We start from the raw sequence: 113,967 nt of genomic DNA, 5'->3' as shown, positions 1-113,967 counted from the left end.
GGGTCTGGTGCGCGAAGCCGCCGATGCACAACAACGCGATGGCTGTGTACGGGCTGGCCACCAGGCCAATGCACGCAGGGCCGATCATGCACGAGGCGCCGAACAGCAGGACCATTTTGCGCGAGGTGAACAACGACACGTTGCAGTACTTGTGGAAGAACGGGCTCAGGTAACCGCCGAGCACGCAGCCGAGGTCGGCGGCGAGGAACGGCAGCCAGGCGAACATCGCGATCTCTTTGATGTTCATGTGCCGTTCGGTCATCAGGTACAGCGGAATCCATGCGTTGAAGGTCTGCCAGGCTGGCTCGGAGAGCATGCGCGCGCTGGCGATGGCGTAGAAGTTGCGGTTGCCGATGATCTTTTTCCAGCTGCCTTTTTTCGTCGCCGGGTCTTTGAAGTGTGCTTCCTGACCGCTGAGGATGTAGTCGCGCTCTTCGTCGCTCAGGCGCTTCTGGTCCCGTGGGTGCTTGTAGAGAACCATCCACAGGAAGGTCCAGGCCACGCCCAGGCCGCCCACGATCAGGAACGCCAGTTCCCAGCCGCTGTGCAGGATCGCCCAGACCACCAGCGGCGGCGCCAGCACGGCACCAATCGACGAGCCAATGTTGAACCAGCCAATGGCCACCGAGCGTTCTTTGGCCGGGAACCATTCAGTGGAAGTCTTGACCGCCGCCGGCAACCCCGCCGCTTCGGTCAGGCCAAGCAGGCCGCGGACAAAGGCCAGGCCCTGCCAGCCGGTCGCCAGGGCCGCCAGTGCGCAGGCAATCGACCAGGCGAAGGCGAAAATCGCGAAGCCCATTTTGGTGCCGATGGCATCGATGATGTAGCCCGCCACCGGTTGCATCAGCGCATAGCACACCTGCCATGCGACGACGATGTGCGAGTACTGCTCGGTGGAGATGTTCATTTCGCTCATCAGGGTCGGAGCGGCCACTGACAGGGTATTGCGAGCCAGGTAGTTGACCATCAGGCCGGCCGTCACCAGACCGACCATCCACCAGCGGATGCCTTTGACTTTCATCACTTCACCATCATTTTTTTGGATTTATTTTTGGTGCTGCATCTGTTGTAGGTTGTCGTACAACGTGCGTCTTTATAGGAGTGCAAGGGTAAAACTGTCAACAGATATGTCAGAGGATTTGCAGGGGGAGGCGACGGATGGACGAGGGGTGTCGTCGTATGACTGGGCAGGATTTCCCCTGTGGGAGCGGGCTTGCTCGCGAAAGCGGTGGGTCAGCAATATAGAGGCTGGCTGACACTCCGCCTTCGCGAGCAAGCCCGCTCCCACAAAAGGGGATCAGCGGCGTTGCAGGAGGCCGCGCAGGGCAAGAGCGGCGGGGACACCTAGCCCCACCCAACTCAACGAATCCCAAACACCATCCCCGAGCAACGCGGCAAACAACCCCGCCGCGCTGAGCACCGCGATGACGGTCGGAATGGCAAACACTTTCCAGAAGTTCGACTGCCGGGGTTTCATGCCACGCTCTCCGCTTTTTCCAGCACCGGCCTGGCGACCTTGCGCCGAACCACCCACAGGTAGACCCCGCTGCCGAGCACGATGATGGTCAGCACATCGAGGGTCGCCCAGAGTATCTGCATCGGCATGCCGCCGTAGTCACCGAAGTGCAGCGGTTGTGACATGCCCATGACGTCCATGTACCACGGGCGTTCGACCACCGCGGTGACTTGCAGGGTGCTGGCATCGATCAGTACCGGCGTCAGCAGGTGCGAGGTCAGGTGCGTGCTGCCCTTCATGAACACTGCGTAATGATGCTCACTGGAAAAGCGCGTGCCGGGGAAGGCGATGAAGTCCGGTTGCATGCCCGGTGCGGCTTCCCTGGCGATATCGAGCAATCGGTTGGCGGGCGCCAGTTGTGTCAGCGGTGGTGCATCCCGATAGGGCGCGATCATCGCGGTCAGCGTGTCGTTGCGCCATGCGGCAATCAGCAGGTCCGCGCAGGCACTGACGACGCCCGTCACGCCGACCACCAGCGCCCAGGTCAGGGTCACGACGCCGATCAGGTTATGCAGGTCAAGCCAGCGCAGGCGGGTGGATTTGTCCTGGCGCACGGTGGCGAATTTCAAGCGGCGCATGAACGGCAGGTACAGCACCGTACCGGAGACAATCGCTATCACGAACAGAATCCCCATGAACGCCAGCAACAACTTGCCAGGCAGCCCGGCGAACATGTCCACGTGCAGGCGCAGCATGACCATCATGAAACCGCCGTTGGCCGATGGCGTCTCCAGCGCTTCGCCGGTACGGGCGTCGAGCATGAAGGTGTGGGACGAGTTCGGCTCGGTGCCCGCCGTCGCGGCCATGATGGTCAGCACCGCGTTGGGCTCATCGTCCTCGAAGCCGAAATACTGCATGACTTCACCGGGGCGATGCTTCTCGGCGGCCTCCACCAGCTGCTGCAAATTCAGGTGCGGGGTGTCCGCCGGCATTTCCTTCACTTCAGGCGCATCGCCCAGCAAGTGGTCGATCTCGTGGTGAAAGATCAACGGCAGGCCGGTCAGTGCCAGCAGTAACAGGAACACCGTACAAATCAGGCTGGTCCAGGTATGAACAGCGGACCAGCGGCGAATCGTTTTACTTTTCATTTCAAAGCCTTCAGAAAAACCAAAGCCGCCCACGAAGGACGGCCTGGTCATTGGGCGTGTCAGCTCAAAGCGTTACCACTTGTAGGTTGCACTTGCGACGACACTGCGCTGGTCGCCGTAGTAGCAGTAGTAGCTGTCGCAAGTCGAGATGTAGTCCTTGTCGAACAGGTTGGTCGCGTTAACGGCCAGCGAAGCGCCTTTGAGGCTGTTGTCCAGGCGACCGAGGTCGTAGTGAACCACTGCGTCGAACACCGTGTAGGCGTCGGCCTTGCCCAGCCAGGTGTTGGCCTGGTCTCCATAGGTATTGCCGGTATAGCGCGCACCGGCACCGATGCCGAAGCCGTCCAGCACGCCGTTGTGCCAGGTGTAGTCGCCCCACACCGACGCTTGCTGGTTAGGCATCAGTTGCAGGCGATTGCCCTTGTAGATGCCCTCTTGCACTTCGGATTTGGCCAGGGTGTAGGCAGCGGTGACCTTGAGGTTTTCGGTCACGTCGGAAACGGCTTCCAGCTCCAGGCCTTTGACTTTCACTTCGCCGGTCTGGCTGGTGACTGTCACGTTGCCCACGTTGTTGGTGACGGAAACGTTTTTCTGGGTCAGGTCATACACAGCCGCCGTCAGCAGGGTGTTGCTGCCCGGTGGCTGGTACTTGATCCCCAGTTCCCATTGCTTGCCCTCGGTCGGCTTGAACGACTCGGTCGGCGAGGCGACGGCATTGCTGGTCGGCTGGAACGATTCGGCGTAGGACAGGTAGGGTACGAAGCCCGAGTCGAACACGTAGCTGATCGCCGCGTTGCCGCTGAAGTTCTTGTCGCGCTCGGTGTTGGTGGCATCGCCCTTGTTGAAGAACGTGGTTCCGGTGTGGACCCAGTCTTCACGACCGCCGAGGGTCAGGCGCCATTGGCCGAGGGCCATCTGGTCCTGGATGTACAGGCCGGTCTGCTGGGTCTTTTGTTCGTAGTCGTAGAACGCCGTGGAGCGTGGCGGACGGGTTATCGGCAAACCATAGATCGGGTCGTTGACGTTGATGCCCGGCGCGGTGCCGAAGATCGAGAGGTAGTTGGTGGTGTTGCGCTGGTGATCCAGGCCGATCAGCAAGGTGTGACTGACGTCGCCGGTGACGAAGTCGCCCTGGAGGTTGTTGTCCACGGCGAACTGTGCGATGTCTTCGTCGACATTGGTGGTGCCGCGGCCGGTGTTGCCTTGATCGTCAACGACAAACCCGAGATCGGCAAAGTCGGGGTTGTAGCTATTGACGGTCACGGCCTGGAACGACAGCTCCGACTTGGTGTAGCGCAGGTTCTGCCGGAACTGCCAGACATCGTTCAGGCGGTGTTCGAAGGCATAACCCAGCGCGTAGTAGGTGCGGTCGTAGTAGTCGTAGTCCGGGTCACCCAGGTTCTTGTGGTGGGAGATATCGCCGAACGGCATGTCGATCTTGGTGCCCTGGATCGGATAGAACTGACTGGTGATACCGGTATCGTCACGGGTGAACTGCGTGAGCAGGGTGAACCTGGTGTCTTCGTCGATGTTCCAGGTCAGGCTGGGCGCGATGTTGTAGCGCTTGTCATCGATGTGGTCGATGGGCGTGCCGCCGTCGCGCAGCACGCCGCTGAGGCTGTACAGGAACTGGCCTTCTTCATCGATTTTGCCAGTGCTGGCGAAGTTGATCTGGCGATGATTGTCGCTGCCGTATTGCAGCTGGATCTCGCTGCTGGCTTCAGCGCTTGGGCGACGGCTGACCATGTCCAGCAGGCCGCCCGGCGGGGTCTGTCCGTACACCGAGGAAGCCGGACCGCGCAGCAGCGCCAGTCGGTCGAGGTTCCAGGTTTCCTGTTTCGGGTTGGAGTACACACCTTTTGGCAGTGGCAGGCCGTCGAGGAATTGAGTCGGCTCGAACCCCCGCACGCGCAACCAGTCGGCGCGGGTGTCGCTGCCGAAGCTGCTGGAGGTGATGCCCGGCAAGTAGCGCACGGCATCGTCGAGGGTGTGCGCGTTGCGGTCGTCCATCTGCTCTCGAGTGACGACCGAAATCGAACGCGGCGCCTCGACCAGCGCGGTGTCGGTCTTGGTGCCGGCGGCGGTGCGCTTGGCCAGGTAGCCCTGTACCGGGCCCCAGGCGCTTTCAGTGTCTTGCACGCCGATCACGCTGGTGGCCGGCAGGTCCATCACCCCTTCTGGCACGGCCACCAGGGTATAGGTGCCCGCACTGCTCTGCTCCAGTTGCAGGCCGGTGCCACGCAGGGCTTCGCGCAGGGCGTCGGGTGCGTCGAACTGGCCTTTGACCGGCGCCGAGGTCTTGCCCGCCGCCAGGGATGGATTCAATGACAGGGCCAGACCGGCCTGGCTGGCAATCTGGTTCAGGGTGTTGACCAGTGGCGCGGCCGGCAGGTTGTAGGCGCGGACGCTGGACGTCTGTTCAGCGGCGACCAGTTGGCTGCTGGCCAACGGGGTACAAAGGGCAATGGCGACCGCCAGCAAACTGCGGCGCAACAGGGAGTCTAGCGAACGAGGCATACAGCGGCTCCTGAATGGAAACATTTCTCAATTGCCTGTGTGCCGAACGAAAATAAAAAAGTGATAGGGCTGGATGAAAATAATTTCGATTCAGCTATCCAGTTGCGGCCAAAGTACTTTCGGGATGCGCTTCTGTGGCGAGGGAGCTTGCTCCCGTTCGGCTGCGAAGCAATCGTAAAGTCAGCAAGTGCGTTTTAACTGGAAAGTACAGGGGGCCGCTTCGCGACCCAGCGGGAGCAAGCTCCCTCGCCACAGGGGGCTGTGTGGCGGTTCAGGGCTTGGTATCAGCCTTGGCCACGACCTTCACCCACCATTGCGTGTGCTGTTCGATCTGCACCGGCAGGGTCGGCAACAGGGCGTTGAGTGCCAGGTCGGTGTCGCGTAGCGGGAAGCTGCCGGTGATGCGCAGGTCGGCCACTTCAGGGGCGACCCCGACGTAACCGTTTCGATAGCGGCCGATTTCATGCACCAAATCTTCCAGCCGCGTGTTGTCCACCACCAGCATGCCGCGGGCCCAGGCATCCGCGCCGAGGTTGACGGCCAGAATCGGGCCCAGGCCGTTGTTGCGGATCAGCACCTGCTGGCCTTCGTGCAGAATCTGTTCGTCCGGGGTGGATTCAGGGTGAACCGCCACCGCCGACTGCAATACGCTCAGGCGCGTTCCGTCCTCCTCACGCTTGACCAGAAACCGCGTTCCCAGCGCACGCATGCTGCCTTCACGGGTTTCGACGATGAACGGCCGGGGATCGCCATGGCCGGTTTCGACCAGGATTTCGCCTTCCTGAAGCACAACGCGCCGCTGTTTTTCATCGAAACGCACATCCAGTGCGCTGTGGGTGTTGAGATTGATCAGCGTGCCGTCAGCCAGACGCAGGGTGCGCTGCTCGCCAACGGCGGTGCGCTGGTCGGCCAGCCAATAGTCGATCGGCAGGTAACGATCCCCGGCGAACAGGGCCAGGCCGATCATGGCAACGATACTGGCGAAACCGTTGCCAAGCTTGCGCACTCGCCGGCGGATGCCTTCGCGCGATTGCAGCAAGGCCGTGCGGGCCGGGCCGCTGGCCACGCTGAAACGCTGGTCGAGCATACCCAACTGGCGCCAGGCGCGGGCGTGCTCTTCGTGGGACGCGTGCCACTTGGCGAACTCTTCACGTTCTATCGGGTTGGCGCAGTCCATGGACAACTGCCAGGCAATCGCCGCGTCCAGCACGTTGGCCGATACCGGTTTGGAACCGAGCGGATTCATGTCGGCTCACCATACAGCGCGATGTAGCACTGGCGAATGCCTTGAGCCAGGTACTGGCGCACCCGCGGCACCGATACACCGAGGCGCTCGGCGATTTCTGCATGGCCGAGGCCGTCGAGACGGTTGTAGAGGAACGCCGCCCGGGCCTTGCTGGAAAGCTTGCCGAGCAGGCGGTCGATGTTTTTCAGGTCTTCGAGGATCATTTGCTGTTCTTCCACCGACGGTTGTTCGGCTTCGGGAATCAGCATCAGCTCGGTGAGGTAGGCCTGTTCCAGCGCGGCACGGCGGAAATAATCGAACAGCAGGCCCTTGGCGATCGCCACCAGGAACGCCCGGGGCTCGCGCGGTACCTTCAGCTCTTCACGGCCCAGCAAACGCACGAAAGTGTCCTGGCTCAGGTCTTCGGCCCGCTGCGGGCAGGCGACGTTGCGTCGAAGCCAGGCCAATAGCCAACCGCGATGGTCGCGATATAACGCACCGACGAGCTCACTTTGGGGGCTTGGGACTGACGACACGCCGCATCACCGATTGGGAAGTATTAACTAACGAGAACTGTTCGCGATTGTGGCAGAGGCGAGGGAGGTAAGCAATTGGCGTTGGTCGGGTGGTTAGTGCTGGCGCAAAACCCCGTAGGAGCTGCCGAAGGCTGCGATCTTTTGATCTTGAAGAATCAAAATCAAAAGATCGCAGCCTTCGGCAGCTCCTACAGTGACAAATTGCTATTAGAAGGACGGCGCCTGCTGCCGGCGTTTCCACTGATTCAAGCGCTGTTGCAGGTTCAACGGGCTGTGAATCTGCTGCTGTCGCGCACGGCTGAACAGGATCATCATCAGTTCGGCGGTGGCCAGGGCGTCGGCGCTGGCGTGGTGGCGCTCGAAGACTTCGAGCTTGAACCAGTCGATCCAGTCGTCCAGCCCGGCCTCGCGAATGTGCGCCTGGGGACATAGCAGCGGCGCAATATCCGCCACATCCAGAAACGGATGCTGCAATTTGAAACCCAGGTGATCTTTCAATGCACGGCCGAGCATGTGCTGGTCAAACGGCGCGTGGAAGGCCAGTACCGGACTGTCCCCGATGTACTCCATCAGGTCGAGCAGTGCTTCTGCCGGTTCGCTGCCCGCCGCAATGGCGCTGGGGCCAATGCCATGTATCAGCACGCTGGGGCCGAGTTTCACTTGCGGATATTGCAGGGTGCGTTCGAACATTTGGCGAAAGTCGATGGCCCCGTCCTCGATCACCACCGCGCCGATGGACACCACGTGGTCCTTGTTCAGGTTCAAGCCGGTGGTTTCCAGATCGAGCACCACCCAGCGCTGTTCGCGCAGGCTGGACTCAGTCAGGTCGGCCGCCGTAGGTAATTGCTCCAGCCGATGTTGCAGGTCGGCGGGCAGGGTGAGGCTCGGCGGGCGCAGCCACGAAAACAGGCTCATAACTGATACCGCAAGGCCAGGCTGCTTTGCAGGCGTTGTGCCTGGCGCAGGGACTCACGCAGGATGCGTCGGTCCAGATGATTGAGGCTGTCGGGATCGACCCGATTCGAGTAAGGAAAATTCTCCCGGGTCTGTAGTTGGTGTTGCTGCATGCGGGTTTGCTGGATGAAGTGATAGGCCTCTTCGTACGCGGCGCCGTCCAGGGGATCGATGATCTCCTTGTCGACCAACTGGCGAAAGCGCTCCAGCGTGTTGTTCGCTTCGATACCGTGGACCAGGGCCAGCAACCGGGCGCCGTCGACAAAGGGTGCCAGGCCCTGGATCTTCAGGTCCAGGGTGGCCTTCTCGCCATTTTTGCGCGCCAGCACGAAGTCGCGGAAACGCCCTACGGGCGGTCGATTGCGCAGCGCATTCTCGGCCATCATGCGCTGGAACAAGCGGTTGTCGCCGACCTGGTCGAGAATGCCCCGGCGCAACTGCTCACAGCCTTGCTCGCTGCCCCAGACCACGCGCAAATCGAAATAAATGCTCGAACCCAGCAGGTTTTCCGGGGTTGCCTCGCGGATAAACGCCGCAAAGCGCCGTGCCCATTCGGCGCGGGACAGGCACAGTTCGGGGTTACTGGCCATGATATTGCCCTTGCACAAGGTGAAGCCGCACAGCGCCAGGCTCTGGTTGATCTGCTGGGCAATGGGCAACAGCTTGCCGCGAATCTCGGCGGCTTGTGCCGCGTCGCTGGCTTCGAACAGAATGCCGTTGTCCTGATCGGTGTGCAGGGTCTGCTCGCGACGGCCTTCGCTGCCGAAACACAGCCAGCTGAACGGCACACCGGGGTCGCCTCTTTCGGCGAGGGTCAGTTCGATCACCCTGCACACGGTGTGGTCGTTGAGCAAGGTGATGATGTGGGTGATCTGCGTCGAAGACGCGCCGTGGGCCAGCATGCGCTCGACCAGTTGACCGATTTCGCCCCGCAGCGCCACCAGGTTTTCCACTTTCTGGGCATTGCGGATAGTGCGCGCCAGGTGCACCAGGTCGACCCGTTGCAGGGAAAACAGGTCGCGCTCGGAAACCACGCCGCACAAGCGCTGGTCCTTGACCAGGCAGACATGGGCGATGTGACGCTCGGTCATGGCAATCGCCGCGTCGAATGCACTGTGATCCGGCGACAGGAAGAACGGCGCCCGGGTCATGTGCCCTTCGATGGCTTCGTTGAAATCACTGCTGCCGTTGGCTACGGTCTGACGCAGGTCGCGCAGGGTGAAAATCCCCAGTGGCGCCTTGTGTTCGTCGACCACCACGATGCTGCCGACCTGTTGTTCGTGCATCAACGTCACGGCTTCGCGCAATGGTGTCCGCGGGGTGCATGTCACCGGGTGGCGCATAGCCAACTCGCCCAGACGGGTATTGAGCGAATACTGGGTGCCGAGGGTTTCCACGGCTTTTTGCTGCACTTGTTGGTTGACCTGATCCAGCAGACTGCTGACGCAGCGCAGGGCGAAGTTGCGGAAAGTGTCCGATAGCGAAAACAGGCGGATGAACGCCGGCTTGTTCAGTTGCAGGCAGAAGGTGTCTTCGCCGGCCAGGTGCTCGGTGCGGGTCGCCCGTTCACCCAGCAACGCCGCGAGGGGGAAACACTCGCCGGTGGTGATCTCGAAGACCGTTTCGGTGCCACCTTTTGCCGTATGCGGACGCTCGCCCACGACCCGGCCTTGCTTGACGATATAGAAGTGCTCGACCGGCCCGTCGGCGGGTTTGATGATGCTCTCGCCCGGGGCATAAAAACGCAGTTGACATTGCTCGACCAGATACGCCAGGTGAGCGTGTTCCATCTGGTTGAAGGGCGGGAAGCGCTGAAGGAATTGCAACGTGCCCTGGATGTTCTGCAACACCGCGGTTTTCCCTGCCTGTGTGAAGGCGTCCGCTTTACTCATAACCATTACCGCAGTCTTTTTTGAATTGTTGTGGTCGGGTGACATGGACATGGTCGACCCCTACGGTCGGGGTGCCCATTGGACGTAAGTCTAGGTAGGCGGTTAGCGCCCTGAAATGTCGGAAGAAGCCTACGCAAGTGTGCGAAAAACCTCTCTGCTCCCCTATTGGAAAATTATCTGCCGGAGTGCACATTGGTGGTCAGCTTAGCGATGTCTCTTAACTGTGCTAGGGAATTGAATTGAACATGTAGAGAACGCCATGTCCGACCACGATATTTTGAGCGACGCCGAGCGCGAAGCGCTAAGTGCCGTCATGCTGGAGCCTGACCTGCCGCTGCAACGAGTGCTGATCGTCGACGACGATAAAGACGCCCGGGAACTGCTGTCAGAGATCCTCGCGTTGGAGGGCATCAACTGCATAACGGCGGCCAGCGGAGAAGCGGCACTCAAGATGCTGGTGACCGAGGCTGAGATCAAAAAAACCTCGATCGGTTTAATGATCACCGACTTGCGAATGGGCCACATTGACGGTCTGGAACTGATTCGTCAGGTACGCGAATCGGTAAGGGCGGCATTGCCGATCATCATTGTCTCGGGTGACGCCGACGTGAAGGATGCGATCGCCGCGATGCATATGAGCGTGGTGGATTTTTTGCTCAAGCCGATTGATGCCAGCCATCTGGTGACACTGGTAAAACGCGAGCTGGGCATTAAGTAACTCAAGCCTGTAATTATTAATTACAGGCTTGAGTTGTTTTGTTGGTTTTTACTTGTAATTGAATTTATCTAACTTGCCCGCGAAAAAGCTACTCACAAATAGCTTGTTTTTTCTTCCTGTGTTTCAGTTATCGTTCAGTTCTTGAGGGCTAATGCAGGCATTTATTTGATGTCGCGCTTGGTTCAATAAAATCTGTCGTAGCACTATCCAGGTTGCCAGTTTGACTCTTAAATGTTAGCGGCTTGAGTATGCCGATGGCAGTCGTGTATTCAGGCTTCGGCTAATTCCTGTGGATAAAACTCCGGTAAAGGTCAGGTCATTACTCTTCCTGGATTGTGTGGCTGTGTATCACAATGAGGACGATATGATAAAGAAAATGGAGTTTCGCGATCTTGTACTTGTTATCGGTGTGACAGTGATGTGGGGTAGCAATTTTACGGTAATTGGTATCAGTCTTGACGGTATCGATCCCTTCATATTGACAGCATTGCGTTTTACTTTCTGTGCATTACCGTTGGTGTTTTTCCTCCCCAAACCCAAGGGTATCAGTACATTTGTAACTATCGTCTACGGTTTGTTGTTTGGTATCGGAATGTGCTGGCTGATGAACTATGGCATGTTTCTTGGCGTCAGTGCCGGCGTGACATCTTTGCTCTTGCAATTCAGTGCTTTTTTCACAGTCATCTGGGGAGTACTTCTGTTTGGCGAGAAAATGACGGTAATACAGGTGGCTGGCATTCTCATGGCGTTGGTTGGACTGATGTTTATTATTCATGTAACGGACGGCGATGCCGAAAGCTTTGGACTTTTTCTGGTATTGCTCGGCGCATTGTTCTGGAGTCTTTGCAATGTGTTGGTCAAGAGAAGCAAAGTTGTTGATATATTTTCCTTTGTCGTTTGGTCGAGTCTGTATGCAACACCTCCTCTATATCTGATGACTTACTGGGTCAAAGGCGCAGCCCCTTTCCAGTCGTTGCTAACGGACATGACCGCTCCGGTGTTGGCATCTGTCCTGTTTCAGGCCTATGTGGCGACGGTATTCGGGTATTGGGTGTGGAACCGAATGATTGAGAAGTATCCGGCGAGCCAGGTTGCACCATTGTCAGTGATTGTTCCGATATCGGGCATCTTGACCTCGTGGCATGTACTCGACGAACCCATTGGTGGCGAAAAGCTGTTTGCTCTCGTAATCACGGTCCTCGGAATTGCCTTGTTCATGAATGCGTCGAGAATAGGCCATTGCATCGCTGCAAACGCGTTGCGTTACAGGAGGTAGCCCTGCATTTGCTGGAAGTTGAAACAAAAATCCCCCGGTTTTTCAACCGGGGGATTGCTGTGAAGACAGCTGGTTACAACCCGTTCTTCGCCTTGAACTCGCGACGACGACGGTGCAGGACCGGCTCGGTGTAGCCGTTCGGCTGCTTCGTGCCTTCGACCACCAGTTCAACCGCCGCCTGAAAGGCAATGTTGCTGTCGAAGTTCGGGGCCAGCGGGCGGTACAGCGCGTCGCCGGCGTTCTGACGGTCAACCACCGGCGCCATGCGCTTGAGGCTTTCCATGACCTGGTCTTCGGTGACGATGCCATGGCGCAGCCAGTTGGCGATGTGCTGGCTGGAAATACGCAGCGTGGCACGGTCTTCCATCAGGCCGACGTCGTTGATGTCCGGCACTTTCGAACAGCCGACGCCCTGGTCGATCCAGCGCACTACGTAACCGAGAATGCCCTGGGAGTTGTTGTCCAGTTCGTTCTTGATCTGTTCGGCGGTCCACTGCGGGTTCACCGCCAGCGGGATGGTCAGGATGTCGTCCACCGAAGCGTGGGCACGCTTGGCCAGTTCGGCCTGACGGGCGAACACGTCAACTTTGTGGTAGTGCAGCGCGTGCAGCGCAGCAGCGGTCGGCGATGGTACCCAGGCGGTGTTGGCACCGGCCATCGGGTGAGCGATTTTCTGTTCGAGCATCGCCGCCATCAGGTCAGGCATGGCCCACATGCCTTTACCGATCTGTGCGCGACCTTGCAGGCCGGTGCTCAGACCGATATCGACGTTGGAGTTCTCGTAGGCACCGATCCATTTTTCCGCCTTCATGTCCGCCTTGCGCACCATCGGGCCGGCTTCCATGGAGGTGTGGATTTCGTCGCCGGTGCGGTCGAGGAAACCGGTGTTGATGAACACCACACGCTCGCTCGCCGCCTTGATGCAGGCCTTGAGGTTGATCGTGGTACGACGCTCCTCGTCCATGATCCCGACTTTGAGGGTGTTGCGCGGCAGGCCCAGCACGTCTTCGATGCGACCGAACAGCTCGTTGGTGAACGCCGCTTCTTCCGGGCCGTGCATCTTCGGCTTGACGATGTAGATCGAGCCGGTGCGGGTGTTTTTGCGCGAAGTGTTGCCGTTCAGGTTGTGCATCGATGCCAGGCAAGTCACTAAGCCATCGAGAATGCCTTCCGGCACTTCGTTACCGTCTTTGTCTAGGATCGCATCGATGGTCATCAGGTGACCGACGTTGCGCACGAACAGCAACGAACGACCGTGCAGGCTCAGTTCACTGCCATCGACAGCGGTGTAGGTGCGGTCGGCGTTCATGGTACGGGTAAAGGTCTGACCGCCCTTGGCGACGTTTTCCGACAGATCGCCCTTCATCAGGCCGAGCCAGTTGCGGTAGATCACCACTTTGTCATCGGCGTCGACGGCGGCAACCGAGTCTTCGCAGTCCATGATGGTGGTCAGCGCGGCTTCCATCAGGATGTCTTTGACGCCGGCCGCGTCGGTCTGGCCGACCGGGGTGCTGGCGTCGACCTGGATTTCGAAATGCAGGCCGTTGTTTTTCAGCAGGATCGCGGTCGGTGCAGAGGCATTGCCCTGGAAACCGATCAGTTGTGCGTCGTTGCGCAGGCCGGTGTTGCTGCCGCCTTTAAGGGCGACCACCAGTTTGCCGTCAACGATCTTGTAGCCGGTGGAATCGACGTGGGAGCCAGCCGCCAATGGCGCCGCTTCGTCGAGGAAGGCACGGGCGAAGGCGATGACCTTGTCGCCGCGAACTTTGTTGTAGCCTTTGCCTTTTTCCGCGCCGTCAGCTTCGCTGATGGCGTCGGTGCCGTAGAGCGCGTCATACAGCGAACCCCAACGGGCGTTCGAGGCATTGAGGGCGAAACGGGCATTCATCACCGGCACCACGAGCTGCGGGCCGGCCATGCGGGCGATTTCTTCGTCGACGTTTTGCGTCGTTGCCTGGAAATCGGCCGCTTCTGGCAGCAGATAACCGATCTCTTGCAGGAAGGCTTTATAGGCCACGGCGTCATGCGCTTGACCGGCACGGGATTGGTGCCAACCATCGATGCGAGCCTGGAAATCATCGCGTTTGGCGAGTAGGGCTTTGTTCTTCGGCGCCAGGTCATGAATGACCTTGTCGGCACCGGCCCAGAACTGATCGGCGGTGAGGCCGGTTCCGGGAATGGCTTCGTTGTTCACGAAGTCGAACAGGACTTTGGCGACCTGCAGGCCACCGACTTGAACGTGTTCAGTCATTGCTTGCCTCACTCTGCTCAGCTATTTCGCTTTTCAGCTCTTCAATTTAACAATGAAGCCTTTGGCCATTTAAACCACAAACCCCTCTACCAGTACATGCCCATGACAGGCGGCTGGGTTGGGACCAATCAACGGCTTGGGGCCTTGCTGACAGGGCTTTCAGGGTTGCGAACGTGCCTGCGGCAGACATCGATCCAACGTTATGTAGTGCTCGCTGCGGCATACTACATGATGAATTGCGGTTGTGAAAATTAGACTAATTACGTCGTTCTGCGACCCCATGACGCATTGCGGTCACGTCGGGGAGCGTGATGTTCTCAAAAAACCATTGGATTGTTCCAGCTAAATATCAAAAGTTGTACACGATTTGTTGGGTCGGTCAGATCGTCGGTGCCTTCATTCGCGAGCAAGCCCGCTCCCACAAGGACAGCGCATGACCCTGTGGGAGCGGGCTTGCCCGCGAAGAGGCCAGTCGATACACCTTTGATTTCGGATCTGCCCAGGCACCATCCAACCCTTGCCTATACTTGGTTCTCTATAACAAAAGTCATGACAAGAGGGCTGTGCCATGGACCACCTCGTACTCACTGTTTTTGCTCCGGACAAACCCGGGCAAGTCGAGCGCATTGCCCAATGCATTGCCGAGCACGGCGGCAACTGGCTGGAAAGCCGCATGTCGCGTATGGCGGGACAATTCGCCGGGATTCTTCGGGTGGGGGTGCCGGCCGAGGCCTACGACGAACTGGTCGATGCCTTGCAGAGCTTGTCCGCTCATGGCATTCGCGTATTGATCGCAGAAAGCGGTATCGAACAATCCTGCACCTGGAAACCGATTGCCATGGAACTGGTGGGCAATGATCGCCCGGGGATCGTGCGTGACATCACGCGCTTGCTGAGCGAGCAGGGGGTGAATCTGGAACGGCTGGTCACCGAAGTGCGTCCGGCACCAATGAGCAGCGAGCCGCTGTTCCATGCCGAAGCGATTCTCGCGGTCCCGCTGACGCTGTCGCTGGACGTACTGCAATCGCGCTTGGAAACCCTGGCTGACGACCTGATGGTCGAGTTGGTGCTGCGCAGTGAACCCTGATCAGGTTATCCAAGTTAAACGTGCACCGGCCTGTGGATAACCTGTAGAGACACCTCGCCAGGCCACGCCGACCGGGGGTTTTCAGGTTCTGATCAAAAAACCAGCAGTTTCAGATACTTGCGCACAAACGGCGGGGATCACGCTGTGGATAACCTTGGGAAGGAATGATGCAGGCCACGGAAGACGTGGCCTGCAGGCTTTTGTGCGTTTTTTGATCAGCTGCGGCGGCGCAAACTTATCCACGCATCGATGCTGTAAACCGCCAGGCCGGCCCAGATAAACATGAACGCTACCAAGGTGCTGGACGACAGGTGTTCGCCAAACAGCAGGACTGCTTGCAGCAGCACCAGTGTCGGGGCCAGATACTGGAGAAAGCCCAGTGTCGTGTAGGGCAAATGCCTTGCAGCAGCGTTGAAACAGACCAGCGGCACCAGCGTGATCGGGCCGGCGGCGACCAGCCACCAAGCCTGGGACGTGGTCCAGAATTCGGCCTGGGCGCTGCTGGCCGTCGGATTGAGCAGCAACCAGCCAAGTGCAATCGGCACTAGCATCCAGGTTTCCACCACCAGCCCCGGCAGCGCCTTGACGGGCGCCTGCTTGCGAATCAGGCCATAGAAACCGAAGGTCAGTGCCAGCACCAGCGACACCCATGGCAGGCTGCCGACTTGCCAGACCTGTTGCGCCACACCGACAGCCGCCAGACCGACGGCAATCCATTGCATGCGCCGCAGCCGTTCGCCAAGAATCAGCATGCCCAGCAACACGTTCACCAAGGGGTTGATGTAGTAACCCAGGCTGGCCTCCAGCATGCGTCCGTTGTTCACCGACCAGACGTAGGTCAGCCAGTTGGCTGCGATCAGCGCACCGCTCAGGGCCAGGATCGCCAGCCGCCGCGGGTTTTCTCGCAGTTCGCGCCACCAGCCGGGATGCTTCCAGACCATCAGCAACAAGGCGCCGAACAGCGCCGACCACAGTACCCGGTGAATGATGATTTCCACGGCGGGCACACTGGCGATGGCTTTGAAGTAGAGGGGGAAAAGTCCCCAGATGATGTAGGCACTCAGGCCTAGAATGTACCCGCGACGCGGGTTGGCGGCTTGCATGCAGAATCCTTGCTTAGGCAGCTAACAAAGAGGGGATTGTAAGGTGGTTGTATAGATGTGTCGTGTCAGAAAAAAGATCGCAGCCTTCGGCAGCTCCTACAGAGAAAACATATTCGCCCTGTAGGAGCTGCCGAAGGCTCGGGCCGCGTTCGGACGATCTTTTGATTTTCGATTAAAACAGCTTCAACGGCTCTTCGTTGAGCGCCGCCAATTGCTCGCGCAACGCCAACACCTGATCCCCCCAATACCGTTCGGTACCGAACCAAGGGAAACTGCGGGGGAAGGCCGGGTCTTCCCAGCGGCGGGCGAGCCAGGCGCTGTAGTGCATCAGGCGCAAGGCGCGCAGCGGTTCGATCAAGGCCAGTTCACGGGGGTTGAAGTCGTGGAACTCGTTGTAGCCGTCCATCAGTTCCGACAACTGGCTCAGGCAATCCTGACGGTCGCCGGCGAGCATCATCCAGATGTCCTGCACCGCCGGGCCCATGCGGCAGTCGTCAAGGTCGACGATATGGAACATCTCGTCGCGGCACATCATGTTGCCGGGGTGGCAGTCACCGTGCATGCGGATGTTCTGGTGCGACGTGTTGCTGTAGGCATCTTCCACACGCTTGAGCAGATCGCGGGCCACCGATTCGTAGGCCGGTAGCAGGCTGCGGGGGATGAAGTTGCCATCGAGCAACGTGGCCAGCGAGTCATGGCCGAAGTTCTTTACCGCCAGCGCTTCACGGTGCTCGAACGGCCGAGTCGAGCCGACCGCATGCAGGCGTCCGAGCAACTGGCCCAGGCGATACAACTGGTCGAGGTTGCCCGGTTCCGGTGCGCGGCCGCCACGGCGGGGGAACAGGGTGAAGCGGAATCCTTTGTGTTCGTGCAGGGTTTCACCGTTGTGGATCAACGGCGCCACGACTGGCACCTCGCAGTCGGCGAGTTCGGCGGTGAACTGGTGCTCTTCCAGAATCGCTTCGTTGCTCCAGCGTTGCGGCCGGTAGAACTTGGCGATCAGCGGCTCGGCGTCTTCGATACCGACCTGATAGACGCGGTTCTCGTAGCTGTTGAGGGCCAGGATGCGCGCGTCGCTGAGAAAGCCGATGCTTTCAACGGCATCGAGCACGAGGTCTGGGGTGAGGGTTTCAAACGGGTGGGCCATGCTGACTCCTGCGCGCAGCAGGCTGCTGCGTCCGGCCAGGCATGGTAGCGCAGACGGCGCGGTTTTAGTGGTTGGACTGAGATGTGTGGTGTCTGGGCTGACGCCATCGCGAGCAAGCTCGCTCCCACAGGAGATCTCTGGTGTGCCGCCGATCGCATGCACACCGACAATCCAAAGTGGGAGCGAGCTTGCCCGCGAAGAGGCCCTGTCAGGCGCCGACGATCCCGCCATCTTCCCGCGAAATCGCCATCACCGAAGAGCGCGGCTTGCCGTTGGGCAGGTGCTCGGGGAAAGTCGAGCCGCCGTTTTCACCCGGATGCTGAATCCCGACAAACAGGGTTTTCTGATCCGGCGAGAAGCTGATCCCTGTCACTTCACAACCTACCGGGCCAACCATGAAGCGGCGAATCTCGCCGGTTACCGGGTCGGCACAGAGCATCTGGTTGTTGCCCATGCCGGCAAAGTCTCCGGCGTTGCTCGAATCGCCATCGGTGAGAATCCACAAGCGTCCGGCCTTGTCGAAGCCCAGACCGTCCGGGCTGTTGAACATGTTCTGTGGCGTGATGTTCGACGATCCGCCTTTGGGTGTGCCGGCGTGAACCCCCGGATTACCGGCGACGACGAAAAGGTCCCAGGCAAAGGTTTTCGAGCCGTGATCGTCACGCTCGGTGCGCCAGCGCAGGATCTGCCCGTAGACGTTCTTCTCGCGCGGGTTCGGCCCGCCCACCGGTTGCCCGTCTTCGCCGCGTTTGGCGTTGTTGGTCAGCGTGCAGTAAACCTGGCCATCCTTGGGGCTGACCACGATCCATTCCGGGCGGTCCATGCGGGTGGCTTTCACCACACTGGCAGCCAGGCGGGCGTGGATCAGCACTTCGGCCTGATCGGCAAAGCCGCTGCTGGCATCGATGCCGTTTTTGCCATGGGTCAGTTCGATCCATTCGCCCTGGCCTTTCGGGTGATCGACGTTGCCGTCGCCGGCATCGAAACGCGCTACGTACAGGGTGCCGTGGTCGAGGATGTCGCGGTTGGCCTTGGGGTTCTTGTGGTCGATCTTGTCGCGGCTGACGAATTTGTAGATGAACTCACCGCGCTCATCGTCGCCCATGTACACCACGGCATGACCGTCGGCGGTTTCGGCCAGGGCGGCGTTTTCGTGTTTGAAGCGGCCCAGGGCCGTGCGTTTGACCGGCGTCGACTTCGGATCGAACGGATCGATCTCCACCACCCAGCCGTGACGGTTCAGCTCGTTGGGGTTCTTGGCCATGTCGAAGCGCTCGTCGTACTGGTGCCAGTTGATCTCTTTGCTGGTGGCCACCACGCCGTAGCGTTTTTGCGCCGGGTCGAATTTCTGCTCGGCGTTGCTGCTTCCGAAGCAGTCGGTGAAGTTCTCTTCACAGGTCAGATAGGTGCCCCACGGTGTCTTGCCGTTGGCGCAGTTCTGGAAGGTGCCCAGGACATTCTTGCCCTGTGGATCGGCGCTGGTTTTGAGCAGGGCATGTCCGGCGGCCGGGCCGCTCAGGGTGATGGGTGCGTTGCCGTGAATGCGGCGGTTGTAGCGCGAGCCCTGGACGAAATGCCATTGGCCGTTCTTGCGCTGCACTTCAATCACCGACACACCTTCACAGGCCAGCGCCTTGCGCACTTCTTCGGCCGATTGCGGCATGCCGCCGTGGGTGTAGAGGTAACGGTAGTTGGTGTATTCGTTGTTGATCGCCATCAGCGCCCGGTCTTTTTCGCCCGGAAATTCGAACAGGCTCATGCCGTCGTTGTTGTCGCCGAACTGGACTTCCTGATGTTCGGCGCTGCCGTTGCCGCTCGGGTCGAACGCCGGACCGTCCTTGTGCAGAGGCTGGCCCCAGCTGATCAGTACCGAGGACTTGTAGCCAGGTGGCAGGGTGATGGAGTCGCTGGTGGCGGCGGCAATGCTGTCGAAGCCCAACAACTGGCTGTTACCGGCGCTGACACTGGCGGCCATCACGCTGCGGCTCAGCAGATTGCCGCCGAGGAACATCGCAGCGCCGCACAGGGCACCTGCGCTGATGAAGCCGCGACGGCTGAGGCCGACCATGTTTTCGAGGTCGGTGGACTGGTTTTCTTCTAATAGGCTCATTTCAGGCTCCCTGCGGATTTTGCAGACACCTTAAAGATGAGTAATGAACCTTTTGTTGCAGTTTGCTTAAAGCGGCGTGCCCAGTAGAACCCGGGACGGCGAGAACTCCACGCGCACCGGCTTGCCGCAGGTCAACTCCGATGCTTGCAGAAGACTCGGTTCGACCAGGGCGCATAGGGTCAGACCGTTGGCCAGGGTGATGCGCACTTCGCTGGGGCCGTCATCGGCGTCGAGGACTTTTTCGATGATGCCCCTGAGGCAATTGTTTCCAGGCGTTTCGACGGTGTCAGTTTGCAGTACGTCGAGCCAGCCGGCCTTGATCAATGCCACGACATCGGTGCCGATTTGCAGCTCCAGGCGCTCGGTGCTGTCGTGGGTGATTTGCGCGGCGACGATCAGGCCTTCGGCGACTTCAAGGCGAATCAGGTCGTTGCGCCCCTGAGGTTCAATCGCCACCACCTTGCCGTGTAACTGGTTGCGCGCGCTCGTGCGCAGCATCAGGCGCCCGAGCAGGTCCAGATCGCTCGCGTCTTCAGCGGCTTCCAGCACCTGGGCCTGCAAGGCTTGCAGCTTCTGGTACAGGCGCAACACCCGCTCGCCTTCGTTGGACAGTCGCGCACCGCCGCCGCCCTTGCCGCCGACAATCCGCTCCACCAGCGGTTTCTGCGCCAGGTTGTTCAGCTCATCGATCGCATCCCAGGCGGCCTTGTAGCTCATGCCCGCGCTTTTGGCCGCCCGGGTGATCGAGCCTTGTTCGGCGATGTGCTGCAGCAGGGCGATGCGCTGCGGACGGCGGACGATGTGCTGGGACAGTAAGGTGGGCAAAGACATGACAAGTCGCTTTGAGTGGTGACGATGGTCAGGAAGTTGGCCGCTTGGGTCGCGCGAGTCAAGTCAGGGTGTTTCGCCGGGTTTGGGCGTACGGGCCAGGCAATAGACGTCGACCCTCGCCGCACCGGCGTCCATCAGCAGGCGAGCCAGGGCCTGGGCCGTGGCGCCGGTGGTCAGTACATCGTCGACCAGCGCCAGGTGCAAGCCTTTGACGACGGCGCCGGGTGCCAGGGAGAAAGCGTTGCACAGGTTCTTTCGGCGGGCTTGGGCGTTCAAGGCCTGTTGGGCGTCGGTGTCCTGGTGGCGTAGCAGCAACCGTTCGTCGCAAGGGATATCGAGACTCGCACTCAGCCAGTTAGCCAGCATCGCCGCCTGATTGAACCCGCGCTGGCGCAGGCGTCGGATGGCCAACGGGACCGGAATCAGCGCATGGGGGCGCGGCAGGTCGTCTTCGAAGCGATGTTGCAGGTATTGAGCAAGAAGTTCGCCGAGCAGGCGGCCAAACGGCCACTTGGCGTTGTGTTTGAAGCGGGTGATCAGGCTGTCTACCGGAAAGCTGTAGGTCCAAGGCGCAATCACCTGTTCAAAGGCCGGTGGCTGCTTCAGGCAATGGCCGCAGGTGCGGCCCGGGGCCGGGAGCGGCAGGGCGCAGGCCAGACAGTGATCGCCGAGCCAGGGCAGCTCGATTTCGCAGGCCGTGCAGACAGGAGGGATACCGTCGGCCGATTCATCGCACAAAAGGCACGATTGTTTGTTTTTTAACCAGATGTAAACCTGCCCTTCGTATCGTGGTTGACAGCGCATCGCTCTTCCTTAAATATGCCGAAACATCTGTGAAGCGGCTGTGACATTCCATTACCCAACCGCATGCCAAAGCATAATTCAAAGGAAACGCCCATGAGCGCCAGCACCACTGCAACCCTGCGTCATGACTGGACTTTGGCCGAAGTCAAAGCACTCTTCGTTCAGCCATTCAATGACCTGTTGTTCCAGGCGCAGTCGGTGCACCGTGCGCATTTCGACGCCAACCGCGTCCAGGTGTCGACCCTGCTGTCGATCAAAACCGGCGCCTGCCCGGAAGATTGCAAATATTGTCCGCAGTCCGGTCACTACAACACCGGCCTGGAAAAAGAAAAACTGATGGAGGTGCAGAAGGTCCTTGAAGAGGCCGCTCGCGCCAAGGCCATCGGTTCGACCCGCTTCTGCATGGGCGCGGCGTGGAAGCACCCGTCGGCCAAGGACATGCCGTATGTTCTGAAGATGGTCGAAGGCGTGAAAGCCCTGGGCCTGGAAACCTGCATGACCCTCGGTCGCCTGGATCAGGATCAGACCGAAGCACTGGCCAAGGCCGGTCTCGACTACTACAACCACAACCTCGACACGTCGCCGGAGTTCTACGGCAGCATTATCACCACCCGCACCTATAGCGAGCGCCTGCAAACCTTGGCCTATGTGCGTGAGTCGGGGATGAAGATCTGTTCCGGTGGCATCCTCGGCATGGGCGAGTCGCTGGACGACCGCGCCAACCTGCTGATCCAGCTGGCCAACCTGCCGGAGCATCCGGAGTCGGTGCCGATCAACATGCTGGTGAAAGTCGCCGGTACGCCGCTGGAAAATGCCGATGACGTCGACCCGTTCGACTTCATCCGCATGCTCGCCGTCGCGCGCATCCTGATGCCGCAATCCCACGTGCGCCTGTCCGCCGGCCGCGAAGCCATGAACGAGCAGATGCAGGCCCTGGCGTTCTTTGCCGGCGCCAACTCGATTTTCTACGGCGAAAAACTGCTGACCACCGCCAACCCGCAGGCTGACAAGGACATGCAACTGTTCTCTCGCCTGGGCATCCTGCCGGAAGCCCGCGAAGAGCACGCCGACGAGGTGCATCAGGCGGCGATCGAGCAGGCCCTGGTGGAGCAGAAGAGCAGCGAGCAGTTCTATAACGCGGCCATCTGAAATTCGCTCCGGTTCCTCTGAAGGAATGCGAAACCCCCTGTGGGAGCGGGCTTGCTCGCGAAGGCGTCAGTCCAGTCGACATCAATGTTGAATGTCAGTCCGTATTCGTCGGATCGCCGCCCGGAGCAAGCCCGCTCCCACAGGGGACATGTGTCATTTGATAGTCGAGGCCTGCATGTCTTTCGATCTCGCCGCACGCCTTGCCGCCCGTCGTGCCGAAAACCTCTACCGCCAGCGCCCGCTGCTCGAAAGCCCGCAGGGGCCGCAAGTGGTGGTCGATGGCCAGCCGTTGCTGGCGTTCTGTAACAACGACTACCTGGGCCTGGCCAATCATCCGCAAGTGATCGAAGCCTGGCGTGCCGGTGCGTCGAAGTGGGGTGTGGGCGGAGGGGCATCCCATCTGGTCATCGGCCATAGCTCCCCGCACCATGCCCTGGAAGAAGCGTTGGCCGACCTGACCGGTCGCCCGCGCGCGTTGCTGTTCACCACCGGCTACATGGCCAACCTCGGCGCGGTCACGGCGCTGGTGGGGCAGGGTGATACGGTGCTCGAAGACCGGCTCAATCATGCTTCGCTGCTCGACGCGGGGCTGTTGTCCGGCGCGCGGTTCAATCGTTACCTGCACAACGACCCGGTGAGTTTGGCCAAGCGCCTGGAAAAAGCCACTGGCAATACGCTGGTGGTCACCGACGGCGTGTTCAGCATGGACGGTGATATCGCCGACTTGCCAGCGCTGGCCCGAGAGGCCAAGGCCAAAGGCGCCTGGTTGATGGTCGACGATGCCCATGGTTTTGGACCGCTGGGCGCCAACGGTGGCGGCATCGTCGAACACTTCGGCTTGAGCCAGGATGACGTTCCGGTGCTGGTCGGCACCCTTGGCAAGGCGTTCGGTACGGCGGGTGCCTTTGTGGCTGGCAGCGAAGAACTGATCGAAAGCCTGATCCAGTTCGCCCGTCCCTACATCTACACCACCAGTCAGCCACCTGCGCTGGCCTGCGCCACGTTGAAAAGCCTGGAACTGCTGCGCAGCGAACACTGGCGCCGCGAGCATTTGCAGACGCTGATCCGCCAGTTCCGCAAAGGTGCCGAGCAGATTGGCCTGGAACTCATGGACAGCTTCACGCCGATCCAGCCGATCATGATCGGTGACGCCGGGCGCGCGGTGCGCCTTTCGCAGATGTTGCGTGAACGCGGGTTGATGGTGACCGCGATTCGCCCGCCGACCGTACCCGCCGGCAGCGCCCGGCTGCGGGTCACGCTGACGGCTGCCCACAGCGAAGCCCAGGTACAGCTATTGTTAAATGGACTGGCCGATTGTTTTCAGCAACTGAAGCCGGAGCCAAGCCATGCGTGATCGTTTGATTCTGCTGCCCGGCTGGGGCCTTGGCGTTTCACCGCTGGAGCCTCTGGCGGCGGCCTTGCGTGGCCTGGATGAGCACCTGCATGTCGAGATAGAGCCGTTGCCGGAGCTGGAGTCGAGCGATCTTGAAGAGTGGCTCGATGAGCTTGATTCGACTTTGCCGCAAGACGTCTGGCTAGGTGGTTGGTCATTCGGCGGCATGCTCGCTTGCGAGTTGGCGGCCCGGCGTGGCGATCGCTGCTGTGGCGTGTTCACCCTGGCCAGCAATGCTTCTTTTGTCGCCCATGATCAATGGTCAAGCGCGATGCCCGGAGAAACCTTCGACGCGTTTCTGGCGGGATGCGAAGCCGATCCGCGCGCGACCTTGAAACGCTTTTCACTACTCTGCGCCCAAGGCGCCGAAGACTCCCGCGGACTGTCGCGGTTGTTGCTCGGCGGGGCCCCGAATACCGCCGCGCCAGTGCTGCTCAGTGGCCTGCAGGTGCTCGCACAACTGGATACACGACAGGCTCTGCAATCGTTCCGCGGTCCGCAACTGCATCTGTTCGCCGGCCTCGACGGGCTGGTGCCGGTGGAAGCGGCGGGCGAGTTACTGGCATTGCTGCCGGATGTCGAAATCGGTCTGATTGAACAGGCCAGCCACGCGTTTCTCCTGGAGGATCCCCACGGTGTGGCGGGGGCGATCCAGGCCTTTTTGCATGAGTCCGGCGATGACTGATCTATCCCTTCCCAACCTGCCCGGCGCCTTGCCTGACAAACGTCAGGTAGCCGCTTCATTCTCCCGCGCGGCGGCCAGCTACGACAGCGTGGCCGAGTTGCAGCGGGATGTGGGCAGACAATTGCTCGGGCGCATGCCGCAAGACTTCGTACCGCAGCGCTGGCTGGACCTTGGCTGTGGCACCGGGCATTTCAGTCGTGCCCTGGATGAGCAATTTCCGGGCAGTCACGGTGTGGCGCTGGACATCGCCGAGGGCATGCTCAACCACGCCCGGCCATTGGGCGGCGCCACACACTTCGTGGCCGGCGATGCCGAGCGCTTACCACTGCAGGATTCGACCTGCGACCTGATCTTCTCCAGCCTGGCGGTGCAGTGGTGCGCGGACTTCGACTCGGTGCTCAGTGAAGCCTTTCGAGTACTGAAACCGGGTGGCATTTTCGCGTTTGCTAGTCTGTGTGTAGGGACGTTGTTTGAATTGCGCGACAGCTGGCGCGAAGTCGACGGCATGGTGCACGTCAACCGCTTCCGGGAGTTTGGTGTTTATCAGCAGTTGTGTGCGGCCAGCGCCTTGAATGTGGTCAGTCTGCAAAACCTTGCGCATGTGCTGCATTACCCGGATGTGCGCAGCCTGACCCATGAACTCAAGGCGTTGGGTGCGCACAATCTCAATCCCGGGCGGCCGGGTGGCTTGACCGGCCGGGCGCGGATTCTGGGTCTGATTGAAGCTTACGAACAGTTTCGTCAGGCCCAGGGCCTGCCGGCGACTTATCAAGTGGTGTACGCCGTTTTGGAGAAGCCCTTATGAGCGCAGCCTATTTCATCGCCGGCACGGATACCGATGTCGGTAAAACAACGGTCGCTGCGGGGCTGCTGCATGCGGCGCGTTCGGCGGGATTGAGCACGGCGGCGGGCAAGCCGGTCGCGTCCGGTTGCGATGTGACGCCCAAGGGCCTGCGCAACGCCGATGCGCTGGCCTTGCTGGCGGAGTGTTCGCTGCCGCTGACCTACACGCAGGTCAATCCGATGGCCTTCGAACCGGCCATTGCCCCGCATCTGGCGGCGCGAGAGGCGGGCGTGGCACTGACGGTGCAGTCGTTGCTGACGCCGATGCGACAGATCCTGGGCATGCAGGCAGACTTCACCCTGATCGAAGGCGCTGGCGGCTGGCGCGTACCCTTGGCGGATCAGGACAATCTGTCGGACCTGGCCATCGCTTTGAAGCTGCCGGTGATCCTGGTGGTCGGCGTGCGGCTGGGGTGCATCAGCCATGCCTTGCTGACCGCTGAGGCGATTGCCCGGGACGGTTTGCAACTGGCGGGCTGGGTGGCCAACATTATCGACCCCAAGACCTCGCGGCTGGAAGAAAACCTGGCCACCCTTGCCGAGCGTATCCCGGCACCGTGCCTGGGGCGTGTGCCTAAACTCAAGGTCGTCACGGCCGAGGCAGTGGCCGAGCACTTGCAACTGGACCTGTTGGACTGAGGTTTGTCGCATGGGGGCTTTGCCTATGGCAAGGCACTGTGCCATTAGTGTTTTTGACGGGTGTTTTGCCAGCCACTCTGCTTCAATGGCCGCTGTTGATCCTTTGAAAGGACGAGTTCTCCCATGGAAATCTCAGGAAACACCGCTTTTTATGCCGGTCTGAGCACTCTTCAGACGGGGCAGAACCGTGTCGATCAAGCCGCCGGGCAGATCGCCAACACGACGATCGAGCGTTCGGTCACCAGCCAGTCCTCCGAGGCGCAGGTCGATCGTCTGCGATCGGTTGATCGCAGCCGGCAATCGGACCTGGCCAGCAACGTGGTCGAAATGGCCCAAGGCAAGATTCAGGCGGAGCTGGGCGTGAAAATCGCCAAGGCAGCCGACGAAGTGCTCGGGACGTTGATCGATACCTACGCCTGATTCTTTAAAGAATTTGCACCCTCCAGCGCCGCGCCTGTTCGCGGCGTTTTTCTGCGTAAGTCTTTCTTGTTCAACTAATCTTTTCGGTGCGGCTGGCTGCTTCGCAAGCGCGGCTGCGTTGTCGCGTGCCTGTGTGTCCAATCCTGCGATGACGAACGGCAAAAGATCGACGCTTGACAAGATTTGGGCGTAAACGTATGTTTCAAACAACTGTTTGATCGCAACAACAAATCAATGCGGTCGTTCATTCCCGGTTACATCAGCAGAGGTTTATCGCTATGCCTGACTACAAGGCCCCCTTGCGTGATATTCGCTTCGTTCGTGACGAGTTGCTCGGCTACGAAGCGCACTATCAGAGCCTTCCGGCTTGTGCCGACGCAACTCCGGACATGGTTGACGCCATTCTTGAGGAAGGCGCCAAGTTTTGTGAGCAGGTACTGGCTCCGCTGAACCGCGTGGGCGACCTCGAAGGCTGCACCTGGAGCGAGTCCGGCGTTAAGACCCCGACTGGCTTCAAGGAAGCCTACAAGCAATTCGTCGAAGGTGGCTGGCCGAGCCTGGCTCACGACGTAGAGCACGGTGGCCAAGGCCTGCCGGAGTCCCTGGGTCTGGCCATCAGCGAAATGGTTGGCGAGTCCAACTGGTCGTGGGGCATGTACCCAGGCCTGTCGCACGGTGCGATGAACACCATCTCCGAGCACGGCACCCCTGAACAGCAAGAGGCTTACCTGACCAAGCTGGTTTCCGGCGAGTGGACCGGCACCATGTGCCTGACCGAGCCGCACTGCGGCACCGACCTGGGCATGCTGCGCACCAAGGCCGAGCCTCAGGCCGACGGTTCCTACAAGGTTTCCGGCACCAAGATCTTCATCTCGGCCGGTGAACACGACATGGCCGACAACATCGTCCACATCGTTCTGGCCCGCCTGCCGGACGCACCGGCTGGCACCAAAGGCATCTCCCTGTTCATCGTGCCGAAGTTCATGCCGAACGCCGATGGTTCGGTTGGCGCGCGTAACGCTGTGTCCTGCGGTTCCCTGGAACACAAGATGGGCATCCACGGCAACGCTACCTGCGTGATGAACTTCGACGGCGCTACCGGTTTCCTGATCGGCCCGGCGAACAAAGGCCTGAACTGCATGTTCACCTTTATGAACACCGCACGCCTGGGTACTGCGCTGCAAGGCCTGGCCCACGCTGAAGTCGGTTTCCAGGGCGGCCTGAAATACGCTCGCGACCGTCTGCAGATGCGCTCGCTGACTGGCCCGAAAGCGCCGGACAAAGCCGCTGACCCGATCATCGTGCACCCTGACGTACGCCGCATGCTGTTGACCATGAAGGCATTCGCCGAAGGCAACCGTGCAATGGTTTACTTCACCGCCAAGCAGGTCGACATCGTCAAGTACGGTGTGGACGAAGAAGAGAAGAAGAAAGCCGACGCACTGTTGGCGTTCATGACGCCAATCGCCAAAGCCTTCATGACCGAAGTCGGTTTCGAATCGGCCAACCACGGCGTGCAGATCTACGGTGGCCACGGCTTCATCGCCGAGTGGGGCATGGAGCAGAACGTCCGCGACAGCCGCATCTCGATGCTGTACGAAGGCACCACCGGTATCCAGGCACTCGACCTGCTGGGCCGTAAAGTGCTGATGACCCAAGGCGAGGCCCTCAAAGGTTTCACCAAGATCGTCCACAAGTTCTGCCAGACCAACGAAGGCAACGAAGCGGTCCAGGAGTTCGTCGCTCCGCTGGCCGCACTGAACAAGGAATGGGGCGAGCTGACCATGAAGGTCGGTATGGCCGCCATGAAAGACCGCGAAGAAGTCGGCGCGGCCTCCGTGGATTACCTGATGTACTCCGGTTACGCCTGCCTGGCCTACTTCTGGGCTGACATGGCGCGTCTGGCTGCCGAGAAACTGGCTGCCGGCACTTCCGAAGAGGCGTTCTACACCGCCAAGCTGCAGACTGCGCGTTTCTACTTCCAGCGCATCCTGCCGCGTACCCGCACTCACGTTGTAACCATGCTGTCGGGCGCCAACAACCTGATGGACATGAAAGAAGAGAACTTCGACCTGGGCTACTAAGCCTTAACGAAGTACTTGAAAAAGCCGCTGCTCCTTCGGGAGCAGCGGCTTTTTTTGCTTTAAAGGTTGCCGGTGAAATGAATGGTTGGAACGGCCTTTGAAAAATACCTCAGTAATTCACTCAGCAACTCGGGCTTCCTGCCGTTACAGTAGTGGGCACATTGCCATCTATTGATTTGACGGGTCGGAGCTTTACCCTTGCCGCGCTCATCTGCTGTACGTTTCAGTCATTTCCTGCCGTCATTAGTGCTGTTACTGGCGGGGCTTGCGGCTGCTTACATCAAGGATCTGAACGTCTTCTTCACGTCGCTGTTCAACGTGTTGCCCACCCTGGTGTTGTTGCTCGGGGGCGCCTATTGCGCGGTGTACCGACGCCAGCGTGAACTGTTTCTGATGGTCACGGTGTACATCGCCTACTTCCTGCTCGACACCCAGACCGACTATTACCGCGACAACGGCAAGGTGCGTGACGATGCCGCCGTGGTCTTTCATTTGTGTTGCCTGCTGCTGCCGCTGTTGTTTGGCGTGTTCGCGGCGTGGCAGGAACGCACCCATCTGTTCCAGGACATGGTGGCGCGCTTCGCGGTCTTGCTCGCGGTCGGCAGCGTAGCGCTGGGGCTTGAGCAAAGTTATCCACACGCGCTACTGATCTGGCTGTCGGAGATACGCTGGCCTGCCTTGCATGGCGCCTGGATGAGCCTGATCCAGTTGTCCTATCCGGTGTTCATCGCTGCGTTCCTGCTGCTGGCCTGGCAATACTGGCGCAACCCGCGACCGCTGCATGCCGCGCAATGGGTGGGGCTGCTCGGGTTGTTCTGGATGTTGCCGAAAACCTTCATCCTGCCGTTCACGCTGAACATCATGTGTAGCCAGGTGATGCTGATGATCGCCGCCGCCGTTGCCCACGAAGCCTATCAAATGGCCTTCCGCGACGAACTGACCGGACTGCCGGGCCGTCGTGCGCTGAATGAACGCCTGCAACGGTTGGGGCGCAACTACGTGTTGGCCATGAGCGACGTCGACCACTTCAAGAAATTCAACGACACCCACGGCCACGACGTCGGTGACCAGGTGCTGCGGCTGGTGGCCAGCAAGCTGTCGAAAATCGGCGGTGGCGGTAAGGCGTATCGCTATGGCGGCGAGGAATTTGCCCTGGTGTTTGCAGGCAAGACCCTCGGAGAGTGCCTGCCGCACCTGGAGGTCATCCGCGAGTCCATCGCCACTTACAACATTCAGCTGCGCAATCAGGAAAATCGCCCGCAGGACGATAGTCAGGGGCGTCAGCGGCGTGCCGGTTCCGGTGCGTCGAGTGTGTCGGTGACGGTCAGTATCGGTGTTGCGGAGCGGATCGACCAACGCACCCCCGAAGAGGTACTCAAGTCCGCTGACCAGGCGCTCTACAGCGCCAAGGGCGCCGGGCGCAACTGCGTGATGGCGTTCGGGCAGAACCGCCGTGGCGCCGTGCGCATGGACACCGCTACGGTTGAGTGATGATGGCGCATTCAGCGAGCGCAAAATGATTGTGAGGCGTGGTCGGCAGCAGTAGGTTGGAGAAATCTGCCGACGGAGAATGACCATGCCCGAGTACAAAGCTCCCTTGCGCGACATGCGCTTTCTGATCGACCACGTCTTCGACTTTCACCGCAATTACGCGGCGCTGGGGGCCACCGATGCCAGCCCGGACATGGTCAATGCGATCCTCGAAGAAGGGGCGAAGTTCTGCGAAAACGTGCTGTCGCCGCTCAACCGCAGTGGCGATGAAGAAGGCTGCCATTTCGACAATGGCGTGGTCACCACGCCTGCGGGCTTCAAGCAGGCATTCGCCCAATATGTCGAGGGCGGCTGGCATGGCCTGGCGGCGGATCCGGTTTACGGCGGTCAAGGGTTGCCGATCTCCCTGGGCCTGGTGATCAGCGAGATGGTGGGTTCCAGCAACACCTCATGGGGCATGTACCCCGGCCTGACCCACGGTGCGATGTCGGCGATCCACGCCCATGGCACCGAGGCGCAGAAGCAGACCTATTTGAAGAAGCTTACCGCTGGCCAATGGACCGGCACCATGTGTCTGACCGAAGCCCATTGCGGCACTGACCTGGGCATCATCAAGACCCGCGCCGTACCTGCGGCCGATGGCAGCTACGCGATCTCCGGCAGCAAGATCTTCATCTCCGCCGGCGAGCACGACATGAGCGCCAACATCATTCACCTGGTGCTGGCCAAATTGCCGGACGCACCGGCCGGGACCAAGGGCATTTCGCTGTTCATCGTGCCCAAGTTCCTGCCCGATGCGACGGGCGAAGCGGGCGAGCGCAACGGCGTGTCCTGCGGCTCGATCGAACACAAAATGGGCATCAAGGCCTCGGCCACCTGCGTGCTGAACTTCGACGAGGCCAAGGGCTTCCTGATCGGCGAGCCGAACAAGGGACTCAACTGCATGTTTACCATGATGAACCACGCGCGGCTGGGCACTGGCATGCAAGGGCTTTGTCTGGGGGAGGCGAGCTTCCAGGGCGCGATAAAGTACGCCAACGAGCGTTTGCAGATGCGCTCGCTGACCGGCCCGAAAGCGCCGGAAAAAGCCGCCGACCCGATCATCGTGCACCCTGATGTGCGGCGGATGTTGCTGACCATGAAAGCCTTCAACGAAGGCAATCGCGCGCTGACCTACTTCACCGCGCAACTACTGGACGTGGCACACCTGAGCCCGGATGAAACGGCGCGCCAGGACGCCGAAGACCTGTTGGCGTTCCTCACGCCGATCTGCAAAGCCTTCATGACCGACACCGGGCTGGAAGTGACCAACCATGGCATGCAGGTGTTTGGCGGCCACGGGTTCATTCGCGAATGGGGCATGGAGCAACTGGTCCGTGACTGCCGGATCGCACCGATCTATGAAGGCACCAACGGCATTCAGGCGCTGGACTTGCTCGGGCGCAAGGTACTCGGCAGCCAGGGCAAGCTGCTGCGCGGCTTCACCAAAATCGTCCATAAGTTCTGCGCGGCGAACGCCGAGCATCCACATCTGGCCGGGTATGTGGCGCAGCTCAATCAACTGAACCAGCAGTGGGGTGAGTTGACCACCAGGGTCGGAATGGCGGCGATGAAAAACCCGGACGAAGTCGGTGCTGCGTCGGTGGATTATCTGATGTACAGCGGTTACATCATCCTTGGCTACCTGTGGTTGCGCATGGCGCTGGTGGCTCAGGCGCAACTCGATGCCGGCAGCGGCGATGGCGACTTCTGCCGGGGCAAACTGGCGACCAACGAGTTTTACTTCAAGCGTCTGCTGCCACGCACTGCCGCTCATCGGGCAGCCATAGAGGCGGGTAGCGATTGCCTGATGCAGCTGCCGGCGGAGTTGTTTGCGCTTTAGTCATAAAAGTCCGTTACAAAGAAGCTCGCCTTGCGCGGGCTTTTTTGTTGATGACTAAAAATAACAAAACAGTCATGAGTTGACCCTATGTGTCGCAAAAGTTGTTGGGTTACACTCGGCCCAACGAAAACACTCTTCCTGTGAATCATCTGTATAGATCTTGCGAGGTTTGCCATGGCTGACTACAAAGCGCCCCTGCGCGATATGCGCTTCGTCCTCAATGAAGTTTTCGAGGTTGCCAAACTCTGGGCCGAACTGCCTGCACTGGCTGAAACCGTGGATGCAGAAACGGTCGAAGCCATTCTGGAAGAAGCCGGCAAAGTCACCAGCAAAAGCATCGCACCGCTGAGCCGTGCCGCTGACGAAGAAGGTTGCCATTGGGCCGACGGTGCCGTCACCACTCCGGCAGGTTTCCCACAGGCTTATCAGACCTACGCTGAAGGCGGTTGGGTCGGTGTCGGTGGCGATCCGACCTACGGTGGCATGGGCATGCCCAAGGCGGTTTCGGCGCAGGTCGAAGAAATGGTCAACTCCGCGAGCCTGTCGTTCGGCCTGTACCCGATGCTGACCGCCGGTGCTTGCCTGTCGATCAACGCCCACGCCAGCGAAGAGCTGAAAGCGGCGTACCTGCCAAACATGTACGCCGGTGTATGGGCCGGTTCCATGTGTCTGACCGAGCCGCACGCCGGTACTGACCTGGGGATTATCCGTACCAAGGCCGAGCCTCAGGCTGACGGTTCCTACAAAGTCAGCGGCACCAAAATCTTCATCACCGGCGGCGAACACGACCTGACCGAGAACATCATTCACCTGGTACTGGCCAAACTGCCGGACGCACCGGCGGGGCCGAAAGGTATTTCGCTGTTCCTGGTGCCGAAGTTCATGGTCAATGCCGATGGCAGCCTGGGCGCGCGCAACCCGGCGAATTGTGGTTCGATCGAACACAAGATGGGCATCCAGGCGTCCGCGACCTGCGTGATGAACTTCGACGAAGCCGTGGGTTACCTGGTCGGCGAGCCGAACAAGGGCTTGGCGGCGATGTTCACCATGATGAACTACGAGCGTCTGGGCGTCGGTATCCAGGGCCTGGCCACTGGCGAGCGCTCGTACCAGAACGCCGTGGAATACGCCCGCGACCGTCTGCAAAGCCGTTCGCCAACGGGCGCGCAGAACAAGGACAAAGTGGCTGACCCGATCATCGTCCACCCGGACGTGCGTCGCATGCTGCTGACCATGAAAGCCTCGAACGAAGGTGGCCGTGCGTTCTCCACCTACGTGGCGATGCAACTGGACACCGCCAAGTTCAGCGAAGATGCCACCACCCGCAAGCGTGCGGAAGACCTGGTGGCATTGCTGACCCCGGTGGCCAAGGCGTTCCTGACCGACCTCGGCCTGGAAACCACCGTACACGGCCAGCAGATCTTTGGCGGCCACGGTTACATCCGTGAGTGGGGCCAGGAGCAGCTGGTGCGTGACGTGCGCATCACCCAGATCTACGAAGGCACCAACGGCATTCAGGCGCTGGACCTGGTCGGACGCAAGATCGTGGGCAGCGGCGGGGCGTTCTACAATCTGTTCGCCGACGAGATTCGCCACTTCACGGCAACCGCCAGCGCGGACCTCGCCGAGTTCACCAAGCCACTGAACGACGCCGTAACCACCCTCGATGAACTGACCGCGTGGTTGCTTGACCGTGCGAAGAGCAATCCGAACGAAATCGGCGCGGCGTCGGTCGAGTATCTGCAGGTGTTCGGTTACGTGGCATACGCCTACATGTGGGCCCTGATGGCCAAGGCAGCTTTCGGCAAGGAAGCGCAAGACGATTTCTACGCCAGCAAATTGGGTACGGCGCGCTTCTATTTCGCCCGCCTGCTGCCGCGCATTCACTCGTTGAGCGCGTCGGTGAAGGCCGGTAGCGAATCGTTGTTTCTGCTGGATGCAGGACAATTCTGATGAAGTAACGTTATGTAAGCATTCTCTTACATAACATGCTGCTGTTCTCCCATAGATGCAAATTGGATCCACAGCTAATCTACTTCTCATGGACGTAGCGCAGGAAGCGCAAAGCAACAACAGGGACACGTAGGATTCTGCCAGGACGGCGGAGTGAAATGGATGTCAGGGAAACAGTCTGCAAAGCCCCGCTTCGGCGGGGTTTTCTTTTGCCTGAAGAAAAGTTTTCAGCTTGTCCCATCCAGAGCCTGCGCGCTGTTCAAGCGCCCGTCCGGGCCGTTTATCACCTCTTCCAGCAATGTCCGCAGCAATGCCAGCGAGGCCTGCTGCCGTTGCACATCCCGACACACCAGACCGACCTTCAGCGGCACCCGGGGTTCGCTCAGGGGCTTCCACAACAGTTCGTGGTTGCCATGGGTCTTTTGCGAGCGACCGGGCAATACCGTCGCCAGGCGCGTGTGGGGCAGGCTGTCGAGGATGCCGGCCATGTTGTTCAGCTCGGCTTGCACCTGTGGGCGACGACCAAGGCTTGTCAGCTGTGCCTGCCAGATCTGCCTGATCTGAAATTCTTCGCCCAGCAGCAACATCGGCAGTTCGGCCGCCTGACTCATGGACACTTTCTTGAATTCACGCAGCGGATGCTCTGCCGGGATGACCAGGGTCAGTTCATCTTCGTACAGCATCACGCCATGCAAGCCAGGCTGGCGGGGCGGCAGGTAGCCGATGCCGATATCCAGAGAACCGTTGAGCAGTCGCCGCTCGATTTCCAGGCCGGTCAGTTCATAGATCTGCACCACCAGATGCGGCTGCGCCTTGCGCACCCGTTCGAGCATCTGCGGAACGAGGCTGGTGTGCACGGTCTGCAACACACCGATGGCCAGGGTGCGCAGGGCCTGCCCCTTAAAGTTGCCGAGCGCTTCCCGTGCCCGTTGCAGACCATCGAGCAAAGGCAGTGCGTGGTTGTACAGCGTGTGTGCCGCGAGGGTCGGCAACAGGCGTTTGCTGCTGCGCTCGAACAGGCTCACCTCGAGGTTTTGCTCGAGGTGGCGGATTTGCTGGGACAGCGCCGGCTGGGAAATGGACAGACGCTCGGCGGCCCGGCCCACGTGGCCTTCTTCGTAGACCGCGACGAAATAACGCAGTTGCTTGAAATCCATAAGTAATGCTTATCGAAAATGCTGGGAAATCGAAATGGCTGAACGCCTCGCCTGAGCCTAGTCTAACCGCATTCACAGGGCTTACAGGGCCACAGAGTGCGATGAATACCCTTTGCTTCGATGGTATTTACATAGGTAAGGCAAAAAACCTCATCAGAGGTTTTGTCAGATGAATCTGTTCAGTCTGCGCCGCAGTCCACCCAGTCTTGATGATCTGGTCATGGACGCCTTCCTGCCATCCCAAGGCGATAACCTTTCCAGCGAGTACTTGATGCCCAGTGTCGAGCGGCCGAAACAGATATTTGTGCGTGGCCAGGGTTCATGGTTGTGGGACAGCGATGACCGTGCGTACCTGGATTTTTCCCAGGGCGGCGGGGCCAACAGCCTTGGTCACAGCCCTTCGGTACTGGTCAATGCAATCACATCCCAGGCTCAGTTGCTGATCAATCCGGGTTTCGGCCTGCACAATCGCGGCATGCTCAGCCTCGCCGAACATCTGTGTGCCAGCACCGGCAGTGATCAGGCCTACCTGCTCAATACCGGCAGCGAAGCCTGTGAGGCGGCGATCAAACTGGCGCGCAAATGGGGTCAACAGCATCGCGGTGGTGCGTCGCGCATCATCGTGGCCAACAACGGTTGCCATGGCCGCAGCCTGGGGACGATTTCGGCGTCGGACAGCTCGACATTGGCCAACCGTTTCGAGCCGCAATTGCCAGGCTTCAGTCATGTCCCGTTCAATGATCTGCCAGCGTTGCATGCGGCCGTGGATGAGCGGACCGTAGCGATCATGCTCGAGCCGATCCAGAGCGAAGCCGGCGTGATCCCGGCCACCGCGCACTACCTCAAGGGCGTCGAACGCTTGTGCCGTGAACTCGGCATTTTGCTGATCCTTGACGAAGTGCAAACCGGCATCGGCCGTTGTGGCACCTTGCTCGCGGAACAGTCCTGTGGCGTCACGGCGGATATCGTCGTGCTTGGCAAAGGCTTGGGCGGCGGGGTGCCATTGGCCGCATTGCTGGCGAGGGGCAAGGCTTGCTGCTTCGACATTGGCGAGGTGACAGGCACTCATCACGGTAATGCGTTGATGACGGCGGCGGGACTTGCGGTGCTCGATACCGTGCAGGACAAGGTTTTCCTCAAACACATCGCAGAAGCCGGTCAACACCTGCGTGAAGGATTGGAGCGTCTGGCCCATCGTTACGGTCACGGCGAGTTGCGCGGACAAGGGCTGCTTTGGGGGCTGACGCTGTCGGACGATTCCGCCGACGCGGTGGTCAAGGCCGCGCTGTATGAAGGCTTGTTGCTCAATGCACCACAACCCGACTGCCTGCGCTTTACCCCTGCGCTCAATGTCAGCAACGCCAACATCGATGAAATGCTCCTGCGCCTGGCGCGTGCCTTCTCCCGAGTACGCACCGCGCAATTGCAGTGCCGCAAAGGGATTGCCGTCTGATCCGGCGCGCCCTGCACACATTCCAGAACCGTCTCGCGGTAATACGCACGCCCTACGCCCGACACTTTTGGCGTGGGGCGTTTTTTTGTGGCCGGCCTTTTCCAAAGGCAATTTCGGCTTGAGCGGTTAGCACATCAATGGCTTTCTAGCGTGCATCGGCAGGGAGTGCCGGTGCCAGCGAAACTGTATTACCTTCGCGTTGGTTTTGATTTCTATACCACTGGGTGGTATGTTTTATGGAAGGGATGCCGATGTCACCAAGGTTGTTCAAGACAAAGCGCTTCGCAATGCAGGCCGCCAAGGCCTGGATCGGTGATGACGAACTCCGGGAGGCATTCACCGAAATGCTCAATGGTCAGGCTGACAATTTGGGTGGCGGGGTCTGGAAGAAGCGTTTGAATGCCAACCGCCATCGCTCGATTATCCTGGCCAAGGGCGGTGCTCATTGGGTCTATCAGTTCCTGTACGCAAAAAAAGATCAGAGCAATATCAGTCCCAGGCATCTGCTCGACTTGCGAGAGTTGGCCAAGACATATGGTGGACTGACCGAAATGCAAATTCAGCGTTTGCTGGATGCAAAGGAGTTTGTGGAGATACCAAATGAGTAAAAAATTCAAAAGTGAGCTATCGGAATCGATCCACGAATCGGCCAGTGCCTTGTATGCCATAGGTGCAATCAGCAAAGCGACCATGCGTGAATTCGATGAATCCTGTCTTGCAAGGGTGCCGGATGCGATTCCCGCGCAGGAGATCAAGGCATTGCGCGAGCGCAACAATGTCAGTCAACCTGTGTTTGCGCGCTACCTGAACACCAGTGCTTCCACGGTCAAGCAATGGGAAGCAGGGGATAAGCACCCCAGTGGCATGGCGCTGAAGTTGCTGAGTATCGTGCGCAAACACGGTCTGGAGATACTCGCCTGAGAAATCGGGCTGAACCCTGACAAACGGTACAGGTCGATTAGCTGTAGGGCTCGAACGAGTCCACCCCAATCAGGAGCTGCCCCATGGACTTCATTCGCATCATCATCGCCATCCTGTTGCCGCCACTGGGTGTGTTTCTGCAAGTAGGATTCGGCGGGGCGTTCTGGCTGAATATTCTGCTGACGTTGTGCGGTTACATTCCGGGGATCGTGCATGCGGTGTACATCATCGCCAAGCGCTGAGTAGAACGTCGGCAGGTAGACCGCCTTCGCGAGCAGGGCTCGCGATTGAGGCGCCACCGTTTCGGCAATGAGCGCAGGCTTCAGTCTACTGAGTCCATCACCCGCCGATAAAACAACCACTCCTGCTCCAGCGCATGGGCCTGGTTACCGGCCTTGCGAAAGCCATGGCGTTCATCGGCGTAGTAATGCGCTTCGACCAGGATACCGTTGTCTTGCAGCGCCGTGACCATGTCGCGGGTTTGTTGCGGGACGACCACGGCATCCAGTTCTCCTTGAAAGAAGATCATCGGCACGCGGATGTTGCCGGCATGCAGCAGCGGCGTGCGGGCGGCGTAGCGTTCGGCATCCAGTTGCGGATCGCCGATCAGCCAGTCCAGATAGTCGCTTTCGAATTTGTGGGTCGCGCGCCCCAGCGCCACCGGGTCGCTGACCCCATACAGGCTGGCGCCAGCGCGGAACACGTTGTGAAAAGCCAGGGCGCACAGGCTGGTATAGCCGCCAGCGCTGCCGCCGCGAATGAATGCCTTCTCGCCGTCGATCAAGCCACGGTCGTTGAGGTAACTCACCACGGCGCAAGCGTCTTGCACATCCACGTCGCCCCAACTCAGGTGCAGTGCCTGGCGATAGGCCCGGCCATAGCCGCTGCTGCCGCGGTAGTTGAGGTCGGCGACGGCGAAGCCCCGCTGTGCCCAGTACTGGATACGCGGATCGAGCATCGGGTAGCACGCCGAGGTCGGGCCGCCATGGACGAACACCACCAATGGCGGTTTCGCCGCGCCGGTCATCGCCGGGTAGAAGAAGCCGTGGGCTTCGCCTGAGCCACTTGGGTAGCGCAAGGTTTGCGGGCGGCTGATCTGTTCGGGAGCAAGCGGTGCGATGCCGCCGGCCAGTACTTGCACTTGCCGGCTCTGGCGGTCAATGGCGATGACGGCAGTTGAGCTGACGGGCGACGCCGCGATGCAATAGATGAACTGCTCATCCACGGCGAGATGGCGAAAGCGGCTGTAGTCGCCGGTGAAATCGGCGCTGGAATCGCCGCCTATGCCCAATCGGCCAAAGCCACCCTCGGTCCAACTGGCCAGATAACTGTCGTCGCCCAGCGGCAACCAGGTGCTGCCGCCGAGTTGCCAGGGCGCGGGGCCGTGGTCGGCGGCCGCACTTGGCAATGGGCTCAAGCCTTTTTCAGTTTCTTTCCATGGCTGCCAGTAACCTGCGCGATCCGTCAGGCAATACAAGCGACCGTCGGCATCGAACCGCGGTTGTTGCACAGACTCTTGAACGCCGTCGCCGGCCACACAACGAGCCTCGGCAAAGCCACCGTTGGCGAGGCCTTCAGCAACCATCAAACGTGTCGCTGTCCATGGCTGATCCGGACGACTCCACTCGATCCAGGCCAGGCGCCGGGCATCAGGGCTCAGCGTCGGCGCCGAGTAGAAATCAGCACCTTCGGCCAGCAGGTGACGTGCACCATCCAACAGATCGATTGCCACCAGCCGGTGTTGATCGCGATGCTCCTCGACCGCCAGCACTTGTCCGTTGGCGAACTGCAGATCGCCATATCGGCACGCACCGGAGGTCAGCCTTTCGGGCGCTTCGTCTTGCAGTGATTGCCGATACAACTGCTGGTCGGCCTCGTTGACGAAAACGATACCGTCGTCCGTCAGACAAAACGCGCCGCCGCCATATTCGTACACCCGACTGCGCGCGCTGAACCCCGGTGGCGTCAGGCATTTCGCTGCACCATCGCGCCAGTGCCAGATCCGGCACGCCGCGTCTTCGGGGCGGTACTCGTTCCAGAACAGGCCCTGCCGCCCGACCTGCAGTTCGGCAAAGTCGATACCGGCGGCCACGGCTTTGGCAGCGCTGAAAGGTTCAGCTTTTGGCGATGAGGCGTGAGTTTCGTTCATTGCGAAAGGCCAGTTGGTCGATGGTCTGAGTGGCGCTCTCGGCTTCTTCGCGGGCCTTGAGGATCACGCCGTGTTGTGGCGACTTGCTGCACACCGGGTCGGCGTTGCTGGCGTCCCCCGTGAGCATGAACGCCTGGCAGCGGCAGCCGCCGAAGTCTTTTTCTTTCTCGTCACAAGAGCGGCACGGCTCGGGCATCCAGTCGTAACCGCGAAAGCGGTTGAAGCCGAACGAGTCATACCAGATGTGCTGCATGCTGTGGTCGCGCACGTTGGGAAACTGCACCGGCATCTGTCGGGCACCGTGACAGGGCAGGGCGGTTCCGTCTGGCGTGACCGTCAGAAAAATACTGCCCCAGCCATTCATGCAGGCTTTCGGGCGTTCTTCGTAATAGTCCGGCGTGACGAAAATCAGCTTGCACGGATGCCCTTCGGCTTCCAGTTTGGCGCGGTATTCGTTGGTGATGCGTTCGGCGCGCACCAACTGCTCTTTGGTCGGCAGCAGGCCAACGCGATTGAGTTGCGCCCAGCCGTAGAACTGGCATGTGGCGAGCTCGACGAAGTCCGCCTCCAGGGCGATGCACAGCTCGATGATGCGGTCGATCTGGTCGATGTTGTGCCGATGGGTGACGAAGTTCAGCACCATCGGATAGCCGTGGGCTTTCACCGCCCGGGCCATTTCCAGTTTCTGCGCGAAGGCCTTTTTCGAACCGGCCAGCAGATTGTTCACCTGCTCGTCGCTGGCCTGGAAACTGATCTGGATGTGATCGAGCCCGGCCTTCTTGAAGTCGCTGATTTTCTGCTCGGTGAGGCCGATGCCGGAGGTGATCAGGTTGGTGTAGAAACCCAGCTTTCGGGCCTCGGCAATCAACTCGGCGAGGTCCTGACGCACCAGCGGCTCGCCACCGGAAAAGCCCAGTTGCGCCGCGCCCATTTCCCGCGCTTCGCGAAACACCTTGAGCCACTGCTCGGTGCTCAGCTCTTTGCCTTGCTCGGCGAAATCCAGCGGGTTGGAGCAATACGGGCATTGCAGCGGGCAGCGATAGGTCAGCTCGGCCAGCAGCCACAGCGGCAGGCCGATTTCAGGTTTGGGCGGTACTTGCACCGATGAATCAGGCAAGTTCAATCCAGTGCTGCGCACGGGCAACCTCCATGAATTGCTCGATGTCGTCACCGAGCTCGGGCACGCCAGGGAACTGCTGATCGAGCTCATTGATGATGGCCGCGACATCCCGTTCACCGTCAATCAAACCGCCGATCAGCGCGGCACTTTCGTTGAGCTTGATCATGCCTTCCGGGTACAGCAGCACATGGCCTTTTTGCGCCGGTTCGTACTGGAAGCGATAGCCAGGGCGCCAGGTCGGGGTCTTGCTGCGATCGAAACTCATAAGGTGATTCCTTTGTGCCAGACCCGTTCCCCGGTCACGCTGTGATACGGCGGGCGTTTCAGTTCGTAGGCCATGCTCATGGCATCGAGCATGCTCCAAAGAATGTCCAGTTTGAACTGGAGAATTTCCAGCATGCGCTCCTGGCCTTCACGGGTGGTGTAGTGCTGCAGCGTGATCGCCAGACCATGCTCGACATCACGCCGTGCCTGGCCCAGGCGCGTGCGGAAATATTCGTAGCCGGCCGGGTCGATCCACGGGTAATGCTGCGGCCAGCTGTCCAGGCGCGACTGGTGGATCTGCGGGGCGAACAGTTCGGTCAGCGAGCTGCTTGCGGCTTCCTGCCAACTGGCGCGGCGGGCGAAATTGACATAGGCGTCCACGGCGAAGCGCACGCCGGGCAACACCAGTTCCTGGGAGCGCAGTTGGTCCGGGTCGAGGCCCACGGCCTGGCCCAGGCGCAGCCAGGCTTCGATGCCGCCGTCTTCACCGGGCGCACCGTCGTGGTCGAGCAGGCGCTGAATCCATTCGCGGCGGATCTCGCGGTCAGGGCAGTTGGCGAGGATCGCCGCGTCCTTCAGGGGGATGTTCACCTGATAGTAGAAACGGTTGGCGACCCAGCCCTGGATCTGTTCGCGGGTGGCCCGGCCTTCATACATCGCCACGTGATAGGGGTGATGGATGTGGTAATAGGCGCCCTTGGCGCGCAGGGCCACTTCGAATTCGGCGGGGGACATTGGGGTGTCGGTCATTGCGGTTCTCCGGTGTACAACCGTTGAAATCTTGGGTATCTGGTCGGACGCTTTCGCGGCGGTGCGGCGATCCGACAAGCCCGCTCCCACAGGGGTTGTGTACGCCACAGATCCAATGTGGGAGCGGGCTTGCCCGCGAAGGGGCCCTCCGCTACAACACAATACTCATGCCGTCATACGCCACTTCAACCTGGCGCCGATCCAGCTCCGCCCGTTCCGACGAATCCTCATCAAGAATCGGGTTGGTATTGTTGATGTGGATAAGTACTTTGCGCTGGTTGGGCAGTTGCTCAAGCACTTCAAGCATGCCACCGGGGCCGTTCTGCGCCAGATGGCCCATCTCGCGGCCGGTGCGGGTGCCGACGCCGCGACGCTGCATTTCATCGTCATCCCACAGCGTGCCGTCGACCAGCAGGCAATCGCTGCCAGCCATGATTTCCAGAAGCTCTGCATCCACCTTGCCCAGGCCCGGTGCGTAGAACAGTTTGCCGCCGGTGTTGAGGTCTTCGATGATCAGGCCGATGTTGTCGCCCGGATGCGGGTCGAAGCGATGTGGCGAGTAGGGCGGCGCGGCACTGCGCAAAGGCAGCGGGGTGAAGCGCAAATTCGGGCAGGCCGGTACGCTGAAGCTTTGATCGAGTTCGATCCGGTTCCAGGTCAGCCCGCCATTCCAGTGGTTGAGCATGGTGAACAACGGAAAACCGGTGCTCAGGTCTTCATGGACCATGTCGGTGCACCAGACCTGATGCGGGCAGCCTTCGCGCAGCATGAGCAGGCCGGTGGTGTGGTCGATCTGGCTGTCCATCAGGATGATCGCGCCGATCCCGGTATCGCGCAGGGCGCGGCCCGGCTGCATCGGGGCGAAGCTCTGGAGTTGGGCGCGGATGTCCGGGGAAGTGTTGCAAAGCACCCAGTTCACGCCGTCGTCGGAAATCGCGATGGACGATTGCGTCCGCGCCTTGGCCCGCAGGCTGCCGTTGCGAAATCCCGCGCAGTTCACGCAGTTGCAGTTCCACTGGGGGAAGCCGCCGCCGGCAGCGGAACCTAGAATCTGGACAAACATGGACGCTCCATCATTTCAACGCTGAAAATAAAACGCCTCGGATAACCGAGGCGTTGTGCTGCATCTCTGTCAAAGCTGAGATTAGCGGCTTGCGAAGTACATGGTGACTTCAAAGCCAATACGCAGGTCGGTGTAGGCAGGTTTGGTCCAGGCCATAAATTGAACTCCTCAGGTAAGGTGGGACAGCGCTATCTATAGGTATAGTCCACCTCAAGTCAGAGATGTTCCAGATAGTTAGGTTGCTATGTTACTCAAAATTTCAAAGAAATTGCCCGTGAAACTTTGAGAAAGCTCCTTGCAGCCCCGGTAATGATCATTTTGCCGCTTGCCATGGCGCGCCTGGCGAAGCGCTGTTGGCAAGGCACAGCCAGCCGCCTTCGGCCTGATTCAGGCGTTGGGCCGCAGCCAGTAGAGCGGTCCGGTCAATGCGCACTATGGCCTCGGGCAATTGCGTCAGATAATCCGACGAACGGCCGGCCAGCTTGCCCTGCCAAAGCAATTCGGCCGCTTGCGCCATAGTGAGCGCAGCGCTGGAAAACTGATCCGCCAGGGCCTGGCGTTGAGCGTTGAAGCTAGTGTCGTCGAGTGCGTGGATCAGTTCCGGCAATCGATTCAGGAATTGCTCGGTGTGTTGCAGCAGCTCCACCGGCGCAACGCTTGGCGATTGCACGCCGAACAGCAACCCGGTTTGTCCGTGAATCTGCCGCAGGGCGCTGAACACCGCATAGCCGAGTTGCAGTTCCACCCGCAGGCGTTGGTAGAACGGCGTCTGACAGACATGCGCGAGCAAACGCCATGCAATTTCGTCGGCCAATTCCTGGGTGGCTGTCGGACAGAACAGCAGCAACGCGTGCTCGCTGGAGGCGGTATCGACATTGCTCCACAGGTGCTGTGCAAGGATAGAAGAGCGCGGCATCAGTTGATTGTCCGGCGTGCCGGGTATGCGGTTCAAGGCCAGTCCCATGGCTGCCTGAGCCTGAGCCGATAACCCGATGGCCAGCCCATCCCAGCGCGCACTCGACCAGAGTGGCTGCACGTCGTCCGAGTTCGCGGTGTGCCCGAGGCAGTGATCGGGCAATGCCTTGAGCAGTTGTCGAATCGGAATCAACGCAACGCTGGTCGATTCGGCTTGTGGGACAGCGGCATCGGGTTTTGTCAGTTCTTTGAGCACATGCTCCAGGACGCTGGGCATCGGCTCCTGTAGCCCGTTCAGTTTGAGCAGCCATTCGTTGCCCGACGCACTGAAGGAAATATCCACACCAGCCTGGCGCGCGTCTTCGCGCAACGGTTGCAGGTGGTTTTCCAGCCGTGATTGAAGCTGGCTGCCGGGGGTCGGGTCCAGACGCCAGCGCAGATAAATCGCACCTTCAGCACCGTTGTCTGGCCATGCCTGACTGAACTGCATCGGCGAGCGTTCACGACGGCTGCGCGAGCGATCCTGGGCAAACGTGCGCAGGCCACGGTGGGCGCTGGTCTGGCCGCGAATCAATCCGGCGTTAGGTGTTGGTGCTTCGGCGCACAGGAACGGATTAGGTTCTGGCAATTGCCATGGGCCGTTGAAGTTATCCACAGCGCCGATTTGTTGAAGGATTTGCTTGAGGGCTGTTACACCCGGTTCGGATAACCCGACTTCGCGTTGTTCGCTGTCCAGGCGGGCCAGTTGCAAGGCACTGCTGATTTGCTGCTGGCGCTGGAGCAGGGTGGCGTACTCTTCGCGCAATCGGTTCCAGTCTTGCTCGGCAAAGAAACCGAGCCAGTCCAGCAGGCGTCCGCGGATGCCTGTTGCCGAGACTGTGGCAGGCAGGGTGAATTCGATATGCAGCAAGGCTTGCCCGGCGAACTGGTACAGCGGCTGGGCTTTCAGGTGATCGGCCAGCCCGCGCTCGCGCAGGTCCGCCAACAAGCCGCCGGGTTTTACCTGGTTCAGCCAATGGCACAGGAACGCCAACGCTTCGGCAGAGTTGTCAGGCAGTGTTTCGATGGCAAACAGCAGATCCAGACGTCGTTCGTCAGCCTGTTGATAACTTTTATCTGGCGCATCCATCAGCGGTATCGGCGCTTGCTGCGTGACTGTTTTGCCTTTGGCAATGACGCTGCCAAAGGCTTCTGCCATCGCTTTCAATTCATCGAGGCCCTGCGGTCCGGCCAGGCTCAGGGTCATTTGCCCGGTCTGGTAATAGCGCTGATAAAAACCCTGCAGCGCCTGCTGAAACTCCGGTTGTTGCAGCGGCAGACTGTCGCGATTGCCAGCATGAAAACCCCTTAGCGGATGAGCCTCGGCCAGTCCATTGAACAGCGCAAACTGCTGCTGCGCCTCGGCATCCTGCGACCAGGCGACAAACTCCGCCTGCAACACTTCCCGTTCCCGCTGCTGGTCGTCCGGATTCATACGCGGATGGGCGAGCATGTCTGACAGACGCTCCAGCCCACCGGCAAACGCCTGGGGCGGCAGTTCGAAAAAGTAGTCTGTGGTGCGTTCGCTGGTCCGCGCGTTTACCTGGCCGCCATGACTCTGGACGTAGGCCATCAACCCTTGCCCGGCAGGAAAACGCTCAGTCCCCAGAAACAGCAAATGCTCAAGAAAATGCGCCAGGCCAGGCCACGCCAGCGGCACATCATGGCTACCCGCGGCAACCCGTAACGCTGCTGCGCAACGCTTCAAATTCGGGGCATGACGCAGCGTCACCCGCAGGCCGTTGGCCAGGGTTTCAGTGTGGGGGCGAAGGGGATTCAACGCGGGCATGGGCACTTCCAGAACAGTGAAGTGCCAATGCTAGCGGATTAGGACTTGTTCAGCTCGCCGTAAAGCTCGGGACGACGATCGATCAGGTAGCGATTGGCGGCGCGGGAGTCGACCATCAACTGTCGATCCAGCTCGCCGACGATCAATGCTTCATCAAGGCCTGCCTGAGCGATGCGGCTGCCATCCGGCGCAGCGATGCTGCTTTGACCGCAATAGTGGATATCGCCTTCATGGCCGCAGTAGTTGGCGTAAGCCACATAACATTGGTTTTCGAAGGCGCGGGAACGCACGGTGACATCGGCGACGAAATCGAACGGAATCATGTTCGCGGTCGGCACCAGGATCAGTTCGGCACCGGCCAGGGCCAGGCGTCGGGCGTTTTCCGGAAACTCCAGGTCGTAGCAGATCAGGAAACCGAGTTTCCAGCCGTTGAGTTCAACGACGGGAAACTCATCGGAACCTGCACTGAACATCGAGTGATCCAGATCGCCGAACAGATGGGTCTTGCGGTAATTGCAGATGCGCTCGCCGTTAGCGTCGATCAACTGCACGGCGTTGTAGATCTGCCCGTCCTCGGTGCGCTCGGGATAGCCATACAAAATGGCGATCCCGGCAGTCTTGGCAATGCGCGCAATCTGCTGTGCCGACTCACCGTTATGCACCTCCGCCAACACGCTGACGGCATCGACGCCGATGTTGTAGCCGGTCAGGAACATCTCCGGCAGCACCAGCAAGTCGGCGCCTTTGGCTTCCAGCGCCAACTGATGCAGGCGTTGCAGGTTGCCAGCGACGTCCAGAGGCAGCGGCGGACATTGGTAAAGGGCTACGCGCATTTCGGATTCCTCTTACTCGGGCAGGGCGATCGGTCCGATCTCGTTGAATACATCTCCTGGACCCGGATTCTCGGCGTGAGTTGCACCGCCGAAGTGCTTCATGATGCCCCATACCGCGTTGAGCGAGGTCTGTACCGCGCCCTCAACCCAGGCAGGCGTCCACGAAACGTCGTCGCCGGCGATGAAAATCCCGCGCTGCTCGGCTGGCATGGCGTCCTGCATGAAGTGCGCGTACATGCGCTGGTTGTAGCGGTAGTGGCCGGGCAGGGCGCCTTTGAACGCGCCGAGGAAATGCGGGTCGGCTTCCCACGAAACGGTGATCGGATCGCCGATGATCCGCGCGGCGATATCGACTTTCGGGTAGATCTTCTTCAACGCATCCAAGGCCAGCTTCACGCGTTTTTCCACCGGCTGCGGGAGCATTTTCAGCGCATCGCTCATCCACGAGTACGACAGGCAGATCACCCCCGGCTTGTCGTCGCCGTTGTCGAACAGGTAGGTGCCACGGGTCAGGCGGTCGGTGAGGGTCATGCTCATCAGGTCGCGGCCGGTTTCTGGATCCTTGTCCTTCCAGAATGGGCGGTCGACCATCACGAAAGTTTTAGACGACTGCATGTAGCGGGTACGGTCCAAAGCCATCCACATTTTTTGCGAGAACAGGGTTTCGTCGCATTCGATCTGGGTGGTCAGCAGCCAGCTCTGGCAGGTGGTCAGCACGGCCGCGTATTCGCGGGTGTCGCCCCAGTTGTCGGTGACGGCGAAACGGCCTCCCGGCGCGTGGGCAATTTTCTTCACGCCAGTGCGCGGTGCGCCGTTGTGCAGCGAGCTGAGGCTGGTGCCCGCTGGCCAATGCGCGCAACGCTCCGGTACATGACGCCAGATGCCCTGGGGTACCTGTTCCACACCGCCAACCACCAGGTGCTGGTGATCGTCGCAGTTGGTCATCACCACGCGGAAGATTTCCAGCATCGAGTTGGGGAAGTCCGAATCCCAGCCACCGGTACCGAAACCGACCTGGCCGAACACTTCGCGGTGATGGAACGAGAGCTTGGAGAACGCCTTGGAGGTGGCGACGAAATCGTAGAAGGTGCGGTCGTCCCACAACGGAACCAGGGTGTTCCACAACTCTTTCAGACGTGGCACATCACGGTCGCGGATGGCTTGCTGGATATCGGAGAACTGTGAGCCGGCTTCCAGGGCATCGGCCCAGGCGTCAGCCACTTCCTGGAACAGTGCAGGAAGGTCCGACAGCTTCTGTGCGTAATGGGTCTGGCCTTCGAGGTCGATCACCGTGCTGCCCGACGCGGGTGTCAGCGGGTTAGGGAAAGGTTTGGTTTCCAGACCCAGTTTGTCGACGTAGTGATAGAACGCGGTGGACGACACCGGGAAGCGCATCCCGCCCAGCTCGGCAATGATGCCTTCGGCGCCATTGAACGCCTGGGAACGCAGACGGCCGCCCATTTTCGAAGCTTCGTAGACGACCGGTTTCAGGCCCAGCTTCATCAGCTCATACGCCGCCACCAGGCCGGCAATCCCGCCGCCGACAATCGCCACTTCGGCACCGTGATTATGCTCGGGAATACTGCCCAGCCCGGCGGGGTGTTCGATCCAGTCGTCGAAGGCGAAAGGAAAATCCGGGCCGAAAATGGTGACTGGTTTCTTACCGTCTGCAGGATGGCGATTGTTCTTGTTCATGGCTGACCTTGCTGGCGACCCGACGCGGGATGCGCATCTGAGTATAGGAAAAGATGTCAGCCATTCTAGAGAGCGCAGAACACGTTATTAAGACGCAAAGTGTCGTCATTTTGATGTTTGTTTGATCAATGTGACGAACTATCAATGCACACTGACCACTGTGGGAGCGAGCTTGCTCGCGATAGCGCCAGTTCAGTCACGGATGAACCCAGGCCTGAAAACTCAAACCGGCTGCCCCCGATCAATCTTGCTACTCAAGATGATCGACGTCGTGGTCTTCTCCACCCCATCCACACTGCCAATCTGATCCAGCAGCTGATCGAGTTGCTCCGGCGAATCGGTGCGCAACCACGCCACATAATCAAATTCGCCACTCACCGCGCACAGCTGTTGCACCTGCGCCATTGCGCTCAGGCGTCGCAACACTTCCTTGCCGGAACGCGGTTGCACAGTGATCCCCACATACGCCTGCAACCCGCCATCCACCACGCGCTGGCCGAGGCGCACGCCGTAACCGGTGATCACCTTGGCCTTTTCCAGCCGCGCCAGGCGCGAAGTGACGGTGGTACGGGCGATGCCCAGTTGCCGGGCGAGCATGGCCACGCTCTCGCGGGCGTTGATCTGCAGGGCGGCAATCAATTGGCGGTCGATTTCATCGAGAACGGGCGTGCGAGTGTCAGGCAAGGGGTTATCTCCAGGGGCATGGATCAGTGCGCAAGCATGTTACAGGCAGTTCCTGCAGGACGCTCGCGACGGCGATTTGATCTAGCCTCAATACCGTTCATGACATTTTTGCCTGCGACAAATTGCCATAAGTAACTAGGTAGTACATTATTCCGCCCTTGTCACAAATGGGGAAAATTTCCGACATGAACAATTCTGGGGCTGCCGCCGGCAGCAAATGGTTGCTGGCGGGGCTGGGTGTGCTGATTGCACTGATCGGGCTCGGCCTGGCCGGTGGCGGTGGCTATCTGATCGCGCTGGGTGGCAGCTGGTATTTCCTGCTGATGGGGCTGGCAATGCTGGCGTCCGGGTTGATGATTGCCCGGCGCAAGCCGCTCGGCGCCTGGCTGTATGCTGTGGCATTGCTCCTCACTGCGATCTGGGCCGTTTGGGATGCGGGCCTCGAGTACTGGCCGCTGGTCTCGCGGGTACTGACCTTCGCCGTGATCGGTCTGGTGGTGGCGTTGATCTATCCGACCCTGGTCCGCGCTTCGGGCGCGACCGCTGGGCGTGGTGCCTACGGTCTGGCTGGCATTCTGGGCGTGGGCGTCGTTGCGACGATGGCCTACATGTTCGTGCCGACCCATGTGGTCAAAAACACCACCGTACCTGCGGTAACGCCGGTCACTCCGGGCACCGAGCAGAAAGACTGGGCCCACTGGGGCAACACCACCGCCGGCAACCGCTTTGCCGCGCTGGACCAGATCACCAAAGGCAACATCGACAAATTGCAGGTCGCCTGGACCTTCCGCACCGGTGACATCCCGCAAAGCACCGGTGCCGGCGCCGAAGACCAGAACACTCCGCTGCAAATCGGTGACACGGTCTACACCTGCACCGCCTACGGCAAAGTCTTCGCCCTGGATGCCGACACCGGCGCCCAGCGCTGGAAGTTCGACCCACAAGGCACCGCGCCCAACTGGCAGCGTTGCCGTGGCCTGGGCTATTCCGAAACACCGGCCTCTTCGGACAACCAGCCAACCGCCTGTACGAAACGTCTGTTTCTGCCGACCGGCGATGCGCGCCTGATTGCTATCAATGCCGACACCGGCAAGCCCTGCGAAGAGTTCGGTAACCACGGCACTGTCGATCTGACCACTGACATGGGCGAAGTGAAGCCCGGTTACTACCAGCAAACCTCGACCCCATTGGTCGCAGGAGACGTGGTGATCGTCGGCGGCCGCGTGGCCGATAACTATTCCACTGGCGAACCGCCGGGCGTGGTGCGTGCCTACGACGTGCGCAGCGGTGAGCTGATGTGGGCGTGGGATCCGGGCAACCCGAACACCACCAAACGCCCACCGACCGGTGAGACCTATACCCGTGGTACGCCGAATGTGTGGTCGGCCATGTCCTACGACGCCAAGCTCGGTCTGGTTTACTTGCCAACCGGCAACGCCACCCCGGACTTCTTCGGCGGTCAACGCACCGAGCTCGACGACAAGTGGAGTTCGTCCATCGTCGCCATCGATGTGAAAACCGGGCAGGTACGCTGGCACTACCAGACCACCCACCACGACTTGTGGGACTTCGACCTGCCGGCGCAGCCGCTGCTGTACGACGTGCCGGACGATAAGGGCGGCACCCAGCCAGCCCTGGCGCAAGTCACCAAGCAGGGCGAGATCTTCCTGCTCAACCGCGAAACCGGCGTGCCGATTGCCCGCGTCGAAGAGCGCCCGGTGCCGCAAGGCAAAGTGCCCGGTGAACGCTACTCGCCAACCCAGCCGTTCTCGGTGGACATGCCGTCAATCGGCAACAAGACCCTGACCGAATCCGACATGTGGGGCGCCACGCCGTTTGATCAGTTGATGTGCCGCATCCAGTTCAAAGGCATGCGCCACGAAGGCGTCTACACCCCGCCGGGCATGGACCGCGCCCTGCAATTCCCGGGCTCGCTGGGCGGGATGAACTGGGGCAGCGTCTCGGTTGATCCGAACACCAATTACATGTTCGTCAACGACATGCGCCTGGGCCTGGCCAACTACATGATCCCGCGCGACAAGATCAAAGCCGGGGCCAGCGGTATCGAAATGGGCGTGGTACCCCAGGAAGGCACGCCGTTCGGCGCCATGCGCGAACGTTTCCTCTCGGCGGTCGGTATTCCGTGCCAGAAACCACCGTTCGGCACCATGTCCGCCATCGACCTCAAGACCCACAAACTGATGTGGCAAGTTCCGGTCGGCACCGTGCAGGACACCGGCCCGCTGGGCATCCGCATGCACTTGCCGATCCCGATCGGCATGCCGACCCTCGGCGCATCGCTGGCCACCCAGTCGGGCCTGCTGTTCTTCGCCGGCACCCAGGACTTCTACCTGCGCGCCTTCGACACCGGCAACGGCAACGAAATCTGGAAATCGCGCTTGCCGGTGGGCAGCCAGTCCGGGCCGATGACCTACGTTTCACCGAAAACCGGCAGGCAGTACATCCTGCTCACGGTGGGTGGTGCGCGTCAGTCGACGGATCGTGGGGATTATGTGATTGCCTACGCCTTGCCCAAATAGCGGCTGAAGCTTGAGGAAAAAAGCAGAGTTGCACGTAATGCTGTTCACTTGATTACAGCGCTGGACCTGTGGCGAGGGAGCTTGCTCCCGCTGGGCCGCGAAGCGGCCCCCAAATAGGGGACTGCTACGCAGTCCAACGGGAGCAAGCTCCCTCGCCACAAGCGCGGCTTTTTGCTGGGCGAAAGAGGGGGGGGATCGGCTAGGATTTAATCAGTCGAGGGCGTGAGGCGAAGAACATGACAACGAAGCTACCTGCTGCTGTACGGGACCGTGCCTTGCAGATCGCCCATCACGAAATGGGGCACTACGTGGTGGCCCGCGCCCTGGGGTTTGAAACGGGCGGCGTGACCCTAACAGTGAGCAAGGATTTGCGGCACCAGGGAGGGGCCTCCATTACCTTGGTGCGCCCGATTTCGTCGATGGAAGCCATGAAGGAACATCTGGAAGCCCGGATGATGGTGCTCCTGGCTGGCTCAATGGCGCAGACCCTGCCTTCAAAACCTTCAGCCGCCAAACGCGTCGATAAGCCCAAGGCCACCGCCATCCTCAAAGGCAAGCAGGGGGCGGAACAGGATTACGCAAAAATCAGGGAGCTTCAGCATCTGCTGCGAAATATCGTCTACCCGGACACTGATCCTGCGTCGGGTGAGCGGATAACGGCGGAGCTTAAAGAGATGACAGGTCGGCTGTGGCTGCGGACGCAAAAAATCATAGAAGATCAGGCCGAGACGATTGCCGAATTGGCTGTGGCGCTGGTGGGCGGCATGGTCATCGTGGAGCAGTGGGGACGGCCGGCGGATACGTATGAGGGCATGCTGACGGGGCAGGAGCTGGAGCGGCGGCTGGCCGTGCAGGCCATGCCTTCATGATGTGTTTGAACTGAAGAGCCGAAGCATCTGGCTCTAATCAGTCCCAAAAAGGGAACGCACGGTCCCTATTTGGGAATTTTCAGGCTCTGTTTGTTTTATTGATCTGCCTGCGCTCTCGTTTGAGCAGGTTTGCGCGTCAACACCTTCACTACATCATCAATCACCGCTTTGCTCATCGTCGTCAGGTAATGCGCGGCCCAGGCGTGGCGGTCGGAGTCTTGGGCGTAGGCGGCGTCCACGGTCAGGGACTTGGCGAGGAACAGCAGGTCGGAGGCTTGGGCCAGAGCGTCGGCGATGGGGACGTCGCGGCAGACGTGGAACAGTGGTTGATCCGAGAGATATAGGAAGGGGGTGAAGCCGATGGTTTTCAGTTCTGAAGGATCGTGCGAGATGGTTTTGCTCATGATGTAACTCCTTAATCCAAGAAGCCGCCACGTTCGTTTCCAAGCGAATGGGTGGCAGCTGTACGCAGGTTGGAAAACCGGGGATCAAGGAAACCGGCACGCCCGAAAGCGTCCCACGCACAGCTGCCATAACACAGTTTCGCAGTCGTAAAAAACGACTGGAGTAGTGGTAGATTCTGCTGCGATTTGATCCGACGGGTTTCCAAGCCCGATCGCTGAATGGTCAGCGACGACCGGAGACTATCCCGTCAAGAAAAAGCGCAACAAGGCGGCAAAGTGCCCAAAAGCAAGGTTCGGAGTTTGCCTACAAGGTTTACGGACGTCATCCGATATTGCGACACCCTCTGTAAACGAAGACTGGCGCGACGAGCGATTTTCCAGGCCGGTGCATCCTCTGAGTAGTTGAGCCAAGCGCTGGGTTCCCACGTTGTCATGAGGGCGCTGAAGCAATTGGCGAAACGGCAAACCTACTGCGAGTAACCATCGTTAACAATTGACAGAGGAGTCAGAGTGGTTGGGCACCTCTGAAGCTCATACATTTATTCCTTTGAGGTTATATTCCTTTGGTGGCATATTTGTATGAAATGGGACGTCGAATACACGGATGAATTTGAGGCCTGGTGGGATCACCTGAACGAGTTCGAACAGGACTCGGTTCAGGCCACAGTGATGTTGCTGGGCGAGGATGGCCCACACTTGGGTTTTTCTACATACCAGCGATATCAAGGTTCACGGCATGGCAACCTTCGTGAGTTAAGAGTGCAGCACGCTGGCAGGCCGTACCGTGTGCTGTACGCGTTTTGATCCACGGCGCAGTGCGATTCTGCTGATTGGCGGTGATAAAACCGGCCAGGAGCGTTGGTATACGGAACACGTGCCACTGGCCGAACGTCTCTACGACGAGCACTTGGAAACATTGAAGAAAGAGGGCTATGACAATGGCTAAAAAATTTGCTGATTTGGTGGCACGTCGCTCTCCAGAGTCTCAAGCGCGTGTTGAGGCCTTGCATCAGAAGCTACGAGCACAAATGCCGCTGCACGAGTTGCGCCAGGCGCAAGCGTTGAGTCAGGACACACTGGCCAGGACACTGCATGTCAATCAGGCGGCGATCTCCAAGATGGAGCGGCGAACGGACATGTACATCAGTACTTTGCGCAACTACATCCGCGCCATGGGTGGCGAGTTGGAAATCATCGCCACCTTCCCCGAGGGCCAGGTAAAGATCGAAAACTTTGCCAACTGAACGATTAAAAAATGGCTCTACTGTTTCGGGCTATTCAGATACGCAAAAGCCGCGCAATGCGCGGCTTTCTTGTTTGGTGGGCCCACACGGACTTGAACCGTGGACCAAAGGATTATGAGTCCTCTGCTCTAACCAACTGAGCTATAGGCCCTCAGTAGGTCGCGGATTATAGCGACGGTTTTGCGACTGTGCTATCCGAAAAAGCCTTTACTGTTGTACGAAGAAACGTCGCGGCGAATTCGTCGGGGGGCAGGGGCAGGCTGACGATGTAGCCCTGGATTTGTTCACAGCCCTCGGCGGCGAGGAATTGCTGTTGCGCGCGGGTCTCGACCCCTTCGGCAATCACGGTGAATTGCATGCTGCGGCCGAGGGCGATGATGGCGCGTACGATGGCGGCATCGTGGGGATCGTCCGGCAGGCCGCGGACGAAGGACTGGTCGATCTTGAGGATGTCCAGCGGCAGGCGCTTGAGGTAGCTCAAGGACGAGTAGCCGGTGCCGAAGTCGTCGATGGCCAGTTGCACGCCCAGTTGTTTGAGTTGATGCAGCACCGCCAGCGCTTCCTCGGCCTGGCTCATGATGAAGTTTTCGGTGATTTCCAGTTGCAGGAAACCGGGGTTGAGGCCGTTGTCCTTGAGCAACTGCTCGATGCGGCCCACCAGGTTGGGTTGGCGCAGTTGGGCGCCGGCCAGGTTGACCGACAGCGGACCGGGGCTTTCGTACAGCCTGTGCCATTCGGCCATCTGCCGGCAGGCGGTTTCCAGCACCCAGTCGCCGATTTGCAGGATCATGCCGTTTTCTTCGGCCAGCGGGATGAAGTGTTCCCGCGGTACGTCGCCAAAGGTCGGATGGTGCCAGCGGATCAGGGCTTCGGCGCCGACCAGGCTGTAGTCTTCGAGGCTGATTTTCGGTTGGTAGCACAGGTGCAATTCGTTGCGCTCGATGGCGCGGCGCAGTTCGTGTTCCAGCGCCACGCGTTCGCTGGCCTGGGCGGTGAGGTCGCGGGTGTAGCTTTCGACGCGGTTGCGGCCCTTGGCCTTGGAGCGGTACATCGCGGCGTCGGCGTTCTTGATCAGTGTGGCAACGTCGCAGCCATCTTTCGGATAGAGGCTGGTGCCGATGCTGGCGCTGATGAAAAACTCGTGTTCGCCGGCCTGGAATGGCGCGGCGAAACAGTTGAGCAGTTTATTGGCGATGTGGTCGGCGTCGCTGGATTGTTGCAGGCCCGGCAGCAGGATAATGAACTCGTCACCTCCCAGGCGCGCCACAGTGTCGATATCACGCAGTTGCTCCTTGAGGCGCACGGCGATGCCCTTGAGCAGCAGGTCGCCGACCGGGTGGCCGAGGCTGTCGTTGATGTGCTTGAAGCGGTCGAGGTCGAGGAACAGTACCGCGCCCTGGCCACCGTTTTCCTGCTGGCTGTTGAGCGCGGTCAGCAGGCGGCTTTCGAACAGTGTGCGGTTCGGCAAGCCGGTCAGCGGGTCGTGGTGCGCCTGGTAGTCGAGTTTGGCCTGGGCATGCTTGAGGCTGGAAATGTCGGCGAACACCGCGACAAAGTGGGTGATGAACTTCTCCCGGTTGCGCACGGCACTGATGGTCAGCCAGCTGGGGTACAGCTCGCCATTCTTGCGCCGGTTGGAAATTTCACCTTGCCAATGGCCTTCGGCGGTCAGTTGGTGCCACATGGCCGCGTAGAACGCGCTGTCATGCAGGCCCGAGGCGAGCAGGCGTGGCGTGTGGCCCAGGGCTTCGCTTTCGCTGTAACCGGTGATTTCGGTGAACGCACGGTTGACCGCGCTGATGTGCTGTTGGGTGTCGGTGATCAATACGCCTTCGGCGGTGCTTTCGAACACGGTGGCGGCCTGTTGCAGTTTTTCCTGCATCAGGTGCCGCTCGGTGATGTCCCGGGCGATGGTCAGCATGCAGTTTTCATCGCCAATCGGCAGCGGACGGCTGGACACTTCGCAGAGGCGGATCTGCCCGTCGCTGCGGCGGATATGGCAGCTGAAATCACGGACAAAACCGTCGCGGTGCAGCAGGTCGAGCATTTGCTTGCGTTCATTGAGGTTGACCCAGATCCCCAAGTCCAGCGCCGAACGATCCACCGACATGGCGCTGTTGAAGCCGGTGATGCGGCTGAAACCGTCGTTGACCTCCAACAGCAAGCCATCGCTTTGCCGCGACAGCAGCAAGCCGTCGGGGGAGGCGTGGAAGGCCTTGGCGAACTTTTCTTCGGACGTTTGCAGCTGTTGCTGGGTTTCCTTGAGCTGGGTGATGTCCCGCACCACGACCACCAGCGCCGGTGTCATGTCGAGGTCGAACGGTTCGGCGGAGATCAGGCCGGTAAACACCTGGCCGTTGCTGCGACGGAAGGGCATTTCCAGGTTGCGGATGCTGCCGGCCTGCAAGCGTTGCAGAAGGCCCGGCCCGACACCGGGAATCCCCCAGATGTTCAGGTTGGTGGCGGTCTGGCCAATGACGTCCTCGGCCTTGAGGCCAATTTGCTCCTCGAACGCTTCGTTGACCTCCAGCAGACAACCGTCGCTCAGGCGCGCGATCACCAGAATGTCCGGGCATTGCTGGAACACAGAGGCGAATTTCTGTTCCGACAGGCGCAGTGCTTCTTCGGTGCGCTTGGCGTCGGTGATGTCGATCATCAGCCCACGCATCACCGGTTCATGCCCGTGCTCGATCAGGCTGACGATGTCGCGCACCCACAGGCAGCGCCCGTCGGCGGTGATCACCCGGTAATCGAGGCGATGGTCGCGCCCGGCCAGCACTTCGTGGTCGCAGAAGGTCTGGGCGCGGGTCAGGTCGGCGGGGTGAATGATGTTGCGCCAGAAGCCCGGGATCAGCCAATGGGACAGGGGATATCCGAGAAGGTCTTCGGCGTGGGGCGATACATAGCTGTAGGTGAAGTCGGTGACTTTTGCTTCCCAGGCGATGGCCGACAGGCTCTCCACCAAGCCGCGGTAGTGGTATTCGCTGCTGCGCAGTTCCTGTTCAAGGTCGACCCGGCGGGCGATTTCCGAGCTCAAACGGCGGTTGATGCGGATGACCACCGCCAGTACGACAGTCAGCAGCAGCAGTCCGGGCAGGCCATACACCAGCAGGTCGCTCCAGAACGTTCGATGATCGAGGACGTTGCCGACCCAATGCTCCTGAATGGCGCTGATTTCAGCGGGGCTCATGTCCGCCAGGACTTTGTCGAGAATGCCAACCAGCATCTTGTTGTTGCGGGGTACACCCATGGCCAGTTGATAGCGATAGGGCGTTTCACCGCTGACATACAACCCGTCGAGCTTGAGTTGGCGCAGGCTCCAGACGCTGGAAGCCAGATCGCCTACCACGGCGTCCACTTCGTCGGTGGCCAGTGCCTGTAGCGTCGAACTGACGTTGGGCATCGCTACCAGATTCAAGTCGGGATGGTGGGTGCGCAGCAGTTCGTGAGGGGCGTAGTTTTCCACTACGGCGATTTTCAGGCCGTACAGGTCTTTCAGGTTGTGTGGTTGGGGGCCCCCGACATGGGCCAGGATGACAATCGGAAAATCCAGGTAGGGGCGGGTGAACGACAGGTATTGCTGGCGTTCCGGGGTCGACATGATGCCCGGCAGCAGGTCTAGCTTGCCCTTCTTGGCCTGCTCCAGGACGGCGGTCCAGCTCACCGGCTCGATGGGCGTGAGTCGGGTTGCCAGCCTTTTGCGGATGACCTCGATGTAATCGGCGGCAAGGCCCTGGTAGCGGCCCTCATCGTCACGAAACTCGAAAGGCGGCCACGACGCATCGACACCCAGGCGCAATTCCGGGTGAGCCGCCAGCCAGCTACGTTCTTCGTCAGTGAGAGTCAGCGCGCCAGCCGTTGCGGTCCAGGTCATCAGCGACAGCAAAAAAAGCACGGTCGGCAGTCTGGGCATAACGGTCTCGTTATGGCTCGGGGGAATGTTTCGAGTGTAGACGGCTACAGGGCGGAGGGGGGAGGCGGGGGGATTTAATCTGTACAAAGCAAAACCCCCGGCCTGGGCCGGGGGTTTTGTGATCACTCGTCGAGGAAGGAGCGCAGATGCTCGCTTCTCGTCGGGTGGCGCAGCTTGCGCAGCGCCTTGGCTTCGATCTGACGAATCCGCTCACGGGTCACGTCGAACTGCTTACCAACCTCTTCGAGGGTGTGGTCGGTATTCATGTCGATACCGAAGCGCATGCGCAGTACCTTGGCTTCACGGGCAGTGAGGCCGGACAGCACTTCGCGAGTCGCTTCTTTAAGGCTCTCAACGGTTGCAACATCGATTGGCGACTGCATGGTCGAGTCTTCGATGAAGTCACCCAGATGGGAGTCTTCGTCATCACCGATCGGGGTTTCCATGGAGATCGGCTCTTTAGCGATCTTCAATACCTTGCGGATCTTGTCCTCAGGCATTTCCATGCGTTCGCCCAGCTCTTCCGGGGTCGGTTCGCGACCCATTTCCTGCAGCATCTGGCGGGAAATGCGGTTGAGCTTGTTGATCGTCTCGATCATGTGCACCGGAATACGGATGGTGCGGGCCTGGTCGGCGATCGAGCGAGTGATCGCCTGACGGATCCACCAGGTGGCATAAGTCGAGAACTTGTAGCCGCGACGGTATTCGAACTTGTCCACCGCTTTCATCAAGCCGATGTTGCCTTCCTGGATCAGATCGAGGAATTGCAGACCACGGTTGGTGTACTTCTTGGCGATCGAGATCACCAGACGCAAGTTGGCTTCAACCATCTCTTTCTTCGCGCGGCGGGCCTTGGCCTCACCGATCGACATGCGACGGTTGATGTCCTTGATTTCAGCGATGGTCAAGCCGGTTTCGGTTTCCAGCGCGGTCAGCTTCTGCTGGCAACGGATGATGTCCGGCTGCAGACGACCAATGGCTTCAGCGTATTTGCCTTTGCCTTTGGCCAAGGCGTCACTCCAGCTTTCGTCGACTTCGTTGCCCGGGAACTGGCGCAGGAAGTCGGCACGCGGCATGCGTGCATCACGAACGCAGAGCTGCATGATTGCGCGCTCTTGCTGACGCAGGCGATCCAGGGCACTGCGAACACGCTCGACCAGGCCTTCGAATTGCTTCGGAACCAGTTTGATCGGCATGAACAGCTCGGCCAGGGCCAACAGCTCGGCAATCGTTGCCTTGTTGTTGCGGCCGTGCTTTTTCAGCGCCTTGCGGGTGATTTCCATCTGATCGGCCACAGCACCGAAGCGCTGTGCAGCGATGACCGGATCCGGACCGCTTTCGGCTTCTTCCTCGTCATCGGAGGCTTCGGCGTCATCGTCCTCGGCGTCGTCATCCGCTTTAACGGCTTTCGCGTCGATCGGCGGCGGCACTTCTGCCGCAGGCGGCGCGATGCCGTCGTCCGGGTCGATATAACCGCTCAGGACGTCGGACAGGCGGCCACCTTCGGTGGTGACGCGGGTGTACTCGGAGAGAATATGATCAACCGTGCCGGGGAAGTGCGCGATTGCGCTCATCACCTCACGGATGCCCTCTTCAATACGCTTGGCGATTTCGATTTCGCCTTCACGCGTGAGGAGCTCCACCGTACCCATTTCGCGCATGTACATGCGCACCGGGTCGGTAGTGCGACCAATGTCGGTCTCGACCGCAGCCAACGCTGCAGCGGCCTCTTCGGCTGCGGCTTCGTCGGTATCGGCGTCGGCCAGCATAAGGGAATCCTTATCTGGCGCAACCTCGAATACGTTGATCCCCATGTCATTGATCATGCGGATGATGTCTTCCACCTGTTCCGGATCTGAAATATCCTCCGGCAGGTGGTCGTTGACCTCCGCGTAAGTCAGGTAGCCCTGCTCACGACCAAGTGTGATCAACTCTTTGATACGAGACTGCTGTTGCGCTTTTCCGGACATAACACCCTATCCACTGAAGGTCTTGGCGGGCAAAAAACAAGCCGAGGATTATACCTGAGCTATGACCTCACGCGCCAGTTGAGGTCGGGTTTGATGCGGAAACATTGCGACTCAAGAGGTCGCGCAGTTGATTTTTCTCTTCGCTGGTCAATTCGCTTTGACGCGCTTTTCGCAGAAGTTGTTCCAGGTTTCGCTCGCGTTGGCGGGCTGACAAGCTAGTAATGGTGTCGAAAAACTGTTGTTCAAGGTTATCTCCATCAATCAGCCATTCCTTTTCCGCCAGGGCTTTGAGCAAGCGGCCTTGTTCTGTGCCGTGCCAACGCGCAATCAATTGAATTGAGTTTAGCTTGGGATTCTTCTGCACAGCTTCGAGCAGCGCCACCAGCAATTGCGTGTTGGTGTGATCCTCGGCGGCGAAGTGCCCGGCATCCTCGACTTTTTCGGCCAGTTGCGGGTGATGCAGCAACGTGCGCAAGGCGGCGAGGGTCGGCGGTTCTACGGCGGCGGGCACCCGTGGCGCGCGGGGTTGATCACGATCACCGCCCCGTTTGCCATTCTTGTCCCACGGTTTCTTGTCCCATTTCTTGCCTCCTGCACCGGGTTTCTTCGGCGTCCATTCCTGCTGCGGCACATACATTTCCTGTGCTTGCGGCTGATGATAGTCGCTGTAATCGGGCATCGCGTCGTAATCGATGCCCGGGTCGTAGGCGGGCGGTGCTTCTTGCGGGGCGCTTTGTGCCAACTGGCTCACCGCTTCACCGCTCAGGCCGGTGATTTCGCTCAGGCGTTGACGCATCAATATGCGCAGGTTGGCGCCCGGGACTTTGTCGATCAACGGCGCGGCGAGGGTGGCCATGTGAGCCTTGCCCTCAAGCGAGCGCGGGTCGGCTTCCTCCGTCAGTTGCTGGAAGAAGTAATCGGCCAGTGGCTGCGCGTGCTGGTTGATGCGCGCGCGGAAGGCATCGGTGCCTTCGGAGCGGACCAGGGTGTCCGGGTCCTCGCCTTCGGGCAGGAACAGAAAGCGTGCGCGACGACCGTCCTGCAGGCTCGAAAGTGTCGCCTCCAGCGCCCGCCATGCTGCATTGCGGCCGGCCTGGTCGCCGTCGAAGCAGAACAGCACGTTGGGTACGACGCGAAACAACCGCTTGAGGTGTTCCTCGCTGGTGGCTGTGCCCAGGGTTGCGACGGCATTGCGCAGGCCTTGCTGGGCCAGGGCAATGACGTCCATGTAGCCCTCGACGACGATGATCTCGTCGAGGTTGCGGTTGGTCTTGCGCGCTTCGTACAGGCCGTAGAGTTCCTGGCCTTTATGGAAAACCGGGGTTTCCGGGGAGTTCAGGTACTTCGGCTTGTCGTCGCCCAATACCCGGCCGCCGAAGGCGATGACGCGCCCACGACTGTCGCGGATCGGAAACATCACGCGGTCGCGGAAGCGGTCGTAGCGTTTGCCGCTTTCGGCGTTTTCGATCAACAGGCCGGCATCGATCATGGCTTTTTGTTGCAGGGTATCGCTGCTCAAGTGCTTGAACAGGTTGTCCCAGCCGGGCGGAGCAAAGCCCAGGCCGAAGTCCCGGGCGATTTCGCCGGTCAGCCCGCGACCTTTCAGGTATTCCACAGCGGCTTTACGCGATGGGTGGCTTTTCAGGGCCTGGCGATAAAAATCGGCAGCTGCACTCAGTAGCGGATACAGCGGCGAATCGGTCGGCTGTCGCGGTTTGTGCGGTCGGCCGCTTTCTTCGCGGGGGATTTCCATGCCGGCGGCTTTGGCCAGTTCTTCGACGGCCTGGACGAAATCCAGGTTGTCGTGGTCCATGATGAAGCCGAGGGCGTTGCCGCCAGCGCCGCAGCCGAAGCAGTAATAGAACTGCTTGTCGGGGCTGACGCTGAACGACGGAGTCTTTTCCTTGTGGAACGGGCAGCAGGCGGTGTGGTTCTTGCCGGCCTTTTTCAATTGCAGGCGCGAGCTGACCACATCGACGATGTCGGTGCGGTTCAGAAGGTCGTCAATGAAGCTCTGGGGAATTAGCCCGGCCATGGCGTTCTCGTCATCTGCGCTGAAAGGATCCCGTAACGTACGGCGACCGAACGGCGGCCATTGTTTGAGGCGCGCAAAGTGTGCGGCTCGACCAGTGTCGTCTGCGTATTCGTTGTCGGGAAGTGTATCTGCCGAAAATCCACTGACGTTAATGCCAATCAGTATTCGACTGTTTGAATGTGTTGCGCTGAATCCGCTACGGCCAATCATAGGCCCCGGATAGCTCATCATCTGGCACGCAAGCAGGTGCCTTGGGCTGATCGTCGTGAGAGGAATCAGTGGGTGTGCTCGTCAGTAGCCTTGAAAGGCTCGTCAGAAAAGACGTGCACCGCTGGCAAAAGAGCCAGGTCTGACGCGGTGAAGCAGATTTGTCTCGGTCGCGTCTGCGGCGTTGACAGTGAAGCATCAAGCGTTTTACGCAAATGCCATAAGCCCGGCTGAGGGCCGGGCTTGGCAGAAGCTTGCTACGATCGTCTGTGTATTAGTACAGACGAACGGCGCGGCGCTGTTCGCGCTGAACTTTCTTGGCGTGACGCTTAACAGCGGCTGCTGCTTTGCGCTTACGCTCAGAAGTTGGCTTCTCGTAAAATTCGCGGCTACGAACTTCAGCCAGTACACCGGCTTTTTCGCAGGAGCGCTTGAAACGACGCAGAGCTACGTCGAAGGGTTCGTTCTCTTTTACTTTGACGGCTGGCATCCAGAGCTACCTTCATTCATTACCGGGGTCAACATCCTCGCGGCAAAAGAGCACTTGAAGACGTCGGTTTTTAAGGGTTGCGGATGTTAACCCCTCATCGCTCGGAATGCAAAGCCTCTGATCGAAAACCGCTGGTCGGGGCATCACGCGACGACTATTATGCGCGCCTTCGAATTCAGCCTAAACAAGGCGCAAACCCATGCTAGTACTGGGATTAGAAACCTCCTGCGACGAAACCGGTGTCGCATTATATGACAGTGAGCGCGGCCTGCTGGCCGACGCGCTGTTCAGTCAGATCGACCTGCACCGCGCTTATGGTGGCGTGGTGCCGGAGCTGGCTTCGCGCGATCACGTCAAACGCATGCTGCCCTTGATTCGTCAGGTGTTGGCCGAGGCCGGCTGCGTGCCGACCGAGATCGATGCGATCGCCTACACCGCGGGTCCTGGCCTGGTCGGTGCCCTGCTGGTAGGGGCTTCCTGCGCCCAGGCGCTGGCCTTTGCCTGGGGCATCCCGGCCCTCGGGGTGCATCACATGGAAGGCCATTTGCTGGCGCCGATGCTGGAGTCGCAACCGCCGGAATTTCCGTTCGTCGCTTTGTTGGTGTCGGGTGGTCATACGCAACTGGTTCAGGTCGACGGAATCGGTCAGTACACGCTCCTGGGCGAGACCCTGGATGACGCCGCCGGCGAAGCTTTCGACAAGACAGCCAAGATGATGGGCCTCAATTATCCGGGTGGGCCGGAGATCGCTCGCCTTGCAGGGCAGGGCGTTGCAGGACGTTTCGTGTTCCCGCGGCCTATGTGCGACCGCCCGGGCCTGGATTTCAGTTTCAGCGGCTTGAAAACCTTCGCCTTGAATACCTGGCAGCAGTGCGTCAGCGCCGGGGACGACAGCGAGCAAGCCCGTTGCGACATCTCGCTGGCGTTCCAGCAGGCCGTGGTGGAGACTTTGACCATCAAGTGCAAGCGTGCCCTCAAGCAGGCAGGAATGAAGCGTCTGGTGATAGCAGGGGGCGTCAGTGCCAACAAGGCGTTGCGCACTTCCCTGGAAAAAATGCTCGGCGACATGAACGGCGATGTGTTTTATGCACGCCCTGAGTTCTGCACCGATAATGGCGCAATGATTGCGTTCGCCGGTTGCCAGCGCTTGCAGGCCGGTCAGCAGGAAAGCCTGGCTATCAGCGTGCAGGCACGCTGGCCGATGGAGCAGTTGACCGCATTGTGATGAACGGTGCTTATGTCCGGCCGCTAGAAGTGCCGTTCGCGCCCGGCAAACAGGTCGCGTAGATTGCCGCGATGGCGCCAGACGATCAGGCCTGTGAGTACGCTCATGGGCAACAGGGCGGCCGGTTCCTGCCAGGCCAGCAGCGGCAGGGTCAGTGGTGTGGCGATGAGGGCGGCCAGGGAGCTGGTGCGGGTCAGGTAGAACGTCAAGAGCCAGGCGCAGACCGCCAGAAAGGCTGCGGGCGGGTATAGTCCCAGCAACATGCCGGCTGCGGTGGCGACACCCTTGCCGCCACGAAAGCGGAAGTACAACGGAAACAGATGGCCGATCACGGCATAGACGCCGATCCAGGCCTGATCCTGTAGTGAAAGGCCCGCGATACCGGCGATCAGCACGGGCAGCAGACCTTTGCAAAGGTCGCCGAGCAGGGTCAGGATGGCGAGTTTCTTGCCGGCCAGGCGCAACATGTTGGTGGCGCCGGCATTACCCGAGCCACTCATTCGCGGATCGGGGTTACCGGTCAGGCGGCTGAGCAAAATGGCAAAGGACAGAGAGCCGAGCAGGTAGGCGAGGATCGCCAATAACCAAAACATGCTAACTATTCCGGGCGAGGAAGCCCTGATTCTAACGGCGCATTGCGCCCTTGTCGTGTAGCGGAGAGAAGTGCTTGGACAGAGTGTTTATCGAGGGCCTGGAAGTCGACACGGTGATTGGTGCCTACGACTGGGAACGAGGCATCCGACAGTGCTTGCGTCTTGATCTGAGCTTCGCCTGGGATAATCGCCCGGCCGCAGCCGGTGATGACCTGACCCTGGCGCTCGACTACGCCAGTGTTTCCTCGCGTATCCAGGCGTTTGCCGAGCAGGCGCAATTCCAGCTGGTGGAAACCTTTGCCGAGCGGCTGGTTGAAGTACTGATGAGCGAATTCAAGATCACCTGGATGCGCCTGAAGCTGACCAAGCCCGGCGCTGTCCCGGCTGCCATCGGCGGTGTGGGCGTGGAGATCGAGCGCGGATGTCGCTGACACAGGTGTACCTCGGGCTCGGTAGCAATATCGAGCGTGAAGCCCATTTGCGGGCGGGGCTCGATGCTTTGGCGGCGTTTCTTGTCGATATCCGCTGTTCGGCGGTGTTCGAAAGTCAGCCGGTGGGCATCAAGAGTGGGCCATTCTTCAATTTCGTGGTGTCGGCGTATACCGATCTGCCGCTTATTGAACTTGATCGACGATTGAAATTCATCGAGGCGGATAACGGTCGTTACGCACCGGATCGCCGAGGTTTGCCACTGGATATCGACGTGTTGTTGTTCGGTGACCTGGTGGGCAACTTCGACGGCCTGATCTTGCCGCGGGCAGAAATTCTCAAGAATGCGTTCGTTCTGTGGCCGTTGTCGTTGATAGCACCGGATCGCGTGCACCCGGGCGCAGGCAAGAGCTTTGCGACCTTGTGGGCTGAAGCGCAGATTGATCAGGTGTTGGCGCCAGTGGCTTTCGAATGGCGTGGTGGGCAGCTGACACCCTCTGATTTACTGTAAAGCAAAAAGATCGCAGCCTTCGGCAGCTCCTACAAGGATTGATGCGTCCTGTAGGAGCTGCCGAAGGCTGCGATCTTTTATCCTGTTCAGGCTTTTTCTTTGTAGGCCTTCAGCGCCTTGAGTCGCTCACGCTTGATCGCCTCCCCCAGTTCCGGCCCCTTGAAGCCTTTCTCCAGCAGCGGCTGAACCGCCACGCTACGAGCCGCGGTTGCCGCGCCGCGCAAATAATCCGCCTGTGGATAACTTCTTTCTTCCAGCCCTTCGCGCCCACGCGCATCCATCTCACATGCCGCGATGAACTCCTCGAACCGCTGTGGCCGGCGGTAAATGTCGAAGCTTTGCAGCACCTCCAGCAACGTTGATGGCTTCAGCTCAAGGGCGCGATGCCCATGGGTGTGATACTCGCCCACCAGCAGTGCCAGTTCCTGGCAGTCCCTCGGTACCTTGAAGCGTTCATTGATCGCTTTGATCAGCTTCAGGCCTTTGAACTCGTGGGCAATGTGTCGCGGCCATTTTTGCTCGGGCGTCAGGCCCTTGCCCAGGTCGTGCAGCAGGCAGGCCCAGCGCACGGTCAACGGCTGTTTGTGCCGCGCCGCTTGCTGCAACACGCTCAGGGTATGTATGCCTGTATCGATTTCCGGGTGATGGGCGGGTGGTTGCGGTACGCCAAACAGCGCGTCGACCTCGGGCATCAGGACCTGGAGTGCGCCGCATGCGCGCAAAACCTCCACAAACACCTGTGGCTGATCTTCCATCAGGGCGCGGGAAATTTCCTTCCAGCTGCGTTCCGGGGTCAGTGCTTCAAGTTCGCCTGACTCGCTGAGTTGGCGCATCAGTGCCAGGGTTTCCGGGGCAACGGTAAAACCCAGCGTCGCGTAGCGTGCCGCGAAGCGGGCAACACGCAGGACCCGGAGCGGATCTTCGGCAAATGCCGGGGAAACATGGCGAAGCAGGCGCGCTTCGAGATCGCGCTGGCCGTGGTACGGGTCGGTCAGGTTCTGCTGGTCGTCTTCGGCCATGGCATTGATGGTCAGGTCGCGACGGATCAAGTCTTCTTCGAGGGTGACTTCAGGGCTTGCGTGAAAAGTGAACCCGCCGTAACCGCGCCCGCTTTTGCGCTCGGTGCGGGCCAGGGCGTATTCCTCACCGCTTTTTGGGTGAAGAAACACCGGGAAGTCCGCACCCACCGGGCGAAAGCCCTTGGCGAGCATTTCTTCGGTGGTGGCGCCGACCACGACCCAGTCGATATCGGTTACCGGTTTGCCCAGCAGGCGATCGCGTACCGCGCCGCCGACTTTATAAATACGCATAAAAAACCTCCGTTAGCTCGACAGGATAACCGTTGCATCGAGCTTTCGGAGGCGCAAACCGGATCAAAGATGGATGACGGCCAGGTCCAGTCGGCCGTAATCACCTTCGCTGTGCTCGCTTCTGGGCGGCACATGGTGGGTTTTCATGACCTGATCGCCTTGCAGGGTTTCCAGGTGAATATCGAAGCCCCAGAGGCGGTGCAGGTGTTTGAGCACTTCTTCAGTCGAGTCCCCGAGTGGTTTGCGGTCGTGCTGCTGGTGACGCAGGGTCAGGGATCGGTCGCCACGCCGGTCGATGCTGTAGATCTGCACGTTGGGCTCGCGATTACCCAGGTTGTACTGTGCCGCGAGGGTTTCACGGATGATGCGGTAGCCTCCTTCGTCGTGAATGGCGGGCACCAGCAGGTCGTCCTTCTGGTCGTCATCGAGAATGCTGAACAGCTTCAGGTCGCGGATCACCTTGGGCGACAGGTACTGCAGGATGAAGCTCTCGTCCTTGAAGCTGCTCATGGCGAATTTGATGGCTGCCAGCCAGTCGGTACCGGCGATGTCCGGGAACCAGCGGTAATCTTCTTCCGTAGGTTCTTCGCACATGCGACGGATGTCGCGGTACATGGCAAACCCCAGGGCGTAGGGGTTGATGCCACTGTAGTAAGGGCTGTCGAAACCAGGCTGGAACACCACGCTGGTGTGGGACGTCAGGAACTCCATCATGAAGCCGTCGGTGACCAGGCCCTCGTCGTAGAGGTCGTTCATCAGGGTGTAGTGCCAGAACGTGGCCCAGCCCTCGTTCATCACCTGGGTCTGACGCTGTGGATAAAAATACTGGGCGATCTTGCGCACGATGCGCACGATTTCCCGCTGCCATGGCTCCAGCAGTGGTGCGTGTTTTTCGATGAAGTACAGGATATTTTCCTGAGGTTCGGCGGGGAAGCGCGCGTTGTCCTTGTCGCTGTACTTGTCCGCGCCCTTGGGAATGGTGCGCCACAGATCGTTGATCTGTTTCTGTAGATGTTCTTCCCGGTCCTTTTGCCGGCGACGTTCTTCCTCCGCGGAGATCGGATAAGGGCGTTTGTAGCGGTCGACACCATAGTTCATCAGGGCATGGCAGGAGTCGAGCAGGTCCTCGACCGCGTCGATGCCGTGGCGTTCTTCGCACTGCATGATGTACTGCTTGGCAAACACCAGGTAATCGATGATCGAGCTGGCGTCGGTCCAGGTGCGGAACAGGTAATTGCCTTTGAAAAAGCTGTTGTGCCCGTAGCAGGCATGGGCCACCACCAGCGCCTGCATGCAGATTGTGTTTTCTTCCATCAGGTAGGCGATGCATGGATCGGAGTTGATCACGATTTCGTAGGCCAGCCCCATCTGGCCGCGGGTGTAGGACTTTTCGGTGCTGAGGAAGTGCTTGCCGTAGGACCAGTGGTGATAACCCAGCGGCATACCGACCGAGGCGTAGGCGTCCATCATCTGTTCGGCGGTGATCACTTCGATCTGGTTGGGATACGTATCGAGTGCGTAACCGGCCGCAATACGACTGATTTCGCGGTCGTAGGCCTGAATCAGCTCGAACGTCCATTCGGAGCCGGTGGAAATGGGTTGGCGTTTCTGCTCTTTGGCGGTCATGTCACTAACCTGCGCTGGAAGAGTTCACGGAAGACCGGATAGATATCCCCGGCCGAGACCAGTTGTTGCTGGGCAAATGTGTCGGAAAAGGCTTCGGCGATGCGCTCGTACTCGAACCACAGGGCCTGGTGTTCGCGCGGGGTGATCTCAACGTAAGTGTAGTACTGCACGAATGGCATGATCTGGTTGATCAGGATGTCGCGGCAGATAGGGGAGTCGTCGTTCCAGTTGTCACCGTCGGAGGCCTGGGCGGCGTAGATGTTCCACTCGTTGCTCGGATAACGCTCGGCCATGATCTCCTGCATCAGTTTCAAGGCGCTGGAGACGATGGTGCCGCCGGTTTCCCGGGAGTAGAAAAACTCCTCTTCATCCACTTCACGGGCGCTGGTGTGGTGGCGGATGAACACGACGTCAATCTTGTCGTAGTTACGCTTGAGAAACAGGTACAGCAGGATAAAGAAGCGCTTGGCGATATCCTTGGTCGCCTGGGTCATCGAGCCGGACACGTCCATCAGGCAGAACATCACGGCCTTGGAACTGGGGTTGGGTTGCTTGATGAGCAGGTTGTACTTGAGGTCGAACGTGTCGAGGAACGGGATGCGATGAATGCGCGCACTGAGTTTTTCGATTTCTTCTTCGATTTTCTGAATATCGCCGAAGTTGTCCGGTTCTTCCTGCTTGAGTCGCAGAAGTTCTTCCTTGGCTTCGCGCAGCTTTGCCCGGCTGCTGCCGGACAGGGCGATACGCCGGGCGTGAGCCGAACGCAGGGTGCGGATGATGTTGATCCGCGACGGGTTACCCTCGTTGCTGATCCCGGCGCGCACGGTCTTGAAGGTGTCGGTGCCGGTCAGGTTACGCTTGACCAGATTGGGTAGTTCGAGGTCCTCGAACATGAACTCGAGGAACTCTTCCTGGGTGATCTGGAAGACGAATTCGTCCATTCCTTCGCCGGAATTGCCGGCCTTGCCGGGGCCACGGCCACCACCGCCTCCCGGTGGGCGGGCGATATGTTCGCCGCTGGTGAATTCCTTGTTGCCCGGGTGCACGACCGTCTGCTTGCCACCGCGACCGTGATGAAGCACCGGCTCGTCGATGTCGCGGCCGGGAATGCTGATTTGTTCGCCGTGTTCCATATCGGTAATGGAGCGCCGGCTGACCGCCTCTTCGACAGCCTTCTTGATGTGATCACGGTAACGCCGCAGAAACCGCTGGCGGTTCACCGTGCTCTTGTTCTTGCCATTGAGACGTCGGTCGATCACATAGCTCATGACTGCTCCTTAGAAGCTGTCCTGAAAGGGGCGAGCGGTGATACAGCATCGAACCGAGAGCCGAGGGATGTTGAACGCTCCCCCAAGCGCTTTGGATGCTGCCTGAACTCGCTACCGACTTTCGAACACCTTCCAGAGGCCTGTGTAACAGAAAAAGCGCACACAGGTCTCTGGCTGACGACAACCGGTCTGACCGGCAGCGGGTTATTGTGATTTTCTGACCCGCAGGTACCACTCGGAGAGCAGTCGTACCTGTTTGTCGGTGTAGCCCCGCTCGACCATCCGTGTGACGAAGTCGTTGTGTTTCTGCTGGTCCTCTTTGCTGGCCTTGGCATTGAAGCTGATGACTGGCAGCAGGTCCTCGGTGTTGGAGAACATTTTCTTCTCGATGACCACCCGCAGTTTTTCGTAGCTGAGCCAGGTCGGGTTCTTGCCGTTGTTGTTGGCCCGGGCGCGCAGTACGAAGTTGACGATTTCGTTGCGGAAATCCTTCGGATTGCTGATGCCGGCCGGTTTTTCGATTTTCTCCAGTTCTTCGTTCAACGCTACGCGGTTGAGGATCTCGCCGGTTTCCGGGTCGCGGTACTCCTGGTCCTGGATCCAGAAGTCGGCGTACAGCACATAACGATCGAAGATGTTCTGACCGTACTCGCTGTAAGACTCGAGGTAGGCGGTCTGGATCTCCTTGCCGATGAACTCGATGTAGCGCGGTGCCAGGTACTCCTTGAGGAAGCGCAGATAGCGTTCGCGGGTCTCGGCCTGGAACTGTTCCTGCTCGATCTGTTGTTCAAGCACGTAGAGCAGGTGTACCGGGTTGGCGGCGATTTCGTGCGGATCGAAGTTGAACACCTTGGACAGGATCTTGAATGCGAAGCGGGTCGAAAGACCGTTCATGCCTTCGTCGACGCCCGCATTGTCGCGGTATTCCTGAATCGATTTGGCTTTCGGATCGGTATCCTTGAGGTTCTCGCCGTCGTACACGCGCATCTTCGAGTAGATGTTGGAGTTTTCCGGCTCCTTGAGGCGCGAGAGCACGGTGAACTGGGCCAGCATCTTCAGGGTATCCGGCGCGCAATGCGCCTTGGCCAGCGAACTGTTGAATAGCAGCTTGTCGTAGATCTTGACTTCGTCACTGACCCGCAGGCAGTACGGCACTTTGACGATGTAGATCCGGTCGATGAAGGCTTCGTTGTTCTTGTTATTGCGGAAGGTATGCCACTCCGATTCGTTGGAGTGGGCCAACAGGATCCCGGTGAACGGAATCGCGCCGAGGCCTTCGGTACTGTTGTAGTTGCCCTCCTGGGTGGCGGTCAGCAGTGGGTGCAGCACCTTGATGGGTGCCTTGAACATTTCGACGAATTCCATCAGGCCCTGGTTGGCCCGGCACAGGGCGCCCGAGTAGCTGTAGGCGTCGGCGTCATTCTGCGGGAACTCCTCCAGTTTGCGGATATCGACCTTGCCCACCAGCGCCGAGATGTCCTGGTTGTTTTCGTCGCCAGGTTCGGTCTTGGCCACGGCGATCTGGTTGAGGATCGACGGGTAGAGTTTCACCACGCGGAACTGGCTGATGTCGCCGCCGAATTCGGCCAGGCGCTTGGTCGCCCATGGCGACATGATGGTGTTGAGGTAGCGCCGTGGAATGCCGAAGTCTTCTTCCAGGATCGCTCCATCTTCAGTGGAGTTGAACAGACCCAGGGGCGACTCGAAAACCGGCGAGCCCTTGATGGCATAGAAGGGCACTTTTTCCATCAGTTGCTTGAGCTTCTCGGCCAGGGACGATTTACCGCCACCGACTGGGCCGAGCAGGTAAAGGATCTGTTTCTTCTCTTCCAGGCCCTGCGCGGCATGGCGGAAATACGACACGATCTGGTCGATGCATTCTTCCATCCCGTGGAAGTCTTCAAAGGCCGGATAGCGACGGATGACCTTGTTGGAGAAGATGCGCGACAGTCTCGAGTTGGTCGAGGTGTCGAGCAGTTCCGGTTCACCGATGGCCAGCAGTAGACGCTCGGCGGCGGAAACGTAGGCGCTACGGTCTTTTTTGCACAGTTCCAGATACTCTTGCAGAGAGAGTTCTTCCTGGCGTGTGGACTCGAAGCGTTGTTGGAAGTGGCTAAAGATACTCATGACGTCACCTCGCTCGATACGTGGAGCCGACGCCGGATCACTCAGTCGATGCTGGCAGCAACCGAACAGGCGATTGCTGTTTACCCCCCAGAACTCTCCCGGAGCTGACTACTCCGAAAGCTACTCCCGATGACCCGTGCGCCGGTGTACCGGCTCTCCCCTGTTTTGGATGGCCTGGGCTTAAGGATAGTTGGGAATTCGGGAGGTAAAGGCGAGATACGTAATTAGTTGTGGCAGACCGTTCGTCTGCCACCGCGCCAGCCCGCGGGAGCCGGGGCCTGCAACGTTACAAAAAAATTATTCAGTGGTGCCTTGCGCCGTTTCCGCAGGATACGTCGTACGCCACAACTCAAATCCGCCATCCATGCTGTAGACGTCGGAGAAGCCCTGGCTGATCAGGTAGGCGGCTGCGCCCTGGCTGGAATTGCCGTGATAGCAGACCACCACGGTCGGTGCATCGAGGTCGGCACCCTGGATGAAAGCGTGCAGGGAATGGTTATCCAGGTGCTTGGAGCCTGCGATGTGCAGGGCGGCAAAAGTGGCCGGGTCGCGGACGTCGACCACCACTGCGCCTTGTTCGCGCAGGGCCTGGGCCTGTTCCGGGGGGATACGTTTGAATTCGCTCATGGCGGGCTCCTGTGGCTCGGCTGAATGGGCAGTCTAGCGCGGGGCGCTGGCTGGCGATGTTTGGGGAATGGATGAGGCGACTGGCGGCACGGCATGACCGTGTTCGTCGCATTTGCAGGACCGGCGCTCAAAGCTGTCGACGTTCATCAGGGTCAGGGCGCCGCCCCAGACACAGCCTGTATCGAGTGCCGAAATACCCGGCTCTTCGACGTTGCCTTCCAGCGCTGCCCAGTGACCGAAGATGATCTTCAGGTCCTTGGTCTTGCGTTCCTTGTGCTGGAACCAGGGCTTGTAGCCAGGCGGTGCGGTATCGAGGCCTTCCTTGCTCTTGAGGTCGAGTTTGCCTTCGGCGGTGCAAAAGCGCATGCGCGTGAAATAGTTGGTGATCACCCGCAGGCGCGTCACGCCTTTGAGGTCGTTGTCCCATTTCGCCGGATCGTTGCCGTACATGCCATCGAGGTAGGGCGGCAACAGGTTGTCGTCGCGCAAGGCGGTCTCGACCTCGGCGGCACACTTCAAGGCTTTGCGCAGCGACCACTGCGGTGGAATGCCGGCATGGACCAGTGCAAGGTTGCGCTGTTCGTCGTAGTGCATGAGCTTTTGCTGGCGCAGCCATTCCAGCAGTTCGGCGCTATCGGGCGCTTCAATGATCTCGCGCAGGGTATCGGCCTTTTTCAGTCGCTCGATATTGCGTCCGGCCGCCAGCAGGTGCAGGTCATGGTTGCCGAGCACGCACACCAGCGATTCGCGAATGCTGTAGAGGAAGCGCAAGGTTTCCAGCGACTGCGGGCCGCGGTTGACCAGGTCGCCCACCAGCCACAGGCGATCCCGTTGTGGGTCGAACGCCACTTGTTTGAGCAGGCATTGCAGGGCTTGAAGACAGCCTTGCAGGTCACCGACAGCGTACGTTGCCATCAGTGCAAGGCTCCGGGCACCGCCAGGCGGAAGGGCGCGATGATGGCATCGAAGTGTTTGCCGTCGTCGGACAACATCTGATAGGTGCCTTGCATGGTGCCGACCTTGGTGGTCATGACCGTGCCGCTGCTGTAGGTGTGGCTCTTGCCGGGGTCGATCAACGGTTGCTGGCCGACGACGCCTGCGCCGCGCACTTCTTCGACATGCCCGTCACCATCGGTGATGACCCAGTGCCGTGAAAGCAGTTTGGCGGGCATTTCACCATTGTTTTGCACGGTGATGGTGTAGGCGAAGGCAAAGCGGTCGTGCTCGGGTTGCGATTGTTCTGCCAGATAGCGAGTGACGACGCTGACGTCGACCTGATAGCGAGGATCGGACATGCAAGGGGCCTTAAAAACGAAGCGGGACGCGGGGCGTAGCTGTTGGGGTTCAGTCTAGGCCAAGTATCGGGTAGTAGACCAGAGTGGCGTCCTACCCGATAGCGCTCATCGCTTGTCAGTCTGCGGCAGGCTTTTGTTCGCTGAGCTTGTCAGCCAGGCGCACGAACGCGGCCAGGTCGAGTTGCTCGGGACGCAGGCTGCCATCGACACCGGCGGCTTCGATTTCAGCATTGCTCAGCAACAGCTTGAGGGTGTTGCGCAGGGTTTTGCGGCGCTGGTTGAACGCTTCGCGCACGACGCGTTCCAGCAGGCGGTGATCCTTGGCCGGGTGTGGCAGTACCGCGTGGGGCACCAGGCGCACGATGGCCGAGTCGACTTTCGGTGGCGGGTTGAACGCGCTAGGGCCGACGTTGAACAGGTGCTCGACCCTGCAGTGGTACTGAACCATGATCGACAAGCGACCCCAGTCACCACCACCAGGGCCGGCAGCCAGGCGCTCGACCACTTCCTTTTGCAGCATGAAGTGCATGTCGCGAATCAGGTGCGAGTTGTGCAGCAGGTGAAAAATCAGCGGGGTGGAGATGTTGTACGGCAGGTTGCCGACCACTCGCAGGCTGCCAGGCGCGGCATTCAGGCTGTTGAAGTCGAACTTCAGCGCATCGCCCTGATGCAGGTTGAAGTTGCTCTTGCCGGCAAACTGCTGGTTGAGGATCGGGATCAGGTCCTTGTCCAGTTCCACCACATCAAGTTGCGCGCCGCTGCTGAGCAGGCCTTGGGTCAGTGCACCCTGGCCCGGGCCGATTTCCAGCAGGCGGTCTTCTGCCTTGGCATGAATGGAGCGCAGGATGCGGTCGATAACGCCGGCATCGTGCAGGAAGTTCTGGCCAAAGCGTTTGCGCGCCTTGTGTTGGTAGTGCTCGGTCATAAACGGGTCTCGGCCATCTGGTAGGCGGTTTCCAGGGCGACTTGCAGGCTGCCGGTGTCGATCCTGCCGCTGCCGGCCAGGTCCAGGGCTGTGCCGTGGTCGACCGAGGTGCGGATGATCGGCAAGCCGAGGGTCACGTTGACTGCCGCGCCGAAGCCTTTGTACTTCAGCACCGGCAGGCCCTGGTCGTGGTACATCGCCAGCACCGCATCGCAGTGCTCCAGATATTTGGGGGTAAACAGAGTGTCGGCGGGCAGGGGGCCACGAAGGTCCATGCCCTCGCCGCGCAGGCGCTCTAATGTGGGTTCGATGATATCGATTTCTTCATGGCCCAGGTGTCCGCCTTCGCCGGCATGGGGGTTGAGCCCGCAGACCAGGATGCGTGGCCGGGCGATGCCGAACTTGCTTTTCAGGTCGGCGTGCAGGATTCGCGTGACGCGTTCCAGACGCTCTGGCGTGATTGCATCGGCAATCTCGCGAAGGGGCAGGTGAGTGGTCACCAGGGCCACGCGCAAGCCGCGTGTAGCCAGCATCATCACCACTTGCGCGGTGTGGGTCAGGTCGGCGAGGAATTCCGTGTGCCCGGAAAAGGCGATGCCGGATTCGTTGATGACGCCTTTGTGCACCGGCGCGGTAATCATGCCGGCGAAATGTCCGTCCAGGCAGCCCTGGCCGGCGCGGGTCAGGGTTTCCAGTACGAAGGCAGCGTTGGCCTTGTCCAGTTGCCCGGCGACGACCTTGGCATTGAGCGGTGTATCCCAGACATACAGGCTGTTGGCTGGCGCGGGTGCATCCGGCCAGTTGTCCGGTGTGACCGGTAGCAAATCGACAGCCACACCCAGCTGCGCGGCCCGCTCAATGAGCAGGTCGCGGCTGGTAATGGCAATCAGGGGATGAGGCTGGGCTTGCGAGGCGAGCAGCAAGCACAGGTCGGGACCTATGCCGGCTGGTTCGCCGGGTGTCAGCGCGAAACGTTGGGGTTTCACTGCGCTGCCTGGTCGGCGCCAGGGAGTTTGATTTCCACGTACGCTTCGTCACGGATCTGACGCAGCCAGGTTTGCAGCTCTTCATCGTATTTGCGGTTACGCAAAACGGTCATTGCTTGCTGCTCGCGAGCCTGTGAGGTGCTGTCGGTGGCGCGACGGCCAAGGACTTCCAGGACGTGCCAGCCGTACTGAGTCTGGAACGGCCTGGACAGCTGACCTTGCGGGGTCTTGGCCATCACTTCGCGGAATTCCGGCACCAGTGCGTTCGGGTCGATCCAGTTCAGGTCGCCGCCGTTAAGGGCTGAACCCGGGTCTTCCGAGTAGCTTTTCGCCAGCTCGCCGAAGTCTTCGCCAGACTCGATACGGCTGTAGAGCGACTCAACCAGGGCCTTGGTTTTTGCTTCGTCGCGGATCGGGCTCGGTTTGACCAGGATGTGGCGCACATGCACTTCGTCGCGCATCTGGGTCTGGCCGCCACGCTTTTCGAGGACCTTCAGGATGATGAAGCCGCCCGGGGTGCGCATTGGCTGGGTGACATCACCCACCGGCATGGTGCTCAGCAGGCGATCGAACGGCGGAGGCAATTGAGCGGCTTTACGCCAGCCCATGTCACCACCCTCCAGTGCGGTTTCGCTGGCGGACTTGGCGATTGCCAACTGACCGAAGTCAGCGCCTTGCTTGAGCTGCTGGTAAATCGCATCGGCCTGCTTGGCTGCACTCTGAATCGCATCGGAGTTGGCGCTTTCCGGCGTAGGAATCAGGATGTTGGCCAGGTGGAACTCTTCAGACAGCTGCATTTTGCCCAGGTCGGACGCCAGGAAATTCTTCACTTCCTGCTCGGAGATCTGGATGCGTTCGGCGACCCGACGCTGGCGTACACGGCTGATGACCATTTCGCGGCGAATCTGCTCGCGTGCGTCGTCGTAGGACAGACCGTCGCGAGTCAGGGCGGTGCGGAACTGCTCGACCGACATGTTGTTGCGCTGGGCAATGGTGCCGACAGCCTGGTTCAATTCTTCGTCGGTAATGCGGATGCCGGAGCGCTCGCCGATCTGCAATTGCAGGTTTTCGACGATCAGGCGCTCAAGGACCTGCTGTTCCAGCACGCTGGCCGGCGGCACGGCAGAACCGCGCTTGGCAATGGTTTTTTGAACTTCATGAACCCGTTGGTCCAGTTGGCTCTGCATGACCACGTCGTTGTCGACGATGGCCACCACTTTATCGATGGACTGCACGGCGGCGCTGGCCGCCGTACTCAGGAACAGCGCGCCCAGCATCAGCGGGCGCAGACAATCAGAAAGCTTGGTCTTCACGTTCACGATAACCTTGAATGCCTTTGTCGAGGAAGCTCTCGGCCTTGGAGCCGGTAAGGCCGCCGAGTCCCTTCAGAACAATTTGGAGGAAGACGCCATGGTCGCCTTTTTCGTTTTGCGGTGCTTCCTGGCTGAACTCGTCGTAATCAACGAAGTAACGGTTGATCAGGCGCAGTTTCCAGCAGCAGTTGTCGTACTCGAAACCACCGAATGCATCCAGGGTACGGTTGCGGTTGTAGTCATACTGCCAACGGCTGATAACGCTCCATTGCGGCACGATTGGCCAGATCACCGAGAAGTCGTGCTGTTCGATCTTGTAGTAATCCTTCACGTAGCCAGGCTGGCCAGGGGTGCCGTAGTCACCGCCGCCCACAGTCCATTTACCGGTGTTCTGGTCGTAACGGACCTGGTCATTACGATAGCGGTAGCCGAAGTTGACGATCTTGTTCGGATTGTCTTCAGGCTGGTAGTGGAACATCGCGCTGCCCGAGCGAGGGCTGCGGCTGTCCGGGTCCCAGTTGTAGTCGGCGGTGGTACGCCAGTCGCGGTTCCAGCGATATTCGTATTCCAGTGCGTACGGCGAAACGCTGGCTTGGGCATCGGCACGGGTTTTTGCATCGATACCCGGCAACTGAACTTCGCGGTCCTTGAAGTACAAGGCCTGGCCGACACTGATGCGCTGACGCTCGAAACCGTCGTCTTCGATCCAGCGGCTGGTCACGCCCAGGGACAGTTTGTTCTCGTCGCCGACACGGTCGGAGCCGGAGAAGCGGTTGTCACGGAACAGCGATGCATAGTTGAAGGTGTATTCGCTGGTGTCGAATACCGGGATGTCTTCCTGGTCGACCTCAGGCACGTACAGGTAGAACAGGCGCGGCTCGAGGGTCTGGCGGTAGTTCTTGCCGAAATACTGGGTATTGCGATCGAAGTACAGGCCGCTGTCGATGCTGGCGATTGGTACGCCGCGGTTCTGGTTGCTGTCGAACGTTCCCAGGAGCTTGTCCTGTTCTGCGGTCTGATTCGCAATCTGACCTTTGCCAGTGCTGTCCAGGTCCAGTTGGTACTGGGTGTACTGGTACTTGAGCTTCGGTGTCAGGAAGCCGTACGTCGTATTCATCGGCAAGCTGATGGCGGGCGCCAGGTTCAGGCGGTCGCCATTGGCACGAGCCAGGCCTTGAACGTTGTTATCGAGGCGGGGAGAGCCGACACCGTCTTCGTCAAAGTATGTTCCGCTCTGCAGATCCCGGTCAAACCGCACGAGTTCGGTGTTGTACGTGAAGTCCAGGCCTTCCGGATGATAAGGCAGCATGCCGTCGAGGGTGAGCTGCGGCAGGCGGTCGTACGGCGTAATGTTCGACACGCTCGCCAGTTCGTAGGCCTGGGCGTTCACGCGAGCGGAATAGCTGTCGCCACGATAGGTGACGGAGCCTTGCTGGTTCACGTAGTCGTTGCTTTTGATGCCAATCTGGTCGGTCTGCAGATCCTGGAAGTAATACGGATCGCTGATCTTGGTGTAGTCGACTTGCGTGAGCACTCGCGAGTCGAGACCGCCCTTGTGCTGCCAGTTGTACATGTAGCGGGTTTTTTCGGCGTCGCTCTGCTTGTCGCGTTCGTTGCTTTCGTCGTTGAGGTACGCCGCACCGAACTGGCCTTCGCTGGACTTGGTCAGGTAGCGGAATTCGCCTTCCATCAACAAGCCGTGCTTTTCCATGTAGCGCGGGTACAACGTGGCATCGTAGTTCGGCGCCAGGTTGAAGTAATACGGGGTGACCAGCATGAAGCCGGTATCGCTGCCGGTGCCGATAGTCGGCGGCAGGAAGCCGGACTGGCGACGGTCGTCGATCGGGAAATAGATGTACGGCGTGTACAGGATCGGAATGTCCTTGACCCGCAGCGTCACGTTGGTCGCGGTACCGAAGCCGGTGGCCGGGTTCAGGGTGATGTTGTTGCCCTTGAGCTGCCAGGCGTTGCTGTTCGGTTCGCACGTGGTGTACGTACCATCCTTGAGGCGGATGATCGCGTTCTCGGCACGTTTGGCGTACAGCGCATTACCGCGGATGCGGGATTTGTGCATCACGTATTCGGCGTTGTCGACCTTGGCTTCGCCGGTGTCGAGCTGTACGTCGGCGTGGTCGCCGACGATCAGGGCGCCGTTGTCGCGAATGCGCACGTTGCCGTTCAGGTCGCCACGGCTCTCGGCCTGGTAAAGGTTGGCTTCGTCTGCTTCGACCTGCATGCTGCCCTGGCGCATGACAACGTCGCCGGCCAGGGTCGCGACTTGCTCATCCTGCTTATAGCGGGAGGCTTTTGCGCCGATAAAGGTTGGAGCGTCACTTTTATTGGTCTTGTCATCCATGCCAGGACGAATCGGTTCGATATAGGAACCAGAGCAATAAGGACCGGTTTCGGCCAATTGTGCGGCGGTGAGCTGCTCGCGGGGAACCCAGTCGAGGTGACTGTAGTCTGCGCTACGCGACTTCAGGCCACGGCCTTTGGATTCGGTGACCAGCACCGGCTTGGCGCCGGCGTCTTCGCTGGAACCGTTCTCGGCCGGAGCTTCGCCGGTGGCCGAAACTGCGCTGCCGTCATGGACGGGACGCGGTGGCAATGCAGCCGCCGGCGTCTTTGGCGCACAGTCCCAGGAACCCGAAGCAGAGACTGAGCAGTCATACTGTTCCGCGGCGACCACGTAGGAAGTGGCAAGGGGTTGCAGCGCCAGCAAACTGCCGGTAACCAACAACGGAAATTTTTTACGAAACGCGGGGGATTTCAATGCCATCTTATTAGTCCGGGCTTCCTGCGTGCCATCTGCCCGCGGTGTGGGCCGCACGCCTCTCGATGGTCTGAAAAAGATGCTGGATAATAAAGCATGACCCGCTTGACGGCTAGCGCCGTCGGAGACCCTTGCAATGCCTGATCAAGATGTACGCTTGCAACACCTGAAAGTTTGGCTCGATGAACAATTGGCGACCCTTTTTGCCGAGCAGGGCTGGGGCGTCGTACCCCCGGCCACGTTGACTGCGGCCAGCAGTGACGCTAGTTTTCGGCGGTATTTCCGTTGGCAAGGCGATGGCAAAAGTTTCATTGTGATGGACGCGCCGCCGCCCCAGGAAAACTGCAAACCCTTCGTGGATATCGCTTTTTTGCTGGCGAAATCCGGAATAAATGTGCCGAAAATTTATGCCGAAGACCTCGAACGCGGTTTTCTTTTGCTCAATGACCTGGGCAACAAGACCTATCTGGACGTCATCGACAGCGAAAACGCCGACAATTTGTTCAAGGATGCCCTGCAGGCGTTGCTGGCTTTCCAGCAGTTGCCAATGGTTGCGCCTTTGCCGAGCTATGACGTGGCCTTGCTGCGTCGCGAGCTGGAACTGTTCCCCGAGTGGTACGTGAAGCGCGAACTGGGCATCGAATTTGACGCGGCACAACAAGTGCTCTGGCAGCAGGTCAGCGAACTGTTGATCGACAGCGCCCTGGCTCAACCGAAAGTCCTGGTGCATCGCGACTACATGCCGCGCAACCTGATGCTCAGCGAACCCAATCCCGGCGTGCTGGATTTCCAGGATGCGGTGTATGGCCCGGTGACCTACGACGTGACCTGCCTGTTCAAGGATGCATTCCTCAGCTGGCCCGAGGAGCGCGTGCACGGCTGGCTCGAAAGCTACTGGCAGCAGGCGGGCGCCCTCGGGATTGCGGTTCAGCCCGACTTCGAGGACTTCCTGCGTGCCAGCGACTTGATGGGCGTGCAACGTCACCTGAAAGTCATCGGCATTTTCGCGCGCATCTGTCATCGCGACGGTAAACCGCGCTATCTGGGTGACGTGCCACGTTTCTTTGCGTACATAGAAGCAGTGATCGCTCGTCGCCCTGAGCTGGCCGAACTGGATGTGCTGCTGGCCAGTCTGCGTGCCGGAGTGAAAGCATGAAGGCAATGATTCTGGCCGCGGGTAAAGGCGAGCGCATGCGCCCGCTGACCCTGACCACGCCAAAACCGCTGGTGCGTGCAGGCGGCGTGCCGCTGATCGAGTATCACCTGCGAGCGCTGGCAGCCGCCGGGTTCACCGACATCGTGATCAATCACGCCTGGCTCGGTCAGCAGATCGAAGACTATCTGGGCGATGGTTCGCGTTATGGCGTGAGCATTCAGTACTCGGCCGAAGGTGAGCCCCTGGAAACCGGCGGCGGGATTTTCCGCGCGTTGCCGTTGCTGGGGGATGAAGCGTTTGTCGTGGTCAATGGCGACATCTGGACCGATTACGATTTCAGCGTGCTGCATCAACCCATCAACGGCCTGGCGCACCTGGTGCTGGCCAGTAACCCGGCCCATCATCCGGCCGGGGACTTCAGCCTGGTCGAAACGCAGGTCCGCGACGGTCAGCCAGAGATTGGCACCCTGACCTACAGCGGTATCGCCGTGTTGCATCCGCAGTTGTTCGACGGTTGCACCGCCGGGGCCTTCAAGCTCGCGCCGCTGTTACGCAAAGCCATGGCTGACGGTCAGGTGACTGGCGAGCAGTTGAAGGGGGACTGGGTCGATGTCGGTACTCACGAGCGTCTGGCCGAAGTTGAAACATTAATAGAAGCGAGGCGCTGACATGTTGTGGCCAGGGACTCTGATCGGAGCCGGAGCAGGCTATGCCATAGCCAGTATTCCGGGGGCCATTCTCGGTGCGTTGTTGGGGCAGGCGCTGGACCGGCGCTTGCACCTGCAGAGCTGGGGGCACTTGCGGGAAAAACTGGGCGGTCGCCCAGTGCTGCGTAACGATGAATTGCTGTTTGTCCTGTTGGGGCGACTGGCCAAGTGTGACGGCCAGGTGATGGCCGGGCACATCGAACAGGCCCGGGCGGAAATGCGCTCGCTGGAGATGTCCGAGTCGGCCCAGCGTCGTGCGATTGCCGCGTTCAATCGCGGCAAGTCGGGCAACGACCGCCTGCGCGGTTATTTGCGTCGCCTGAGTGCCCAGCCCCATGCGGCGGAAGGTGTGTTACGCGCCTGTTGGCGAATGGTCTGGGCCGATGGTCGTGCCGGCAGCAGTGAACGTCAATTGATCGGCCAATGGGGCAAGTGGTTGGGCTGGACATCCCATCAGGTGCAGGCGTTGGCCCACGATTATGAACCGCAGAAACGGCCCTTGGGCAAAAGTGTGCCCAGTTATCAGGACGCGCTGAGGCTTTTGGGGGTGTCGGCCACCGCTGAGCCGGCGCAGATCAAACGTGCTTATCGGCGCCTGCTCAGTCGCCATCATCCGGACAAGATTGCCGGCACTGGCGCGACGGCCACGCAGGTGCGTGAGGCCACCGAACGAACGCGTGAACTGCATAACGCCTACACGCTGATTCGGGAGCGACGGGATTTTCGCTAGCCAGTGATACCGCTATCGCGAGCAAGCTCGCTCCCACAGGTTTTGTGTCGTTCGCAATTTTCTGATCGGCAAAAAACCTGTGGGAGCGTGGCTTGCCCGCGATGATCGCGCCTCGGTCTGTCAGCCCGCCGGGTTCTGCGGATTCAACCAACCTCGCACCCGACGAAACAGCTGCTCCTGTTCGGCCTTGTTATCCGGCAACGCCTTGAGTGCGACCTGGCTGAATGCCGATGATTTCTGGCGTTTGCTGGCCTGCAGGCGCTCCAATGCTGCATCGCGATCCAGCGCTTTGTCCTTGTAGAAAATATCTGCGGTCGGCAGTTTCAGGGTCGGGGTCAGCTCGGCCAGCCCGGGCGTGGCCGCCACAGGTGTCCGGGCGGCAACCATCAGCATTTTTTCGACCTGCGATGGCTGTTTTTCGCTCAGGTAGCGCGCGGCCCAATAGGCGCCCGAACCATGCCCCAACACCACGATGCCGCGGGCGCTTTGCTGTTCGGCGAAGGCGATCGCGGCATCGATTCGGGCAAAGATCCGCTCGGCATCTGCCTTGGACTGTTCCTCGGTGGTTTCGGCGAAGGGCTTGTCGGCCACATCGGCCTCGCCACCGGCCACCTGTTCGATAGGGGCCGCGGTGGTCGAGTCTTTACTGCCGGTTTCGGCGGGTTTGGGTGTCGGCGCTGCTTCGACGATTCGTGGCGCAATGGCATCGCTTTGCAGGTCTGGCAAGGTGATACTCAGGCTGCTCCACTCGGCATCCGGCAATTTGCGCCGCAAAGGGCCTACTGCTTGCGGCCAGTCAACGGTTTCGCCGGCGCCGGGGATGATAATCACCGCGCCTTTGGGTTCGGCGGTATTGGCCGGTTTCCACAAGGCCAGAAACGTGTCGGTGCCTGCTTGCAGTTGTTGCTGTTCCTGAGCCGGGATCTTTCGCTCAAGTGCAGTCGCTTCTTCCTGACTACGCTCAGGCAGCGGCTGACGTTCGAGTGGTTTTTCTTCGGCGGTTTTTTCCTCCGCGGCGGGCGCCGGGTCGGCCGCCTTGACGGAAAAAGCGCAAGGCAGGATCAGCGACAGGCACAATGCTGGCAGTGCCAGGCGGTAGACAGGGGGCATCGGATATTCCAGGCCAGAAGATGTTCCGGCAGCCTAATGGGTTGGTCTGTATTTGTCAGGGTGTGAGAGTTCAATGATGCGTTTTCGCTGCCTGTGGGTTATCGGCTGTTTGTGGTTTCCCTTGATGGGCTGGGCGGCCGCCGCGCCTCCGGCGCCCGTTGCCCAACTGTCCCCGAAACAGCAGCACTGGCTGGCGCAGCAGGGCGAGTTGCGGGTCGGCGTGGTGTTGCAGGCGCCCTATGCGCAATACGACCGCCGCTTGCAGCGCTTGTCCGGGGTGAACATCGAGTTGATGAAGTGGTTGGCTAAAAACCTCAATGTCGAACTGAGCTGGCGCAATTTTCCCGACCTTGAACAATTGGAAGCCGCGGCCCGCGAGGGCGAAATCGACATCGCTCCGGGCCTGACCCAGACCCCTGGCGGGCTGCGTCTCTGGCAGTTTTCCGACCCCTACATGCGGGTGCCGCAATTGGTGGTCAGCGACCAGAAAAGCGCTGGCGCGGTCGAGTTGGAAAAACTCGACAGCCAGACCCGCGTCGCCGTGCGCATGCCCAGTGCCATCGCCGACTACCTGCGTGGCAACTACCCGCACCTGAATCTGCAAGGTGTACCGATGGAGCGCCAGGCATTGCAATTACTGGTTGGCCAGCAGGCAACTTATGCGGTGATCGATGAGGCGCAACTGGGACGCTTGTCGGTCGAGACGGAGTTCGCCGGGTTGGTGGTGGTGGGGGATGTCGGCCTGCCGCAACTGCTGCGGGTGGCCACGCGGCGCGACAAGCCGGAACTGGCGGGCATCGTCGAAAGTGCATTGCGGGCGATCCCGGCCAAGGATCTGGAGCAACTGCACAATCAATGGCTGCAACCCAAGTATCCGCGGCTCACCGAGTCGCCGGGATTTTGGCAAAACCTCTGCCTTCTGCTGGCCGTGCTGGCGTCCAGTTGCATGGCCATTGTGGTCTGGCAGCGTCGCCAGCAGCACCACCTGGAGCAGCGTCTGCTGGCCGCGCAGGAAGACATTGCCTTGCGCGCCGCCAGCGAAGAGGCCCTGCGGCTCACCCAGTTTTCCATCGATCAGAGCACCGTTGGTATCCTCTGGGTCAACTGGGACAGCCATGTGCGCTACGCCAACCGCGCGGCGGAAAGCATGCTGGGCTATCCGGCCGGCGGGATCATCGATCGGCCCCTGATCGATTTCGAGCCTGGCCTGCACATGGACCGTTGGCTGAACCTGTGGAAGCGCGCCCGGGCCAGTGAAGACGGCCCGCAAAGCTTTGAATCCAATTGCGTGCGGGCCGATGGCAGCATCCTGCCGGCCGATGTCTCGTTGAGTTTTCTGCGCTTTCGCGATGGCGAATACCTGGTGGTTTACCTCAACGATGTCACCGAGAGGCGTCGCGCCCTGGCGGCCTTGCAGGAAAGCGAGGCGCGCCTGCAAGGCATCGCCGCCAACGTTCCGGGGCTGGTTTTCCGCCTGGAGCGGGCGCCGGTGACCGGTCAGATCGACTTTGCCTACATCAGTGAAGGCAGCGAAAGCCTGGTGGGTTACTCGCCGGCCACGCTGGCGCATCGCGATAAAGGCTTGCGCAGCCTGGTGCATCCGGATGACAAGGCCAGCTATCACCAGACCCAGGATCATGCGCTGGATACCGACAGCGACTGGTCGTGGCAGGGGCGAATCCTCACGCGTCAGGGCGAGCAGCGCTGGGCGGAAATCAAGGCCATCACCCGCCGGCTGGAAGACGGTGCCTATGTCTGGGACGGAATCGTCTGGGACATCAGCGAAAGCAAGCGCATCGAGCTTGAGCTGGCCAGCTCCCGGGAGCAGTTGCGTGAGTTGTCCGCACACCTGGAAAGCGTGCGCGAAGAAGAAAAGGCGCGCATTGCCCGGGAAGTTCACGACGAGTTGGGTCAGATGCTCACCGTGTTGAAGCTGGAAACGTCCATGTGCGAACTGGCTTACGCGCAGCTTGATCCGGGTCTGAACGAGCGCTTGAACAGCATGAAGCGCTTGATCGCTCAGTTGTTTCAGCTGGTTCGTGATGTGGCCACGGCATTGCGACCGCCGATTCTCGACGCGGGCATCGCCTCGGCCATTGAGTGGCAGGCCCGTCGATTCGAGGCGCGCACGCAGATCCCGTGTCTGGTGCAGGTGCCGGACAACTTGCCGGTGCTCAGCGATGCGAAGGCAATCGGTTTGTTCCGGATCCTTCAGGAAGCGCTGACCAATGTCATGCGGCACGCCCAGGCGCATACTGTTGAATTGACACTGGCGCTGGAAGGCGACGAGTTGTGTCTGACGGTCAGCGATGATGGCGTAGGATTTGTCGCCGCAGCTGGCAGGCCGACATCCTTTGGGGTGGTCGGCATGCGCGAGCGGGTGTTGATCATGGGCGGTGAGTTGTCGCTTGAGAGTGAGCCGGGTGAAGGCACGACTCTGAGTGTGCGAGTGCCGCTGGATGCAGCCTGATGTTTATCTATTGTTTGCTCTGACGTCATCGTCGGAACGCTCGCGATAGATCTTGACCCTGGAGAAGAACGTGATCCGTGTACTGGTAGCCGAAGACCACACCATTGTCCGCGAAGGCATCAAGCAGTTGATCGGCCTGGCCAAGGACTTGCTGGTAGTGGGGGAGGCGAGCAATGGTGAGCAGTTGCTCGACACCTTGCGTCATGTGCCCTGCGAAGTGGTGTTGCTGGATATCTCCATGCCGGGCGTCAACGGCCTGGAAGCGATTCCGCGGATTCGCGCCCTGAACAATCCACCCGCGATCCTGGTGCTGTCGATGCATGACGAAGCGCAAATGGCCGCCCGGGCGTTGAAGGTGGGCGCTGCGGGTTATGCGACCAAGGACAGCGACCCGGCGCTCTTGCTGACGGCCATTCGTAAAGTGGCGTCAGGCGGGCGTTATATCGACCCGGAACTGGCCGATCGCATGGTTTTCGAAGTCGGTCTTACCGACTCGCGTCCATTGCACTCGTTGCTCTCCGAGCGCGAATTCTCCGTGTTCGAACGCCTGGCCCAGGGCGCCAACGTCAATGACATCGCCCAGCAACTGGCGCTGAGCAGCAAGACCATCAGCACCCACAAGGCGCGGCTGATGCAGAAGCTCAACATCACCTCGCTGGCGGAACTGGTGAAGTACGCGATGGAACACAAGCTCCTCTAAAACACACCGAAATTCAGTGTGGTCCAGTGGTGGCATATCCATTTACGACAGCTCCAGATATCGCATGGGCTTGTTCTTGTGGCTTATAGCTGACCCCTTGCCACTACATTTGCCCAAACGCGCCATCCTTGTAGGGCAATCCCTACCCCCAACCTTCCATCCGGCTGAGGCCAATCTCTCTTGCCCCCCGATTTGCGCGGTCCCCAGCGTCCACTAGGCTTAGTCCCACAGCAGTCATCAATAACAAAGGTGTGGGTATGAGCCAGGTCGATTCAAGCGCAGGGGCCAATGATGTTCTGGTCAGCTTTCGTGGAGTGCAGAAGAGCTACGACGGCGAGAACCTGATCGTCAAGGACCTCAACCTGGACATTCGCAAAGGCGAATTCCTCACATTGCTCGGGCCGTCCGGTTCCGGCAAGACCACCAGCCTGATGATGCTCGCCGGCTTCGAAACGCCGACCGCGGGCGAAATCCTGTTGGGCGGGCGCGCCATCAACAACGTGCCGCCGCACAAGCGCGACATCGGCATGGTGTTCCAGAACTACGCATTGTTCCCGCACATGACGGTGGCCGAGAACCTGGCGTTCCCGCTGACCGTACGCGGCATGAACAAGAGCGACGTCAGTGCCCGGGTCAAGCGCGTGCTGAGCATGGTCCAGCTCGATGCCTTCGCCCAGCGCTACCCGGCGCAGCTTTCCGGTGGTCAGCAACAGCGTGTGGCATTGGCCCGCGCGCTGGTGTTCGAGCCGCAACTGGTGCTGATGGACGAACCCCTCGGCGCACTCGATAAACAACTGCGTGAACACATGCAGATGGAGATCAAGCACCTGCACCAGCGCCTGGGCGTCACCGTGGTCTACGTGACCCACGATCAGGGCGAAGCCTTGACCATGTCCGACCGTGTGGCGGTGTTCCACCAGGGTGAAATCCAGCAGATCGCGCCGCCGCGCACCCTCTATGAAGAGCCGAAGAACACCTTCGTCGCCAACTTCATCGGCGAGAACAACCGTCTCAATGGCCGCCTGCACAGCCAGACCGGCGACCGTTGCATTGTCGAGCTCGGGCGGGGTGAGAAGGTAGAGGCCTTGGCGGTCAACGTCGGCCAGACAGGCGAGCCGGTGACCCTGTCCATTCGTCCGGAGCGAGTGAGCCTCAATGGCTCCAGCGACCAATGCGTCAACCGCTTCTCCGGGCGAGTCGAGGAATTCATCTATCTGGGCGACCACGTCCGGGTTCGCATGGAAGTCTGCGGCAAGACCGACTTCTTCGTGAAACAGCCGATTGCCGAGCTAGATCCCTCGCTCGCCGTCGGCGACGTGGTACCGCTTGGCTGGCAGGTCGAACACGTTCGCGCGCTCGACCCACTTCTAGAGGCGCATTGATCGCCCCGGCAACACCAACACCAACCCTGCACGTGGAGAGAACAATAAATGTTGAGATCCCTGAAATTCACCGCTTTGGCACTGGGCATGATGGGCGCGGCACACGCAATGGCGGCCGGCCCGGACCTGACCGTGGTGTCCTTTGGCGGCGCGAACAAGGCGGCTCAGGTCAAAGCCTTCTACGCACCGTGGGAAGCGGCAGGCAACGGCAAGATCGTGGCCGGCGAGTACAACGGCGAAATGGCCAAGGTCAAGGCCATGGTCGACACCAAGAGCGTGTCCTGGGATCTGGTAGAGGTTGAGTCGCCGGAGCTGTCCCGTGGTTGCGACGAAGACATGTTCGAGCAGCTTGATCCGAAGTTGTTCGGCAAGACCGAAGACTACGTCAAGGGCGCCATCCAGCCTTGCGGCGTAGGTTTCTTCGTGTGGTCGACCGTGCTGGCGTACAACGCCGACAAGTTGAAAACCGCACCGACCAGTTGGGTGGATTTCTGGGACACCAAGCAGTTCCCGGGCAAGCGTGGCCTGCGTAAAGGCGCCAAGTACACCCTGGAATTCGCACTGATGGCCGACGGCGTTGCGCCCAAAGACGTCTACAAAGTGCTGGCCGGCAAGGACGGTCAGGACCGCGCGTTCAAGAAACTCGATGAGCTCAAGCCGAACATCCAGTGGTGGGAAGCCGGCGCACAACCGCCGCAATACCTCGCCTCGGGTGACGTGGTCATGAGCTCGGCCTACAACGGCCGTATCGCTGCCGTGCAGAAAGAAAGCAACCTGAAAGTCGTGTGGAACGGCGGCATCTACGACTTCGACGCATGGGCCATTCCAAAAGGTCTGGATGCCAAGCGCGCTGAAGCGGCGAAGAAGTTCATCGCCTTCTCGGTAATGCCGCAGCAGCAGAAGACCTACTCGGAAAACATCGCCTACGGCCCGGCCAACACCCAGGCCGTACCGCTGCTGGCCAAGGATGTCCTGAAAGACATGCCGACCACCCCGGAAAACATCGCCAACCAAGTGCAGATCGACGTCAGTTTCTGGGCTGACAACGGCGAGCAACTGGAACAGCGCTTCAACGCCTGGGCTGCCAAGTAGGAGCTGCCGAAGGCTGCGATCTTTTGATCTTGCTCTTCAGCGGTCTTGAATACGCCAAAAGATCGCAGGCTGCGCCAGCTCCTACAGGGACTGGCGTGTTTCATGAGTGTTGATGTAATGCGGCATCACCGTGGGTGGTGCCGCCCATTCAAAGATTCCCGGAGTACGTCATGGCTATCGCCGTTCCCCTGAACGAGGGCACCAGCCCCACCTTGAAGCAGCGGCTCAAGCACGCCGAGCGGGTCAATCGCTGGAAGGCCCAGGCGTTGATCGCGCCACTGGTGCTGTTTCTGTTGCTGGTGTTCCTGGTGCCGATCGTGGCGCTGCTCTACAAAAGCGTTGGCAACCCGGAAGTGGTCGGCGGCATGCCGCGCACCGTGACCGCCATCGCCAGTTGGGACGGCCGCGGCCTGCCCGCTGAACCGGTTTACAAAGCAGCGGCCGAAGACCTCGCCGAGGCTCGCAAGAATCAGACCCTGGGTGATCTGTCCAAACGCCTGAACATGGAACTGGCCGGCTACCGCAGCCTGCTGACCAAAACCGCCCGCGCCTTGCCGCTCGCAACCGAGCCGGCTTCTTATAAAGAAGCGCTGGAAGGTCTCGATGAGCGTTGGGGCGACCCGGCCTACTGGCAAGCGGTACGTCGCAACACCAGCAGCATCACCCCGTATTATCTGCTGGCGGCCGTCGATCACCGCATCGACGACCTCGGCGAAATCGCCCCGGCCACCCCGGATCAGGCGATCTACCTCGACATCTTCGCCCGTACCTTCTGGATGGGCCTGGTCATCACCGTGATCTGCCTGGTGCTGGCGTATCCACTGGCTTACCTGCTGGCGAACCTGCCGTCGCGTCAGAGCAACCTGCTGATGATCCTGGTGCTGCTGCCATTCTGGACTTCGATCCTGGTACGGGTCGCGGCGTGGATCGTGTTGCTGCAATCGGGTGGCCTGATCAACAGCGGCCTGATGGCCATGGGCATTATCGATAAGCCGATCGAGCTGGTGTTCAACCGCGTCGGTGTCTACATCTCCATGGTGCACATCCTGCTGCCGTTCATGATCCTGCCGATCTACAGCGTGATGAAAGGGATCTCGCCGACCTACATGCGCGCCGCGATTTCCCTCGGCTGCCATCCGTTCGCCAGCTTCTGGCGGGTGTATTTCCCGCAGACCTATGCCGGTGTCGGCGCCGGTTGCCTGTTGGTGTTCATCCTCGCCATCGGCTACTACATCACCCCGGCATTGTTGGGCAGCCCGAACGACCAGATGGTCAGCTACTTCGTCGCCTTCTACACCAACACCAGCATCAACTGGGGCATGGCGACCGCACTCGGTGGGCTGCTGTTGCTCGCGACGGTCGTGCTTTATCTGATTTACAGCTGGCTGGTAGGCGCAAGCCGCCTGCGCCTGAGCTAAGGGGAGAACGAAATGCTGAGTCCTTATATGTCGCCCATCGAACGGGTGTGGTTCTACAGCTTGCGGATTCTCTGCGGCTTGATTCTGTTGTTCCTGATCCTGCCGGTGCTGGTGATCATTCCACTGTCGTTCAACTCCGGCAGCTTCCTGGTGTACCCGCTGCAGGGCTTCTCATTGCAGTGGTATCACGATTTCTTCGCCTCGGCGGAATGGATGCGCGCCCTGAAGAACAGCATCATCGTCGCCCCGGCAGCCACGGTGCTGGCCATGGTCTTCGGTACGCTGGCGGCGATCGGCCTGACCCGGGGCGACTTCCCCGGCAAGGCGCTGGTAATGGCTCTGGTGATTTCACCGATGGTGGTGCCGGTGGTGATCATCGGTGTGGCCAGTTACCTGTTCTTTGCTCCGTTGGGATTGGGTAACAGCTTCTTCTCGCTGATCGTGGTGCATGCGGTGTTGGGTGTGCCGTTCGTGATCATTACCGTGTCGGCGACCTTGCAGGGGTTCAACCATAACCTGGTGCGGGCCGCTGCGAGCCTGGGTGCTTCGCCGCTGACCACGTTCCGCCGGGTGACCTTGCCGCTGATTGCGCCGGGCGTGATCTCCGGGGCGCTGTTTGCCTTTGCGACGTCGTTCGATGAGGTGGTGGTGACGCTGTTCCTCGCCGGCCCCGAACAAGCGACCCTGCCACGGCAGATGTTCAGCGGCATCCGCGAGAACCTCAGCCCGACCATCGCCGCCGCCGCGACGCTGCTGATTGCTTTCTCGGTGATCCTGCTGCTGACCCTGGAATGGCTGCGAGGGCGTAGCGAGAAACTGCGTACTGCGCAGGTCTGAAGCCGAACCCGGTAAAAATGTGGGAGCGGCGGTGCGGCGATCCGACTTGCTCGCGAAAGCGGAGTGTCAGCTGATGTATTGGTTGAATGACACACCGCCTTCGCGAGCAAGCCCGCGCCCACAGTGATTTTTGGTTTTCCCGGAAACCTGGGTCATTCACCGCCTGAATAGAAGACAACCCGCAATCCCCAGCTACTATTGTGCCCAGCTCCCTTACCTATAAGAGGCTGCGCACATGAGTCTTTCCTCTTTCAAGATCGCTCACAAACTGATCACCGGCGCAGGTGCCATCGAGCAGCTGTCTGCCGAGCTTACGCGTCTGGACATCGACAACCCGCTGATCGTCACCGACGCCGCCCTGGTCAAGTCCGGCACGGTAGAGCTGGCACTGGCGCAGCTGGGCGAACGCAGTTACGAGATTTTCGACCGGGTGCTGCCGGACCCGGAAATAGCCATCGTCGAAGATTGCATGCAGGCCTATCGCGACGGTGGGCATGACGGCTTGATCGGCCTCGGTGGCGGCAGTGCTATCGACATTGCCAAGAGCGTGGCGGCCTACGCCGGGTACCACGGTGCGCTAGCGGATCTGTTCGGCATCGATCAGGTCCCGCGCAAAGGCCCGCCGCTGATCGCCATCCCGACCACCGCCGGCACCGGCTCGGAGGTGACCAACGTCGCCATCCTTTCCGACAAGGTCGCGCAACTGAAGAAGGGCATTGTCAGCGACTATCTGTTGCCGGATGTGGCGCTGGTCAGTCCGCAAATGACCCTGACCTGTCCGCGCAGCGTCACGGCGGCCAGCGGCGTCGATGCGCTGGTGCATGCCATCGAGTCCTATCTGTCGGTCAACGCCTCGCCGATTACCGATGCCCTGGCCATCGGCGCCATCAAGTTGATCGCCAAGGCTTTGCCCAAGGCGTATGCCAATCCGTCGAACCTGCAAGCCCGGGAAGACATGGCCACTGCCAGCCTGATGGCCGGCATGGCGTTCGGCAATGCCGGGGTTGGCGCGGTGCACGCGCTGGCGTATCCGCTGGGCGGGCGCTTCAACATTGCCCATGGGGTCAGTAATGCCTTGCTACTGCCCCATGTCATGACCTGGAACAAGATGGCCTGTATCGAACGCATGCAGGATATCGCCGAGGCCATGGGCGTGAAGACCGCTCGCTTGAGCATCAACGAAGCGGCTGACAAAGCCGTGCAAGCCATGAGCGAACTGTGTGCCGCGGTGGAAATTCCCCAGGGCCTGCGTAGTTTCGGTGTGCCCGAGGACGCCATTCCTTCCATGGCCGTGGAAGCAGCGGGGATCGAGCGCTTGATGCGCAACAATCCGCGTAAGTTGAGTGCCGTCGATATCGAAAAGATCTATCGCGCGGCGTACTAGGACCCCAGCCGTCGATGGATGATGGCAAGGTCCAATCATCGCGCTCACGGTGCGCGCTTCAAAGCATGAGGTATACAATGCGCGCCATCGTGATTCTGCTCAGAAAAGGTGCGTCATGCAGCCCTTCGTAATTGCTCCGTCGATTCTCTCCGCCGACTTCGCCCGCCTGGGTGAAGAAGTGGACAACGTCCTGGCCGCCGGCGCCGACTTCGTGCACTTCGATGTCATGGACAATCATTACGTACCGAACCTGACCATCGGCCCGATGGTCTGCGCGGCACTGCGCAAGTATGGCGTGACCGCGCCGATCGACGCGCACCTGATGGTCAGCCCGGTGGACCGCATCGTGGGTGACTTCATCGAAGCCGGCGCGACCTACATCACCTTCCACCCGGAAGCGAGCCAGCACGTCGACCGCTCCCTGCAACTGATCCGCGAAGGCGGCTGCAAGTCGGGCCTGGTGTTCAACCCGGCGACCCCGCTGGACGTGCTCAAGTACGTGATGGACAAGGTCGACATGATCCTGCTGATGAGCGTCAACCCGGGCTTCGGCGGGCAGAAGTTCATCCCCGGCACCCTCGACAAACTGCGCGAAGCGCGGGCACTGATCGATGCGTCGGGCCGTGACATCCGCCTGGAAATCGACGGCGGCGTGAACGTGAACAACATTCGCGAAATCGCCGCGGCTGGCGCTGACACCTTCGTCGCCGGCTCGGCCATCTTCAATGCGCCGAACTATCAGGAAGTCATCGAGAAGATGCGTTCCGAACTGGCGCTGGCTCGCCCATGAGTGGATTTGAGCAGTTGTTCCCGGGGCAACTGCCGCGGCTGGTGATGTTCGATCTGGACGGTACCTTGATCGACTCGGTCCCGGACCTGGCAGTGGCTGTGGACAAGATGCTGCTCAAACTCGGTCGCAAGCCCGCCGGTCTGGAAGCGGTACGCGAATGGGTCGGCAACGGCGCGCCGGTACTGGTGCGTCGTGCGCTGGCTGGCGCTATCGATCATTCGGCGGTCGATGACCACGAAGCCGAACGGGCGCTGGAGCATTTCATGCAGGCTTATGGCGAGAGCCATGAGTTGACCGTGGTTTACCCCGGCGTGCGCGACACCCTCAAATGGCTGCAAAAGCAGGGCGTCGAGATGGCGCTGATCACCAACAAGCCGGAGCGTTTCGTCGCGCCGCTGCTGGATCAGATGAAAATCGGCCGTTATTTCCGCTGGATTATCGGCGGCGACACCCTGCCACAAAAAAAGCCCGATCCGGCCGCACTGTTTTTCGTGATGAAAATGGCCAACATTCCGGCTTCGCAGTCTTTGTTCGTCGGCGATTCGCGCAGCGATGTGCTGGCGGCGAAAGCGGCGGGGGTCAAGTGCGTGGCCCTGAGCTACGGCTATAACCACGGTCGGCCGATCGCGGAAGAATCGCCGGCACTGGTGATCGACGACCTGCGCAAGCTAATTCCCGGTTGCCTGGATCCGGCCGCTGAGATAACGTTGGTCGACGCTGTCAAACCCCCTTCTGGAAACGCCATCGTGGTGGTCACTCGCAAACTCTGGATGAAAGTCATGAAGGCCCTGGCCCGCTGGCGTTGGCGCGCCTGACTTGATCCTGGCCGGTTTCCGGCGCGTTTGCATACCTGACTGTTCGACCCTCAAGCCACGAGGCACCTCATGATCCGCGAAGAATTCCTGCGCTTGGCCGCTGCCGGCTACAACCGCATCCCGCTTGCCTGCGAAACCCTGGCCGACTTCGACACGCCGCTGTCGATCTACCTGAAGCTGGCCGACGAGCCCAATTCCTACTTGCTGGAGTCCGTACAGGGCGGCGAGAAATGGGGGCGTTACTCGATCATCGGCCTGCCGTGCCGAACCGTGCTGCGGGTTCATGATCATCACGTCAGCGTGACCGTCGATGGCGTCCAGACCGAAAGCCACGACGTGGAAGATCCGCTGGCCTTCGTCGAAGCCTTCAAGGCGCGCTACAACGTGCCGACCATTGCTGGCCTGCCGCGTTTCAACGGCGGCCTGGTGGGTTACTTCGGTTATGACTGCGTGCGTTATGTGGAGAAGCGCTTGGGCAAATGCCCGAACCCGGACCCGCTGGGCGTACCGGACATTCTGCTGATGGTGTCCGACGCCGTGGTGGTGTTCGACAACCTGGCCGGCAAGATGCACGCCATCGTCCTGGCCGACCCGGTGCAGGAAGACGCCTTTGAACAAGGTCGCGCGCGCCTGGAAGAACTGCTGGAAAAACTCCGCCAGCCGATCACCCCGCGCCGTGGCCTGGACTTCAGCAAGCAACAATCGGCTGACCCGGTGTTCCGCTCCAGCTTCACCCAGAACGATTACGAAAAAGCCGTCGACACCATCAAGGAATACATCCTGGCCGGTGACTGCATGCAGGTCGTGCCGTCCCAGCGCATGTCGATCGACTTCAAGGCGGCCCCCATCGATCTGTATCGCGCACTGCGCTGCTTCAACCCGACGCCTTACATGTACTTCTTCAACTTCGGCGACTTCCACGTCGTTGGCAGTTCGCCGGAAGTACTGGTGCGGGTCGAAGACAACCTGATCACCGTGCGCCCGATTGCCGGCACCCGTCCGCGGGGCGCCAACGAAGAGGCTGACCTGGCGCTGGAAAAAGACCTGCTGTCGGACGACAAGGAAATCGCCGAGCATTTGATGCTGATCGACCTGGGGCGTAACGACACCGGTCGCGTTTCGGAAATCGGCTCGGTGAAACTGACTGAGAAGATGGTCATCGAGCGTTACTCCAACGTGATGCATATCGTGTCCAATGTCACCGGGCAACTGAAAGCCGGGCTGACGGCCATGGATGCACTGCGGGCGATTCTGCCGGCGGGCACCTTGTCCGGCGCACCGAAGATTCGCGCGATGGAAATCATCGACGAACTCGAGCCGGTCAAACGTGGCGTCTACGGCGGTGCGGTCGGTTACTTCGCCTGGAACGGCAACATGGACACCGCCATTGCGATCCGCACGGCGGTGATCAAGAACGGCGAGCTGCATGTGCAGGCCGGTGGCGGCATCGTTGCCGACTCGGTGCCGGCGCTGGAATGGGAAGAAACCCTGAACAAGCGCCGCGCGATGTTCCGCGCCGTTGCCCTGGCGGAACAAACACCGAACGCCTGAGTTTGCGAAAAAACCCACAATGATTTCATCGCCAAAAAAACGCGGCGCCTGTGAGGGCGCCGCGTTTTTTATTGGTTGCACATCAGAAGTCCAGCGCAACACCTACATTGATGCCCTGTTGGGTGAAGTCGTCGTCCTTGCGGATGTTGTAGCTGGCGCGCAGTGCCAGGTCCTTGGTGAGGTTGTGGCTCACCCCCAGGTTCACATGTTGCAAGTGACTTTGCGGGGTGTAGCCTTCCAGCGTGAACTGGTTGTTTGGCAGGCTGTTGAGGTTGATGTCCACGTCCTGGGTATCGTCGTTGTACTCACGCTCGATTGCCGCTTCGCCGAACACCTGGGTTTGCGGGGTGATCTGGTATTTACCCTGCAGGCCAGCGCCCAGGCGCCGGGAAATACGCTCCTGATCGGCGAAGGTCAGCGCCGTGGAATTGTTTCCGTCCTCCGAGTAACCATCGACTTGTACCTTGGCGAAGTCGGCGCTGACAAACGGCGACAGGTGCCAAGGACTGCTGGCTTGTTGCGCAATGTCGTAGCCCACGCGTGCGCTGAAGGCTTCGACGTAGCCGCTGGTATCGCCTTTTTCGCCGCGTTCGTTGACGCCCAGCTGGAATTTGCGCTTGAGGCTGTCGTAATCCAGATGCCCGGCCGTCAGCGCCACGTCGGCCCACACACGGTTTTGCTGGTACTGGGCGAATGCCGTGCCCAGGTAAGTGTTGAGCTTGTAGTCGGAGTCGTTGTTGCCGGCTTCGAGTTCCTGGTTATAGAAACCGGCCACCAGACCAACACGCCAGGCATCGTCGAGACGATAGCTGCCACCGATGTTCAGGTTGGCTCCGTTGCCGTCGGCGCTTGCCACGCTGTCCTGACCGTCAAAGTCCTGATGCTGTCCGCCGGCGGAAACAATGGCTCGCCATTGGCCGACGCCTTGCCAGTTTTCCCAATCGGCCAGCCACTGGTTGCGCAATTCATCCTGATGCGCACGCACCGTGCCCTGGGCCATTTCCGGCAGCAGGGTCAGCTCCCACGGCGCCGCCAGCAGGGAGTACGCGTAATCGGCGATCAGGCGTTGCCCGGCTTCGGTGGGGTGCACCGAGTCGTTGTAGATCAGCTTGGTCGGGTCCGGCGTAGCGCTGTTGATGCCGTAGCGGGCGTTCTCGGTACAACCGTTGCCGCTGAAGCAGGTGGTGATGAGGTTCTGGTCGGTGGCCAGGCCAAACTGTGCCGGGTTGGCGAAAGTCTCTTTGAGCAGTACCGGAATGTTCAGCGGGATGACTTCGGCATTGATGTTTTGCAGTCGGCTTACCAGTTCAGTGTTGAACTGGGCGCTGAGTTGAGATGTGAACGCTTGCAGCGGGGTGCCGTTGAACGCCGGGGTAAAGCCGATATCGGGCAACAACCAGACCATGACGTATCTGGCACCGGCGGTTTGCAGGGTCTGCACGCTGTCGGCCAGGCGGTCGGCGGCGGCACTGGCTTGGGGCAGGCTGGTGACGCGTCCTTGCAGGAAGTCGTTACCGCCGCCCGACAGGTAATACAGTGCGTTCGGGTCGGCACGGAAGTTATTGGATGGAAGATAGCCGGCCCGGGTGCGTTCGCCGGTGGCGGAGATGCTGGTAATCGAATCAAGAATCTGGTCGGTACGGTAGCCGCCTACAGCCCAGTTGTTACCATCAGGCAGGCCTTCGTTGGCGCGAACTGCTGAAGTAGAAGATGCCGTCTGGTCCGGTGAAAACCCCAGTTTCCCACCCAGGATCTGTGTGGAGTTGAGCGAGCGGACTTCGCCGCTGCCATCCAGGTACACCGGTCCCGTCCGGTTGGTGAAGCGCTGTGTCGCTCCGGCAGGCCCGCCTGTGTCGGCAAAGGTCCCTGCATCGTTGAGACTGTCCCCGAAGACAACGAAATTTGTATAAGGATTGGGTGCGGCGTTCGCCTGGGCGCATGCGATCGCGAGCAAGCATCCTGCGAGCGGTACAAACAACGACTGTTTGATCATGAGCAAGTCCGTTTATTTATTGTTTTAGTGAACAAAACGACAGTACCAAAAACTTTCGGCCTTTTGCCATCTGTCGCGAAGCCTTTGATAGATTCGCGGGCAGTGCCTCCGGCGATATTGCGCGCTCTGCCCAGCTAAGTTACTGTGCCGGGACGTACGAACGAGACCTTCCCCGTGTTGATCATCAGTAAACTCCTGGATCAAGTCATCAAGGCACACGCCCGCTGGCGTTGGCGCGCCTGAATTCTTTTGCCGGCTTCGCCGGACCTGTACCGCTTTGCCTTCTTTACCTGTTTGAAATGCCGCTTTGCTGGCGCTACGTCGGCACCTGACAAAGCGCAGCGCCCTGCGGGTAAAACATTCGAAGGCCATCTTTAAAGTCAGTGAGTTCAAGAGGTTCTATACGCCATGTTGCTGATGATCGATAACTACGACTCCTTTACCTACAACGTTGTGCAGTACCTGGGCGAGCTCGGCTCCCAGGTCAAGGTCGTGCGCAACGATGAACTGACCATCGCTGAAATCGAAGCCCTCAACCCTGAGCGCATCGTTGTGTCCCCCGGTCCTTGCACCCCGACCGAAGCCGGCATCTCGATTGAAGCGATCAAGCATTTCGCCGGCAAACTGCCGATTCTTGGCGTCTGCCTCGGCCACCAGTCCATCGGCCAAGCCTTTGGCGGTGATGTGGTGCGCGCCCGTCAAGTGATGCACGGTAAGACTAGCCCGGTATTTCACGAGGACAAGGGTGTATTCGAAGGCCTGAATCGTCCGCTGACGGTGACCCGCTATCATTCTTTGATCGTCAAGCGCGAAACCCTGCCAGATTGCCTGGAGCTGACCGCCTGGACTCAGCTCGAAGACGGCTCGGTCGACGAGATCATGGGCCTGCGTCACAAGACTCTGAACATCGAAGGCGTGCAGTTCCACCCTGAGTCGATCCTCACCGAACAGGGCCATGAACTGTTCGCCAACTTCCTCAAACAAACCGGCGGCACGCGCTAAGGACTTTTCATGAACATCAAGACAGCCCTGAGCCGTATCGTCGATCACCTTGACCTCAGCACCGATGAAATGCGCGATGTGATGCGCGAAATCATGACCGGGCAATGCTCGGACGCACAGATTGGCGCGTTCATGATGGCCATGCGCATGAAGAGCGAAAGCATCGACGAAATCGTCGGTGCCGTGTCGGTGATGCGTGAACTGGCGGACAAGGTCGAACTCAAGACCCTCGACGGTGTGGTCGATGTAGTGGGCACCGGCGGCGACGGCGCCAATATCTTCAACGTGTCGACCGCTGCTGCGTTCGTGGTTTCCGCTGCTGGCTGCACCGTGGCCAAGCACGGCAACCGCGCAGTCTCGGGCAAGAGCGGCAGTGCCGATCTGCTGGAGGCGGCCGGTATCTACCTGAACCTGACACCCGTGCAAGTGGCGCGCTGCATTGACAACGTTGGTATTGGTTTCATGTTTGCCCAGACCCATCACTCTGCGATGAAATACGCTGCAAGCCCGCGCCGCGAACTGGGTCTGCGGACCTTGTTCAACATGCTCGGCCCGCTTACGAATCCGGCCGGCGTGAAGCATCAGGTGGTAGGCGTATTCACCCAGGCCTTGTGCCGGCCGCTGGCGGAAGTGTTGCAGCGTCTGGGCAGCAAGCATGTGCTGGTGGTGCATTCGAAGGATGGCCTGGACGAGTTCAGCCTGGCAGCACCGACCTTCGTGGCAGAGCTGAAAAACGACCAGATCACCGAGTATTGGGTCGAGCCGGAAGACCTGGGCATGAAGAGCCAGAGTCTGCATGGCCTGGCGGTGGAAAGCCCGGCGGCTTCACTTGAGCTGATTCGCGATGCCCTGGGCAAGCGCAAGACCGAGAACGGTCAGAAAGCGGCCGAGATGATCATGCTCAATGCCGGTGCCGCGCTGTACGCCGCCGATCATGCCAGCAGTTTGAAAGAGGGAGTTGCACTTGCGCACGATGCGCTGCACACCGGCCTCGCTCGGGAAAAGCTCGAGGAGCTGGGTGCGTTTACCGCGGTATTCAGAGTGGAGAATGAGGGATGAGTGTACCGACGGTTCTGGAAAAGATTCTGGCGCGCAAGGTCGAGGAAGTCGCCGAGCGTAGCGCTCGCGTCAGCCTCTGCGAGCTGGAAAGCCTGGCCAAGGCGGCCGATGCGCCCCGTGGTTTTGCCAGGGCCTTGCTGGCTCAGGCCAAGCTGAAGCAGCCGGCAGTCATTGCCGAAATCAAGAAAGCCTCGCCGAGCAAGGGCGTGATCCGCGAGAACTTCATTCCCGCCGACATCGCCAGAAGCTATGAGAAGGGCGGCGCGACCTGCCTGTCGGTACTCACCGACATCGACTACTTCCAGGGCGCGGATGCGTACCTGCAGCAGGCCCGCGCGGCGTGCCAGCTGCCGGTGATCCGCAAGGACTTCATGATCGATCCATACCAGATCGTCGAAGCCCGGGCCTTGGGTGCCGACTGCGTGCTGTTGATCGTCTCCGCGCTGGATGACGTGAAAATGGCTGAACTGGCAGCCGTGGCCAAAAGCGTCAACCTCGATGTGCTGGTGGAAGTCCATGACGGCGATGAGCTGGAGCGAGCGTTGAAAACCCTCGATACTCCGCTGGTTGGCGTGAACAACCGCAACCTGCACACCTTCGATGTCAGCCTGGAAACCACCCTCGACCTGTTGCCGCGTATTCCGCGAGATCGTCTGGTCATCACCGAGAGTGGCATTCTCAACCGCGCCGATGTCGAACTGATGGAAATCAGCGAGGTCTACGCATTCCTGGTCGGCGAGGCGTTCATGCGCGCCGAAAGCCCGGGTACCGAGTTGCAGCGTCTGTTCTTCCCTGAGCGCGGTATTCCCGTCAGCGGCTCGACCCTCGACTGAATACATCTTCACAGGCAATCCGCTTCCACTGTGGGAGCGGGCTTGCCCGCGAAGAGGCCCGCAAATCCCCTGAAGACCTCTGGTCTGTCGGAGCCTCCCATGTCGCTGCCAACCTCCCTCACCATCGAAGCCGGCCTGCAAGCCGAACAGGACTTGCTGGCATCGGTCTGTTCCGGCGACGCAGAGTTCGGCCTGCTGTTCTGGCAGCCGAGCGATCGGGCGCTGGTCATGCCACGCCGTTTGAACCGCTTGCCGGGTTTCGAGGCTGCATGTGAAGTGTCGGCGGCAGCAGGTTGGCCAGTGCTGTTGCGTGAAACCGGTGGCGAGCCGGTGCCGCAATCGGCCTCAACGATCAACATCGCCCTGGTTTACGCGCCGCCGCGCAGTGAAGGGGATCTGAATCGCATCGAAACCGGTTACCACCGTTTGTGCGATCCGATTTGTCAGTTGCTGGATGAGTTGGGTGGCACTTCATCCCTGGGTGAAATCGAAGGCGCTTTTTGTGACGGGCGCTTCAACGTCAACCTCGATGGTCGCAAGATGGTTGGCACCGCCCAGCGCTGGCGTCAGAGCCTGGGTGGGCAGCGTCCGGTAGGACTGGTGCACGGAGCGATGCTGATCGATAACGAGCGAGAGTCTATGGTCGCCGCGGTCAATCGTTTCAACGAGGCTTGCGGTCTGGAGCAACGAGTGCGCGCCGAAAGCCACATCGCGCTGCATGAGAAGTTCACGGCACCCAATGCACTGGCACGCCTCGACGAACTCTACCGGTTGATGCTCGTGCAGATGTTCAACGGCTAGGTTTTCGAGCTTATCGCGTACCGAAGACCACCATGGTCTTGCCTTTGACGTCCACCAGGTTGCGTTCCTCCAGATCCTTGAGCACGCGACCGACCATCTCCCGTGAACAACCGACAATTCGACCGATTTCCTGACGGGTCACCTTGATTTGCATGCCATCGGGGTGCGTCATGGCGTCTGGCTGTTTGCACAGCTCCAGCAGGCAGCGGGCGACTCGACCGGTTACATCAAAGAATGCCAGGTCACCGACCTTGCGCGTGGTGTTGCGCAGGCGCTGTGCGATTTGTCCGCTAAGGACGTAAAGAATGTCCGGGTCCTGCAGGGACAATTCGCGGAATTTCGCGTAGCTGATTTCCGCGACATCGCATTCAACCTTGGCCCGCACCCAGGCGCTGCGCTCCTGCTCCAGGCCGGCTTGCTCAAACAGACCCAGCTCGCCGAAAAAGTCCCCGGCGTTCAGGTAGGAAATGATCATTTCCCGGCCGTCATCATCTTCGATCAGGATGGTGACTGAGCCTTTGATGATGAAGAACAGCGTTTCCGAGCGGTCGCCGGCACAAATGATGTTGCTCTTGGCCTGATAACGGCGGCGCTGGCAATGCATCAACAGCTTGTCGAGGTTCTTGATCTTGGAGTTGGGGGCAATAGCAACCATGGTTGTATCCCGAAAAAACTGCACGGTATGTTTGGTTTTTATAAATAGTGAACGCTGGAGTAAGGCTGGCTATGCGCCATAGAATTGGCGTCAGCTTAACAGACACTTCCTGCAATATTCGAGCATTTACCTACAAGGCAGTGGGATATGTCCCAGGACGCCGGGCGCTGTCAATCACGGGGCCTGTGCTAAGCTGGCGACCCTTTTTTATACAGTGGAGTCTTGGCGATGAAGGCACGCATCCAATGGGCTGGCGAAGCCATGTTCCTCGGCGAATCCGGTAGCGGTCATGTCGTGGTCATGGACGGTCCGCCCGATGCCGGCGGACGTAACCTGGGTGTCCGGCCGATGGAAATGCTGCTGCTGGGTGTTGGCGGTTGCAGCAATTTCGATGTGGTCAGCATCCTCAAGAAGTCCCGCCAGGCAGTGGAAAGCTGTGAAGCCTTCCTCGAAGCCGAGCGTGCGACCGAAGATCCAAAGGTGTTCACCAAGATCCACATGCACTTTGTGGTCAAGGGCCGCGGGCTGAAAGAAGCCCAGGTCAAACGTGCCATCGAACTGTCTGCCGAGAAGTATTGCTCGGCCTCGATCATGCTCGGCGCGGCTGGCGTGGCAATTACCCACGACTACGAGATCATCGAGCTCGGCTGAATCGACATTCAACTATCATAAAAGCAGTGCAGACTCTGGCGAACACAAGCTGACGTCTGCATAATGCGCCACTTTTTTCAGGGTAGTGGCCCGTCAGCCGACAGGCCTCAAACCCGAAACAGACAACCAAAATCGCCATCGCGAAGAGGTGTTAACCGTCCTACGCAGGTGCGTTGTTCGCATCTGACGGGCATGCTTGATCACGCGGCCGGGCCGCAAACACATAGAGAGTTTTTAACGGTGAAAAGCAAACTCAAGCTCCACGGGTTCAATAACCTGACAAAGACCTTGAGCTTCAACATCTATGACATCTGCTACGCGGAAACCCCGCAAGACCAGCAGGCTTACGTCGAGTACATCAATAAAGAGTACAACGCGAAACGCCTGACGCAGATCCTCACGGAAGTTGTCGATATCATTGGTGCCAACATCCTGAACATTGCCAGTCAGGACTATGAGCCGCAGGGCGCCAGCGTCACGATCCTGATCTCGGAGGAGCCGGTAACCCCGACCGACAGTCAGATCGAAGAGTCCCCGGGCCCGCTGCCCGAAATCATTCTGGCCCACCTCGACAAGAGCCATATCACGGTGCACACCTACCCGGAAATCCATCCGGTCAGCGGTATTGCAACCTTCCGTGTGGACATCGACGTGTCGACTTGCGGGGTCATTTCACCGCTTAAAGCGCTCAACTTCCTGATTCACCAGTTCGATTCGGACATTGTGACCGTGGATTACCGAGTGCGCGGCTTCACCCGTGACGTTGAAGGCAAAAAGCACTTCATCGACCACGAGATCAATTCGATCCAGAACTACCTCTCCGACGACACTTACGACGCGTACCAGATGACCGACGTGAACGTGTACCAGGAAAACCTGTTCCACACCAAGATGCTGCTGAAGAACTTCGAACTGGATAACTACTTGTTCGGCGACGCCACCAGCAACCTGTCCTCTGAGCAACGCGCCCAGGTGACCGAACGGGTGAAACACGAAATGCTCGAAATCTTCTACGCGCGCAATATGGCGTAAGATTTTCGAACACAAAAAGGCGACTCCCTCACGGCAGTCGCCTTTTTTTATTTTGGCGCTGGCTCCTACAAAAAAACGGAGTCAGATCCGATAAGTACTCTTTGTCATCACCTTGGCCATCAGGCTCATCCCGAACTTCACCGGTGCCGGAAAGCGGAAGCCGCCAGCCTCCAGCGCGCTTTCGGCGTGCTGTTCTTCATCGATGCGCATCTGCTGAAGAATTGCCCGGGATTTTTCGTCCTCGGCCGGCAATTGTTCCAGATGCTCGTTCAGGTGTTTGCACACCTGGTCTTCCGTTGCCGCAACGAAACCGAGGCTGACTTTGTCGCTGATCAGGCCGGCCACTGCGCCAATCCCGAACGACATGCCATAGAACAGCGGATTGAGGATGCTGGTGTGGCTACCCAGTTGATGGATGCGTTGTTCGCACCAGACCAGGTGGTCGATTTCTTCTTCGGCGGCATGCTCCATCGCAGCGCGCACTTGCGGCAGCCTGGCGGTCAGCGCCTGCCCCTGGTACAGCGCCTGGGCGCAGACTTCGCCGGTATGGTTGATGCGCATCAGGCCGGCAACGTGGCGCGTATCTTCGTCGCTCATTTTCGCATCCGGCTGCACGATGGCAGGCGACGGACGGTACGGCTGGCCGCTGAAGGGCAGCAAGGTGCGCATCGCGGCATCGGCTTGCAGCAGCAGGCGGTCAATCGGCGAGTAGTGACGTTGGGTAGTCATGCTGACCTCCGGGGGGAATTTCGGCGGCCAGTTTAACCCAATCGGCCGGGGAAGGTTTGCGCTGGGTCATTGTGATGCAGGTGCTGTGACATTGTTGTGATGCCTTGTGTGGAGGCGGCAGTGCACCGCTTCCACAGGGTTTGGCGCAATCAGCCCGGCGGCCAGTGCATCTGGCGCTGACCCAGCACGTGCATATGAATGTGGTAGACGGTTTGCCCGCCTTCTTCATTGCAGTTCATGACGACGCGGAAACCTTTTTCGCAGCCCAGTTCCAGTGCCAGGCGCTGGGCGGTGAACAGTATGTGCCCGGCCAATGTCTTGTCGTCCTCGGTCAGGTCGTTCAAGGTGCGAACCGGTTTTTTCGGGATCACCAGGAAATGTACTGGCGCCTGTGGGGCAATGTCGTGGAAGGCCAGTACCTGGTCGTCCTCGTAAATGATCTTCGCCGGGATTTCCCGGTTGATGATCTTGGTGAACAGAGTATCCACAGCTGTTTTCTCCGTTGTTTGGGCTGGCCTGAGTGTACTCATGGTGTATGCCAGCGCCCAGCCTTTTACCTTGGGTTGGATCAGCGCGGGCAGTAGGCCTTGTTGATCATGCCGGCGATTGTGCGAGTCAGCCACCGCGAGCCGAGTCGCGGCAGGAAGGCGAACCAGCGGTTGCGCCGCCCGGGAATGATGATCGCCTTGTTCTTTTCCAGTGCGCGCACGGTGTAGAGCGCCACTTCCTCAGGGCTCATCAGCAGTTTGCTGTTGGTCAGTTTTTCGCTGTCGAGTTGCGCGGTACGGAAAAATGCCGTTCGGGTCGGCCCGGGGCAGAGCACCGAAACCTTGATCGCACATTTTTTCAGCTCGACGCGCAATCCTTCGGAAAAGTGCAGCACATACGCCTTGCTGGCGTAATAGGTGCTCATCCACGGCCCGGGTTGAAACGCCGCCACCGAGGCCACATTCAGAATCTGTCCGCCGCCTTGCAGGGCCATGCTGTTGCCGATGGCATGGCACAGGCGGGTGAGGGCGAGGATGTTCACTTCGATCAGGTCTTGCTCGGTCATCCAGTCCTGGGCCAGAAACGGGCCGCATGTACCGATACCGGCACAATTGACCAACAGATCGATCTGCCGATCGCCTTCTTCCAGCTCCAGCAGGAACCCGGACAGGCGCAGCGGTTCGCCCAGGTCACAGGCACGGAACAACACCTCCACGCCGAACCTCTGGGTCAGTTCAATCGCAATACTTTCCAGCTGATCACGTTGTCGGGCCACCAGAATCAGGCTGCGGCCACGCCGGGCCAGCGCTTCGGCCATTGCCAGGCCGATGCCGCTGGAGGCGCCAGTGATCAGAGCGTAACGGGTCATGCAGTTCTCCATCGCAACAGCTCCGCGCCGCGACGCAGGTGTCACGGGCCAGGAGCGCTGTTCATTCTTTCGCAGAGTCTACAGGGGGCTGGGCCTCTTCGGCTGCATCGTCGGTGGAATTTGGCACCGGTTCGACCTCGACTTCGATTTCATCGGTGGTGACCGAACTGCTTTCGTAGCTGCTCTGGGCGGCGCTTTTGTATTCTTCCCGTATCGCCGTGAGACCACCGGCCAGCGAGCCGAACAGAACCAGCGCGATAACCACCAGCCACAGCGAAGACAATACCTTGACCGCAGTACTGTTCGGCGGAGGCGGCGGGCCGTAGCGGTTCGCGGTGTCGTTGCCCGGCACAACCATGATCACGAACGGAAAGAAACTGCCAACGAACGGCACCAGGTTCAGCAGCCACAACCAGCCGGACCAACCGACATCGTGCAAGCGCTGAACAGTGATCTGGATGCTGACGAATATAAAGCCGACGAACAGGATCAAGGCCAGCAAGCTGCCCAATATCAGGCCGCCGGTCGAATCCGCGCCGATGAGAGCCAGGGCGACCAAGGCAAACACCCCGCAAACGGCCAAGAGCACAGTTGACAGCACCAGCGTCCAGGCGAGGTAACGCAAGCGGCCGATACGGCCATCGAAACTGAATGGCTTGAGCGTAGCGAATTCCGCCACGGCTTCGCCGACGGGCGCGCGAGGCGGCGCGTAAGGGGATTGCGGGTCTGCCAATGGCTCCTGGCTGTTGGCCGGAGCATGCTCATGCACGTCGGCGAGGTTCAGTTCGATCGGCGTTTCGGCTTCGATGCGGGCGTCGATACCGGTTTTGCTCAGCGCCTGGAGATAGGTATGGGCGTCGGCTTGCGACAGGTTGCGTTTGAGCGCTACCGGACGCCCGGCGAACAAGCGCTCGATGGCTGTGACATCGCTTTTGAACAAGTCGGCGAGATTGAGCTTTGCCGTGGTGATGTCGACACCGGGTAGCAAGGCGCCTTCGAATACGATCTTGAAACGATTTTCGCCCATGTGCGAGGCATCCTTGTCGCGAGAGGTTGAAAGAAGAAGCTTGTGCCCGGGTGAGTGTAGGGCCAGCCGGGCAAGACTGGCCAAGATTTGCTGTCAGCGCGGCCAGCGTTTTGGCAACTGGGCGGCATGCTCCAGGGCCTGGCGGTACTCCGCGTCGAGACGTGCAATCAACTGCTCGACACTCGGCAAGTCTTCGATTTCTCCCACACCCTGGCCTGCAGACCAAACGGTCTTCCAGGCCTTGGCCTCATCGCTCACGGGTTTGAGCTTGGAACCGAAGTTGATCTCGCCCTTGCCTTGCAAGGCGGCCATGTCAAAACCGGCGGCCTCCAGGCTCTGGCGCATGAAACTCGCGGGTACACCTGACACGGCTGGAGTATGGATGATGTCTGCCGCTTTGGATGTCAGCAGCATTTCTTTGTAGGCGTCAGGCGCGTGACTTTCGGTCGTGCCGATAAATCGTGTGCCAAAGTAGGCCAAATCCGCGCCGAGCAATTGAGCGGCAAGAATTTCGTGGCCGTGGTTCAAGCAACCGGCCAGCAACAAGGTCTTGTCGAAGAACTGGCGGATTTCGGCAATCAGCGAGAACGGGCTCCAGGTCCCGGCGTGTCCACCGGCGCCGGCAGCCACGGCGATCAAGCCATCCACGCCGGCTTCGGCCGCTTTCTCGGCATGACGACGAGTTGTCACATCGTGGAACACCAGGCCGCCGTAGCTGTGCACCGCGTCGACCAGTTCTTTCACGGCACCGAGACTGGTGATCACGATCGGCACTTTGTGTTCGACGCAGATCTCAAGATCCGCCTGTAAACGAGGATTGCTGTTATGGACGATCAGGTTCACGGCATAAGGCGCGGGGTTTTCCATTGTCGCCAGCCCGGCTTCGATTTCTTCCAGCCAGGCTTTGAAACCGCTGCTTTCGCGCTGGTTCAGCGCCGGGAAGCTGCCGACCACGCCCTGGCGACAGCAGGCGAGTACCAATTGCGGATTGGAAATCAGGAACATCGGCGCCGCCACCACGGGCAGACGCAAACGTTCTTCGAGCAGAGCGGGCAGCGACATTGGAAGTACCCCGGTAAGTTGTTCCTGGTGGATTTAGAACGGCCGAACGACGACCAGAATTACGATAGCCAGCAATATCAGAACCGGCACTTCATTGAACCAGCGATAAAAGACATGGCTGCGGGTGTTCTCGCCACGGGCAAAACGTTTTACCTGGGCGCCGCACATGTGGTGGTAGCCGATCAGCAATACGACCAGGGTCAGTTTGGCGTGTATCCAGCCACCCTGGCTGAAGATGCCTGGGTTGAGGTAGATGAGCCAGCCGCCGAAAATCAGCGTGGCGATCATCGCCGGGCCCATGATGCCCCGGTACAGCTTGCGCTCCATGATGCTGAAGCGTTCCTTGCTGATCGTGTCTTCACTTTGTGCGTGATAAACGAACAGCCGTGGCAGGTAGAACAGGCCGGCAAACCAGCACACGACGCTGACGATATGAAACGCTTTGAGCCACAGATAGAGCATTTTTAGTTATTCCCCAATTCACGGTAACCCGAATAGTAGAGAAAGAGTCCCGTCTCGGACATAACTGTTCAATTTTGACGGTGTCTTTTGTCGCCATACTGCGTTGCCGCTCCTCGCCATAGCGGGCTATGACTCGTCGCGGCGCCTTGTCTGGCAACAAAATCCACTCGCCAAAACTTGAACGTATGCCCGAGACGGGACTCGTGAGCGTCCGCACGTCACCTTGACGGTTGTCGCAGGGGCGCGCGGCCCCTATTATCGACGGCTTTCCAGTGGGTTCGTTGAGGGCAGGTTTATGGTCAAGGTCGGTATCGTCGGCGGCACGGGTTACACCGGTGTCGAACTGCTGCGTCTGTTGGCGCAACATCCGCAAGCTGAGGTGGTTGTCATCACTTCCCGATCCGAGGCTGGCCTGGCCGTGGCCGACATGTACCCGAACCTGCGAGGCCATTACGACGGCCTGGCGTTCAGCGTTCCGGACATCAAGACCCTGGGTGCCTGCGATGTGGTGTTCTTCGCCACGCCGCACGGTGTTGCCCATGCCTTGGCGGGTGAACTGCTGGCGGCCGGGACCAAGGTCATCGACCTGTCGGCCGACTTCCGTCTGCAAGACGCGGATGAATGGGCCAAGTGGTACGGCCAGCCGCACGGTGCACCGGAGTTGCTGGACGAGGCGGTCTACGGCTTGCCGGAAGTCAATCGCGAGCAGATCAAGAAGGCGCGCCTGATTGCCGTGCCGGGCTGCTACCCGACTGCAACGCAATTGGGTTTCCTGCCATTGCTCGAAGCCGGCCTGGCCGATGCCGCGCATCTGATTGCTGACTGCAAGTCCGGCGTCAGCGGTGCCGGTCGTGGTGCTTCCGTAGGCTCGCTGTACTCCGAAACATCGGAAAGCATGAAGGCTTATGCGGTCAAGGGTCACCGCCACCTGCCGGAGATTCGCCAGGGGCTGCGTCGCGCAGCAGGCAAGGACGTCGGCCTGACCTTCGTTCCGCACCTGACCCCGATGATTCGTGGCATTCACTCCACGCTCTACGCAACCGTTGTTGATCGCTCGGTGGACCTGCAGGCGTTGTTTGAAAAGCGTTATGCCAACGAACCGTTCGTCGATGTGATGCCGGCCGGCAGCCATCCGGAGACTCGTAGCGTACGGGGTGCCAACGTCTGCCGTATCGCGGTGCATCGCCCGCAGGATGGCGATCTGGTGGTTGTGCTGTCGGTGATCGACAACCTGGTCAAAGGCGCTTCGGGTCAGGCGGTGCAGAACATGAACATTCTGTTCGGGCTGGATGAGCGTCTGGGCCTGTCCCACGCCGGCATGCTGCCATAAGCTTTATGGCGTACAGCAAAAGGCCCGTCAGACGGGCCTTTTTGCATTCCGGGCCGGCGATTGGATTGGTTGATATACCATAACAATAGTTGACCGCTTTTCTAGGAGAAGCGGATAATGCGCGTCATCACGCAATATGACGGCGTAACGCCGGGAGATAGTCAGCATGAGCGTCGAATCCTTCACCCCCACGGCTTTGCAATTCACCCACGGTGCCGCGCACAAGGTGAAGAGCCTGGTCGATGAAGAGGGGAATGATCGCTTGAAGCTGCGCGTATTCGTTACGGGCGGCGGTTGTTCAGGTTTTCAGTACGGCTTCACCTTCGATGAAGAAGTGGCCGATGACGACACCATCGTCGAGCGCGAAGGTGTGAGTCTGGTTGTCGATCCGATGAGTTTCCAGTACCTGGCAGGTGCCGAGGTGGACTACCAGGAAGGTCTGGAAGGTTCGCGTTTCGTCATCAAGAACCCGAATGCGACCACCACCTGTGGCTGCGGTTCTTCGTTCTCGATCTGATCAGCGCACCTGTTTCACAGAACGCCGCACGGCCTCAGGGCCTTGCGGCGTTTTGCTGTGTGGAGGATTTATGCGGGATAGATGGCACCCAGTACGCGCAAGCCGCGGGCACCGGTGACGCTCGGACGGTTGGCTGCGATGCCTTCGAGACAGCAATGAGCCAGCCATGCGAAGGCCATGGCTTCGACCCAGTCGGGGTCCACGCCGTAAGTGGCGGTGCTGCTGACGCTGGCGTTTGGCAGCAGGCTGGCCAGGCGCGTCATCAAAGTGGTGTTGTGAGCGCCTCCGCCGCAGACCAGCAGTTCTTGCGTGTCTTGCTGGGCGCTTTGCAGTGATTCGATGATGGTCAGCGCGGTCAGCTCAAGCAGCGTCGCCTGAACATCTTCGGTGGCGAAGGCTGGCAGTTGTGCCAGATGCCGTGTCAGCCATGGCAGGTTGAACACTTCACGGCCGGTACTCTTCGGGCCTTTGGTCAAAAAGAACGGATCGCTGAGCAGGGCATTCAATAGCACCGGTTCTACCTTGCCGCTGGCAGCCCATTGGCCGTCACGGTCAAAGTGGTCGCCGCGTTGTTGGTGAATCCAGGCATCCAGCAGCACATTGCCCGGGCCACAGTCGAAACCGGCGACCGGCTTGCCGGGCTCGATAAGGCTGAGGTTGCTGAAGCCGCCAACGTTCAGCACTGCGCGATTGCCGGTCTGCTCTTCAAACAAGGCTTCGTGAAAAGCGGGAACCAGTGGTGCGCCTTGTCCGCCGGCAGCGACATCGCGGCTGCGAAAGTCGCTGACCACGGTGATACCGGTCAGCTCGGTCAGCAGGGCCGGGTTGCCGATCTGCACAGTGAAGCCGCGTGCCGGTTCATGGCGGATGGTCTGGCCATGACTGCCAATCGCACGAATGTCGTCAGGCTTCAGTTGCTGTTGGGCGAGTACGGCATGAATCCCTTGGGCTGCCAGTTTCACCCAGTTCTGCTGGGCGATGGCGGAGCGAGCGATTTCGTCCGGGCCGCTGGCGCACAAACCGAGCAGCTCGGCGCGCAGGGAGTCGGGCATCGGGATGTAGTGGGAGGCGATCAGTCTGATCGCCGGGGCTTGCTCGATCAGTGCGATATCCAGGCCATCAAGGCTGGTACCGGACATCACACCTATATAGAGCGCCATGGCCTAGCGCTTGCTCGAAGCCAGCAGAGTGGCTTTTTCCTGTTCCATGCGCGCCATCAGTGGCTGGCTTTGGGCGAGGAAGCGTGCGCGTTCAGCCTTGGCAATCGGATCGGCCATTGGCAGTTTCTGGCCCAGCGGATCGACGTGTACACCGTTGACCTGGAACTCGTAGTGCAGGTGTGGCCCGGTGGAGAGACCGGTGGTGCCGATATAGCCAATCACCTGGCCCTGTTTCACCGTGCCGCCAGTCTTCACGCCTTTGGCGAAGCCTTGCATGTGGCCGTAGAGCGTGGTGTAGGTGTTGCCGTGCTGGAGGACCACGGTATTGCCGTAGCCACCACGGCGGCCGGCGAGCAGGACCTTGCCATCACCGGCAGCTTTGATCGGGGTACCGCGCGGTGCTGCGTAGTCAACGCCTTTGTGGGCGCGGATCTTGTTCAGGATCGGGTGTTTGCGGCCCATGGAAAATTTCGAGCTGATGCGGGCGAAGTCCACCGGTGTGCGGATGAACGCCTTGCGCATGCTGTTACCGTCAGCGGTGTAGTAGCTGCTGTTGCCTTGTTTGTTGGTGTAGCGCACGGCGGTGTAGGTCTTGCCGCGGTTGGTGAAGCGCGCCGACAGGATCGGGCCAGTGCCGGCGGCCTTGCCGTTGACGACTTTTTGTTCGTAGATCACGTCGAACTCGTCGCCCTGGCGAATATCCTGGGCGAAGTCCACGTCGTAGCCAAACACACTGGCCATGTCCATGGTCAGGCTGTGAGACAGGCCGGCCCGGGCTGCGGACTGCGACAGCGAGCTGTTGATCACGCCGTGTACATAGGCAGAGCGCACGGTCGGTTTCGCGGTAATGCGGTTGAAGGTGTAGCCCTTGTCGTTCTTGGTCAGGCTGATGCTTTCGAGGTCGTTGAGTTTGCTGTGCAGGTTGGTCAACTGGCCGTCAGGGCTCAGTTCGAACTCGAGTTTTTGCCCGTGCTTGAGCTGGCTGAACTGCTTGGCCTGCTTGTCGCTGGCCAGCACGTCATGCACTGAAGTGGCCGGGAGGCCGACCTTCTCGAACAGTGTAGAGAGGGTGTCACCCTTGGTGACGATCACTTCCCTGTGGCTTGCCGGCTTCTTTCCTTCGACGACTGGCGCAGGTGCAGGTGCAGGTTCGGCCTGAGCGGTTTCCTGAGTGTCTTCGGCGCTGTTGTCGATCTGCGCGAAGGGGGAGGTTGCTGGTTCATTTGTGGCTTGAACGGCGTCAGCAGCGTCTTGATCTTGTGTCAGTTGTTCAGCAGGGCTTTCCAGTTCAAGACTCAGGGTTGTCTTTTTGGCTTCGACATCGCTGGAAGGGAATACCAGGAGCGCCAGACTGAGAAGGGCGGCGATGCCACTTGCGGCAAGCAAGTGGGTCTTCGGGTAAAGCGGCGGCGCTTTAGACGATTCTGTGGTCATAAGTGGTTTTGACTTTGAAAAAGATGAATTGGAAAAGATGAATGACATGATGAAGATGAAATAACTGTATAAAATATAACCAAATCATCTCTGAAGCAAGTCCGCAGACGTTCTGTCTATGGATTGGCTTCCGTGCGCCGCGCAAACCTTGTATTTGACGCGCGATCTTGTATGGTTGGTTCCCTTTGAATCTGAGCCTTGCGGGTCTGTTATGAAGTCGGTTGAAGAGCAGCTAGCGCTGATCAAACGTGGTGCGGAAGAACTGTTGGTCGAGTCCGAGCTGATTGAAAAGCTCAAGCGTGGCCAGCCGCTACGTATTAAGGCGGGCTTCGATCCAACGGCTCCGGACCTGCACCTGGGTCACACCGTGCTTATTAATAAGCTGCGCCAGTTCCAGGATCTGGGGCATCAGGTGATCTTCCTGATTGGTGACTTCACCGGGATGATCGGCGATCCGAGTGGCAAGAGTGCCACGCGCCCGCCGCTCACTCGCGAGCAGGTCCTAGAGAATGCCGAGACCTACAAGACTCAAGTGTTCAAGATTCTCGATCCGGCAAAAACCGAAGTGGCATTCAACTCCACCTGGATGGATCAGATGGGGCCGGCCGACTTCATTCGCCTGACTTCGCAGTACACCGTGGCTCGCATGCTCGAGCGCGATGACTTCGACAAGCGCTACACAACCAATCAGCCAATCGCCATCCATGAGTTCCTTTATCCGCTGGTTCAGGGGTACGACTCGGTAGCTCTGCGTGCGGACGTGGAGCTCGGCGGCACCGATCAGAAGTTCAACTTGCTGATGGGGCGTGAGCTGCAGCGTGGTTATGGTCAGGAAGCCCAGTGCATTTTGACCATGCCGCTGCTTGAAGGTCTGGATGGCGTGAAGAAGATGTCCAAGTCCCTGGGCAACTACGTCGGTATCCAGGAAGCGCCGGGAGTGATGTATGGCAAGCTGGTCTCCATTCCGGATGCGCTGATGTGGCGCTACTTCGAGTTGCTCAGCTTTCGCTCCATGGATGAGATCAATGCGTTCCGCGCTGATGTGGAGGCGGGTGCCAATCCGCGCGACATCAAGATCAAGCTGGCTGAAGAGATCGTTGCGCGCTTCCATGGTGAGGAGGCTGCGGCCAATGCCCACCGTGCCGCCGGTAACCGCATGAAGGATGGCGAGCTGCCGGATGATTTGCCGGAAATCGAATTGACTGCTGCCGAGGATATGCCGATCGCTGCCGTCCTTAATAAGGCGGGGCTGGTCAAGAACTCGGCTGTGGCTCGAGATCTGCTTGGTTCTGGTGGTGTACGTATAGATGGCGAGGTTGTCGATCGCACCTTTATATATGCACTGGGCGCGACCCATGTTTGTCAGGCAGGCAAGAAGGCATTTGCGCGTATTACGCTCAAATCCGAATAAAGCTGAAATAGGGGGTTGACGGCGAGTTTTAGAAGTCTATAATTCGCCCCACTTCCGGCGCAGTCGAAACGGAAAACTCCTTGATAAACAATGAGTTACGCAGTTTTCGGCAGCAGGTCGCTTCAGTTCATCGAAGCCGAAAGGGAGTTGAAAGAGAGGTGTTGACAGCAGCGTGTAACGCTGTAGAATTCGCCTCCCGCTGAT

At 59.9% G+C, this 113,967-nt stretch carries 98 protein-coding genes, 1 tRNA gene and 1 pseudogene (1 of these 100 only partly in view); 46 read left to right on the top strand and 54 right to left on the bottom strand.

What is annotated here, in order from left to right; genetic code table 11:
• From ACM6G4_RS07775 to ACM6G4_RS07740, 8 genes are all read right to left on the bottom strand, one after another.
• A protein-coding gene (locus tag ACM6G4_RS07775) for an MFS transporter (RefSeq protein ID WP_223541354.1) crosses the window boundary here: on the bottom strand, positions 1–1,021 show its 5' portion. Its footprint begins 278 nt before the window's first position; the window shows 1,021 of its 1,299 coding nt (coding positions 1–1,021); its start codon is at positions 1,019–1,021; its stop codon lies beyond the left edge, outside the window.
• Positions 1,022–1,297: 276 nt separating this feature from the next.
• Positions 1,298–1,477, bottom strand: coding sequence for a hypothetical protein (locus ACM6G4_RS07770; protein WP_414913415.1), 180 nt, complete (start codon positions 1,475–1,477; stop codon positions 1,298–1,300).
• Positions 1,474–2,604, bottom strand: coding sequence for a PepSY-associated TM helix domain-containing protein (locus ACM6G4_RS07765; protein WP_414913414.1), 1,131 nt, complete (start codon positions 2,602–2,604; stop codon positions 1,474–1,476). Before ACM6G4_RS07765 ends, ACM6G4_RS07770 begins: the two co-directional genes overlap by 4 nt.
• 72 nt (positions 2,605–2,676) lie before the next feature.
• Complete coding sequence (locus tag ACM6G4_RS07760) at positions 2,677–5,121, bottom strand: TonB-dependent siderophore receptor (protein WP_056726594.1); 2,445 nt, start codon at positions 5,119–5,121, stop codon at positions 2,677–2,679.
• A gap of 271 nt (positions 5,122–5,392) precedes the next feature.
• On the bottom strand, positions 5,393–6,367 hold the full coding sequence (locus tag ACM6G4_RS07755) for a FecR family protein (protein WP_414913413.1): 975 nt from the start codon (positions 6,365–6,367) through the stop codon (positions 5,393–5,395).
• Positions 6,364–6,882: an RNA polymerase sigma factor gene (locus ACM6G4_RS07750; protein WP_008048225.1), complete on the bottom strand. Its 519-nt coding sequence runs from the start codon at positions 6,880–6,882 to the stop codon at positions 6,364–6,366. The genes ACM6G4_RS07755 and ACM6G4_RS07750 overlap by 4 nt, the downstream gene beginning before the upstream one ends.
• A 207-nt stretch (positions 6,883–7,089) precedes the next feature.
• Positions 7,090–7,797, bottom strand: a complete 708-nt coding sequence (locus tag ACM6G4_RS07745; protein ID WP_414913412.1) for a PolC-type DNA polymerase III — start codon at positions 7,795–7,797, stop codon at positions 7,090–7,092.
• Positions 7,794–9,734 carry a DUF294 nucleotidyltransferase-like domain-containing protein gene (locus tag ACM6G4_RS07740; protein ID WP_414913411.1) on the bottom strand — a complete coding sequence of 647 codons (1,941 nt, stop codon included), beginning with the start codon at positions 9,732–9,734 and terminating at the stop codon, positions 7,794–7,796. Before ACM6G4_RS07740 ends, ACM6G4_RS07745 begins: the two co-directional genes overlap by 4 nt.
• Positions 9,735–9,987: 253 nt before the next feature.
• Between ACM6G4_RS07740 and ACM6G4_RS07735 the strand changes: the two genes are divergently transcribed.
• Both ACM6G4_RS07735 and ACM6G4_RS07730 read left to right on the top strand, forming a co-directional pair.
• Positions 9,988–10,446, top strand: a complete 459-nt coding sequence (locus ACM6G4_RS07735) for a response regulator (protein WP_056726599.1) — start codon at positions 9,988–9,990, stop codon at positions 10,444–10,446.
• A gap of 364 nt (positions 10,447–10,810) precedes the next feature.
• Entirely contained in the window at positions 10,811–11,722 is a 912-nt protein-coding gene (locus ACM6G4_RS07730) for an EamA family transporter (protein WP_414913410.1), read from the top strand.
• 73 nt (positions 11,723–11,795) lie between these two features.
• Here ACM6G4_RS07730 and ACM6G4_RS07725 read toward each other — a convergent pair whose 3' ends face one another.
• On the bottom strand, positions 11,796–13,973 hold the full coding sequence (locus tag ACM6G4_RS07725; protein WP_414913409.1) for a malate synthase G: 2,178 nt from the start codon (positions 13,971–13,973) through the stop codon (positions 11,796–11,798).
• A gap of 568 nt (positions 13,974–14,541) precedes the next feature.
• On the opposite strand from ACM6G4_RS07725, the gene ACM6G4_RS07720 reads away from it, so the two are divergent.
• Positions 14,542–15,060: a glycine cleavage system protein R gene (locus ACM6G4_RS07720; RefSeq protein WP_056726602.1), complete on the top strand. Its 519-nt coding sequence runs from the start codon at positions 14,542–14,544 to the stop codon at positions 15,058–15,060.
• A 215-nt stretch (positions 15,061–15,275) separates the two neighbouring features.
• On the opposite strand, the gene rarD is transcribed toward ACM6G4_RS07720, so the two are convergent.
• The 5 genes from rarD to ACM6G4_RS07695 all read right to left on the bottom strand — a co-directional run bounded on the left by rarD (position 15,276) and on the right by ACM6G4_RS07695 (position 21,055).
• The gene (gene rarD / locus ACM6G4_RS07715; RefSeq protein WP_046039417.1) at positions 15,276–16,163 is read right to left on the bottom strand and encodes an EamA family transporter RarD; all 888 of its coding nucleotides are present in this window, start codon (positions 16,161–16,163) and stop codon (positions 15,276–15,278) included.
• A gap of 172 nt (positions 16,164–16,335) precedes the next feature.
• Positions 16,336–17,310 carry a serine/threonine protein kinase gene (locus ACM6G4_RS07710; protein ID WP_414913408.1) on the bottom strand — a complete coding sequence of 325 codons (975 nt, stop codon included), beginning with the start codon at positions 17,308–17,310 and terminating at the stop codon, positions 16,336–16,338.
• Between the two features lie 208 nt (positions 17,311–17,518).
• Entirely contained in the window at positions 17,519–19,420 is a 1,902-nt protein-coding gene (locus tag ACM6G4_RS07705) for a PhoX family protein (RefSeq protein WP_414913407.1), read from the bottom strand.
• 66 nt (positions 19,421–19,486) lie between these two features.
• Positions 19,487–20,251: a TOBE domain-containing protein gene (locus ACM6G4_RS07700; protein ID WP_414913406.1), complete on the bottom strand. Its 765-nt coding sequence runs from the start codon at positions 20,249–20,251 to the stop codon at positions 19,487–19,489.
• A 63-nt stretch (positions 20,252–20,314) separates the two neighbouring features.
• The gene (locus ACM6G4_RS07695; protein ID WP_414913405.1) at positions 20,315–21,055 is read right to left on the bottom strand and encodes a ComF family protein; all 741 of its coding nucleotides are present in this window, start codon (positions 21,053–21,055) and stop codon (positions 20,315–20,317) included.
• A gap of 93 nt (positions 21,056–21,148) precedes the next feature.
• Between ACM6G4_RS07695 and bioB the strand changes: the two genes are divergently transcribed.
• From bioB to ACM6G4_RS07645, 10 genes are all read left to right on the top strand, one after another.
• Positions 21,149–22,204 (top strand): biotin synthase BioB, encoded by a 1,056-nt coding sequence (bioB, locus tag ACM6G4_RS07690; protein WP_414913404.1) that lies wholly within the window; start codon positions 21,149–21,151, stop codon positions 22,202–22,204.
• A gap of 175 nt (positions 22,205–22,379) precedes the next feature.
• Positions 22,380–23,558, top strand: a complete 1,179-nt coding sequence (bioF, locus tag ACM6G4_RS07685; protein ID WP_223541360.1) for an 8-amino-7-oxononanoate synthase — start codon at positions 22,380–22,382, stop codon at positions 23,556–23,558.
• Complete coding sequence (locus ACM6G4_RS07680) at positions 23,551–24,282, top strand: alpha/beta fold hydrolase (protein WP_414913403.1); 732 nt, start codon at positions 23,551–23,553, stop codon at positions 24,280–24,282. The genes bioF and ACM6G4_RS07680 overlap by 8 nt, the downstream gene beginning before the upstream one ends.
• On the top strand, positions 24,275–25,087 hold the full coding sequence (bioC, locus tag ACM6G4_RS07675; protein WP_056726611.1) for a malonyl-ACP O-methyltransferase BioC: 813 nt from the start codon (positions 24,275–24,277) through the stop codon (positions 25,085–25,087). The genes ACM6G4_RS07680 and bioC overlap by 8 nt, the downstream gene beginning before the upstream one ends.
• Positions 25,084–25,764: a dethiobiotin synthase gene (gene bioD, locus ACM6G4_RS07670; protein ID WP_056726612.1), complete on the top strand. Its 681-nt coding sequence runs from the start codon at positions 25,084–25,086 to the stop codon at positions 25,762–25,764. Before bioC ends, bioD begins: the two co-directional genes overlap by 4 nt.
• 123 nt (positions 25,765–25,887) lie before the next feature.
• The gene (locus ACM6G4_RS07665) at positions 25,888–26,184 is read left to right on the top strand and encodes a pyrroloquinoline quinone biosynthesis protein PqqE (RefSeq protein ID WP_414913402.1); all 297 of its coding nucleotides are present in this window, start codon (positions 25,888–25,890) and stop codon (positions 26,182–26,184) included.
• 278 nt (positions 26,185–26,462) lie between these two features.
• Entirely contained in the window at positions 26,463–28,268 is a 1,806-nt protein-coding gene (locus tag ACM6G4_RS07660; protein ID WP_095944826.1) for a phenylacyl-CoA dehydrogenase, read from the top strand.
• Between the two features lie 198 nt (positions 28,269–28,466).
• On the top strand, positions 28,467–29,759 hold the full coding sequence (locus ACM6G4_RS07655) for a GGDEF domain-containing protein (RefSeq protein ID WP_414913401.1): 1,293 nt from the start codon (positions 28,467–28,469) through the stop codon (positions 29,757–29,759).
• A gap of 85 nt (positions 29,760–29,844) precedes the next feature.
• Positions 29,845–31,641 carry an acyl-CoA dehydrogenase C-terminal domain-containing protein gene (locus ACM6G4_RS07650; protein ID WP_414913400.1) on the top strand — a complete coding sequence of 599 codons (1,797 nt, stop codon included), beginning with the start codon at positions 29,845–29,847 and terminating at the stop codon, positions 31,639–31,641.
• 174 nt (positions 31,642–31,815) lie between these two features.
• Positions 31,816–33,594: an acyl-CoA dehydrogenase C-terminal domain-containing protein gene (locus ACM6G4_RS07645; protein WP_056726617.1), complete on the top strand. Its 1,779-nt coding sequence runs from the start codon at positions 31,816–31,818 to the stop codon at positions 33,592–33,594.
• Positions 33,595–33,821: 227 nt separating this feature from the next.
• Here ACM6G4_RS07645 and ACM6G4_RS07640 read toward each other — a convergent pair whose 3' ends face one another.
• The gene (locus ACM6G4_RS07640) at positions 33,822–34,751 is read right to left on the bottom strand and encodes a LysR family transcriptional regulator (protein WP_056726618.1); all 930 of its coding nucleotides are present in this window, start codon (positions 34,749–34,751) and stop codon (positions 33,822–33,824) included.
• Positions 34,752–34,920: 169 nt separating this feature from the next.
• On the opposite strand from ACM6G4_RS07640, the gene ACM6G4_RS07635 reads away from it, so the two are divergent.
• The 4 genes from ACM6G4_RS07635 to ACM6G4_RS07620 all read left to right on the top strand — a co-directional run bounded on the left by ACM6G4_RS07635 (position 34,921) and on the right by ACM6G4_RS07620 (position 37,367).
• The gene (locus ACM6G4_RS07635) at positions 34,921–36,204 is read left to right on the top strand and encodes an aspartate aminotransferase family protein (protein WP_414913399.1); all 1,284 of its coding nucleotides are present in this window, start codon (positions 34,921–34,923) and stop codon (positions 36,202–36,204) included.
• Between the two features lie 251 nt (positions 36,205–36,455).
• On the top strand, positions 36,456–36,812 hold the full coding sequence (locus ACM6G4_RS07630) for a type II toxin-antitoxin system RelE/ParE family toxin (RefSeq protein WP_056726620.1): 357 nt from the start codon (positions 36,456–36,458) through the stop codon (positions 36,810–36,812).
• A complete protein-coding gene (locus ACM6G4_RS07625; protein ID WP_046039442.1) occupies positions 36,805–37,125 on the top strand; it encodes a helix-turn-helix domain-containing protein in 321 nt (106 codons plus the stop codon). Before ACM6G4_RS07630 ends, ACM6G4_RS07625 begins: the two co-directional genes overlap by 8 nt.
• An 83-nt stretch (positions 37,126–37,208) precedes the next feature.
• On the top strand, positions 37,209–37,367 hold the full coding sequence (locus tag ACM6G4_RS07620) for a YqaE/Pmp3 family membrane protein (RefSeq protein ID WP_003228885.1): 159 nt from the start codon (positions 37,209–37,211) through the stop codon (positions 37,365–37,367).
• 80 nt (positions 37,368–37,447) lie between these two features.
• Here ACM6G4_RS07620 and ACM6G4_RS07615 read toward each other — a convergent pair whose 3' ends face one another.
• The 10 genes from ACM6G4_RS07615 to ACM6G4_RS07570 form a co-directional block, all read right to left on the bottom strand.
• On the bottom strand, positions 37,448–39,274 hold the full coding sequence (locus ACM6G4_RS07615) for a S9 family peptidase (protein WP_414913398.1): 1,827 nt from the start codon (positions 39,272–39,274) through the stop codon (positions 37,448–37,450).
• Entirely contained in the window at positions 39,240–40,412 is a 1,173-nt protein-coding gene (gene pqqE, locus ACM6G4_RS07610) for a pyrroloquinoline quinone biosynthesis protein PqqE (RefSeq protein WP_414913397.1), read from the bottom strand. Before pqqE ends, ACM6G4_RS07615 begins: the two co-directional genes overlap by 35 nt.
• A complete protein-coding gene (gene pqqD, locus ACM6G4_RS07605; protein ID WP_015097086.1) occupies positions 40,384–40,659 on the bottom strand; it encodes a pyrroloquinoline quinone biosynthesis peptide chaperone PqqD in 276 nt (91 codons plus the stop codon). Before pqqD ends, pqqE begins: the two co-directional genes overlap by 29 nt.
• Positions 40,656–41,408: a pyrroloquinoline-quinone synthase PqqC gene (gene pqqC / locus ACM6G4_RS07600; RefSeq protein WP_414913396.1), complete on the bottom strand. Its 753-nt coding sequence runs from the start codon at positions 41,406–41,408 to the stop codon at positions 40,656–40,658. Before pqqC ends, pqqD begins: the two co-directional genes overlap by 4 nt.
• Before the next feature lie 151 nt (positions 41,409–41,559).
• Positions 41,560–42,471 carry a pyrroloquinoline quinone biosynthesis protein PqqB gene (pqqB, locus tag ACM6G4_RS07595; protein WP_056726623.1) on the bottom strand — a complete coding sequence of 304 codons (912 nt, stop codon included), beginning with the start codon at positions 42,469–42,471 and terminating at the stop codon, positions 41,560–41,562.
• An 81-nt stretch (positions 42,472–42,552) separates the two neighbouring features.
• Positions 42,553–42,627: a pyrroloquinoline quinone precursor peptide PqqA gene (gene pqqA / locus ACM6G4_RS07590; protein WP_003444522.1), complete on the bottom strand. Its 75-nt coding sequence runs from the start codon at positions 42,625–42,627 to the stop codon at positions 42,553–42,555.
• 157 nt (positions 42,628–42,784) lie between these two features.
• Positions 42,785–45,214, bottom strand: a complete 2,430-nt coding sequence (gene pqqF / locus ACM6G4_RS07585) for a pyrroloquinoline quinone biosynthesis protein PqqF (RefSeq protein ID WP_414913395.1) — start codon at positions 45,212–45,214, stop codon at positions 42,785–42,787.
• A 38-nt stretch (positions 45,215–45,252) separates the two neighbouring features.
• A complete protein-coding gene (locus tag ACM6G4_RS07580; RefSeq protein ID WP_056726625.1) occupies positions 45,253–46,047 on the bottom strand; it encodes a carbon-nitrogen hydrolase family protein in 795 nt (264 codons plus the stop codon).
• A 12-nt stretch (positions 46,048–46,059) separates the two neighbouring features.
• On the bottom strand, positions 46,060–47,742 hold the full coding sequence (locus ACM6G4_RS07575) for a flavin monoamine oxidase family protein (RefSeq protein ID WP_414913394.1): 1,683 nt from the start codon (positions 47,740–47,742) through the stop codon (positions 46,060–46,062).
• 222 nt (positions 47,743–47,964) lie between these two features.
• Positions 47,965–48,426 carry an Lrp/AsnC family transcriptional regulator gene (locus tag ACM6G4_RS07570; RefSeq protein WP_046039454.1) on the bottom strand — a complete coding sequence of 154 codons (462 nt, stop codon included), beginning with the start codon at positions 48,424–48,426 and terminating at the stop codon, positions 47,965–47,967.
• A 185-nt stretch (positions 48,427–48,611) separates the two neighbouring features.
• On the opposite strand from ACM6G4_RS07570, the gene ACM6G4_RS07565 reads away from it, so the two are divergent.
• Both ACM6G4_RS07565 and ACM6G4_RS07560 read left to right on the top strand, forming a co-directional pair.
• Complete coding sequence (locus ACM6G4_RS07565; protein WP_056726627.1) at positions 48,612–50,966, top strand: glucose/quinate/shikimate family membrane-bound PQQ-dependent dehydrogenase; 2,355 nt, start codon at positions 48,612–48,614, stop codon at positions 50,964–50,966.
• Positions 50,967–51,202: 236 nt separating this feature from the next.
• The gene (locus ACM6G4_RS07560) at positions 51,203–51,835 is read left to right on the top strand and encodes a peptidase M41 (RefSeq protein WP_414913393.1); all 633 of its coding nucleotides are present in this window, start codon (positions 51,203–51,205) and stop codon (positions 51,833–51,835) included.
• 95 nt (positions 51,836–51,930) lie between these two features.
• On the opposite strand, the gene ACM6G4_RS07555 is transcribed toward ACM6G4_RS07560, so the two are convergent.
• Complete coding sequence (locus tag ACM6G4_RS07555) at positions 51,931–52,239, bottom strand: DUF3077 domain-containing protein (protein ID WP_046039457.1); 309 nt, start codon at positions 52,237–52,239, stop codon at positions 51,931–51,933.
• A 579-nt stretch (positions 52,240–52,818) separates the two neighbouring features.
• On the opposite strand from ACM6G4_RS07555, the pseudogene ACM6G4_RS07550 reads away from it, so the two are divergent.
• Together ACM6G4_RS07550 and ACM6G4_RS07545 are read left to right on the top strand one after the other, a co-directional pair.
• A pseudogene (locus ACM6G4_RS07550) lies at positions 52,819–53,185 on the top strand (type II toxin-antitoxin system RelE/ParE family toxin).
• Positions 53,178–53,483: an XRE family transcriptional regulator gene (locus ACM6G4_RS07545; protein WP_008051594.1), complete on the top strand. Its 306-nt coding sequence runs from the start codon at positions 53,178–53,180 to the stop codon at positions 53,481–53,483. The pseudogene ACM6G4_RS07550 and the gene ACM6G4_RS07545 overlap by 8 nt, the downstream one beginning before the upstream one ends.
• A 74-nt stretch (positions 53,484–53,557) precedes the next feature.
• Here ACM6G4_RS07545 and ACM6G4_RS07540 read toward each other — a convergent pair.
• The 5 genes from ACM6G4_RS07540 to rpsU all read right to left on the bottom strand — a co-directional run bounded on the left by ACM6G4_RS07540 (position 53,558) and on the right by rpsU (position 62,098).
• Positions 53,558–53,634: transfer RNA gene (locus tag ACM6G4_RS07540), tRNA-Ile, on the bottom strand.
• 15 nt (positions 53,635–53,649) lie between these two features.
• Positions 53,650–57,396, bottom strand: a complete 3,747-nt coding sequence (locus ACM6G4_RS07535; RefSeq protein ID WP_414913392.1) for a bifunctional diguanylate cyclase/phosphodiesterase — start codon at positions 57,394–57,396, stop codon at positions 53,650–53,652.
• 122 nt (positions 57,397–57,518) lie between these two features.
• Complete coding sequence (gene rpoD / locus ACM6G4_RS07530; protein ID WP_414913391.1) at positions 57,519–59,366, bottom strand: RNA polymerase sigma factor RpoD; 1,848 nt, start codon at positions 59,364–59,366, stop codon at positions 57,519–57,521.
• Between the two features lie 67 nt (positions 59,367–59,433).
• Positions 59,434–61,401, bottom strand: coding sequence for a DNA primase (dnaG, locus tag ACM6G4_RS07525; protein ID WP_223541848.1), 1,968 nt, complete (start codon positions 61,399–61,401; stop codon positions 59,434–59,436).
• Positions 61,402–61,882: 481 nt separating this feature from the next.
• Positions 61,883–62,098 carry a 30S ribosomal protein S21 gene (gene rpsU / locus ACM6G4_RS07520; protein ID WP_002551877.1) on the bottom strand — a complete coding sequence of 72 codons (216 nt, stop codon included), beginning with the start codon at positions 62,096–62,098 and terminating at the stop codon, positions 61,883–61,885.
• 199 nt (positions 62,099–62,297) lie between these two features.
• Between rpsU and tsaD the strand changes: the two genes are divergently transcribed.
• A complete protein-coding gene (gene tsaD, locus ACM6G4_RS07515; protein WP_414913390.1) occupies positions 62,298–63,323 on the top strand; it encodes a tRNA (adenosine(37)-N6)-threonylcarbamoyltransferase complex transferase subunit TsaD in 1,026 nt (341 codons plus the stop codon).
• A 23-nt stretch (positions 63,324–63,346) separates the two neighbouring features.
• Here the strand turns inward: tsaD and plsY are convergent, their stop codons facing one another.
• The gene (gene plsY / locus ACM6G4_RS07510; RefSeq protein WP_056726636.1) at positions 63,347–63,916 is read right to left on the bottom strand and encodes a glycerol-3-phosphate 1-O-acyltransferase PlsY; all 570 of its coding nucleotides are present in this window, start codon (positions 63,914–63,916) and stop codon (positions 63,347–63,349) included.
• A 74-nt stretch (positions 63,917–63,990) separates the two neighbouring features.
• On the opposite strand from plsY, the gene folB reads away from it, so the two are divergent.
• A complete protein-coding gene (folB, locus tag ACM6G4_RS07505; RefSeq protein ID WP_056726637.1) occupies positions 63,991–64,347 on the top strand; it encodes a dihydroneopterin aldolase in 357 nt (118 codons plus the stop codon).
• A complete protein-coding gene (gene folK, locus ACM6G4_RS07500; protein ID WP_223541849.1) occupies positions 64,338–64,856 on the top strand; it encodes a 2-amino-4-hydroxy-6-hydroxymethyldihydropteridine diphosphokinase in 519 nt (172 codons plus the stop codon). The genes folB and folK overlap by 10 nt, the downstream gene beginning before the upstream one ends.
• A gap of 86 nt (positions 64,857–64,942) precedes the next feature.
• On the opposite strand, the gene ACM6G4_RS07495 is transcribed toward folK, so the two are convergent.
• From ACM6G4_RS07495 to ACM6G4_RS07445, 11 genes are all read right to left on the bottom strand, one after another.
• Positions 64,943–66,166: a multifunctional CCA addition/repair protein gene (locus tag ACM6G4_RS07495; protein WP_414913389.1), complete on the bottom strand. Its 1,224-nt coding sequence runs from the start codon at positions 66,164–66,166 to the stop codon at positions 64,943–64,945.
• 63 nt (positions 66,167–66,229) lie between these two features.
• Complete coding sequence (locus ACM6G4_RS07490) at positions 66,230–67,792, bottom strand: SpoVR family protein (protein WP_056726640.1); 1,563 nt, start codon at positions 67,790–67,792, stop codon at positions 66,230–66,232.
• Positions 67,789–69,060, bottom strand: a complete 1,272-nt coding sequence (locus ACM6G4_RS07485) for a YeaH/YhbH family protein (RefSeq protein ID WP_056726641.1) — start codon at positions 69,058–69,060, stop codon at positions 67,789–67,791. Before ACM6G4_RS07485 ends, ACM6G4_RS07490 begins: the two co-directional genes overlap by 4 nt.
• Positions 69,061–69,264: 204 nt before the next feature.
• Entirely contained in the window at positions 69,265–71,187 is a 1,923-nt protein-coding gene (locus ACM6G4_RS07480) for a PrkA family serine protein kinase (RefSeq protein ID WP_007980217.1), read from the bottom strand.
• Positions 71,188–71,484: 297 nt separating this feature from the next.
• A complete protein-coding gene (gene glpE, locus ACM6G4_RS07475) occupies positions 71,485–71,814 on the bottom strand; it encodes a thiosulfate sulfurtransferase GlpE (protein WP_008051614.1) in 330 nt (109 codons plus the stop codon).
• Between the two features lie 33 nt (positions 71,815–71,847).
• The gene (locus ACM6G4_RS07470; RefSeq protein WP_414913388.1) at positions 71,848–72,729 is read right to left on the bottom strand and encodes a symmetrical bis(5'-nucleosyl)-tetraphosphatase; all 882 of its coding nucleotides are present in this window, start codon (positions 72,727–72,729) and stop codon (positions 71,848–71,850) included.
• Entirely contained in the window at positions 72,729–73,109 is a 381-nt protein-coding gene (gene apaG, locus ACM6G4_RS07465; protein ID WP_007980214.1) for a Co2+/Mg2+ efflux protein ApaG, read from the bottom strand. Before apaG ends, ACM6G4_RS07470 begins: the two co-directional genes overlap by 1 nt.
• A gap of 115 nt (positions 73,110–73,224) precedes the next feature.
• On the bottom strand, positions 73,225–74,034 hold the full coding sequence (rsmA, locus tag ACM6G4_RS07460; protein ID WP_414913387.1) for a 16S rRNA (adenine(1518)-N(6)/adenine(1519)-N(6))-dimethyltransferase RsmA: 810 nt from the start codon (positions 74,032–74,034) through the stop codon (positions 73,225–73,227).
• Positions 74,031–75,020 (bottom strand): 4-hydroxythreonine-4-phosphate dehydrogenase PdxA, encoded by a 990-nt coding sequence (gene pdxA / locus ACM6G4_RS07455; protein WP_056726643.1) that lies wholly within the window; start codon positions 75,018–75,020, stop codon positions 74,031–74,033. The genes rsmA and pdxA overlap by 4 nt, the downstream gene beginning before the upstream one ends.
• A complete protein-coding gene (surA, locus tag ACM6G4_RS07450) occupies positions 75,017–76,333 on the bottom strand; it encodes a peptidylprolyl isomerase SurA (protein WP_156385820.1) in 1,317 nt (438 codons plus the stop codon). The genes pdxA and surA overlap by 4 nt, the downstream gene beginning before the upstream one ends.
• Positions 76,314–79,112 (bottom strand): LPS-assembly protein LptD, encoded by a 2,799-nt coding sequence (locus ACM6G4_RS07445; RefSeq protein ID WP_056726645.1) that lies wholly within the window; start codon positions 79,110–79,112, stop codon positions 76,314–76,316. Before ACM6G4_RS07445 ends, surA begins: the two co-directional genes overlap by 20 nt.
• 130 nt (positions 79,113–79,242) lie before the next feature.
• Between ACM6G4_RS07445 and ACM6G4_RS07440 the strand changes: the two genes are divergently transcribed.
• From ACM6G4_RS07440 to ACM6G4_RS07430, 3 genes are read left to right on the top strand one after another with little or no spacing between them, the layout of a single operon-like run.
• Positions 79,243–80,262: an aminoglycoside phosphotransferase family protein gene (locus ACM6G4_RS07440; protein WP_056726646.1), complete on the top strand. Its 1,020-nt coding sequence runs from the start codon at positions 79,243–79,245 to the stop codon at positions 80,260–80,262.
• Positions 80,259–80,930, top strand: coding sequence for an N-acetylmuramate alpha-1-phosphate uridylyltransferase MurU (murU, locus tag ACM6G4_RS07435; RefSeq protein ID WP_223541850.1), 672 nt, complete (start codon positions 80,259–80,261; stop codon positions 80,928–80,930). The genes ACM6G4_RS07440 and murU overlap by 4 nt, the downstream gene beginning before the upstream one ends.
• 1 nt (position 80,931) lies before the next feature.
• Entirely contained in the window at positions 80,932–81,699 is a 768-nt protein-coding gene (locus tag ACM6G4_RS07430) for a TerB family tellurite resistance protein (RefSeq protein ID WP_414913386.1), read from the top strand.
• A 120-nt stretch (positions 81,700–81,819) separates the two neighbouring features.
• Here the strand turns inward: ACM6G4_RS07430 and ACM6G4_RS07425 are convergent, their stop codons facing one another.
• Positions 81,820–82,809, bottom strand: a complete 990-nt coding sequence (locus tag ACM6G4_RS07425) for an alpha/beta hydrolase family protein (protein ID WP_414913385.1) — start codon at positions 82,807–82,809, stop codon at positions 81,820–81,822.
• Between the two features lie 73 nt (positions 82,810–82,882).
• On the opposite strand from ACM6G4_RS07425, the gene ACM6G4_RS07420 reads away from it, so the two are divergent.
• The 10 genes from ACM6G4_RS07420 to trpE all read left to right on the top strand — a co-directional run bounded on the left by ACM6G4_RS07420 (position 82,883) and on the right by trpE (position 95,248).
• Entirely contained in the window at positions 82,883–85,279 is a 2,397-nt protein-coding gene (locus tag ACM6G4_RS07420) for a PAS domain S-box protein (protein ID WP_414913384.1), read from the top strand.
• A gap of 70 nt (positions 85,280–85,349) precedes the next feature.
• Positions 85,350–85,979 carry a response regulator transcription factor gene (locus ACM6G4_RS07415; RefSeq protein WP_008051638.1) on the top strand — a complete coding sequence of 210 codons (630 nt, stop codon included), beginning with the start codon at positions 85,350–85,352 and terminating at the stop codon, positions 85,977–85,979.
• A 257-nt stretch (positions 85,980–86,236) separates the two neighbouring features.
• Positions 86,237–87,361, top strand: coding sequence for an ABC transporter ATP-binding protein (locus ACM6G4_RS07410; protein WP_056726651.1), 1,125 nt, complete (start codon positions 86,237–86,239; stop codon positions 87,359–87,361).
• Positions 87,362–87,409: 48 nt separating this feature from the next.
• Positions 87,410–88,453, top strand: coding sequence for an ABC transporter substrate-binding protein (locus ACM6G4_RS07405; protein ID WP_056726652.1), 1,044 nt, complete (start codon positions 87,410–87,412; stop codon positions 88,451–88,453).
• Between the two features lie 170 nt (positions 88,454–88,623).
• A complete protein-coding gene (locus ACM6G4_RS07400; protein WP_095964075.1) occupies positions 88,624–89,871 on the top strand; it encodes an ABC transporter permease in 1,248 nt (415 codons plus the stop codon).
• 12 nt (positions 89,872–89,883) lie between these two features.
• Entirely contained in the window at positions 89,884–90,708 is an 825-nt protein-coding gene (locus ACM6G4_RS07395) for an ABC transporter permease (protein WP_007980200.1), read from the top strand.
• 235 nt (positions 90,709–90,943) lie between these two features.
• Positions 90,944–92,092, top strand: coding sequence for an iron-containing alcohol dehydrogenase (locus ACM6G4_RS07390; protein ID WP_414913383.1), 1,149 nt, complete (start codon positions 90,944–90,946; stop codon positions 92,090–92,092).
• Positions 92,093–92,207: 115 nt separating this feature from the next.
• On the top strand, positions 92,208–92,882 hold the full coding sequence (gene rpe, locus ACM6G4_RS07385) for a ribulose-phosphate 3-epimerase (RefSeq protein WP_008027088.1): 675 nt from the start codon (positions 92,208–92,210) through the stop codon (positions 92,880–92,882).
• On the top strand, positions 92,879–93,697 hold the full coding sequence (locus ACM6G4_RS07380) for a phosphoglycolate phosphatase (RefSeq protein WP_414913382.1): 819 nt from the start codon (positions 92,879–92,881) through the stop codon (positions 93,695–93,697). The genes rpe and ACM6G4_RS07380 overlap by 4 nt, the downstream gene beginning before the upstream one ends.
• A 69-nt stretch (positions 93,698–93,766) precedes the next feature.
• Positions 93,767–95,248 carry an anthranilate synthase component I gene (trpE, locus tag ACM6G4_RS07375; protein WP_414913381.1) on the top strand — a complete coding sequence of 494 codons (1,482 nt, stop codon included), beginning with the start codon at positions 93,767–93,769 and terminating at the stop codon, positions 95,246–95,248.
• An 82-nt stretch (positions 95,249–95,330) separates the two neighbouring features.
• Here trpE and estP read toward each other — a convergent pair whose 3' ends face one another.
• Positions 95,331–97,241: an esterase EstP gene (gene estP, locus ACM6G4_RS07370; RefSeq protein WP_414913380.1), complete on the bottom strand. Its 1,911-nt coding sequence runs from the start codon at positions 97,239–97,241 to the stop codon at positions 95,331–95,333.
• Between the two features lie 408 nt (positions 97,242–97,649).
• Here estP and ACM6G4_RS07365 point away from each other — a divergent pair, with 408 nt between their 5' ends.
• The 4 genes from ACM6G4_RS07365 to ACM6G4_RS07350 all read left to right on the top strand — a co-directional run bounded on the left by ACM6G4_RS07365 (position 97,650) and on the right by ACM6G4_RS07350 (position 100,936).
• The gene (locus tag ACM6G4_RS07365; protein ID WP_007906885.1) at positions 97,650–98,243 is read left to right on the top strand and encodes an aminodeoxychorismate/anthranilate synthase component II; all 594 of its coding nucleotides are present in this window, start codon (positions 97,650–97,652) and stop codon (positions 98,241–98,243) included.
• 9 nt (positions 98,244–98,252) lie between these two features.
• Positions 98,253–99,302 (top strand): anthranilate phosphoribosyltransferase, encoded by a 1,050-nt coding sequence (trpD, locus tag ACM6G4_RS07360; protein WP_056726658.1) that lies wholly within the window; start codon positions 98,253–98,255, stop codon positions 99,300–99,302.
• On the top strand, positions 99,299–100,135 hold the full coding sequence (gene trpC, locus ACM6G4_RS07355; protein ID WP_414913379.1) for an indole-3-glycerol phosphate synthase TrpC: 837 nt from the start codon (positions 99,299–99,301) through the stop codon (positions 100,133–100,135). The genes trpD and trpC overlap by 4 nt, the downstream gene beginning before the upstream one ends.
• Positions 100,136–100,234: 99 nt before the next feature.
• The gene (locus ACM6G4_RS07350; RefSeq protein WP_414913378.1) at positions 100,235–100,936 is read left to right on the top strand and encodes a biotin/lipoate A/B protein ligase family protein; all 702 of its coding nucleotides are present in this window, start codon (positions 100,235–100,237) and stop codon (positions 100,934–100,936) included.
• A 10-nt stretch (positions 100,937–100,946) separates the two neighbouring features.
• On the opposite strand, the gene crp is transcribed toward ACM6G4_RS07350, so the two are convergent.
• Positions 100,947–101,591 (bottom strand): cAMP-activated global transcriptional regulator CRP, encoded by a 645-nt coding sequence (gene crp, locus ACM6G4_RS07345; protein ID WP_056726661.1) that lies wholly within the window; start codon positions 101,589–101,591, stop codon positions 100,947–100,949.
• Between the two features lie 228 nt (positions 101,592–101,819).
• On the opposite strand from crp, the gene ACM6G4_RS07340 reads away from it, so the two are divergent.
• Both ACM6G4_RS07340 and speD read left to right on the top strand, forming a co-directional pair.
• Positions 101,820–102,242, top strand: a complete 423-nt coding sequence (locus tag ACM6G4_RS07340; protein ID WP_007941657.1) for an OsmC family protein — start codon at positions 101,820–101,822, stop codon at positions 102,240–102,242.
• A 240-nt stretch (positions 102,243–102,482) separates the two neighbouring features.
• Positions 102,483–103,274: an adenosylmethionine decarboxylase gene (gene speD / locus ACM6G4_RS07335; protein WP_007986012.1), complete on the top strand. Its 792-nt coding sequence runs from the start codon at positions 102,483–102,485 to the stop codon at positions 103,272–103,274.
• An 81-nt stretch (positions 103,275–103,355) separates the two neighbouring features.
• On the opposite strand, the gene coq7 is transcribed toward speD, so the two are convergent.
• The 6 genes from coq7 to hemJ form a co-directional block, all read right to left on the bottom strand.
• A complete protein-coding gene (gene coq7 / locus ACM6G4_RS07330) occupies positions 103,356–104,003 on the bottom strand; it encodes a 2-polyprenyl-3-methyl-6-methoxy-1,4-benzoquinone monooxygenase (RefSeq protein WP_056726662.1) in 648 nt (215 codons plus the stop codon).
• Between the two features lie 149 nt (positions 104,004–104,152).
• Entirely contained in the window at positions 104,153–104,491 is a 339-nt protein-coding gene (locus tag ACM6G4_RS07325; protein WP_056726663.1) for a histidine triad nucleotide-binding protein, read from the bottom strand.
• Between the two features lie 80 nt (positions 104,492–104,571).
• Positions 104,572–105,360, bottom strand: coding sequence for an SDR family NAD(P)-dependent oxidoreductase (locus ACM6G4_RS07320; RefSeq protein WP_056726664.1), 789 nt, complete (start codon positions 105,358–105,360; stop codon positions 104,572–104,574).
• A gap of 61 nt (positions 105,361–105,421) precedes the next feature.
• Complete coding sequence (locus ACM6G4_RS07315) at positions 105,422–106,387, bottom strand: DUF805 domain-containing protein (RefSeq protein ID WP_414913377.1); 966 nt, start codon at positions 106,385–106,387, stop codon at positions 105,422–105,424.
• Between the two features lie 93 nt (positions 106,388–106,480).
• Positions 106,481–107,449: an NAD(P)H-dependent flavin oxidoreductase gene (locus ACM6G4_RS07310; RefSeq protein WP_056726666.1), complete on the bottom strand. Its 969-nt coding sequence runs from the start codon at positions 107,447–107,449 to the stop codon at positions 106,481–106,483.
• A 33-nt stretch (positions 107,450–107,482) separates the two neighbouring features.
• Positions 107,483–107,911, bottom strand: a complete 429-nt coding sequence (hemJ, locus tag ACM6G4_RS07305; protein ID WP_056726667.1) for a protoporphyrinogen oxidase HemJ — start codon at positions 107,909–107,911, stop codon at positions 107,483–107,485.
• A gap of 295 nt (positions 107,912–108,206) precedes the next feature.
• Between hemJ and argC the strand changes: the two genes are divergently transcribed.
• Both argC and erpA read left to right on the top strand, forming a co-directional pair.
• A complete protein-coding gene (gene argC, locus ACM6G4_RS07300) occupies positions 108,207–109,241 on the top strand; it encodes an N-acetyl-gamma-glutamyl-phosphate reductase (RefSeq protein ID WP_007980174.1) in 1,035 nt (344 codons plus the stop codon).
• Positions 109,242–109,407: 166 nt separating this feature from the next.
• Entirely contained in the window at positions 109,408–109,758 is a 351-nt protein-coding gene (gene erpA, locus ACM6G4_RS07295; RefSeq protein WP_007906865.1) for an iron-sulfur cluster insertion protein ErpA, read from the top strand.
• 68 nt (positions 109,759–109,826) lie between these two features.
• Here erpA and ACM6G4_RS07290 read toward each other — a convergent pair whose 3' ends face one another.
• Both ACM6G4_RS07290 and ACM6G4_RS07285 read right to left on the bottom strand, forming a co-directional pair.
• Entirely contained in the window at positions 109,827–110,918 is a 1,092-nt protein-coding gene (locus ACM6G4_RS07290; RefSeq protein WP_414913376.1) for an anhydro-N-acetylmuramic acid kinase, read from the bottom strand.
• Between the two features lie 3 nt (positions 110,919–110,921).
• Positions 110,922–112,352, bottom strand: coding sequence for a peptidoglycan DD-metalloendopeptidase family protein (locus ACM6G4_RS07285; RefSeq protein ID WP_414913375.1), 1,431 nt, complete (start codon positions 112,350–112,352; stop codon positions 110,922–110,924).
• Between the two features lie 211 nt (positions 112,353–112,563).
• Between ACM6G4_RS07285 and tyrS the strand changes: the two genes are divergently transcribed.
• On the top strand, positions 112,564–113,763 hold the full coding sequence (gene tyrS / locus ACM6G4_RS07280; protein ID WP_056726670.1) for a tyrosine--tRNA ligase: 1,200 nt from the start codon (positions 112,564–112,566) through the stop codon (positions 113,761–113,763).
• The last annotated feature ends 204 nt before the right edge of the window (positions 113,764–113,967 follow it).

The organism is Pseudomonas sp. IT-P258 (genome assembly GCF_949767825.1).
Classification (GTDB): Bacteria; Pseudomonadota; Gammaproteobacteria; order Pseudomonadales; family Pseudomonadaceae; genus Aquipseudomonas; species Aquipseudomonas monachiensis.
Note: the sequence above shows the minus strand (reverse complement) of the source record. Positions and strands in the feature narration are given on the sequence as shown.

What these genes read in the sequence shown, in the direction of transcription:
- ACM6G4_RS07770 (WP_414913415.1), bottom strand. Translation starts at nt 1,477, where the DNA reads ATGAAACCCCGGCAGTCGAACTTCTGGAAAGTGTTTGCCATTCCGACC.
- ACM6G4_RS07765 (WP_414913414.1), bottom strand. Translation starts at nt 2,604, where the DNA reads ATGAAAAGTAAAACGATTCGCCGCTGGTCCGCTGTTCATACCTGGACC.
- ACM6G4_RS07760 (WP_056726594.1), bottom strand. Translation starts at nt 5,121, where the DNA reads ATGCCTCGTTCGCTAGACTCCCTGTTGCGCCGCAGTTTGCTGGCGGTC.
- ACM6G4_RS07755 (WP_414913413.1), bottom strand. Translation starts at nt 6,367, where the DNA reads ATGAATCCGCTCGGTTCCAAACCGGTATCGGCCAACGTGCTGGACGCG.
- ACM6G4_RS07745 (WP_414913412.1), bottom strand. Translation starts at nt 7,797, where the DNA reads ATGAGCCTGTTTTCGTGGCTGCGCCCGCCGAGCCTCACCCTGCCCGCC.
- ACM6G4_RS07740 (WP_414913411.1), bottom strand. Translation starts at nt 9,734, where the DNA reads ATGGTTATGAGTAAAGCGGACGCCTTCACACAGGCAGGGAAAACCGCG.
- ACM6G4_RS07735 (WP_056726599.1), top strand. Translation starts at nt 9,988, where the DNA reads ATGTCCGACCACGATATTTTGAGCGACGCCGAGCGCGAAGCGCTAAGT.
- ACM6G4_RS07730 (WP_414913410.1), top strand. Translation starts at nt 10,811, where the DNA reads ATGATAAAGAAAATGGAGTTTCGCGATCTTGTACTTGTTATCGGTGTG.
- ACM6G4_RS07725 (WP_414913409.1), bottom strand. Translation starts at nt 13,973, where the DNA reads ATGACTGAACACGTTCAAGTCGGTGGCCTGCAGGTCGCCAAAGTCCTG.
- ACM6G4_RS07720 (WP_056726602.1), top strand. Translation starts at nt 14,542, where the DNA reads ATGGACCACCTCGTACTCACTGTTTTTGCTCCGGACAAACCCGGGCAA.
- rarD (WP_046039417.1), bottom strand. Translation starts at nt 16,163, where the DNA reads ATGCAAGCCGCCAACCCGCGTCGCGGGTACATTCTAGGCCTGAGTGCC.
- ACM6G4_RS07710 (WP_414913408.1), bottom strand. Translation starts at nt 17,310, where the DNA reads ATGGCCCACCCGTTTGAAACCCTCACCCCAGACCTCGTGCTCGATGCC.
- ACM6G4_RS07705 (WP_414913407.1), bottom strand. Translation starts at nt 19,420, where the DNA reads ATGAGCCTATTAGAAGAAAACCAGTCCACCGACCTCGAAAACATGGTC.
- ACM6G4_RS07700 (WP_414913406.1), bottom strand. Translation starts at nt 20,251, where the DNA reads ATGTCTTTGCCCACCTTACTGTCCCAGCACATCGTCCGCCGTCCGCAG.
- ACM6G4_RS07695 (WP_414913405.1), bottom strand. Translation starts at nt 21,055, where the DNA reads ATGCGCTGTCAACCACGATACGAAGGGCAGGTTTACATCTGGTTAAAA.
- bioB (WP_414913404.1), top strand. Translation starts at nt 21,149, where the DNA reads ATGAGCGCCAGCACCACTGCAACCCTGCGTCATGACTGGACTTTGGCC.
- bioF (WP_223541360.1), top strand. Translation starts at nt 22,380, where the DNA reads ATGTCTTTCGATCTCGCCGCACGCCTTGCCGCCCGTCGTGCCGAAAAC.
- ACM6G4_RS07680 (WP_414913403.1), top strand. Translation starts at nt 23,551, where the DNA reads ATGCGTGATCGTTTGATTCTGCTGCCCGGCTGGGGCCTTGGCGTTTCA.
- bioC (WP_056726611.1), top strand. Translation starts at nt 24,275, where the DNA reads ATGACTGATCTATCCCTTCCCAACCTGCCCGGCGCCTTGCCTGACAAA.
- bioD (WP_056726612.1), top strand. Translation starts at nt 25,084, where the DNA reads ATGAGCGCAGCCTATTTCATCGCCGGCACGGATACCGATGTCGGTAAA.
- ACM6G4_RS07665 (WP_414913402.1), top strand. Translation starts at nt 25,888, where the DNA reads ATGGAAATCTCAGGAAACACCGCTTTTTATGCCGGTCTGAGCACTCTT.
- ACM6G4_RS07660 (WP_095944826.1), top strand. Translation starts at nt 26,463, where the DNA reads ATGCCTGACTACAAGGCCCCCTTGCGTGATATTCGCTTCGTTCGTGAC.
- ACM6G4_RS07650 (WP_414913400.1), top strand. Translation starts at nt 29,845, where the DNA reads ATGCCCGAGTACAAAGCTCCCTTGCGCGACATGCGCTTTCTGATCGAC.
- ACM6G4_RS07645 (WP_056726617.1), top strand. Translation starts at nt 31,816, where the DNA reads ATGGCTGACTACAAAGCGCCCCTGCGCGATATGCGCTTCGTCCTCAAT.
- ACM6G4_RS07640 (WP_056726618.1), bottom strand. Translation starts at nt 34,751, where the DNA reads ATGGATTTCAAGCAACTGCGTTATTTCGTCGCGGTCTACGAAGAAGGC.
- ACM6G4_RS07635 (WP_414913399.1), top strand. Translation starts at nt 34,921, where the DNA reads ATGAATCTGTTCAGTCTGCGCCGCAGTCCACCCAGTCTTGATGATCTG.
- ACM6G4_RS07630 (WP_056726620.1), top strand. Translation starts at nt 36,456, where the DNA reads ATGTCACCAAGGTTGTTCAAGACAAAGCGCTTCGCAATGCAGGCCGCC.
- ACM6G4_RS07625 (WP_046039442.1), top strand. Translation starts at nt 36,805, where the DNA reads ATGAGTAAAAAATTCAAAAGTGAGCTATCGGAATCGATCCACGAATCG.
- ACM6G4_RS07620 (WP_003228885.1), top strand. Translation starts at nt 37,209, where the DNA reads ATGGACTTCATTCGCATCATCATCGCCATCCTGTTGCCGCCACTGGGT.
- ACM6G4_RS07615 (WP_414913398.1), bottom strand. Translation starts at nt 39,274, where the DNA reads ATGAACGAAACTCACGCCTCATCGCCAAAAGCTGAACCTTTCAGCGCT.
- pqqD (WP_015097086.1), bottom strand. Translation starts at nt 40,659, where the DNA reads ATGAGTTTCGATCGCAGCAAGACCCCGACCTGGCGCCCTGGCTATCGC.
- pqqC (WP_414913396.1), bottom strand. Translation starts at nt 41,408, where the DNA reads ATGACCGACACCCCAATGTCCCCCGCCGAATTCGAAGTGGCCCTGCGC.
- pqqB (WP_056726623.1), bottom strand. Translation starts at nt 42,471, where the DNA reads ATGTTTGTCCAGATTCTAGGTTCCGCTGCCGGCGGCGGCTTCCCCCAG.
- pqqF (WP_414913395.1), bottom strand. Translation starts at nt 45,214, where the DNA reads ATGCCCGCGTTGAATCCCCTTCGCCCCCACACTGAAACCCTGGCCAAC.
- ACM6G4_RS07580 (WP_056726625.1), bottom strand. Translation starts at nt 46,047, where the DNA reads ATGCGCGTAGCCCTTTACCAATGTCCGCCGCTGCCTCTGGACGTCGCT.
- ACM6G4_RS07575 (WP_414913394.1), bottom strand. Translation starts at nt 47,742, where the DNA reads ATGAACAAGAACAATCGCCATCCTGCAGACGGTAAGAAACCAGTCACC.
- ACM6G4_RS07565 (WP_056726627.1), top strand. Translation starts at nt 48,612, where the DNA reads ATGAACAATTCTGGGGCTGCCGCCGGCAGCAAATGGTTGCTGGCGGGG.
- ACM6G4_RS07560 (WP_414913393.1), top strand. Translation starts at nt 51,203, where the DNA reads ATGACAACGAAGCTACCTGCTGCTGTACGGGACCGTGCCTTGCAGATC.
- ACM6G4_RS07555 (WP_046039457.1), bottom strand. Translation starts at nt 52,239, where the DNA reads ATGAGCAAAACCATCTCGCACGATCCTTCAGAACTGAAAACCATCGGC.
- ACM6G4_RS07545 (WP_008051594.1), top strand. Translation starts at nt 53,178, where the DNA reads ATGGCTAAAAAATTTGCTGATTTGGTGGCACGTCGCTCTCCAGAGTCT.
- ACM6G4_RS07535 (WP_414913392.1), bottom strand. Translation starts at nt 57,396, where the DNA reads ATGCCCAGACTGCCGACCGTGCTTTTTTTGCTGTCGCTGATGACCTGG.
- rpoD (WP_414913391.1), bottom strand. Translation starts at nt 59,366, where the DNA reads ATGTCCGGAAAAGCGCAACAGCAGTCTCGTATCAAAGAGTTGATCACA.
- dnaG (WP_223541848.1), bottom strand. Translation starts at nt 61,401, where the DNA reads ATGGCCGGGCTAATTCCCCAGAGCTTCATTGACGACCTTCTGAACCGC.
- rpsU (WP_002551877.1), bottom strand. Translation starts at nt 62,098, where the DNA reads ATGCCAGCCGTCAAAGTAAAAGAGAACGAACCCTTCGACGTAGCTCTG.
- tsaD (WP_414913390.1), top strand. Translation starts at nt 62,298, where the DNA reads ATGCTAGTACTGGGATTAGAAACCTCCTGCGACGAAACCGGTGTCGCA.
- plsY (WP_056726636.1), bottom strand. Translation starts at nt 63,916, where the DNA reads ATGTTTTGGTTATTGGCGATCCTCGCCTACCTGCTCGGCTCTCTGTCC.
- folK (WP_223541849.1), top strand. Translation starts at nt 64,338, where the DNA reads ATGTCGCTGACACAGGTGTACCTCGGGCTCGGTAGCAATATCGAGCGT.
- ACM6G4_RS07495 (WP_414913389.1), bottom strand. Translation starts at nt 66,166, where the DNA reads ATGCGTATTTATAAAGTCGGCGGCGCGGTACGCGATCGCCTGCTGGGC.
- ACM6G4_RS07490 (WP_056726640.1), bottom strand. Translation starts at nt 67,792, where the DNA reads ATGACCGCCAAAGAGCAGAAACGCCAACCCATTTCCACCGGCTCCGAA.
- ACM6G4_RS07485 (WP_056726641.1), bottom strand. Translation starts at nt 69,060, where the DNA reads ATGAGCTATGTGATCGACCGACGTCTCAATGGCAAGAACAAGAGCACG.
- ACM6G4_RS07480 (WP_007980217.1), bottom strand. Translation starts at nt 71,187, where the DNA reads ATGAGTATCTTTAGCCACTTCCAACAACGCTTCGAGTCCACACGCCAG.
- glpE (WP_008051614.1), bottom strand. Translation starts at nt 71,814, where the DNA reads ATGAGCGAATTCAAACGTATCCCCCCGGAACAGGCCCAGGCCCTGCGC.
- ACM6G4_RS07470 (WP_414913388.1), bottom strand. Translation starts at nt 72,729, where the DNA reads ATGGCAACGTACGCTGTCGGTGACCTGCAAGGCTGTCTTCAAGCCCTG.
- apaG (WP_007980214.1), bottom strand. Translation starts at nt 73,109, where the DNA reads ATGTCCGATCCTCGCTATCAGGTCGACGTCAGCGTCGTCACTCGCTAT.
- rsmA (WP_414913387.1), bottom strand. Translation starts at nt 74,034, where the DNA reads ATGACCGAGCACTACCAACACAAGGCGCGCAAACGCTTTGGCCAGAAC.
- ACM6G4_RS07445 (WP_056726645.1), bottom strand. Translation starts at nt 79,112, where the DNA reads ATGGCATTGAAATCCCCCGCGTTTCGTAAAAAATTTCCGTTGTTGGTT.
- ACM6G4_RS07440 (WP_056726646.1), top strand. Translation starts at nt 79,243, where the DNA reads ATGCCTGATCAAGATGTACGCTTGCAACACCTGAAAGTTTGGCTCGAT.
- murU (WP_223541850.1), top strand. Translation starts at nt 80,259, where the DNA reads ATGAAGGCAATGATTCTGGCCGCGGGTAAAGGCGAGCGCATGCGCCCG.
- ACM6G4_RS07430 (WP_414913386.1), top strand. Translation starts at nt 80,932, where the DNA reads ATGTTGTGGCCAGGGACTCTGATCGGAGCCGGAGCAGGCTATGCCATA.
- ACM6G4_RS07425 (WP_414913385.1), bottom strand. Translation starts at nt 82,809, where the DNA reads ATGCCCCCTGTCTACCGCCTGGCACTGCCAGCATTGTGCCTGTCGCTG.
- ACM6G4_RS07420 (WP_414913384.1), top strand. Translation starts at nt 82,883, where the DNA reads ATGATGCGTTTTCGCTGCCTGTGGGTTATCGGCTGTTTGTGGTTTCCC.
- ACM6G4_RS07410 (WP_056726651.1), top strand. Translation starts at nt 86,237, where the DNA reads ATGAGCCAGGTCGATTCAAGCGCAGGGGCCAATGATGTTCTGGTCAGC.
- ACM6G4_RS07405 (WP_056726652.1), top strand. Translation starts at nt 87,410, where the DNA reads ATGTTGAGATCCCTGAAATTCACCGCTTTGGCACTGGGCATGATGGGC.
- ACM6G4_RS07400 (WP_095964075.1), top strand. Translation starts at nt 88,624, where the DNA reads ATGGCTATCGCCGTTCCCCTGAACGAGGGCACCAGCCCCACCTTGAAG.
- ACM6G4_RS07395 (WP_007980200.1), top strand. Translation starts at nt 89,884, where the DNA reads ATGCTGAGTCCTTATATGTCGCCCATCGAACGGGTGTGGTTCTACAGC.
- ACM6G4_RS07390 (WP_414913383.1), top strand. Translation starts at nt 90,944, where the DNA reads ATGAGTCTTTCCTCTTTCAAGATCGCTCACAAACTGATCACCGGCGCA.
- rpe (WP_008027088.1), top strand. Translation starts at nt 92,208, where the DNA reads ATGCAGCCCTTCGTAATTGCTCCGTCGATTCTCTCCGCCGACTTCGCC.
- ACM6G4_RS07380 (WP_414913382.1), top strand. Translation starts at nt 92,879, where the DNA reads ATGAGTGGATTTGAGCAGTTGTTCCCGGGGCAACTGCCGCGGCTGGTG.
- trpE (WP_414913381.1), top strand. Translation starts at nt 93,767, where the DNA reads ATGATCCGCGAAGAATTCCTGCGCTTGGCCGCTGCCGGCTACAACCGC.
- estP (WP_414913380.1), bottom strand. Translation starts at nt 97,241, where the DNA reads ATGATCAAACAGTCGTTGTTTGTACCGCTCGCAGGATGCTTGCTCGCG.
- ACM6G4_RS07365 (WP_007906885.1), top strand. Translation starts at nt 97,650, where the DNA reads ATGTTGCTGATGATCGATAACTACGACTCCTTTACCTACAACGTTGTG.
- trpD (WP_056726658.1), top strand. Translation starts at nt 98,253, where the DNA reads ATGAACATCAAGACAGCCCTGAGCCGTATCGTCGATCACCTTGACCTC.
- trpC (WP_414913379.1), top strand. Translation starts at nt 99,299, where the DNA reads ATGAGTGTACCGACGGTTCTGGAAAAGATTCTGGCGCGCAAGGTCGAG.
- ACM6G4_RS07350 (WP_414913378.1), top strand. Translation starts at nt 100,235, where the DNA reads ATGTCGCTGCCAACCTCCCTCACCATCGAAGCCGGCCTGCAAGCCGAA.
- crp (WP_056726661.1), bottom strand. Translation starts at nt 101,591, where the DNA reads ATGGTTGCTATTGCCCCCAACTCCAAGATCAAGAACCTCGACAAGCTG.
- ACM6G4_RS07340 (WP_007941657.1), top strand. Translation starts at nt 101,820, where the DNA reads ATGAAGGCACGCATCCAATGGGCTGGCGAAGCCATGTTCCTCGGCGAA.
- coq7 (WP_056726662.1), bottom strand. Translation starts at nt 104,003, where the DNA reads ATGACTACCCAACGTCACTACTCGCCGATTGACCGCCTGCTGCTGCAA.
- ACM6G4_RS07320 (WP_056726664.1), bottom strand. Translation starts at nt 105,360, where the DNA reads ATGACCCGTTACGCTCTGATCACTGGCGCCTCCAGCGGCATCGGCCTG.
- ACM6G4_RS07315 (WP_414913377.1), bottom strand. Translation starts at nt 106,387, where the DNA reads ATGGGCGAAAATCGTTTCAAGATCGTATTCGAAGGCGCCTTGCTACCC.
- ACM6G4_RS07310 (WP_056726666.1), bottom strand. Translation starts at nt 107,449, where the DNA reads ATGTCGCTGCCCGCTCTGCTCGAAGAACGTTTGCGTCTGCCCGTGGTG.
- hemJ (WP_056726667.1), bottom strand. Translation starts at nt 107,911, where the DNA reads ATGCTCTATCTGTGGCTCAAAGCGTTTCATATCGTCAGCGTCGTGTGC.
- argC (WP_007980174.1), top strand. Translation starts at nt 108,207, where the DNA reads ATGGTCAAGGTCGGTATCGTCGGCGGCACGGGTTACACCGGTGTCGAA.
- erpA (WP_007906865.1), top strand. Translation starts at nt 109,408, where the DNA reads ATGAGCGTCGAATCCTTCACCCCCACGGCTTTGCAATTCACCCACGGT.
- ACM6G4_RS07290 (WP_414913376.1), bottom strand. Translation starts at nt 110,918, where the DNA reads ATGGCGCTCTATATAGGTGTGATGTCCGGTACCAGCCTTGATGGCCTG.
- ACM6G4_RS07285 (WP_414913375.1), bottom strand. Translation starts at nt 112,352, where the DNA reads ATGACCACAGAATCGTCTAAAGCGCCGCCGCTTTACCCGAAGACCCAC.
- tyrS (WP_056726670.1), top strand. Translation starts at nt 112,564, where the DNA reads ATGAAGTCGGTTGAAGAGCAGCTAGCGCTGATCAAACGTGGTGCGGAA.